General features: G+C 68.5%; 78 protein-coding genes and 1 pseudogene (2 of these 79 cut by a window edge). 32 read left to right on the top strand and 47 right to left on the bottom strand.

What is annotated here, in order from left to right:
- The 19 genes from ligA to QFZ50_RS02840 form a co-directional block, all read right to left on the bottom strand.
- Positions 1-283: the 5' portion of an NAD-dependent DNA ligase LigA gene (ligA, locus tag QFZ50_RS02930; protein WP_307081750.1), read on the bottom strand. The gene continues 2,003 nt to the left of window position 1, outside the view; only the first 283 of its 2,286 coding nucleotides appear in the window; its start codon is at positions 281-283; its stop codon lies beyond the left edge, outside the window.
- A gap of 42 nt (positions 284-325) precedes the next feature.
- Complete coding sequence (locus tag QFZ50_RS02925) at positions 326-1,795, bottom strand: hypothetical protein (protein WP_307081748.1); 1,470 nt, start codon at positions 1,793-1,795, stop codon at positions 326-328.
- A complete protein-coding gene (locus QFZ50_RS02920; protein WP_307081746.1) occupies positions 1,792-3,111 on the bottom strand; it encodes an ATP-binding protein in 1,320 nt (439 codons plus the stop codon). The genes QFZ50_RS02925 and QFZ50_RS02920 overlap by 4 nt, the downstream gene beginning before the upstream one ends.
- A 97-nt stretch (positions 3,112-3,208) precedes the next feature.
- Positions 3,209-3,475: a WXG100 family type VII secretion target gene (locus QFZ50_RS02915; protein ID WP_307081743.1), complete on the bottom strand. Its 267-nt coding sequence runs from the start codon at positions 3,473-3,475 to the stop codon at positions 3,209-3,211.
- A 174-nt stretch (positions 3,476-3,649) separates the two neighbouring features.
- A complete protein-coding gene (locus tag QFZ50_RS02910; RefSeq protein WP_307081742.1) occupies positions 3,650-8,086 on the bottom strand; it encodes an FtsK/SpoIIIE domain-containing protein in 4,437 nt (1,478 codons plus the stop codon).
- Between the two features lie 9 nt (positions 8,087-8,095).
- Positions 8,096-8,815 carry a hypothetical protein gene (locus QFZ50_RS02905; RefSeq protein WP_307081740.1) on the bottom strand — a complete coding sequence of 240 codons (720 nt, stop codon included), beginning with the start codon at positions 8,813-8,815 and terminating at the stop codon, positions 8,096-8,098.
- Between the two features lie 12 nt (positions 8,816-8,827).
- On the bottom strand, positions 8,828-10,537 hold the full coding sequence (locus QFZ50_RS02900) for a serine/threonine-protein kinase (RefSeq protein WP_307081738.1): 1,710 nt from the start codon (positions 10,535-10,537) through the stop codon (positions 8,828-8,830).
- Positions 10,534-12,513, bottom strand: a complete 1,980-nt coding sequence (locus QFZ50_RS02895; RefSeq protein ID WP_307081736.1) for an FHA domain-containing protein — start codon at positions 12,511-12,513, stop codon at positions 10,534-10,536. Before QFZ50_RS02895 ends, QFZ50_RS02900 begins: the two co-directional genes overlap by 4 nt.
- The gene (locus QFZ50_RS02890; RefSeq protein WP_307081734.1) at positions 12,510-13,457 is read right to left on the bottom strand and encodes a PP2C family protein-serine/threonine phosphatase; all 948 of its coding nucleotides are present in this window, start codon (positions 13,455-13,457) and stop codon (positions 12,510-12,512) included. Before QFZ50_RS02890 ends, QFZ50_RS02895 begins: the two co-directional genes overlap by 4 nt.
- On the bottom strand, positions 13,454-14,791 hold the full coding sequence (locus QFZ50_RS02885) for an RDD family protein (protein WP_307081733.1): 1,338 nt from the start codon (positions 14,789-14,791) through the stop codon (positions 13,454-13,456). Before QFZ50_RS02885 ends, QFZ50_RS02890 begins: the two co-directional genes overlap by 4 nt.
- A gap of 137 nt (positions 14,792-14,928) precedes the next feature.
- A complete protein-coding gene (locus QFZ50_RS02880) occupies positions 14,929-17,358 on the bottom strand; it encodes a transglutaminase family protein (protein ID WP_307081731.1) in 2,430 nt (809 codons plus the stop codon).
- Positions 17,355-18,758 (bottom strand): DUF58 domain-containing protein, encoded by a 1,404-nt coding sequence (locus QFZ50_RS02875; RefSeq protein WP_307081730.1) that lies wholly within the window; start codon positions 18,756-18,758, stop codon positions 17,355-17,357. Before QFZ50_RS02875 ends, QFZ50_RS02880 begins: the two co-directional genes overlap by 4 nt.
- Positions 18,759-18,812: 54 nt before the next feature.
- Complete coding sequence (locus QFZ50_RS02870) at positions 18,813-19,784, bottom strand: AAA family ATPase (RefSeq protein ID WP_307081728.1); 972 nt, start codon at positions 19,782-19,784, stop codon at positions 18,813-18,815.
- 68 nt (positions 19,785-19,852) lie between these two features.
- Positions 19,853-25,915: an Ig-like domain-containing protein gene (locus QFZ50_RS02865; protein WP_307081727.1), complete on the bottom strand. Its 6,063-nt coding sequence runs from the start codon at positions 25,913-25,915 to the stop codon at positions 19,853-19,855.
- 114 nt (positions 25,916-26,029) lie between these two features.
- Positions 26,030-32,137, bottom strand: coding sequence for an Ig-like domain-containing protein (locus tag QFZ50_RS02860; RefSeq protein WP_307081725.1), 6,108 nt, complete (start codon positions 32,135-32,137; stop codon positions 26,030-26,032).
- Between the two features lie 182 nt (positions 32,138-32,319).
- Entirely contained in the window at positions 32,320-33,534 is a 1,215-nt protein-coding gene (locus QFZ50_RS02855; protein ID WP_373462239.1) for an adenylate/guanylate cyclase domain-containing protein, read from the bottom strand.
- Positions 33,531-34,169, bottom strand: coding sequence for a PH domain-containing protein (locus QFZ50_RS02850; RefSeq protein ID WP_307081723.1), 639 nt, complete (start codon positions 34,167-34,169; stop codon positions 33,531-33,533). The genes QFZ50_RS02855 and QFZ50_RS02850 overlap by 4 nt, the downstream gene beginning before the upstream one ends.
- A gap of 3 nt (positions 34,170-34,172) precedes the next feature.
- Entirely contained in the window at positions 34,173-35,054 is an 882-nt protein-coding gene (locus tag QFZ50_RS02845) for a biotin--[acetyl-CoA-carboxylase] ligase (RefSeq protein ID WP_307081721.1), read from the bottom strand.
- 64 nt (positions 35,055-35,118) lie between these two features.
- The gene (locus tag QFZ50_RS02840; protein WP_307081719.1) at positions 35,119-36,000 is read right to left on the bottom strand and encodes an SDR family oxidoreductase; all 882 of its coding nucleotides are present in this window, start codon (positions 35,998-36,000) and stop codon (positions 35,119-35,121) included.
- A gap of 248 nt (positions 36,001-36,248) precedes the next feature.
- Between QFZ50_RS02840 and QFZ50_RS02835 the strand changes: the two genes are divergently transcribed.
- Together QFZ50_RS02835 and QFZ50_RS02830 are read left to right on the top strand one after the other, a co-directional pair.
- On the top strand, positions 36,249-37,832 hold the full coding sequence (locus tag QFZ50_RS02835; protein WP_307086614.1) for an acyl-CoA carboxylase subunit beta: 1,584 nt from the start codon (positions 36,249-36,251) through the stop codon (positions 37,830-37,832).
- Entirely contained in the window at positions 37,829-38,116 is a 288-nt protein-coding gene (locus QFZ50_RS02830) for an acyl-CoA carboxylase subunit epsilon (protein ID WP_373462238.1), read from the top strand. Before QFZ50_RS02835 ends, QFZ50_RS02830 begins: the two co-directional genes overlap by 4 nt.
- On the opposite strand, the gene QFZ50_RS02825 is transcribed toward QFZ50_RS02830, so the two are convergent.
- Entirely contained in the window at positions 38,113-39,408 is a 1,296-nt protein-coding gene (locus tag QFZ50_RS02825; RefSeq protein ID WP_307081715.1) for a serpin family protein, read from the bottom strand. The two genes, QFZ50_RS02830 and QFZ50_RS02825, sit on opposite strands and share 4 nt — an antisense overlap.
- Positions 39,409-39,686: 278 nt before the next feature.
- Here QFZ50_RS02825 and QFZ50_RS02820 point away from each other — a divergent pair, with 278 nt between their 5' ends.
- The 3 genes from QFZ50_RS02820 to QFZ50_RS02810 all read left to right on the top strand — a co-directional run bounded on the left by QFZ50_RS02820 (position 39,687) and on the right by QFZ50_RS02810 (position 41,702).
- A complete protein-coding gene (locus QFZ50_RS02820; protein WP_307081713.1) occupies positions 39,687-39,989 on the top strand; it encodes a YegP family protein in 303 nt (100 codons plus the stop codon).
- A gap of 84 nt (positions 39,990-40,073) precedes the next feature.
- Entirely contained in the window at positions 40,074-40,769 is a 696-nt protein-coding gene (locus tag QFZ50_RS02815; RefSeq protein WP_307081711.1) for a DsbA family oxidoreductase, read from the top strand.
- A 192-nt stretch (positions 40,770-40,961) separates the two neighbouring features.
- Positions 40,962-41,702, top strand: a complete 741-nt coding sequence (locus tag QFZ50_RS02810) for a GAF and ANTAR domain-containing protein (RefSeq protein WP_307081709.1) — start codon at positions 40,962-40,964, stop codon at positions 41,700-41,702.
- Between the two features lie 265 nt (positions 41,703-41,967).
- Here the strand turns inward: QFZ50_RS02810 and QFZ50_RS02805 are convergent, their stop codons facing one another.
- On the bottom strand, positions 41,968-43,101 hold the full coding sequence (locus tag QFZ50_RS02805) for a glutamate--cysteine ligase (protein ID WP_307081707.1): 1,134 nt from the start codon (positions 43,099-43,101) through the stop codon (positions 41,968-41,970).
- A 259-nt stretch (positions 43,102-43,360) separates the two neighbouring features.
- Positions 43,361-44,131: a GAF and ANTAR domain-containing protein gene (locus QFZ50_RS02800; protein WP_307081705.1), complete on the bottom strand. Its 771-nt coding sequence runs from the start codon at positions 44,129-44,131 to the stop codon at positions 43,361-43,363.
- Positions 44,132-44,400: 269 nt separating this feature from the next.
- Here QFZ50_RS02800 and QFZ50_RS02795 point away from each other — a divergent pair, with 269 nt between their 5' ends.
- From QFZ50_RS02795 to QFZ50_RS02785, 3 genes are read left to right on the top strand one after another with little or no spacing between them, the layout of a single operon-like run.
- Complete coding sequence (locus QFZ50_RS02795; protein WP_307081703.1) at positions 44,401-45,072, top strand: PAS and ANTAR domain-containing protein; 672 nt, start codon at positions 44,401-44,403, stop codon at positions 45,070-45,072.
- Between the two features lie 42 nt (positions 45,073-45,114).
- Positions 45,115-45,843, top strand: coding sequence for a GAF and ANTAR domain-containing protein (locus QFZ50_RS02790; protein ID WP_307081702.1), 729 nt, complete (start codon positions 45,115-45,117; stop codon positions 45,841-45,843).
- Positions 45,840-46,115 (top strand): hypothetical protein, encoded by a 276-nt coding sequence (locus QFZ50_RS02785; RefSeq protein ID WP_307081700.1) that lies wholly within the window; start codon positions 45,840-45,842, stop codon positions 46,113-46,115. Before QFZ50_RS02790 ends, QFZ50_RS02785 begins: the two co-directional genes overlap by 4 nt.
- A gap of 42 nt (positions 46,116-46,157) precedes the next feature.
- Here the strand turns inward: QFZ50_RS02785 and QFZ50_RS02780 are convergent, their stop codons facing one another.
- From QFZ50_RS02780 to QFZ50_RS02765, 4 genes are all read right to left on the bottom strand, one after another.
- A complete protein-coding gene (locus QFZ50_RS02780; protein ID WP_307081698.1) occupies positions 46,158-46,874 on the bottom strand; it encodes a VIT1/CCC1 transporter family protein in 717 nt (238 codons plus the stop codon).
- A gap of 43 nt (positions 46,875-46,917) precedes the next feature.
- Positions 46,918-47,580, bottom strand: a complete 663-nt coding sequence (locus QFZ50_RS02775) for an ANTAR domain-containing protein (RefSeq protein WP_307081696.1) — start codon at positions 47,578-47,580, stop codon at positions 46,918-46,920.
- Between the two features lie 391 nt (positions 47,581-47,971).
- A complete protein-coding gene (locus tag QFZ50_RS02770) occupies positions 47,972-48,703 on the bottom strand; it encodes a GAF and ANTAR domain-containing protein (RefSeq protein ID WP_307081694.1) in 732 nt (243 codons plus the stop codon).
- Between the two features lie 69 nt (positions 48,704-48,772).
- Complete coding sequence (locus QFZ50_RS02765) at positions 48,773-50,233, bottom strand: aminotransferase class I/II-fold pyridoxal phosphate-dependent enzyme (protein WP_307081693.1); 1,461 nt, start codon at positions 50,231-50,233, stop codon at positions 48,773-48,775.
- 237 nt (positions 50,234-50,470) lie between these two features.
- Here QFZ50_RS02765 and QFZ50_RS02760 point away from each other — a divergent pair, with 237 nt between their 5' ends.
- The 6 genes from QFZ50_RS02760 (at position 50,471) to QFZ50_RS02735 (ending at position 59,505) form a co-directional block, all read left to right on the top strand.
- Positions 50,471-52,129: a DUF885 domain-containing protein gene (locus QFZ50_RS02760; protein ID WP_307086610.1), complete on the top strand. Its 1,659-nt coding sequence runs from the start codon at positions 50,471-50,473 to the stop codon at positions 52,127-52,129.
- A 167-nt stretch (positions 52,130-52,296) separates the two neighbouring features.
- Complete coding sequence (locus tag QFZ50_RS02755; protein WP_307081692.1) at positions 52,297-53,718, top strand: dicarboxylate/amino acid:cation symporter; 1,422 nt, start codon at positions 52,297-52,299, stop codon at positions 53,716-53,718.
- A gap of 158 nt (positions 53,719-53,876) precedes the next feature.
- Positions 53,877-54,440, top strand: a complete 564-nt coding sequence (locus QFZ50_RS02750; RefSeq protein WP_307081691.1) for an AMIN-like domain-containing (lipo)protein — start codon at positions 53,877-53,879, stop codon at positions 54,438-54,440.
- Positions 54,441-54,517: 77 nt separating this feature from the next.
- On the top strand, positions 54,518-55,150 hold the full coding sequence (locus QFZ50_RS02745; protein ID WP_307081690.1) for a Maf family protein: 633 nt from the start codon (positions 54,518-54,520) through the stop codon (positions 55,148-55,150).
- A gap of 107 nt (positions 55,151-55,257) precedes the next feature.
- A complete protein-coding gene (locus QFZ50_RS02740) occupies positions 55,258-57,093 on the top strand; it encodes an acetyl/propionyl/methylcrotonyl-CoA carboxylase subunit alpha (protein WP_307081689.1) in 1,836 nt (611 codons plus the stop codon).
- Between the two features lie 513 nt (positions 57,094-57,606).
- On the top strand, positions 57,607-59,505 hold the full coding sequence (locus tag QFZ50_RS02735; RefSeq protein ID WP_307081688.1) for a polysaccharide deacetylase family protein: 1,899 nt from the start codon (positions 57,607-57,609) through the stop codon (positions 59,503-59,505).
- A 94-nt stretch (positions 59,506-59,599) separates the two neighbouring features.
- Here the strand turns inward: QFZ50_RS02735 and QFZ50_RS02730 are convergent, their stop codons facing one another.
- Both QFZ50_RS02730 and QFZ50_RS02725 read right to left on the bottom strand, forming a co-directional pair.
- The gene (locus QFZ50_RS02730; protein ID WP_307081686.1) at positions 59,600-60,607 is read right to left on the bottom strand and encodes a glycosyltransferase family 2 protein; all 1,008 of its coding nucleotides are present in this window, start codon (positions 60,605-60,607) and stop codon (positions 59,600-59,602) included.
- Positions 60,604-62,169, bottom strand: a complete 1,566-nt coding sequence (locus tag QFZ50_RS02725) for a polysaccharide pyruvyl transferase family protein (RefSeq protein WP_307081684.1) — start codon at positions 62,167-62,169, stop codon at positions 60,604-60,606. The genes QFZ50_RS02730 and QFZ50_RS02725 overlap by 4 nt, the downstream gene beginning before the upstream one ends.
- A gap of 1,619 nt (positions 62,170-63,788) precedes the next feature.
- On the opposite strand from QFZ50_RS02725, the gene QFZ50_RS02720 reads away from it, so the two are divergent.
- Complete coding sequence (locus QFZ50_RS02720; RefSeq protein WP_307081682.1) at positions 63,789-66,851, top strand: S-layer homology domain-containing protein; 3,063 nt, start codon at positions 63,789-63,791, stop codon at positions 66,849-66,851.
- A 272-nt stretch (positions 66,852-67,123) separates the two neighbouring features.
- Here the strand turns inward: QFZ50_RS02720 and QFZ50_RS02715 are convergent, their stop codons facing one another.
- From QFZ50_RS02715 to QFZ50_RS02700, 4 genes are all read right to left on the bottom strand, one after another.
- On the bottom strand, positions 67,124-67,822 hold the full coding sequence (locus QFZ50_RS02715) for a hypothetical protein (RefSeq protein WP_307081679.1): 699 nt from the start codon (positions 67,820-67,822) through the stop codon (positions 67,124-67,126).
- A complete protein-coding gene (locus QFZ50_RS02710) occupies positions 67,819-69,354 on the bottom strand; it encodes a serine/threonine protein kinase (protein ID WP_307081675.1) in 1,536 nt (511 codons plus the stop codon). The genes QFZ50_RS02715 and QFZ50_RS02710 overlap by 4 nt, the downstream gene beginning before the upstream one ends.
- A 506-nt stretch (positions 69,355-69,860) precedes the next feature.
- Entirely contained in the window at positions 69,861-71,273 is a 1,413-nt protein-coding gene (locus tag QFZ50_RS02705) for an MFS transporter (RefSeq protein ID WP_307081673.1), read from the bottom strand.
- Between the two features lie 192 nt (positions 71,274-71,465).
- Positions 71,466-72,866 carry an NAD(P)H-quinone dehydrogenase gene (locus tag QFZ50_RS02700; RefSeq protein WP_307081671.1) on the bottom strand — a complete coding sequence of 467 codons (1,401 nt, stop codon included), beginning with the start codon at positions 72,864-72,866 and terminating at the stop codon, positions 71,466-71,468.
- A 108-nt stretch (positions 72,867-72,974) separates the two neighbouring features.
- On the opposite strand from QFZ50_RS02700, the gene QFZ50_RS02695 reads away from it, so the two are divergent.
- The 4 genes from QFZ50_RS02695 (at position 72,975) to QFZ50_RS02680 (ending at position 76,670) form a co-directional block, all read left to right on the top strand.
- Positions 72,975-73,775 (top strand): purine-nucleoside phosphorylase, encoded by an 801-nt coding sequence (locus tag QFZ50_RS02695; protein WP_307081669.1) that lies wholly within the window; start codon positions 72,975-72,977, stop codon positions 73,773-73,775.
- Positions 73,776-73,863: 88 nt separating this feature from the next.
- Complete coding sequence (locus QFZ50_RS02690; protein ID WP_307081667.1) at positions 73,864-75,600, top strand: phospho-sugar mutase; 1,737 nt, start codon at positions 73,864-73,866, stop codon at positions 75,598-75,600.
- Positions 75,601-75,667: 67 nt separating this feature from the next.
- Positions 75,668-76,348, top strand: coding sequence for a deoxyribose-phosphate aldolase (gene deoC / locus QFZ50_RS02685; RefSeq protein WP_307081665.1), 681 nt, complete (start codon positions 75,668-75,670; stop codon positions 76,346-76,348).
- A gap of 34 nt (positions 76,349-76,382) precedes the next feature.
- On the top strand, positions 76,383-76,670 hold the full coding sequence (locus QFZ50_RS02680; RefSeq protein WP_307081663.1) for a hypothetical protein: 288 nt from the start codon (positions 76,383-76,385) through the stop codon (positions 76,668-76,670).
- A gap of 184 nt (positions 76,671-76,854) precedes the next feature.
- Here the strand turns inward: QFZ50_RS02680 and mfd are convergent, their stop codons facing one another.
- The gene (mfd, locus tag QFZ50_RS02675; protein WP_307081661.1) at positions 76,855-80,454 is read right to left on the bottom strand and encodes a transcription-repair coupling factor; all 3,600 of its coding nucleotides are present in this window, start codon (positions 80,452-80,454) and stop codon (positions 76,855-76,857) included.
- A 269-nt stretch (positions 80,455-80,723) separates the two neighbouring features.
- Between mfd and QFZ50_RS02670 the strand changes: the two genes are divergently transcribed.
- Genes QFZ50_RS02670 through QFZ50_RS02655 form a run of 4 tightly spaced genes read left to right on the top strand, consistent with a single transcriptional unit; the run spans position 80,724 to position 82,724 of the window.
- Positions 80,724-81,221: a DUF2505 domain-containing protein gene (locus QFZ50_RS02670; RefSeq protein WP_307081660.1), complete on the top strand. Its 498-nt coding sequence runs from the start codon at positions 80,724-80,726 to the stop codon at positions 81,219-81,221.
- Between the two features lie 48 nt (positions 81,222-81,269).
- A complete protein-coding gene (locus QFZ50_RS02665; RefSeq protein WP_307081658.1) occupies positions 81,270-81,491 on the top strand; it encodes an SCO4848 family membrane protein in 222 nt (73 codons plus the stop codon).
- A gap of 35 nt (positions 81,492-81,526) precedes the next feature.
- Positions 81,527-82,048 (top strand): GNAT family N-acetyltransferase, encoded by a 522-nt coding sequence (locus tag QFZ50_RS02660; RefSeq protein ID WP_307081656.1) that lies wholly within the window; start codon positions 81,527-81,529, stop codon positions 82,046-82,048.
- A complete protein-coding gene (locus QFZ50_RS02655; protein ID WP_307081654.1) occupies positions 82,038-82,724 on the top strand; it encodes an NUDIX domain-containing protein in 687 nt (228 codons plus the stop codon). Before QFZ50_RS02660 ends, QFZ50_RS02655 begins: the two co-directional genes overlap by 11 nt.
- A gap of 35 nt (positions 82,725-82,759) precedes the next feature.
- Here the strand turns inward: QFZ50_RS02655 and nhaA are convergent, their stop codons facing one another.
- The gene (nhaA, locus tag QFZ50_RS02650) at positions 82,760-84,103 is read right to left on the bottom strand and encodes a Na+/H+ antiporter NhaA (RefSeq protein WP_307081652.1); all 1,344 of its coding nucleotides are present in this window, start codon (positions 84,101-84,103) and stop codon (positions 82,760-82,762) included.
- Positions 84,104-84,216: 113 nt separating this feature from the next.
- Between nhaA and QFZ50_RS02645 the strand changes: the two genes are divergently transcribed.
- Positions 84,217-85,872, top strand: a complete 1,656-nt coding sequence (locus QFZ50_RS02645) for a sensor histidine kinase (RefSeq protein WP_307081649.1) — start codon at positions 84,217-84,219, stop codon at positions 85,870-85,872.
- Positions 85,873-85,895: 23 nt separating this feature from the next.
- Here QFZ50_RS02645 and QFZ50_RS02640 read toward each other — a convergent pair whose 3' ends face one another.
- From QFZ50_RS02640 to QFZ50_RS02620, 5 genes are all read right to left on the bottom strand, one after another.
- Positions 85,896-87,131 carry a M23 family metallopeptidase gene (locus QFZ50_RS02640; RefSeq protein ID WP_307081647.1) on the bottom strand — a complete coding sequence of 412 codons (1,236 nt, stop codon included), beginning with the start codon at positions 87,129-87,131 and terminating at the stop codon, positions 85,896-85,898.
- Positions 87,132-87,257: 126 nt separating this feature from the next.
- On the bottom strand, positions 87,258-87,710 hold the full coding sequence (gene sufU / locus QFZ50_RS02635; protein ID WP_307081645.1) for a Fe-S cluster assembly sulfur transfer protein SufU: 453 nt from the start codon (positions 87,708-87,710) through the stop codon (positions 87,258-87,260).
- Complete coding sequence (locus QFZ50_RS02630; protein ID WP_373462237.1) at positions 87,711-89,042, bottom strand: cysteine desulfurase; 1,332 nt, start codon at positions 89,040-89,042, stop codon at positions 87,711-87,713.
- A 101-nt stretch (positions 89,043-89,143) separates the two neighbouring features.
- Positions 89,144-91,786 (bottom strand): LuxR C-terminal-related transcriptional regulator, encoded by a 2,643-nt coding sequence (locus tag QFZ50_RS02625; protein WP_307081643.1) that lies wholly within the window; start codon positions 91,784-91,786, stop codon positions 89,144-89,146.
- Positions 91,783-94,302: a helix-turn-helix transcriptional regulator gene (locus QFZ50_RS02620; RefSeq protein WP_307081641.1), complete on the bottom strand. Its 2,520-nt coding sequence runs from the start codon at positions 94,300-94,302 to the stop codon at positions 91,783-91,785. Before QFZ50_RS02620 ends, QFZ50_RS02625 begins: the two co-directional genes overlap by 4 nt.
- A 481-nt stretch (positions 94,303-94,783) precedes the next feature.
- Here QFZ50_RS02620 and QFZ50_RS02615 point away from each other — a divergent pair, with 481 nt between their 5' ends.
- Positions 94,784-95,566 (top strand): SGNH/GDSL hydrolase family protein, encoded by a 783-nt coding sequence (locus QFZ50_RS02615; protein ID WP_307081639.1) that lies wholly within the window; start codon positions 94,784-94,786, stop codon positions 95,564-95,566.
- A gap of 190 nt (positions 95,567-95,756) precedes the next feature.
- Positions 95,757-97,049 carry a hypothetical protein gene (locus QFZ50_RS02610; protein WP_307081637.1) on the top strand — a complete coding sequence of 431 codons (1,293 nt, stop codon included), beginning with the start codon at positions 95,757-95,759 and terminating at the stop codon, positions 97,047-97,049.
- Positions 97,050-97,132: 83 nt separating this feature from the next.
- Here QFZ50_RS02610 and QFZ50_RS02605 read toward each other — a convergent pair whose 3' ends face one another.
- Positions 97,133-98,122: an acyltransferase family protein gene (locus QFZ50_RS02605; RefSeq protein WP_307081635.1), complete on the bottom strand. Its 990-nt coding sequence runs from the start codon at positions 98,120-98,122 to the stop codon at positions 97,133-97,135.
- 1,326 nt (positions 98,123-99,448) lie between these two features.
- On the opposite strand from QFZ50_RS02605, the gene QFZ50_RS02600 reads away from it, so the two are divergent.
- Positions 99,449-100,636, top strand: a complete 1,188-nt coding sequence (locus QFZ50_RS02600; protein WP_307081633.1) for an acyltransferase family protein — start codon at positions 99,449-99,451, stop codon at positions 100,634-100,636.
- A 1,455-nt stretch (positions 100,637-102,091) separates the two neighbouring features.
- On the opposite strand, the gene pth is transcribed toward QFZ50_RS02600, so the two are convergent.
- Both pth and QFZ50_RS02590 read right to left on the bottom strand, forming a co-directional pair.
- Complete coding sequence (gene pth, locus QFZ50_RS02595) at positions 102,092-102,676, bottom strand: aminoacyl-tRNA hydrolase (protein ID WP_307081631.1); 585 nt, start codon at positions 102,674-102,676, stop codon at positions 102,092-102,094.
- Between the two features lie 9 nt (positions 102,677-102,685).
- Positions 102,686-103,337, bottom strand: a pseudogene (locus QFZ50_RS02590) (50S ribosomal protein L25/general stress protein Ctc).
- Positions 103,338-103,572: 235 nt separating this feature from the next.
- Between QFZ50_RS02590 and QFZ50_RS02585 the strand changes: the two are divergent.
- Positions 103,573-104,073 (top strand): VanZ family protein, encoded by a 501-nt coding sequence (locus QFZ50_RS02585; protein ID WP_307081628.1) that lies wholly within the window; start codon positions 103,573-103,575, stop codon positions 104,071-104,073.
- Between the two features lie 486 nt (positions 104,074-104,559).
- Positions 104,560-105,135, top strand: coding sequence for an arsenate reductase/protein-tyrosine-phosphatase family protein (locus tag QFZ50_RS02580; RefSeq protein WP_307081626.1), 576 nt, complete (start codon positions 104,560-104,562; stop codon positions 105,133-105,135).
- Between the two features lie 312 nt (positions 105,136-105,447).
- Here the strand turns inward: QFZ50_RS02580 and QFZ50_RS02575 are convergent, their stop codons facing one another.
- The 5 genes from QFZ50_RS02575 to QFZ50_RS02555 form a co-directional block, all read right to left on the bottom strand.
- Positions 105,448-106,443 (bottom strand): hypothetical protein, encoded by a 996-nt coding sequence (locus QFZ50_RS02575; RefSeq protein ID WP_307081624.1) that lies wholly within the window; start codon positions 106,441-106,443, stop codon positions 105,448-105,450.
- Positions 106,444-106,674: 231 nt separating this feature from the next.
- A complete protein-coding gene (locus QFZ50_RS02570) occupies positions 106,675-107,844 on the bottom strand; it encodes a glycosyltransferase (RefSeq protein ID WP_307081623.1) in 1,170 nt (389 codons plus the stop codon).
- 16 nt (positions 107,845-107,860) lie between these two features.
- The gene (locus tag QFZ50_RS02565; RefSeq protein WP_307081621.1) at positions 107,861-109,111 is read right to left on the bottom strand and encodes a lipopolysaccharide biosynthesis protein; all 1,251 of its coding nucleotides are present in this window, start codon (positions 109,109-109,111) and stop codon (positions 107,861-107,863) included.
- On the bottom strand, positions 109,108-110,232 hold the full coding sequence (locus QFZ50_RS02560) for a hypothetical protein (protein WP_307081619.1): 1,125 nt from the start codon (positions 110,230-110,232) through the stop codon (positions 109,108-109,110). The genes QFZ50_RS02565 and QFZ50_RS02560 overlap by 4 nt, the downstream gene beginning before the upstream one ends.
- Positions 110,229-111,413 (bottom strand): glycosyltransferase, encoded by a 1,185-nt coding sequence (locus QFZ50_RS02555; RefSeq protein WP_307081617.1) that lies wholly within the window; start codon positions 111,411-111,413, stop codon positions 110,229-110,231. Before QFZ50_RS02555 ends, QFZ50_RS02560 begins: the two co-directional genes overlap by 4 nt.
- A gap of 960 nt (positions 111,414-112,373) precedes the next feature.
- On the opposite strand from QFZ50_RS02555, the gene QFZ50_RS02550 reads away from it, so the two are divergent.
- The 3 genes in view from QFZ50_RS02550 to QFZ50_RS02540 are tightly spaced (at most 28 nt apart) and all read left to right on the top strand, a layout consistent with a single transcriptional unit that may run on beyond the window.
- Positions 112,374-113,657, top strand: coding sequence for a glycosyltransferase family 4 protein (locus QFZ50_RS02550; RefSeq protein ID WP_307081615.1), 1,284 nt, complete (start codon positions 112,374-112,376; stop codon positions 113,655-113,657).
- Between the two features lie 28 nt (positions 113,658-113,685).
- Positions 113,686-114,714 carry a GDP-mannose 4,6-dehydratase gene (gene gmd, locus QFZ50_RS02545; RefSeq protein ID WP_307081613.1) on the top strand — a complete coding sequence of 343 codons (1,029 nt, stop codon included), beginning with the start codon at positions 113,686-113,688 and terminating at the stop codon, positions 114,712-114,714.
- A gap of 1 nt (position 114,715) precedes the next feature.
- A protein-coding gene (locus QFZ50_RS02540) for a GDP-L-fucose synthase family protein (RefSeq protein WP_307081610.1) crosses the window boundary here: on the top strand, positions 114,716-115,343 show its 5' portion. 338 nt of this gene lie beyond the right edge of the window; only the first 628 of its 966 coding nucleotides appear in the window; its start codon is at positions 114,716-114,718; the stop codon falls past the right edge of the window.

Here is a 115,343-nt window from a genome sequence, read left to right as displayed (position 1 = left end):
GGTCCACGGGGGTGAAGGCGGCGGAGACCTCCCCGCCCACCTCCTGGGTGGGCGAGTCGTTGGCGACGATCTCGGGGTGGAGCGCCTCCAGTTCCTCGAGCCGCCGGAAGAGGGTGTCGAACTCGGCGTCGGAGATGGTGGGGGCGGCGTCCTGGTAGTAGGCGGTGCGGTGTGCACGGACCTCCTCGGCGAGCTGCGCGTACTCCGCCCGGAGCTCGTCCCCCGGCGGCTGACGGTCGCCGGATCCGGCGGTCTGGGCTGCGTCTTCGGTTCCTGTGGTCACTTTCCTTATCTTGCCCTACGCCCCTGACACGGGCCACCGGTGCTAGGCGCCCTCGATGAACCCGCCGATGAGGATGCCGAACCCGAGGGAGCAGGTGAAGAAGCACACGAAGAGCATGACCAGCAGGAACCGGGCGCCGAGGAGCCTGCCCCGGACGGCCTGCCGGCCCCGCCCGGCCCGGCTGAGCGCGGCGCCCGTCACCCACGGGTTCTCGCCGCCGGCCACCGCCCGCGAATGGACCAGCAGGTCCAGGGTCTTGACGGTCCACAGGATCCCGACGGTGAGCATCCCGGCTCCGGCCGTCGCGTCACCCCCGGTGTTGGCCGTGATCATCACCGCGACGATCCCGGCGAGGGCGGCCAGCCAGTAGCGCCGGTAGGAGGACGCGTTGTCCCCGAAGCGGATGAGGTGGTAGTCCTGCCGCCGGCGCTCCTCGGACCGGCCCGCCACGGAGAGGCGTGCCAGCGCCCGCTCCACCGCCAGGAGCCCAGCGGCGAGGACGACGGCGGCCAGGACGAGGATGCCGTCACCGACGCCGGGGCCGGGCTCCGGGTGGAGGGCGGCGAGGACGGTGCCGGCGAGGACCAGGACCGCGGCCGCCAGGCCGGCCGCGGCACCGTTCCTGCCGCGCTCCGGGTCCGTCAGCTGCTCCCGCAGGTACCCGCCGGGGAGCACCGCGTCCAGCGTCCGGTAGCTCCTGACGATCAGGGCGGCATGGACCCCGGCCCCCACCAGGGCGACGGCGACCAGCACGGGCACCGGCAGCAGGACGACCGCCAGGAGCGCGAACGCCAGGACGTGGTACCAGAGGAGGAAGAGGCGCCCGCGGACCCAGCGCAGCGGGCTCGAGGCGAGGTCCGCCTCCGCGGAGGCATCCAGGGGGCTCATCCTGAGGATCCCGCCGACGAGCTCCTCGCGTGATCCCACGACCCTTTCCCCGCCCTTGATCCGCCCGCTGAGCAGGAGGAGCTCGCGGTCCTGGGGGAACTGGGCGAGGCCGGCGGCCAGCAGCGCCCGGGCCTCGCCGTCGTCGTCGAGCAGCGACGCGGTCTGCGCCGCCTGCGTGAAGGCCCCGGCGTCGGCTTTCAGGGAGAGCGCGTGGCGGGCGGCCTGGTGGGCGACGACGAGGTCCTGGTGGTCGCGCCGGCGCGCGAGGAGTGCCTGGCTCAGCCAGTAGTGGGCGTCGGGCTCCTCGGCGTGCTGTTCGACGACGGACCAGGCGAGAGCCACGGCCTCGTCGCTCCGGCGCTGTCCGAGGAGCGCGAGCAGCAGGGTGATCTGCGTGCCGGCCGCGTTCGGCTCGAGCTCCACGGCCCGGCGCCCGGCGTGTTCGGCGTCGACGAACCGCTGGTCCATCGCGAACGCCCGTCCGAGGAGCGCCCAGTAGAGGGGTTCGTCCCCGTGGTACGCCGCCTGCCCCTCCAGCAGGTCGACCGCGTCGCCGCCGCGCTGCTGGGCCGCCAGGATCTCGAAGCGGTTGGCCAGGACGTCGAGGTCGACGACCTCGCTCACCGGCGCTTCTTCCCGTCGAGCAGGGCCGCGAGGTCGTCGTAGCGGCCGTTCGCGTTGGAGAACCGCACCACGTTGCGGGCCGATTCGAGCCATGCGGCGGTGCTCGGCCTGATCTCGCGCAGGGCGGCGCCGAGGTGCTCCATCGTGATGGGGCTGATCGCGCCCTGCGCGATGGACTGCATCATGGCCTTCTCCGCGGCGGTGACGGCCACGTGTTCGAGGTCGGCCCCCGAGAACCCGTCGGTCACCGCGGCGAGGTGCTCGACGTCGATGCCGGCGATGGGCCGGTCCCTGAGGTGATGGCGCAGGATGGAGGCGCGCGCGCCGGTGTCCGGAGGGCTCACGAGGATGGAGCGGTCCAGCCGGCCGGGCCGCAGGAGTGCCTCGTCGAGGTCCCAGGGGTTGTTGGTCGCCGCCAGCACGTACAGGCCGTCATTGTCGCCGCTCATGGAATCGAGCTGCATCAGCAGCTCGTTGACCATCTGCCGCAGCCAGCCCGCACCGCCGCCCGCCATGGAGCCGCGCCGCATGCCGATGGAATCGATCTCGTCGATGAAGAGGACCGTGGGCGCCTGGGCGCGGGCCGTGTCGAAGACGCGCTTCAGGTTCTGCTGGGTCTCGCCCATGTAGGCCCCGATGATGTCGGTCATGGACACCGACATGAACGTCGCGCCCAGTTCGCCGGCGACGGCCCGTGCGAGGAACGTCTTGCCGCAGCCCGGCGGCCCGTACAGCAGCAGCCCGCCGCGCAGCGACTTGCCGAAGGCCCGCGCGACGTCGGCGTTGCGCATCGGGGCCAGGAAGGACTCCTCGAGCCGGCGCTTCACGTCGTCGAGGCCGCCGACGTCGGACAGCGTCACCGCGTCGCGGGCGACCTCGACGGGCGCCCCGTCGGCGTCGTCCGTGGCCGTCGGGCCGAGCGGGACACGCTCCACGAAGGGTGGTGGCACGGCGCTGCCCACCTCGTGCTCGGCCTGCTCCCAGTCGAAGCCGCTGGACGCCCCCGGTGCAGCGGGCCCGGCAGGAGCAGCGGGCCCGGCAGGAGCAGCGGGTCCGGCGGGTGCCGCGGGCGTGGCGGGTGCTGCGGGTCCGGCGGGCGTACTCAGTGCGGTCGCTGCCGCCGCGAGCACTGCGAGCGCCTGCCGGTTCCCCGGATCCGCCTGCAGCGCCACGCTCGCCTCGGCGATCGCGCCGGCGGCGTCGCCCCCGGTGAGGAGCGTCTGCGCGAGGTGCAGCCTCAGGACGACGTCGTCCGGGTTCGCCTCGAGCGCCCTGCGGAGGCTTGCCACGATGGGATCAGGTGCTGCGTCTGCCACTGGAGGCTCCGCCTTTCGTCTGAGGTTCGGGTGTCCCGCGTGGAACGCCACCGGCCCGCAGCCGAGGCTGCGGGCCGGTGGACGGGACCGGAGGGACCTACGCCGAGGCGGTCTCCTGGTCCTGCTTGTTCTTCTGGACGGTCTGGCTCACGGTGCCGAGCTCGGAGGCGATGCCCGTGAGCTTGGCGCGGTGGCCCTCCCAGTCGCTGCGGAAGCGGCCTGCGTCGGGGCCTTCCCAGCCGGTGGAGGCGAGCTTGGTGGTGAGCTGGCTGACCATCTGGTTGATCTCTTCGGACTTCTGCGTCAGGAGCGTCGCGAGTTCCTGCATCTCCTGAGGGTTGTTACCGTGCGTGATGTTGCTCATTGTCCCCACCTTTCGAGTGTGCCGGCCCGGTTCTCCCGGTACCGGCCGCCCTGCCGGTCTGTCCGGCCGGGCAACTACCAACAACCTATGCGAGCCCCCGCGGACGGTCGATGGGGAGCTCTCCCCATACGGGGTCAGGCGCCACCAGAGGGCCGTGCCGGCGCTGAAAGAGACCTAGGACGCGCCGCCCATCGTGGTTGCAACTTGAACCTTATACGCCTTGCCCCGGCCGATGAGGTAGCCGCGGCCCGGGATGAACCTGTTCCCGGCCGTCCGGCCCACCGAGGTGCTCAGCAGGGTGTCGCCGTCGATCTCGCCGGGGTTGAGCAGGAGCCCGCGCCGCCCGGACTTGAACGGCCCGGCGAGGTTCCAGGCGCTCGACCACGTGGAGGTCTCCGCCTCCCCCACGACCCACTGGTTGGCCTTGATGGCCGCCTTCACGAGGGTCGAGAGTTCCATCTCGGCGGGTGAGTCGGTGAACTCGGTGACGCCCTCGATGAAGAAGGCGACGGCGTCGTCCGACTCCGTGGTCAGCGCCATCAGGCGTGCCAGTTCGGGCTGGACGGCGGCAGGGGTGGCGTACGCCTCGTCCCAGACGGGCAGGGACGCGATCGAGGACTTCCGGGACCCGAAGTAGATGCGGCGGGTCTGCGGCGAGGACCGCTGGAGGGCCGCGGCCAGGGTCACGAGGGCCACCGTGCGCCCGGCGCCGGGAGGCCCGCTGACCATGAATCCGCCGCGTGCCGCGATGGCCGCAGGCTCCAGGTTGAAGTCGTCCACGCCGATGACCGGGCTGCCGGGCGCGCCCATGGGCAGCACGTCGAGGTCCATGGTCTCGGGAAGGCTCAGCACCCCCGGTGCCTGCGGGACGCCCTGGCGCAGCATCGCGTCGCGGAGCTTCTCCACCTCGCGGGCCTGCAGCGCCAGGTTGGCGTTGCCGCCGAAGATGGCCAGCTGGATCTCCTGGCCGTCGCTGAGGCCGCGGCCCGGCGGCGAGGTGGCGGACAGGACGTCCTTGGGCACGCCGAGCATGGCGTAGTCGTCCTTGCCGGCGAGACGCAGGACGATCCGCCGCTGGATCGAGGCCGCGAGCGACGGCGGCAGCGCGTTGGTCCGCTCGCCCGTCACCACCACGTGGACGCCCATGGGTCGCCCGTCGGTGGCGATCTGCTGGAACAGTTCGAAATGGCGCGCCGAACCCTTGAACTCGTAGTTCTCGCGGAAGGTGGACAGCCCGTCGACGAGGAGCAGGATGCGCGGCTCGTCGGGCTTGCCCGCGAGCTTCCGGTACTCGGTGATGGTGCCGGCGCGCACCTCGGCGAAGCGGTCGGCGCGTTCGTCGATGATGCCGCGCAGGTACCGCAGCAGGCGCCCGATCCGCTCGGAGTCCTCGCCGTCGAGGATGGCCCCGACGTGCGGCAGCTGGTCCAGCATCTGCAGGCCGTTGGAGGCGCAGTCGATGCCGTACACCTGCATGGGGCCGCCGCGCACGGTCACGGCCGCACCGATCGCGAGGGTCCGCAGGGCCGCGGACTTGCCGGATCCGCCGGCGCCGAGGAACGCCATGTTCCCGTCGGTGTCCGGTGCGTAGAACACCGTGGGCTGGGCCTGGTGCGCGGGATCGTCGGCGACGCCGAGGAGCATCCGCTCGTCGGTGCGGGGGTTCGGCAGCTTCGAGAAGTCGTAGGCCGCCGCGAGTTCCGCGAGCCACGGCTTCCGGGGAGGCTTGATCCCCAGTTCGATCGCGGCCTGCGACACGTTCGCCACGATGCGGGAGATGTCGTTGGGCCCGCCGACCTCCTCGACCTCCTCGACGCCCTCGCGTTCCCAGGCGGGACCCGAGCCGAAGTCCATCTCGACGATGTCGATGCGGGGGCGGGCGGGGGCGCGCGTGGTCCAGCCGCCCGCGTACCCGGTCTGGAACCCCTGGATGCGGCCGGGTCCGGTCTTGGCGGCGCCGCGGCCGGGGATGGTGGGGCTGAAGTAGGCGGCCATGGGATCGCCGAGGATGTCCTCGGAGTCGTCCGTGTCCGCCATGCGGAGGGCGATGCGCATGTTCGTGTTGGCGCGCAGGTTGTCCTTGATGACGCCGGCCGGCCGCTGGGTGGCGAGGATCAGGTGCAGGCCGAGGGACCGCCCGCGGGCCGCGACGTCCACGACGCCGTCCACGAACTCGGGCACCTCACGGGCGAGGGCCGCGAACTCGTCGACGACGATGATGAGCGACGGCGGTGTCTCCGGGTCCGCCTCGCGTTCCATCGCCAGCAGGTCCTTGGCCTTCTTGCGGTTGAACAGGTGCTCCCGGTAGTGCAGTTCGGCGCGCAGCGAGGTGAGCGCCCGCCGCACGAGGTGCGGCGAGAGGTCGGTGACCAGCCCGACGGTGTGCGGGAGCTGGACGCACTCCGCGAAGGCCGCGCCGCCCTTGTAGTCCACGAAGAGGAAGGTGAGGCGGTCGGGACTGTACGCGGCGGCCATCCCGAGGACCCACGACTGCAGGAACTCGGACTTGCCGGCGCCCGTGGTCCCGCCCACGAGGGCGTGCGGGCCCTCGGTCTTCAGGTCCAGGTACATGGGCTCCACGCCCTTGGACCCCACGAGCGCGCGGAGTGAGCCCTGGTGCTTCCGGTTCGGGACCGCCGACGCGGCCACGGAGTTGTTCTCCGTCCAGCGGTCGGCGACGGCCGCGGTGGCCTCCATGAGGTCGTGGCCGGCGAGCGTCACGTAGGACACCGCCCGCGGCAGGTCGGAGTCGTCGTCCACGGGGGTGCCGACGTCGATCACGGGTGTGAGCATGCGGGCGAGCTGCCCGGCGAGCGCCTCGTCCACGCTCTCGCAACTCACCGGTGTGGAGAGCCGGCCGAGGCGGACCTGCCCGGAGACGTTGGCGGCGTCGCCGTCCACGGCGAGGAAGTCGCGGCACGCGGCCGGCAGGGCCGGCACGGACGTGGCGATCCAGAGGAGGTGGACGCCGACGTCGGCGCCCAGTTCGGCGACGCGCGTGAGGCGGGCGCGGTCCACCGGGGCGTCGTCCTCGACCACCACCAGCACGCTCGGCACCAGGGGTGCCGGCAGTTCGACGTCCTTGAGTTCGAGCCTGCCGCGCAGGGCGGCACCGGACCGGCGGCCCGAGCGGGCCGCGATGAGGTCCTCGAGCTGGGACAGCAGGGCGGCGCCGGCGGCGGGACCGGCGGCGAGGTGGTCGCCCGCGAGCGGGCTGTGGACCGAACCGGCGTGCGGCAGCCACTGCAGCCAGCCCCAGCGCGCCTTCGAGCCCACCGAGGTGAGGGACGTCAGCACGAGCTCCGCCGGGGAATGCAGGCCGATGGCCTGGGTGACGAGGCCGCGGGCGACGTCGTCGACGGTCCCGCGGGGGCCTGCCAGCCCCAGCGCGCCGGAGAGGCGGAAGTTCGCGACGATGGGGACGTCGTCGATGGTCGCGTACTGCTCGACGACCCTGGCGATCTCCTCCGCGTACTCGGCCAGGGTGTCGTTGCTCGAGCCCTCCCGGATCTCGACCCGCGACGGCGCCGTCCCGGTGCCGAAGCGCAGCGTCAGGAAGGAGGCGTGCTCGGGCCGGTGCGTCCACAGCAGCGGGCCGAGCTTGTAGATGGAGTCGACGGTGTCCGCGACCGAGGGGGCCTCCGCGTGGCGCACGGCGCGCTCGACGCGCTGCAGGCGGTCCATGTCCTTCCGGAAGAACGCCATGGCCTGCGTGTACTGCTCCACCGCCTCCCGGAAGCTCCGGCGTGCCGTGCCGCGCTGGTCGAAGTAGTTGGCCACGAGGATGAGCGGCATCATGAGCGCGAACAGCGCACTGAAGGGGCTGCGCGTGACGGCGAACATGACCATGCCCATGAGCAGGGGCGCCGCCATCATGATGTACGGGAAGCGTTGGGGCTGCGGGCGTTTGGGCCCGGCCGGCGGCGTCTTCGGCGCCACCTCGAACGACGGCACCACCCGCGGCGAGCGGTTGAACTCGACGAGCGGGTTGGTGGATTCCCCGGCGCCGGCCCGGCCGAGGGAGACGACGCTGATGGTCGTGTCCCCCAGTGCCACCTCGTCCGCGGACGTCAGCGTGGCCCGGTTGACCCTCGTGCCGCCCATCAGCAGGCCGTTCGCCGAGTTCGTGTCGATGATCTCGATGGTGTCCGCAATGTTGATGCGCGCGTGCCGCTTGGACATCATGGGGTCCGAGAAGCGGATGTCGGCGTTGCGGTCGCGGCCGAGGTAGCTGGCGCCGACGGGCAGGGAGAACTCCTTGCCCGCATCGGGTCCCGCGAGGACGCGCAGCGTCGCCACCGACGGTCCGCGGTCCTGGCCCGGCACGTCGAACTGGTCGCTGACCTGCGTGAGGGTCACCGTGGAGCCGGGGCGCAGCCCCGATTCGAACAGGCTCCGGTCCGGGTCCAGGGTGCGGCCGCGCATGCCGCCGGCCACGTAGGACTCGTCCACCGTCAGGGAGAGGCCGGGAGGCAGGGCGGCGCCCGCTCGCCCGGGGTCGGAGGCGTAGAGCTCCCGGGCCACGTCGCTGACGGTCGCGAGGCCGTCCACGGTGACGGCGAGGTCCTTGGCCGGTTCCGGCTCGCGCCGGAGGGTCAGGCGAAGCTTCATGCGGTCCGCTCAATCGTCATCGGGGGTGCCCTTCAGTGCGTCGCCGGGGGTGTCCAGCAGGTGGAGGTCGTCGGAGGTGACGAGGTGGGAGGTGATGGCGTGCTCCACGAGGCGGGCACGCCGGTTGGTGGCGAGTTTCCCGCCGCCGGCGCGCAGGCCCACGACGCCCACCCGGTCCAGCTTGTCGCACACGTTGTCGAGCTTGCGGTTGAAGCGCGTCAGCGCCCAGCCGAGGCGCCGGGCCGCTTCCGCCGAGGACGGGATGGCGCTGAACCCGGTGCCCTCACGGCGCAGCATCGGCTCGGCGAGCGCCACGATCAGGGCCTTCTGCGCGTCCGTGAAGCGGACGGGCCCGATGGTGGTGTCCCCCGCGCTGTCGCCGCTGCGGCGCTCCTGCCGGAACGCGGGCGTCTTCAGGTGCACGTCGAACTCGTAGGTGGTCGGTCCGGCGGTGAAGACCACCCGGGTCTGGCCGAAGACGAGCGGGATGCGCGCGCCGGGTGCCACCCAGGCCTGCATGCCGCCGCTGACGTCGGCGACCGTGGCCGAGAGGATGCTGCCGACGTTGCTCAGCCACCAGATGCCGTTCTGGCGCTCGATCTGCAGGAATTTCCGGTGCAGGTACGGGTTGTCGTCGACCTCGAGGTCGCCCTCCCTGCCGATGTCGAAGACCTGGTCGTCCGCGGGCTCATGCCATTCGCCGCAGAAATCCAGTGCGAGTTCCCCCAAGGTGTTCCTCTCCTAGTGCGGATAGCAGCGGCGGACGGGCTCCGAGGCGGGCCCGTTGCTGCGCACGAGCTGCACCTCAATGCAGGTGGTGCCGGACGGGCTGGCCTGCACCGCGGCCGTGAGCTGCAGCGTCCTCACCCATTCGCCCGTCTCCTGCACGGTGACGGTACGGAAGCGGTAGAGGTCGCCGTCCTGCGGGTCCGGGTTGGTCCAGCTGAACGCGATGTCGTTGCCCTGCGGCGCGCCGGTGAGGCCCTCGGGTGCCGGGACGTTGCCTTCGAGGCCCGCCATGGGATCCGACGGCGGCTGGGTCAGCCCCACGGGTGGCTCCTTCTCCTCGGACCCCCCACCGAACACGACGGCCGCTCCGCTGACGGTGCCGAGCACCACGAGCGCCGCCGCGCCGATCAGCAGCGGGAGCCGCCGTCGGGCCGGCGCGGCGGTCGCCCCGGGCGCCTCGGCGGCGGTGGCACCGGCCGCCGCCGGGCGGCGCATCGTGGTGTCCAGGGGCAGTGGGTCCTCGGTGGCGGTCCCCGCCCCCCGCAGGACGGTGCGTTCCCCCCAGCCCGCGTCGGCGGGGGCGACCGGGACGGCTGCCGGCGCGGGAGCGGGCAGGACGCCCGACGCCGCCGGCACGCTGGACCCGACCCTGCGGCCGGTGGCCTCGCCGAGGGCGGCGCCGCCGGCCGGCCGGGGCCGACCGGTGCGGCCCGTGGCGTCGCGCTCCGGGAAGGGCGCGTTGGGGAACGTGGGTCCGAAGGTCGTGGACTCCGGATCGATGGACACCACGCGCCGCACGCGCGTCTCCTCGGCGCCGCCGTCCTCCTCCGCGTCCGGCTGCGGGGCGTCGTCGAGCACCTCGAACGGCGTCACCGAGTAGCCGAGCTCGGTCTGGATGCGCTGGAGCGTCAGGGCGAACGAGTAGGCGGACTCGAAGCGGGAGCCCGGCAGTTTGGACATCGCCGTGGCCAGGGCCAGTTCCAGGGAGTCGGGTACGTCCTCGCGTCCGGTGCGCTGCAGCGGCATGGTGGCGATACGGTCCATCAGCGCGGCCTGGGAGTTGTCCATGCCGGGGAACACGAACGGCGAGCGCCCGGCGAGCAGCGTGTAGACCGTGGCGCCGAGCGCCCAGACGTCCACCTTGACGCCGTCGAGCCCTCCCCCGTGGAACGCCTCGGGCGGGGACCACGGGATGGACATGCCCTGGTCCTCGTCCGTGCCGCTGGTGTCCATGGTGCCGGAGATCCCGAAGTCGGTCAGGGCGGGCCGGTTGTAGTCCGTCACGAGGATGTTCGCGGGCTTGATGTCGCGGTGCGCGATCCCGGCGCGGTGCGCGGACTCGACGGCGGACGCGACCTGGATGCCGATGGTCAGTGTCTCCGCGACGGACAGGCGTGCGCGCCGGTAGCGGATGTCCAGGCTCGGCCGCGAGCAGTACTCCATGGCGAGGTACGAGTGGCCCTCGGCCGTGGTGTCCGCCTCGTAGATCGTCACGATGTACGGGTGGGAGGACAGCTGGGCCATGAGGTTGGCCTCGGACTCGAACGCCCGGCGGGCGCCCTCCGTCCTGAGATCGGAGATGAGCACCTTGACGGCGACCTGGCGGCGCGGCCTGTCCTGCTCGTAGAGGTAGACGTCCGCGAAGCCGCCGGAGCCCAGCAGGCTCACGTAGCGGAACCCGGGGATCGAGGGCGGGGGCGCGGCGGCCCGGCGGGTGCTCACGGCAGGTCCTCGAAGCGGAGGGAGACGTCGTCGCCCAGCTGGGCGATGTCGCCGTCGAGCAGGAACGCGCTCTCGCCCTGGCCGAGCCGGCGCGGCGGCTGTCCCTCGCGGATGAGGACGGTCCCGTTGGTGGCCTTCAGGTCGCACAGGAGCACGTGCCAGCCGTCGAGGCGCACCTCGACGTGAGACCGCGAGATGTCGCCGGAGGCGGACTGCACCTGCACGAGCCGCGGCATCTCCCGGCCCTGCACGCGGGAGACGGAGGGCTGCCGGCCGACGACGAGGGAGCGGTCGAGGTCGATGACCTCGCCCGTCGAGATCCTCATGACGCCGAGGCTGGGGCGGCGCACCTGCCGGGTCTCGGCCTGGAGGGCGGCCCCGCAGACGGTGCAGGCCGAGCTGGTGGGCGCGTTGGCGTGGCCCGTGACACAGAGCCTCGCGAGGACCAGGGGTCCGGTTCCCGCGCGGTCCGCACCGCCCGGAGCATCCGCCGGGCCGGTGCCGCCTGCTGGGTCGCCCGGCGTGTCCCCTGCCGCCTCCTCCGGCGTGTCCGGCAGCTGGCTGCGGAGGATCGTCTGGCCGTCGTGGTCGCCGAGGACATCGCTCGTCGTCCCGGCGTCGCCGGCGGACGTGCCCGGGACGCGGTCCTGCGCGGCGGACACCTGACCCGGTGACACGGGCTGCGGGGGCGCCGGGGTGGCCGACGGCTTCGCCCAGGGCACCGAGTCGATGAGGAGGGTCGGCGGGGCCGCCGGCTCCGGAGTTGCCGGGGCCGCCGGAGCGGGCGGGTGTGCCGGGGCGTCGGCGCGGGACGCCGGTGATGGTCCGGCGTCGGGTGCTGCCGCGGGGTCCGCCGCGCCCGGGGACGGGTCCGTCCCCGGGCGGCCGGCCGCGGGGGCGGAGCCGAGGGTGGGGGCGTCGTCGGCCTCGCGGACCGCTGCGTCCTCGACGCGCCGGGCGATGGTCTGGTCCCACAGGTGGTCGTAGTCGGGGCCCGACGTCCCTTCCTCCTCGGCGGCGTACGCCGGCGTGCCCGGCGAGCCCTCGGGCCCGTCGGATCCGGTGTCCTCGCCCGATGCGGGCGTGGTGACCGGGGGCAGCGGCTCGGCGGCCGACACGACGGTCGGGTCGGCGACGTCGGCGGGGACGCTGGTCAGGTAGAGGCTCGGGTTGATGGTGGCGGAGTCGTCACCCTCGGGCTGGTCGTCGGGGCGACGGGCGGACCCATCGGCGTCGTGTTCGGCCCCCTGCGGCACCGCTGCAGGCTGCTCGCCGTCGGACGGCTCGACGGCGGAGGACGGCTCGGCCTCGAGCTCGGGGTCCATGGCGCCGAGACTGCCGGGTTCAGCGAGCGGCACGGACGCGGACACCGCCGCGGTCCCGGTGCCCGTGCCGGGCGCGGCGGACGGCATGCGGGAAGCCTCGGCCCCGGCGTCCTCCGCTGCGCCGGCCCTCCGCAGGCGCGCATCAGCTGCAGCGCCCGCCTGCGCGTCGTCCGCGGCGCCCGCGACGTCCTGATCGACAGGGGTCGCCGTGATCGAGCCCGCGAGGACGGCGCCGCCCACCAGGGGCAGGAGCTGCTCCGTGCCTGCCGCCGGCCCGCAGGTCAGCGTGAAGGAGGAGCTGTCGTCGAGGAGGTGTTCGGTCCAGGTGGTGACCCGCTCCCCCGAGTAGGTGGTGGACCCCGTGGGTCCGGTGACGGTGAGGCTCACGTGTCCGCGCAGGATCACGTGCAGGCCGTGCGCCGTCGACGCGACGGCGAACGGGGGCATCGCGGCGAGACCTGCCCCGAAGCCGCCGCTGACGAGCGGCAGCAGCGTGCTGATCCCGGCGTCGTCGTCCATCGCGTCCCAGACGGCCCCGACGGTGGCCGGCGCGGTTCCGGCGGGGAGGGCCGCGAGCACGCGGCCGCGCACGAGCACCGTCCAGTCACCGGGCGCGTAGGCGTAGGCGGGCAGCGGCTGATCGGTCGTCATGGGCCCTCCGTGGTGGGGCGGTCCGACGGCCCGGTGGCCTGGTCCGTCGGCAGGATCGCGTGCGCACCTGCGGGCATCCGCCCGTCGGCCTGCGCGGGGTGGCTGCCGGTCTCGACGGCGTGCCCCACGTCGGCGGCGAAGGTGCCGCCGCGCGGCGCCGTGGTCTGCATCTCCGCCTCGTCGCCCACGCCGGTCGCGTCGACGATGATGAGGGTGACGTTGTCACGCGCCCCGGAGCGGAGCGTCGCTTCCACGAGCTCCTCGCAGGCGTGCTGCGGATCGCGGACGGTGCTGAGGACGCCGTAGATGCCGTCGTCCGTGATCTCACCGCTCAGGCCGTCCGAGCAGATGAGGATGCGGTCGCCCTCCTCGACGGGCATGAGCCAGAAGTCGGCCTCGGCGTCGTCGCCCGTGCCCAGGGCTCGCGTGACCACGTGCCGGCGCGGGTGGGTGCGGGCCTGCTCGGCGGAGATGCTGCCGATGTCCACGAGTTCCTGGACCTCGGAGTGGTCCACGGAGATCTGCCCGAACTGTCCCTGGCTGAGGCGGTAGGTCCGCGAGTCGCCCACGTTGAAGAACAGCCAGTACGGCATGCCGGCCTCCTGGACGAGGACCACGCCCGTGAGCGTCGTGCCGGCCTGGCCGCCCGTCTGACGGCGGATCTCGTGGTCGGCGTCCTCGATGAGCTCCTCGAGGTCGGCGGCGGAGAACTCCGGCAGGTGCCGGCCGATGATGGGGCTGTCCCCCAGCGTCCTCACGCAGATGCCGCTGGCGATCTCCCCCGCCGCGTGGCCGCCCATGCCGTCGGCCACCGCGAAGATGGGCTCGGAGGCGATCAGGGAGTCCTCGTTGAGTTCCCTGCGCAGGCCCCGGTCGGTCGCGAACCCGTACGTCAGGCGCAGGTCCCGTGGCGGCGTGGCGGGTTCGGTCCGGTGATCCGTCATGGGCGCACCACCAGGAAGCTGCGGTCACCGAAGTGCACCGTGGAGCCCGGCTGGGCCAGCAGGGTCTCCCCTGCGCGCACGGGGGTGCGCTGGCCGTCCGGCGCGGTGATCGCGCTGCCGTTGGTGGAGTTGCGGTCGGAGACCCACAGGCCCTGGCCCTCCACGCGGACGTGGAGATGCGTCTTGGACACGGAGCGCCCCTGGTCGGAGAAGTCGATGAGCTGGTCGATCATCTCCCCATTCTGCCCTGCGGGATTCCGGCCGATCAGCGCGTGCGATCGCAGCTCCACCTCACGGCCGTTGTCGAAGAGGATCCTGAGGGGACCCGGGGCGCGGCCCGCGGTCACCCGGGTCAGCTCGACGTCGTCGTCCGGGTGCGCTGCGGCGGCGGTCGGGTGCGCTGCGGCGGCGGTCGGGTGCGCTGCGGGGGCCGTCGGCTGTGCTGCGGGGGCAGGGACCTCCGGAGCGTCCGGAGCGGGCGCGAACGAGACGACGGCCGGGGCGGCAGGGGTCGCTGCCGTGCGGTGACGGTCCGGGCCCGCCGGGCGCGGGACGGGGCCGGGAAGCAGCATGCCGTCGCCGGCGGGTGCGTGCTCCGACGGCTGCGCCCGCAGGGGACGCGACGTGGCGTCGTCGGGCGCATCCGCCCGGAAGGAGCCGGGCACCGGGAAGGAACCGGGCACCGGGGACGAGGCGGGCTCCGGCGCGGACACCGCGGCCGGTTGGCCGGCGGGCTCCTGTCCGTCGGCCGCGCGTGCGCCCGGCACCGGGGAGGCCACGGGCTGCAGACCGGGCGCGGGCTCCGACGGAGCGAAGGACGCGGGGCCGCCGATGCCGCCGGTCTCCAGCGGGTTCCGCCCGGTCCGGACGTCGAAGACACGCGTGTGCGCTGCCTTGTCGTGCCAGCCCTGCTTCCTGTCGTGAGGATCGAACACGTTGGAGACGAGCATGAGCACGGGGCCGATCACGGGGACGATGCCGGCCACGCCCACGAGGAGGCCGCGGACGAAGACGGCGAGCCAGCCCGCCGGGTGGCCCTGTTCGTCGGTGGTGCGGATGCCGAGCAGGAGGTTGCCCGGGGTCTTGCCCGTCCTGGCCTCCCAGCCCCAGATGGCGATGGCGTAGGCGAGGGAGAGCAACACGCCGATGCCGGAGAAGACGAGAAACCCGGTGAGGTCCACCTGCTGGGTGACGGCGGAGACCTGCTGCGTCCTGATGGTGCTCGCCCCGACGGCGGTCAGGACACCGCTGAGGACCGCGGAGGGCAGCGCGTCCACCAGCTTCGCCACCAGGCGCCGCAGCGCGGCCGCGTCCTTCAGTTCACGCTGCGCCATGCCCACCCCATTGCTTCCTCCGGCCGACGCCGGGTCCGAACCGGCCCGGTGCCCGATCCTGTTGCCACAGGAAACACAATAAAGCGTGCCCGGACGCAGCGACGCCGCGCACCGCGGGCACTCCAGCATGCCGGCGCTCATGGGCGTCCGCCCCCTGTCCCGTCCTGGCCCCGGCCGCGGCCGCTCCTGCGGCCTCCCCGGCGTGCACCGGCGTCGCGCCTGCCGGTACCTCTGCGGGCCTCGGCGTCGCGCAGGAGCGAGCGCGGCGAGAACCGGGCGCGCTGGCGCTTCCAGAAGCCGACGGATCCGCGCATCCCGTCGAGGGAGGTCCGGACGTCCCGCCAGTAGTCCTGCACCTCGTCCTCGCTCGGGTCTCCGGCGGCGAAGATCCCGGCGTCGGCGCGGGAGGCGAGCTTCGTGGTGGACTCGCTGCTCTGCGGGAAGGCAGCACCGAGCTCGCGGGCGCTCTCGCGCCGGGTGGCGCGGGGATTCGTCTCGGCCCCGAGGTCGGTGGCGAGGCTGACGAGCTCGCTCCAGCCGCCGCCCACGCGGTCCGCGGGCAGGCCCTGGTGCTCGCGGCGCTTCCGCCGCTTGCGCTTGAGCAGGGCGACGACGACGAGCGGCACCACGAGCACGACGACGGGGATGAGGACGACCCCGATGATCGCGAGGTACGGCGCCAGCTCGTCGAGCAGGTCCTTCTCGCGCTCCTCGGCGTCCTGGGGCTCGGGCGCCGAGTCCGGCGGGAGCTCGGCGGGTTCCTGCGGCGGCGGTGGTGGCTGCAGGACCTGCGGTTTCGGTGAGGACTTCGGCTGCTGCTGCGGCGGCACCGGTTCGTTGTCCTCGGGGGGCGTGGGGTTGAAGGCCACCCAGCCCACGCCGTCGAACGCCACCTCGACCCAGGCGTGCACGTCGCCGCCCGTGATCTCGAGGGGCCCCTGCGCGTTCCCGACCTCATCCCAGTCCGGGTAGAAGCCCATGACCACCCGGGCCGGGATGTTGACCTTGCGGGCCATGAGCGCCATGGCCACCGCGTACTGCTCGTCGTCGCCGACCATCTGGTCCGCGTCGAGGAGGTTCAGCATGCGGGCGGCGCCGTGGCCGGGCAGGGACTTCGCCTCGTCCTCCTTGCCGTTGCTGAAGAAGCCCTGCGCGCTCAGCACCTGCTCCAGGCGGCGTGCACGCTCGATCGGCTCGGACACGGCTCCGATGTATTCGCCGGCCTTGGCCGCGATCACGGGAGGATCGTTCTGCACGCGCGGCAGGGTGAGGTCCGCGAAGCCGTACTGCGCCAGCTGCTCCTCGGAGAAGGTCTCGGGGAACAGGGCGTTGACCTCGTAGGTGTCGCCGGACTGCACGCCGACCGTCGAGAGCGCGGTCCGGGCCTCGTCGTTGTAGTAGAGCGACCGGCCGAGCTCGGAGGCGCGCGGGCCGCCGAGCCGGACGCCCTCGAGCTCGCCGCCGGCCGGCAGCCAGACGCCGGAGTAGTCCTTGATGTCGAAGGTGAGCTGGGCGCTCGTGCCGCCGTCGAGGTCGTCCGGGTCGATGTCGCCGAGCTGCTGCGCGTCGCCCACACGGGCGAAGTTCCCGGCGGCCTGCGGGTTCACGTTGTAGACCACGCCGTCGTACGCGTCCAGCGCGGCGAGCCGCACGCGCTCCCCCTCGGGCAGCCCGTCCACGGTGAACAGGACGGTGTCCTCGTTGTCCTTGACGTACTTCCGGAAGCTGGTCAGCGGGCTGGGGTAGGCGAAGAGGTCCACGGGAGGCTCGACGACGTCGCGCAGCACCCTGCGGTCCTGCCCGGCGGCGACCACGGGGCTCAGGGCGAGGGTCAGGACGGTCGCGGCCGCGAGGACCCCGGCACCGAGTGCCAGCCTGCGGTTCCTGCCGGACGCCGCCGTCGCCGGATCCGTGACGGCGGGGTTGATAGCCACCCGGGTGCGGGCGTCGGTGCGGGCGATGTCGCGGCGGTAGGCCAGCCACGCCATGGCCGCGACGACGAGCAGGATCCCGCGGATCTCCGGCAGGGAGGCGCGGTTGGTGCCGAAGGCGATGCCGGTGGCGAACAGCACGAGGACCGGCAGCATGGGCCAGTACGGGGTGCGCAGGCGCCAGGCGAGGGTGCCTGCCACCACCGCGCACAGCATGGCGGCAAGGAACGGCACCACGAGCATGCCGCTGGCCGTCCCCACCGGGTCCGCGACGGTCAGGATGTCCTTCCAGGAGAACACGACGCCGACGATCAGGATCCGCAGGGACCGCAGCGTGGGCAGGAACCCGAGGAAGGCCTCCTGCGGTGCGGCGAGCGCGTGGCCGAGCACGAGGTAGGTGCCGAGGAAGACCCCGATCATCATCCAGAGGCCCCAGCGCAGGAGCCGGCCCGCCCAGGCGATGCCGAGCCCGAGGATGATCCCGGCGAAGCCTGCCACGAGGTACCGGGCGTCGCCGCCGAAGGTGGGCCCGAATCCGAGCACGCCGAGGCCGAGGAGGAGCAGGAGGACGCCGGCGTCGATCCCCGCCTGGAGGCGGGGTACCGGAGGGGGTGCGCTCTGCGCGGCGCGGCTCATGCTGCGGCCTTCCGGAGGACGAGGGCGAGGTCGTCGAGGGAGTTCAGGGTCAGGACGGTGAGGTCCCCGATGGTGGCGCGGCTCTGCTGGCCGTCGGTCACGCAGCGGATCGCCAGGCACCGGATGCCGGGCGGGATGGACGCGGCGGCGGACCTCAGCTGGGAGGGCGTCACCTCGGGGCCGACGACGAAGAAGACCACGGAGGCGTTCGGGACGGCGTCGGCCGTCGTCCGCGCGAGGTCGAGGGCCGTGGCGCGCACGGCGCGGCCCTCGATGCGCGTCATGTCGTCGAGCAGGTTGCGGCCCGTCTCGGTGCGCAGCGGGCCGTCCTGCGTCAGCACGCTCAGGTTCCGCTGCTCGCGGATGGCCTGCAGGCCGATCGACCCGGCGACGGACACGGCGAGCTCGAACTCGGTCTCGCTGGCGTACTCGTTGGTGTTGGTGGACAGGGCGACGGCGAGGTGCGAGCGGCGCGTCTCCTCGAACTGCCGGACCATCAGCTTGTTGGTGCGGGCCGTGGTCTTCCAGTGGATGTGGCGGCGGTCGTCGCCGGGCACGTAATCGCGCAGGGCGTGGAAGGACACGTCGGCGCTGGAGAGCTCCTTGGTCGGGAGCCCTTCGAGGTCCTTGATGAACCCGGCAGCGGAGCCGATCAGCGGGGTGGTGCGCGGGTGCACGAACAGGTCCGTGGGCTCGGTCCAGAGCACCTCGCGGCGCAGGATGCTCAGCGGGTCCGCCCGGACGGACCGCACGGGCCCGACGACGATGACCGCGCGCCGCTGCGTGGGGATGCTGAAGAGGTCCTCGTGGACCTGCCCGGGGGTCAGCCGCGGCAGGTGGAAGATGGCCGTGGCCGCGCCGACCGGCAGTTCGAGGGAGGCGGGCAGGAGCGCCTTGTCCGAGGTGTTGGAGACGGAGACGCTGCCGACCGCCCGGTCCCCCACCGCCACGCGGGTGCGCGTCAGGTCCAGGTCCACCCCGTAGGAGGACCGGCCGAGGATGAAGCCGATCGCGAGCAGGACCAGCAGCGTGCCCATGAGGGCGGCCACGAGTGCCTCGCTCCAGCCCAGGACGGTACCGAGGATCCAGAGGAGCACGACGGCGGCGATCAGGAGCCGGCCGAGCGGGCTGACCACGGACGCCACCGGCCCCAGCACCCTGCGGCCGGCCGCCGTCGCACGCTGGACGGCGGGCGCGAGCGCTGCACGGAGGAACGGCCCCGACTCGGCGACGAGCGAGCCGGGGTGCAGGGCGCCGCCCGGGCGGTCCCGGCGGCGCCCGGCGCGGGGGGTCCGGGGCGCGCGGGCCGGCCGGCCGCTCCCGGGTTCTCCCCCGGGAGGGGCCGATCGGGCAGCCCGGTCCGCGCGGCGGGACCGGGTCTCGGTGGTGGAGGTTGCCATCTGCTGCCTGCTGCCTGCTGGATCGGGGATGGGTGGGTGGGGGACGACGCGCGGCTAGGCGGACGCGCGCTGCTGCGGTGCGGACACGTCCGCGAGGACCCGGCGCAGGACCGCTTCCGGGGTGGCGCCGGCGAATTCGGCCTCGGGGTCCATGACGAAGCGGTGGGTCCACACGAACGGCGCGAGTTCCTTGACGTCGTCGGGCAGGACGTAGTGCCGGCCCTGGCCGGCGGCCCACACCTTCGCCGCGCGCACCATGGCGAGGGCGCCGCGGACGCTGACCCCGAGGCGCGTCTCGGGGGCGGTGCGGGTCTCCTCGGTCAGGCGCGAGATGTACTCGAGGACCGCGGCGTCCACGTGCGTCTCCGCGGCGAGGTTCGCCATGTCCACGACGGCGGACGTGGTGATGATCGGGGTGAGCGCGAGGGAGCGGTCGCGCGTCGCGGCACCGCTGAGGAGCTGGACGGTGGAGGCGTGGTCGGGGTAGCCGATCTCGGTCTTGATGAGGAAGCGGTCCAGCTGGGCCTCGGGCAGCCGGTAGGTGCCGGCCTGCTCGATGGGGTTCTGGGTGGCGATGACCATGAAGGGGCGCTCGTTGGTGTAGCTCACGCCGTCCACGGTGACCCGGGATTCCTCCATGACCTCGAGCAGCGCCGACTGGGTCTTCGGGGAGGCCCGGTTGATCTCGTCGGCGAGCACGATGTTCGCGAAGATGGGGCCCTTGTGGTACTCGAAGGCCTGCGTCTTCTGGTCGTAGATGGTCACGCCGGTGACGTCCGAGGGCAGGAGGTCGGGGGTGAACTGGATGCGCGAGTGGGTGCCCTGGACCGTGGCCGCGAGGGATCGCGCGAGCATGGTCTTGCCCGTGCCGGGTGCGTCCTCGAGGAGCACGTGGCCCTCGGCGAGCATGGCGGTGAGCACGAGGCGCACCACCTGCGACTTGCCGAGGACGGCCTGGCCCACGTTGCCCACGAGCTTGTCGAAGGTGCCGGCGAACCAGGTCGCCTGCTCTGCTGTCATTGCCATCGTTCGTTCTTCCTGTCGTCGGTCGTGCTGTCGTTGTGGTCCGTGTCCTGCTGCCGGCGCCGCGGCGCCTAGAAGTCCCAGCCGCCGTCGGCGCTGAACTCGCCCACGCCGTCGACGACCACCTTCAGGTAGCCCGGCGTGGTCGAGTCCGGCTCGAACTTGCCGTAGCAGATCCTGCTCTGGAAGGTCCCCGAGACCGGGAAGTCGTCGATGCCGCTGGCGTACGCCCTGGTGCCGCCGTTCGTCTGGTCCGCGTAGCAGCTCACCCGGTGCGGGCCGGCGGGGAAGTTGTTCACGCGGAACATCTCCCAGTAGGTGTCTTCGGAGGTGATCGAGGGGTTCCGCGGTCCCTTGCCGATGTCCATGGTGGTGGGCGCCGTGCCGGCCTGCGCGGTGGCCTCGCCGGACCGCTGTCCGGCGGAGTCGCGCGTGGTCACCCGGATGCTCCAGGAGGTGTTCGCCGAATCGCCCTTGTCGATCGATCCTCCGGCCGGTCCGAGGCTCCCGGCCTGGCCGTCCGACGTCGTGTAGTCGAAGCCGGTGATCTCCCGTCCGTTGGAGGACGGTGCGGTGACCGTGAAGCGGACGGACATCCCGTTCGCCTGGGCCTGCACGCCGGGAGCATTGGGCGCGCCGTAGGGGACGACGGCGTCGGACTGCGCCTCCGGTCCGGGCAGCACCTGCCCGTCCGCGGTGTTCACGGCCCGCAGGGTCACGCGGTAGGTGGTCCCGTTGGCGATGCCGTCACGGATCACGCGGTCGCCCGGCACCGCCCGCCAGCCGCCGCCGAGGCTGTACTCGTAGCGCAGCTGCCCGGGCGTCGCCCCGTTGCGGGCGGCCTCGCCGTAGGCCACCGTGATGGAACGATCGCCCTCCTTCGCGGAGACCCCGGGCACGGCCCCGGGCGCCCCGGAGGCCTGCCGCGGCGCGGAGGCCGGGCTCGTCCCGGAGACGCCGGCCTTGTTGGTCGCCGTGACGGTGAAGCTGTAGGGGGCCTCGGAGTTGGCGACGGTGACCGGGGAGGAGGTCTGCGAGCCGGAGAGTTCGGTGCTGGTGACGGCCTGCCCGTTCTGCAGCGTGGTCAGGGTGTAGCCCTGGATCTCGGCGCCGTTGCCGGCCGGGGCGGTCCACGACACGTTCATCACGGAGTTGGCCTCACCGCCCCGGGAGCCGAGGGCGGAGACCGGTGCCGCCGGCGTGGCCGGGGCTCCGGCGGGGATCTCGGGGGCCGAGTACGCGCTGTACTCGGAGGGGTCCGGAGCCCTGTTGTAGGCGCGGACGCGGACCTGGTACGGCGTGCCGTTGGCGAGGCCGCTCCATTCAAGCGACGTCCCCTGCACGCCCGCCTTCAGGGCACCGCCGCCGGGCGGTGCCGGCGAGATCTCGAGGTCGTAGCTCTCCACCGGGGACCCCTCGGTGGGCGGCACGCTCCACTGCACGGCGAGGGAGCCGTCCCCGAAGGTGAGGGCCGGTGCCTCGGGCGTGGAGGGCTTCTCGTCGGGGCGGGCGACGGGTGACGCCGCGGACGGGTCCGACTCCCCCACCTCGTTGGTGGCCGTCACCGTGAAGGTGTACTCGACGTTGTTGGTCAGCGGCGTGAGGGTGCAGGTCGTGGACGGGCAGGCCTGGCTGAAGCCGCCGGTGCCCTGCACGGTGTAGCCCGTGATCGGTGCGCCGTTGGCGGCGGGAGGATCCCACTCGAGGACCGCCGTGCGGTTCCGTACCTCCACCACGAAGGGCGCCGAGGGGGTCTCGGGGCGTCCGCGGACGGTCAGCCGGATGCGCCCGTCCACCTGCCGGTCGGCGGCCCGGGTGCTGTCGGCCACGCGGTAGCGCACCACCAGGGTGCCCACGAAGTCCTCCCCCGGGGTTACGCTGACCTCGGAGCCCACCACGGAGGCGGATCCGGTGCCCGTCTCCACCTCGGCGTCGAGCAGTTGGAGCGGCGTCTCGGGGAAGGGATTGGTGTCGTTCGCGAGGACGGGCACCGTCACGGTCTCGCCCTGCGCGGCGTCGCCGAGCACGTCGTCGTTCGCCACGGCGAGCGGACGGCGGGAGGAGACGACGACAGCGTCCACGATCGCCTCGGCGCGTCCGCCCCGCGGGTCCGTCACGGCGACGCGGAGGGCCGCGCGCGTCCCGGCGGGGGCGTCGGCGGAACCCACCTCGAGCACCGACCCGTCCAGACGGGCGCTCAGCCCTGCCGGCGTGTCACCGACGAGGGAGAAGGTCAGCCTGTCGCTGTCCTGCGGGTCCTCGTCGGCGGCGAGGCCTGCCAGGTCGAGCGTGCCGGAGCCCTCCTGCTCCACCTCGACCCCGCCGGAGGTGAGCGTGGGGGGCGTGTTCCTGTCCGGATCGGGCAGGACGCGCACTCCGACGGTCAGCACGGAGGTGAGCCCGTCCGGGTCGTCGGCGGAGGTGCCGTCGGTGACCTCGAACGTCACCGACGCGGCGCCGGAGTAGTCCTGTGCCGAGGTGAAGGCGAGCGTCGAGACGTCGCGGACCAGCGCCCCGCCGTCGGAGGCGACCGCCGAGACCCCGGAGTCCTCGGTGATGACGGGCGTGCGGCCCTCCCGCACCACCACGAGGTCCGTGAGGTCGAGCAGGAGTTCCTCGCCGGTCTGCACCTCGAGCGGTTCGGTGTCGCGGAGGGCGGGCCGCTGGTCCCGCAGGCCCGGCACGCGGATGAAGGCCACGGAGCTGAGGCCGTCCGGGTCGGTCACCTGGTACGGGACGAGCTGGGCGTCCTGCTGCAGGGTGACGGTGACGAGTCCGTCCGCCGCGGAGACGCCCTCGGTGTTCTCGGGGAAGGTGATGGCCAGCTCGTCGAACGCCCCGTCCGGGTCCACGTCGTTGTCGAGCACCGGGACGTCCACCGCGGTCCGGCCGCGCGTGTCGGCGAAGGACACGCGGTCGTCGAAGGCCACGGGTGCGAGCCGGCGGGCGGTCGGCGAGACCTCGATGCGGACGGTCCCGACGACGTCGCCGCCCCGCCCGTCGGAGACGAGGTACGGCACGGCCGTGGTGATCGGCTCGGACGGCGCATCGAAGAAGAGCTTCCGGTCGATGATCTCGGCCTGCAGGACCGCGGGCAGGTCGAGCCCCTCGAGCGTCACGGACAGCGGGTCGCCGTCGGGGTCGGAGTCGTTCTTCAGCACGTCGACGCTGACCCGGCGGTCGGGCTGCACCGCGATGGAGTCGTCCACGGCGACCGGGGGCTGGTTCGCGGCGGACGGCGGGGCGATCCCGACGAGGACGGTCGCCGTCGAGCGGGCTCCGTAGCGGTCCTCGACGACGTAGCTGAAGACGTCCTGGCCTGCGACGTCGCCGGCCGCGGTGTATTCGATGAAGGTGGCGCCGACCACGGCGGTGCCCTTCGTCGGAGCCTGCTCGATCCCGACGAGCGAGACGGAATCGCCGTCCGGATCGATGCCGTCGAGCGGGATCACGATCCTCGTGGGGTTGCCCGCGATGGCGCGGGCCTCCAGGGCCTTCGGTGCCGGGCGGGCGTTGTTCTCGGCCGTCGCGGGCTTCACCCGGAAGGTCACCTGCGCGGAGTCGCTCTGGCCGTCGGGGCCGAGGACGGCGTAGACCGCGTGGAACGTCCCTGCCGCGGTCCCGGCCTTGAAGCGGATGGCGTCGCCGGCCACGGCGATCAGGCCGCTGCCCTCGCTGGGCGGTTCCACGAGCTCGGGCGCGAGCGCGAGGTCGGCGTTGTCGGGGTGCACGTCGTTCTCGAGCACGTTCACGGTCGCGACGTCGCCGGCCCGGACCGTCACGTCGTCGGCCGTGGCGCGTGGCGGTTCGAGCCTCTCCGGTGCCGGGAGCGGCAGCACGGAGACCTGGCCCGTGGCGCTGCTCGTCCCGTTCGAGACGGTGTAGGTGAAGGTGGTGGGGTTCCGGAGGCCCCGGGCGTCCGTCACCCGGAGGATGTTGTGTTCGAGGACGGCGACGTTCAGTTCGCTGTTGGGCGGCAGCTCGACGGACTGCAGGACGAGCACTCCCCCGCCCGGGTCGGTGTCGTTGGCGAGGGCGTCGACGAGCGTCTGGCCGCCGGTGGGCAGCAGCGCGACGTCGCGCACCGCGATGGGGTCGCCGGGCGCGCCGCCCTCGGGGGTGACGTCGACCCGGACGAGCGCCTCGGCGGTCGCCGGTCCGTTGGCGACGACGTACGTCACGTAGACGGTGCCGGGGACGGCCGAGGAGAAGGTGAAGGTCCCGAGTTCGTAGTCGGGGGTGACGGTCGCGGTCTCGGGAGGCGTGACCTGCGTCAGGCGGAGGCCCCGCCCGCTCGGGTCGAGGTCGTTCTTCAGCGGGGCGACGACGACGTCCTGTCCCGCGGCGACGGTGATGTGGTCGGAGTTCGCCTGCGGCGGCACGTTGCCCGTGGGCTGCACGTCGAGGAGCACGGTGCCCTCCGCGGTGTCCTGCCCGTCGGAGACCTGGACCGTGATCTCCTTCGGGCCGAGCGTGCCGCCGGCGTCGCGGTAGGTCAGCTGCCCGTCGTCGCGCGTGCGCACCTGGTCGCCCTCGGTGCCGATCGTCGCGGACCGGAGGAACAGGTCGTCGCCGTCGGGGTCCTCCCAGTCGGACAGGATGTTCGCCGTGATCGTGGCGCCATGTTCGAGGGTGAGCCGGGTGGCCCGCTTGGGGGACGGCGCGCCGTTCGCGGTGTCGGAGCGCACGTCGAGCTGGACGGCCGCGGTGTCGGTGCCGCCGCGGCCGTCGTCGATGCGGTACTGGAAGCTGTGCCGGCCGGGGGCGGCGTCCGCGGGGACGACGATCTGCAGGCCTGTGGAGTCGTAGACGGGCTGGACCGTGCCGACGGGCGGGTCGTCCCCCTGGAGCGTGACGGTGAGGATGTCGCCGTCGGGGTCGGAGTCGTTGTCGAGCACCGGGAGCAGCGTGGTGCGCCCGGGCCGGACGCCGAACGCGTCGTCCTCGGCAACGGGTGGGCGGTTCTCGCCCGTGCGGTCCGGCAGGGTGTTCAGCGGGTTCTCGTCCGCCGATTCCTGGTCCTCCTCGTCGCTCTCCTCGGGCGGGGGGATGATCTCGTCCCAGTTGTCCACGAGCACCATGTCCTGCTGCACGAGCCAGACGTTGCCGCCGGCGAGGTCGTTCAGGATCACGACGTCGCGGTTGGTGCGGAAGACCAGCTCGGACCGGGCGCCGAGGGACGGGATCGCGCTCGCGTCGTCGTCGGCGTCGTTGGCGCACTGCCGGAGGTATTCGGCGGACCCGGTCCAGGCGGCGTGCACGCACCCGTTCAGCTGCACCGGGGCGATGGGCCGGCCGGGCGTCGTGGTCGCCGTGCCGGTCGGCTCGCCGCCGTCGAGGGGCACCTCGAGGAGGGACGACGCCGTCGCGACGGCCACCCGCCCGGCGTCGGCGCTGCTGAGCTGGAGCACCGCGTCGGTGGCGTCGGGCAGCTGCTGCACGTCACCACCCGTGATGAGGCCGCCGGTGCCGGTGAGCACGACGGCGGTGCGGCCCACGAGGGTGATCTGCAGGTCGCCGGTGATCTCGGGGACGGTGGCGGTCTCGGGTTCCGCATACTCGCCGTCCTCGAGGACGAAGGTGGTGACGGTGTGGGCCTGCGGGTCGGCGACGGCGACGGTGTCGTCCGGGCCGATGGCGGCGACGGTCCCCGGCGCGCCTTCGACGAGCGGTGTGGCGTCCTCGGTGGTGAGGCTCGCGAGGGCCGCGGTCTCCCCCACCCAGACGGTGCCGTCGGCGGGCTGGACGGTGAGGGCGTACCGGCTGCCGAGCTGGACGTCCTCGTACTCGGGGAGCGCCTGTTCCTCCCCGGTGGTCATGCTCGCGGTGTCCACGCGGTTCAGGGCGCCGACGTCGCGGTTCTCGGAGAACACCGTGGCGGCGCGCTGGTGCACGTCGAAGGAGTTGCTGTTCGCCACGAACCCGCCGTCGAGGGTGCGCGACGGGTAGTTGAGGTGGCCGACCAGGCCCAGCGTGGTGTTGGTGACCCAGACGCCGCCGTCGTTGAGGTCCACGTCGGCGGTGCGCACGCCGGGGTACACGACGGCGCCCGTGACCGCGAGCGCGCCGACGATCGACAGCGCGACGGCGCGGACGGATCGGCGCGTGCGCGCAGTGAGACCAGACAGCTTCAAACTATTTTCCCCCGGAGACCTGGAACACACCTCGGTGTTCCTGCATCAGTGTAGCGGCGCGCGGTGGTGCTCCCCATGGGCAGGACTCCCTCTGGAGTCCTGCCCATCACGGCGTCAGCACGGTCCCGGGCTGTTCTTGCTGGGCTGCCCGAGGACGGTGTGTCCAGCATCGACGTAACGGCCGTTGTTACGGGAACTCACGATCCTGTACCAGTTACCCGTGGTCCCGTAACCGTCGGTGTGCGTGATGTAGCAGCCTACGGTGAAGTTCTGGCCCTTGTAGAACCAGGGCTCCCGATCCGCACTGATGCCGTCACACGTGAACTTCTTCGGGTCGTAGCTCGCACGGTTGGCCGTATCGGTGCAGCTACGTTCCATCTGGCCGTGAAGTGTCGTATTCACCTGATCCGGGCGCTTCTCGGCTCCAGTTCTAGCGGTCTTCGCGTCCTCCGGTCCCGCGGTCCCGCGGGAGTTGACCGCTCGGACGCGGATCGTGTGCTCCTGCTCGTAGCCATTGCCCACACTCCGGGTGCCTCGATCCTGCACCGTCTCCCAGCCGCCCCCGTCGATCCTGATCTCGATGCGCGCGACGTCGTGGGCTGCCTTGTTGGGCGGCTCCCAACTCAGATCGACGCTGGTGTTGCCCTCCGCCGCGTTCTGGCCACTCGCTTTCGCCGCACCGGGAGAGCCGAAGGGCCGCACCGCGGCGGACGGCGCACCGGGGTCGCTCGTGTAGCTCGCACCGTCACTGGTCACGATCGCGCGGATCGTCGCTGTGACGTTCTCGCCGTTGGCGAAGCCGCCGACCGTCTGGTTCTGGGCGACCGGCTGCCACGCGCGGCCGTTGAAGCTCGCCTGGTAGGACACCTCGTTCTCACGGGCGCCGTTCCGCTGGGCGGCCGCGAGCGGCGTGTAGGTGATGGTCACGGCGCGGCCCGCGCCGCCCGTGTCGGCCTCGACGAGCTGCGGCGGCGCGGGCTGCGCGGGGCTGCCGACGGCACGCCGCGGTGCCGACTGCGCACCGAACGCGGACCAGCCGGCCTTGTTGTAGGAGCGCACCGCGTAGGAGTAGTCCGCCTCGGCGTTGTCCACGGTGATGGTCTGCTGCGACGCGGGGATCTCCGGCAGGGTGCGCACGAGGGTGGCTCCCCGGTACTCCTGCACCTCGTACTTGGTGACGGGTGCCCCGTTCGGGTCGGCGTCGTTCCAGTCGACGGCGAGCTGGCTCTGGGCGCCCACCGACTGGGCGCGCGTCGTCGTCGGCGCCTGGGGCACTCCCGGCAGGCCTGCCGGGGTCTCCGGCGACGAGTAGTCGCTCCAGTCGGAGGGGTCCGGGGCCGCATTGCGGGCCTGGACGCGCACCTTGTAGGCGACGCCGTTCTCCAGGCCCTCCCACACCACGGGGCTTCCGGCGGCCGACCGCTGGGGAGCCCCGTTCGCCGGAGCCGGCGAAATCTGCAGCTCGTAGCCCTCGATGGGCGAGCCCTCGTTGTTCGGGGGCGTGAAGTTCACCGTCAGGGACCTGTCGCCGAATACGAGCATGGGCGGCGCCGGCTGGTCGGGCTTGGTGTCCGGACGGGCCGGGGCACTCGTCGGCGACGGATCGGAGGTGCCGTTGGCGTTGGTGGCGGTGACCTGGAAGACGTACTCGACGTTGTTGGTCAGTCCCGTGATGGTGCACGTGGTCGTGGGGCATTCCTGGCTGACGCCGTTGGCGCTCGTGACGGTGTAGCCCGTGATGGGCGAGCCGTTGCTAGCCGGCGGGTCCCAGGACATCACGACGGTCCTGCTGCGCGTCGACTCGACGGTCGGGGTCCCCGGGACCCCCGGCTTCCCCTCGACGGTGAGCTGGATCTGCCCGGTGACGTAGCGGTCGCTCTGCTCGGTCTTGTCCGCCACCGAGTACTGGACCGTCATGCTGCCCACGAAGCTGTCGGCGGGCGTCACCACGACGGAGTCGCCCTGCTGGGACGCGCTGCCGTTGCCGTCGGCGATGACGTCCACGAGGGTGAGCGGCGCGTCCTCGAAGGGGTTCACGTCGTTGGCGAGCACGGGCACGGTGACGGGTTCGCCCTGGATCGCCTTGGGTACCACGTCCGTGTTGGCGACGGCGAGGGGCCGGCTGGAGGCGAGGACGGTGAGGTCCACCGCGTTGATGGCCTTCTCCTCCCCGTCGGAGACGGAGATCCCGAGCCGGCCGACAGCTCCGGTGCGTGCGGAGTCCGCGGCGCCCACCTCGAGCACCGAGCCGTTGAGCCGCGCCTCGAAGCCGGCCGGCACGTCGCCCTCGAGCGCGAAGACGAGTGCGTCGACGTCCTCGGGGTTGGGGTCCGCGGCGAGCTGCCGGAGGTCCAGCGACACCGCGGGTTCCGCCGTCGCCGGCTCGAGGGACGCGGAGGTCAGGGTCGGCGGGAGGTTGGTCTCGGGGGCGGGGATCACGTTGATGAGCACGGTGAGGGTGCTCGTGAGCCCCTCGGCGTCGTCGGGGCCGCTGCCGTCGGTCACCTCGAAGGTGATGGAGCCGAGGCCGGCGTAGCCGATGTCCGCTCCGTACACGAGGTTCGAGGGGTCCCTGATGAGCTCCGCGCCGTTGTCCACGCCGATCGCCGCGACCTTCTCGGCCACAGTGATGCGCGGTGTCCGGCCCTCGCGGACCTCCACCAGTTCGCGGAGGTCCAGGGCGAGGTCCTCCCCCGCGGTGACGTCGATGGGCGCGTCCGAGACGAGGGTGGGGTACTGCTCGCTGAGGCTCGGCACCCAGATGACGGCGCGGGCCACCCCGCCGTCGATGTCCTCGACCTGGTACGGGATGAGCTGGTCCTCCTGCGTGAGGTTCACCGTCACCGTGTTGTCGTCCCCGACCGTCACCCCCGTGTACTCGGGGTCCACGGTGACCAGCAGGTCCTCGCGGACGCCGTCGGGGTCCTCGTCGTTGTCGAGCACGGGCACGTCGACGGCGGTCTCGCCGCGGGTCTCGGCGGGCTCCACGCGGTCGTCGCGGGCGATCGGCAGGAGCAGCTCCGCGTTCTGGTCCACGGTCACGGTGATGTTGCCGTCCGCGGTGCCGCCCCGGCCGTCGGTGACCTGGTAGCGGACGTTGAAGGTGCCCTGCTCTTCGGGCGCGGTGAACAGCACCCGGGCGTCCTTGATCTCGGGGGCCATCTCGGCGGGCGTCGCGGCGAGCGCGTCGGGGTTCAGCCGGATGGGGTCGCCGTCCGGGTCGGAGTCGTTGCGGAGGGCCTCGACGGCGATCGCGCGGCCCGGGCGCAGGATGGCGCCGTCGTTCACGGCGATGGGCTTCTGGTTGGCCTCGGCGGCGGGAGCGATGCCCACCTGCACGGTGCCGGTGTTCTCCAGGCCGAAGCGGTCCCGCACCTTGTACGTGAAGGAGTCGGTGCCCGCACCGGTGGCGGACGCGGTGAAGTCGATGTAGTTGGTGCCGGGGACGGCGGCGCCCTGCTTCGGCGCGCTGTCGATGCCGGTGAGGAACACGGAGTCGCCGTCGGCGTCGATCCCGTCCAGCGGTACCGGGATGCGCACGGTGGAGCCGGCGATGACCCGGCCCTCGAGGTTCTTCGGCACGGGCTGCGTGTTCTTGGCGTCGTCGCGCGCCTTCACGGTGATGCGCACCTCGGCGGAGTCGACCTGCCCCGAGGTGTCCCTGACGTTATAGATGGCGTAGACGGTCTTCGCGGTGGGACCGGCGACGAAGCGGAGCACGTTCTCGGAGGCGAACATGCGCCCGTCGGCCGGGTCCACGCCCTGCGCGAGCACGGGGTCCAGGGTGAGGGAGTCGCCGTTGGGGTGCGTGTCGTTGTCGAGCACGGGGATGTTGACGACGTCGCCCACGCGGACTGTCGCGGTGTCCGGCGTCGCCTGCGGCGGCAGGAGCGTCTCCGGTCCCGCGACGGAGAGCACGCTGACCTCGCCCGTCGCGGACGCAGCCCCGTTGGAGACGGTGTACTTCAGGGTGGTCTGCTGGTTCAGGCCGCGCACGTCGTGGATGCGGAGGATGTTGTGGTCCAGCAGGGCGACGTCGAGGGGTGACCCCTCCGGCGTGGTCACGGACTGCACCACCATCACGCCGCCGGTCGGGTCGGTGTCGTTGGCGAGGACGTCCACCAGGACGTCCCCGTTCCGCGGGAGCAGGGCCACGTCGCGGACGGCCACGGGGGCCCCCTCGATGCCGCTGGCCTTCGCGTCCACGCGGATGAGTCCGCTCGCAGTCTGCGGGCCGTTCGTCACGAGGTACTCGAGGTACACGGTGCCGGCCTGCGTCGGGGTGAACGCGATGGTGCCGGTGTCGTAGTCGGGCGTGATCGCGGCGTCGTTGCCCGTGGGTTCGGCCTTGGCGAGGCTGAGCTGGCCGCCGGCCGGGTCGAGGTCGTTCTGCAGCGGGGACAGCTGCACCTCCTGGCCCACGATCGCCGTGAAGTGGTCGAAATTCGCCACGGGCGGGAGGATGCCGTTGGCGCGGACGTCGAAGACCACGGTGCCCTCGACCTGCTCGAGGCCGTCGGAGACGACGATCTTCACCTCCTTCACACCCTGGCCCTTGCCGACGTCGCGGAAGGTCAGCAGCCCGTCGGAGCGGGTGCGCACCTGGTCGCCGTCGGGTGTGGGCTGGGCGCTGACGAGGAACAGGTCGTCGCCGTCCGGGTCCTCCCAGGTGTTGAGGATGTTCTGGCTGACGCTGCGGCCCTGCTCCACGAGGATGGTTGTCGGGCGCTTCGCCCGGGGCGCCTCGTTGGTGTCCGGGCCGCGGACGTCGAGCGTGACGGCGGCGCCGGCCTTGCCGCCGCGGCCGTCCTCGATGTCGTACCGGAAGGTGCTGCGCCCCACGGGGGCGTCCGCGGGCACCACGATCTGCATGCCGGCGCCGTCGTAGATGCTCTGCACGGTGCCCGACGGCGGCTGGTCGCCGGCGAGCGTGGCCGTCAGCAGGTCCCCGTCCGGGTCGGTGTCGTTGTCGAGGACGTTGAGGATGGTGGTGCGGCCGGCCCGCGCGCCGAACGAGTCGTCGGTGGCGACGGGCGGGCGGTTCTCCCCCGAACGGTCCGGCAGGGTGTTGACGGGGTTCTCGCTCGCGGACTCCTCGTCCTCCTCGTCCGACTCGTCCTTGGGCGGGACGATGTCGCCCCAGTTGTCCACGAGTTCGAGGTTCTGCTGCACGAGCCAGACGTCGCCCGCGGCGATGTCGTTGAGGACCACGACGTCCCGGTTCACGCGGAAGACGAGCTCCGACTGCGCGCCGAGGTTGGGGATGTCCTCGCGCTTGTCGTTCGCGTCGTCCAGGCAGTCGCGGAGGTAGGTCTCGGCGCCGGACCACGCGGCGTGCAGGCAGGTCCCCTGCATGACGGGCGCGGCCGGGAGCCCGTTGCCGATGTCCGTGACGACGGCGTCGGAGCCGTCGAGCGGCTGCTGGATGAGGGAGGTCTCGGTGGCGATGGAGACGGTCTCGGCGGCGGGACCGCTCTGCTGGAGCTTCGCGCGCTCGGTGTCCTCGAAGGTGACGGTCTTCCCGCCGGGCAGGATCATGAGGCCGGAGGCGGGGTCGAGGACGACGGCGTCCTCCCCCACGACGGCGACCTGCAGGTCCCCGGTGTTCGCGAGCTCGGGTGCCTCGCGGACCTCCGGCTCCTCCCAGGTGCCGTCCTCGCGGACGTCGTAGCTGCTGATGCTGCCGGCGTCGGGGTCGGCGACGACCACCCGGCCGGACGACGAGACGGCGGCCACGGAGCCGGGGCCGCTGGACACCGGGTCCTCCTCCTGGTCGTTGAAGGCGGCGAGCGCGGCCGTCGTGGTGATCCAGGTCGATCCGGTGGAGCGGTCGGTGACGGTGGCGGTGGTGCCGCCGATCGCGAGGACGGCGTCGCCGGGCAGCTGCACCTCGGTGCCGCGGACCACGTTCGCGATGTCGACGGGGCTGACCTTGGACTGGTCGGAGTTGATGTTGAAGACGGTGGAGGCGAGCTGCTGGACGTCGAACGCGTCGCTGTTGGCCGCGTAGCCGCCGTCGAGCAGGCGGGACTGGTAGTTCAGGTGGCCCACCATGCCGAGCGTCTCGTTGGTGACCCAGACGCCGCCGTCGTTCAGGTCGACGTCGGCGGTGGCGAAGCCCGGGTACAGCAGCGCCCCGGCCACGATGGCGCCGGTGACCGTCGTGACGACGGCGGCGGAGACGGCACGCGAACGCTGCGGCTTCTTGCGGTTGAGACCCACGAACTTCACCCTTATTGCCCCATTTTGTGTCGTGCTGCGGGCCGCCCACGCAGGTGAACGGTCGCTAGCAGTCTCGCACGGCACGCCCGAAGTACCAACGCCGGATCATGGGAAGGACTCCCCATCCGGGCTTCCGAGCTTCCGGGCTTCCGGGCTTCCGGGCTTCCGGGTGGCCCGGACGGTCAGTCGAGGATGATCCCCGTGCCCGTCCCCCGGGCCAGGGTCACCGGGCGCACCTCGCCGAAGCCGCGGACCTGGCGCGGCTCGTGCGGCGTGAGGACGAACTTCTCGTTCTGCGTCAGCGTCGCGGCCGTGCCGGAGTCCACGAGCACCTCGCCCGGCTCGGCGAGCGCCGTGAGGCGTGCGGCGAGGTTCACCGTGGGTCCGTAGATGTCACCGAGCCGGGACAGCACGCGCCCCCAGACGAGCGAGCAGCGGGCCGAGGGCAGGAACTCGTCCTCGGAGAACGCCTTGGCGAGGGCCAGGGAGATCTCCGCCCCGGCCTCCGGTGATTCCGCGATGTAGAGCACCTCGTCACCGATGGTCTTCACCAGCCGTCCCCCGCCGACCGAGATGATCTCCGCGCTCTTGTTCTCGAACCGCTGCACGAGCTGGGCGAGCGTGCGCTCGTTCATCTGCCGCGACAGGCTCGTGTAGGAGACGAGGTCGGCGAAGCCCACGGCGCGGGCGAGCGGCAGCGGCGCGTCCTGCTCGTCGCCGTCGCGGCCCGCCTCGCTGGAGCGCAGGCCCGATTCGGCGCGCAGCGCGAGCCGCTGGACGGCCGCGTTCATCTGGCGGCGCCACGCGTACACCAGCGTCTTCTCGAGGGGGTCGATGAGGTCCGGGAGTTCGGTGACGAGCGTCTTCCGCGCGTCGGCGTCCGTCAGTCCGCGCTGCGCCACCATCTCCTCGACGATCGCCTCGATCTGCCACACGACCATGCGGTCCGTCATCTGTCCCACGGCGCGGGTGATCGAGATGGCGGCGTCCTCGGTGAGCTGCTCCTGGCGCACGAGGTCGATGATCGTGGTGAGCGCATCGAGGTCCTTCTCGGTGAAGGCGATGTCGTCGTCCCCGATGTTGGGGAACCCCATGGCCCGCCACAGCTTGCGCGCGGACAGCAGGGACACGCCGGCGCCCGCGGCGATGTCGCGGCGCTTGAGGGTGCGCTCCGCTCCGAGGAGTTCGCGTTCGAGCCGGCGGATGGTCTCGCGGTCCAGTTCGCGCGGGATCTCCGGTGGCGCCGCCGGATCGTTCCCGGGGTCCGTCGCCATGTCGGACTGCAGCTGCCACACGGTCTTCGGGGAGCCGGCAGCGGGGGTTTCACCGGCGGCACCCGCGCCCGGTGGAGGCCCGGCGGCCGGCGGCATGGACTCGTCGCGGTCCTCGACTGTCACGCTTGCTCGCCCCTCCACTGCTGCTGTCCCCATTCCTGCTGCCCCGTGTCCTGCCGTGCCCACTCCTGCTGCACGCCCGGCGTGCCGCCGTGGGCGTACTGCGGGTCGATCTCCATGTCTACACCATCGAACATGCGGGTCAGCGGGAGCTCACCGATCGCCTGGACCACGTACTCCTTGACCGTGGCGACCTGCGGCACGTCCGGATAGGCATGGGTGCGGTCGAAGCCGAGGTCCACGACGAGGGTGCCGCTGCGCACCAGCCGCTGCAGGAGGCCCTGCTCCGTCTGCAGCTGGGAGATGGCGGAGAGGTTGATCTGGTGTTCGGTGCGCCGGGTGGCTCCGCGCCGGTGGATGAGCCGCATGCTCGTGAGCACGTAGCGGTTGCCGGACCAGCGGATCAGCGGCCGCACCGTGATGCGGACCAGCAGGAGCACGACGACGGCGAGCGCCGCGAGCGCGAGGACCGGCTGCCAGTCTGCGAGTCCCGGCAGGGGGCGGCCGGTCAGGTAGCCGAGGCCGAACCCGCCGGCGCCGAGGAGGACGAAGCCCGCGACGACCGGGCCGACGAGGGGCAGCGGGTTGGGCCGGGTGCGCACGAGGACGCGCTCCCCGGGGAGCAGCCTGATCCGCACGGGCTACGCCTGCGGGCGGAGGTGCACGACCTCGCCCGCCGAGACGGTGTGGCGTTCGCCGTCGTCGTCGCGCACGATCAGCGCGCCGTGCGCGTCCAGGGCCAGGGCGCGCCCGGTGAGCAGGCCGCCCCCGGGGAGTTCGGCCCGGACGTCCTGGCCGAGGGTCGCCATGCGGGCGCCGATCCGCGCGTGGAGGGACGGCCCGTCGGCCCAGGCGGCCTCGGCGTCGCCGTCCACGTCGCAGAAGGCGCGGTAGGAGTCGGCGAACGTGCGGAGGAAGGACTTGAGGAGGATGTTGCGGTCCGTGGTGCCGGCGTACTCGAGGAGCAGGCTCGTCGCGGTGGGGACGGGGAGCTCGTCGTCGGTGAGGCTGACGTTGAGCCCCACCCCGACGACGACGGCGGGCGGTTCGGCGCCGGCGCCGGGCACGAACTGCGCGAGGACGCCGGCCAGCTTCCGGCCGTCCACCGTGACGTCGTTGGGCCACTTGAGCTGCGGGGCGATCTCGGTGCGGTCCTCGACGCTCTCCGCGAGCGCCAGGGCGGCGAGCAGGGAGAACCAGGAGTAGGCGGTGGTGGGCACGGGCCTGCCGTGCCGGTTGAAGGGCCGCAGGAGCACGCTCACGAACAGCGACGACCGTTCGGGAGCCACCCAGGTGCGGCCCAGGCGCCCGCGGCCGGCGGTCTGCACCTCGGCCGCGAGGACGCTGAGGTCCGGCCAGCCCGCCGCCTCGCGCTGGGCGTGCTCCACGAGGTCCGTGTTCGTGGACCCTGTGCGGGGTACGACGTCGAGGCGGGAGAACGGGCCCGCCGGCATGCACAGCGCTGTCCTCAGCGCGCCGAGGTTCAGGCCCGGGCGCTCGAGATTGGAGTAGCGGGAGGACATGCCATCGATCTTATCCGGACCGGCGGCCGCAGCCTCCCGGGCCGGTGGCCCGGGGAACCGGTGGTCAGAGGAAGATGTCCGGGACGAGCTGGTCCTCGGTGGCGCCGAGGCTGTAGCCGGCGAGGTCGGTGATGCCTTCCTCGCGCAGCACCTGCTCGTCGGTGTAGAAGTTCCCGGTGCAGCTGCTGGCGACGCGGACCAGGATGGCGTGGGCGGCGTCGGCGACGATCTCGGGGCTGCGGGCGGCCTGCACCATCCGGCCTCCGCCGGGCATGTTGCGGATGGCCGCGGTGTCGATGAGGGTCGCGGGCCAGAGCGAGTTCACGGCCACCCCGTCGCCCTTCAGCTCCTCCGCGAGTCCGAGGGTGGTCAGGCTCATGCCGTACTTCGCCATCGTGTAGGCCAGGTGCATCGCGGCCCAGCGGGGGGCGAGGTTCAGGGGCGGGGAGAGGGTCAGGATGTGCGGATTGGGGGATTTCGCGAGTGCGGCCAGCGAGAACTTGCTCAGCATGAAGGTGCCCCGGACGTTGATGTCCGCCATGAGGTCGTAGCGCTTCATGTCGACGTCGGGGGTCTTCGACAGGTCGATGGCCGAGGCGTTGTTGACCACGATGTCGATACCGCCGAAGGTGCTGACCGCGGCGTCCACCGCGGCGCGGACGTCGTCGTCGTTCCGCACGTCCCCGACGAGGGGCAGGGCGCGTCCACCCGCGGCCTCGATCTGCTCGGCCGCGGTGTAGACGGTGCCCTCGAGCCTGGGGTGCGGTTCGCCGGTCTTGGCCATCAGGGCCACGTTCGCGCCGTCACGGGCCGCCCGCAGCGCGATGGCCAGGCCGATGCCGCGGCTGCCGCCGGACATGATGATGGTGCGTCCGGCGAGCGTGGCGCCGGCCGTCCTGCCGGTCCTCGCCGCCTGGGATAACGGGGCTTCGTTGCGTGCGGTCATGGCTCCACCATAAGCAGCGCTGCAGGCCCGACGACGCCGCGACGCACCGATGTTACCCGCAGGTAACATCACCTGCCCGGCTAAGCGATGGCGGCCGAAACTGTAGACGTCCTACAACGGCGAGCCTCCTGGACCTCACTAGACTGGAGGAATTGCGCCGCGCGTTGGAGGAAACCTCCAGCCGTCGGTGCCTGCCCATCCACGCGCCGACTCTCGAACCGCCGACCGGAGTATTCATGCATCAGGACCTGCAGCCCGACCTCACGACGACGGCCGGGAAGCTCGCTGACTTCCGGAGGCGCAAGGCGCTCTCGGAGCAGCCCTCCGGTCCCGAGGCGATCGAGAAGCAGCACGCCCGCGGCAAGAACACCGCCCGGGAGCGCATCGACCTGCTCGTGGACGAGGGCTCCTTCGTGGAGTTCGACGCCCTCGCCGTGCACCGTTCCACCGCGTTCGGCATGGAGCGGAAAAAGCCGCTGGGAGACGGCGTCGTGTCCGGGTACGCCACCGTGGACGGCCGGCTGGTCGCCCTCTACAGCCAGGACTTCACCGTCTACGGCGGCTCGCTGAGCCAGGTCAACGGCGAGAAGATCGTGAAGGTACAGGAGTTCGCGCTGCGCAACGGCTGCCCGGTGATCGGCATCAACGACGGCGGCGGCGCGCGCATCCAGGAAGGCGTGGCGTCGCTGGCGATGTTCGCGGACATCTTCCGGAACAACGTGCACGCCTCGGGCGTGGTCCCCCAGATCTCCCTCATCATGGGCCCGTGCGCCGGCGGCGCGGCCTACTCCCCCGCCCTGACCGACTTCGTGGTCATGGTGGACAAGACCTCGCACATGTTCATCACGGGCCCCGACGTCATCAAGACGGTGACCGGCGAGGACGTGGACATGGAGACCCTCGGCGGGGCACGGCAGCACAATACGACGACGGGCACGTCCGCCTACCTCGCGGCGGACGAAGCCGACGCCATCGGGTTCGTGCGTGAACTCCTCGACTTCCTGCCGTCCAACAACCTCGCGGAGGCCCCGCTCACGGCCTTCGTGGAGGAGCCCGAGGTGACGGACGACGACCTCGCGCTCGACGAGCTGATCCCCGACGCCGCGAACCAGCCGTACGACATGCACGCCGTCATCGCGGCGATCGTGGACGACGGCCACTTCCTCGAGATGCAGTCCCTGTACGCGCCGAACGTCGTCACCGGCTACGCCCGGGTCGAGGGGCACACCATCGGGATCGTGGCCAACCAGCCCCTGCAGTTCGCGGGGACGCTGGACATCAATGCGTCGGAGAAGGCGGCCCGGTTCGTCCGCCACTGCGACGCCTTCAACATCCCCATCCTGACCCTCGTGGACGTGCCCGGGTTCCTTCCCGGGAAGGACCAGGAGTTCCAGGGCATCATCCGCCGCGGCGCCAAGCTCCTCTACGCCTACGCCGAGGCCACGGTGCCGAAGCTGACGGTGATCACCCGCAAGGCGTACGGCGGCGCGTACATCGTCATGGGGTCCAAGAAGCTCGGCGCGGACCTCAACCTCGCGTGGCCCACGGCGCAGATCGGCGTCATGGGCGCCCAGGGAGCGGTCAACATCCTCTACCGCGGGCACCTCAAGGCCGTCGCGGAGGCCGGCGGGGACGTCGAGGAGGCGCGTGCCGACGTCGTGCAGCAGTACGAGGAGGAGCTGCTGAACCCGTACCAGGCAGCAGAACTCGGCTACGTCGACGCCGTCATCGCCCCGTCGGAGACGCGCCTGCAGATCGTGCGCGGGCTCCGCGCGCTCCGGGACAAGCGGGCCTCGAACCCGGTCAAGAAGCACGGGAACATCCCGCTGTGAGCGGCGTGGAGGACGGGCGCGACGACGCCGCCCCTGCCGGTAGTCCTGCCGGACCCGACGCGGCCTCCGACGCGGTGCCCGCCGGGGCCCCGGCCGTCCTGTCGGTCGTGTCCGGGCGGCCGACGGCGGAGGAGCTCGCGGCACTCACCGCCGTCGTCGTCGCCCTGCAGGGGACGGACGCGGCCGACGACGCCCCGGACCACGGCAGATCCTGGGTACGACGCGCTCTGCTGCGCCTGGGCCCCACCCCGGGGCCCGGGTCCTGGCGGCGCAGCGTCCGCTAGCTCCCGGCGCGTCCCGCCGGCCGGCGTGCGGCTCGCGGGTCGGCGACGGTCCCCATGATGACCGGCAGGCCGGTCTCCTCGTGGACGACCTGGTAGCCGAAGGGCCGGTCGAAGGCGATGCTGAGCTCCGGCGGGACCGGCGCGCTCGTCACCATCGCGAACTGCGTCACCGCTGCGGCGATCGTCCCCTTCTCCGCCACGGTGATGTCGGCCGTCTGCGCCCCTCCCGAGAGCGTGGTCCCGGGCTGGATGGCCCTGAAATCGGCACCGGGACCGACGGTCTCCGCCAGTCCCAGGGCGCCGAGGACACCCATCAGATCCTGGGTGGACCCGTGGCTCCACGTCGGGAGCGCGAGATCGACGGGGACGGGCGCGGCGGCGTCGAGAACGTCCGCGATCCCCGCGAGCTGCTGCTCGTCCCAGGCGGGGGCGGACCCTTCGGCCGGAAGGACGAGCCGCAGGAAGAAACCCTCGCCGTACGGCAGGTCGATGCCGCTCCAGCCCTTCCCGCGGGCGTACCGCACCGTCGGCGAGGAATGCATGGTCGGGACGTCGACCGTCGGACCGCCGGACAGGGTGAACGGACGGTCCCCTGTGGCGACGGCATCGAACGGCTCGTCCCAGGCCGCGGCGAAGTACACGGCGGTGAGCAGTGAGAGCGTGGTGGCAGGGCCCGGCTGCAGGGGCGCCTTCGTGATGCGGCCGCCGGTCTCCGCCGAGACCCAGTCGTCGACACGAGCCGCTGTCGAAGGGTCCGCGAAGTCGACAGGATGGACGCCCGCGCCGTACTGCCGTGCCAGGACCTCGAGGAAGGCTTCGCCGGTGGTGCCTCCCGCCGGGACGAACACGGCGCCGGCCAGGTGCAGCAGCGGGGTGCGGGGCGGATCGTCCTCGTCCACCGCACCGGGGTCGCCGTCGAACTGCTGCACGCTCGCCAGCAGCGCGTTCATCGCCGCGTGGTGCTCGTCCGTGAGGCCGAGCACGGTGTCCAGCTCCTTCGCCGTCGTCGTCCCGGCGCCGGCCCGGAGCATCGAGAGGGCGTACAGCGCGCCGAGGGGGCTGGTCACCTGGTCGGCGTTCCGCGCCGCGGTGAGGGCCGCGCCGAGTCGGAGGGAGGCTCGCCGCACGGCCGCCTCGGCCTCCGGGTGCAGGCCCCGTTCGACGGCAGCACGCGCCGCGGGAGCCCGCTGCCGGTCCGGTCCGCTCGACCCGCGGGCGGTGGGCACTCCGACCGCCGCGCTCGCCGTAGCGTCCCGTCGCGTCTGCACAGCGTCCGTGCGTCGATGCTTCATCCGGGCCCCCTGGAGCTCCTGGGTCCTGCCGATCCTGGTCGTCCTCGCCTGAAGCGTACGCCCGGGCCCCCCCGGTGCGTGGCCGGCCGGTCGGGATCCCGCGTCGGAGCCTACTCGCGAGTACACGATGCCGTCTCTACCATGGACAGATGGGTGTGGCTGGGGTCACATGGGGGAAGCCCTATCCCGTACCGGGCCATCCGGGACGCCGTACCGCGTCCCGGAGTTGATGACGAGCCCGGCGGTCCTGCTGCCCGGGACGATCACAGGGGGTAGCCATGGCTGCGGCAATTGAACTCTTCCACGATCGGGACGACGCTTTCAGGTTCCGACTGAAGACACCGGGCGGGACGGTCCTCGCCGTCTCCAAACCGTTCCCGGACAAGGCAGCGGCCGTCGCGGGGATCCGCGCTCTCCGTGAGTGCGCGGGAACGGGCCTGATCTCCGATCTCTGCCCACCGAGTCCCCGTGCAGGAGGGGCCGGGAAGGCAGCCCCGTCGTCGGCTGCCGCCACCGCGCAGCGGAGGCTCCTCGGCGGCCTGCAGGGTGCGTCGGATCCGCAGGAGCCGCCCACGGGGTGAGACCGCCCCTACAGCACGCACCATCGCCCTGCTCCGGCAAAGTGCTCCTCGCCCGGCGGCGGCGGCAGCCCTAGGCTCGTGTCCATGGCAGCTCCTGAAGTCCCTCCCGGAACAGTCACAGTGTTCACCGACATCATGTGCGGCTGGTCGACCATCGCCTTGCACCGCTTCTACCGGGCGAGGGACGCCGCCGGGCTCACCGGGCGCCTCTCCGTGGACCTGCAGCTCTTCCTCCTCGAGGACATCAACCGGATCGCGCTCAACAGCCGGATCATCGAGCCGGAGATACCGGTCGTCGGTGCCCTCGAACCGGACCTGCACTTCACCCCGTGGCAGCGCCACCCCTCGGAATGGCCGGTCACGAGCCTGCCTCCGAACGAGGCGGTCCATGCCGCGAAGTCACAGTCCCCCGCGGCGGCGGAGGAACTCGACATGGCGCTGCGGCTCGCGTTCTGGCGCGACAGCCGCTGCATCAGCATGCGCCACGAGATCCTGGCCGTCGCCGACGAATGCCCGGGCGTGGATGCCGACGAGCTGCGGCGGGCGGTCGACACCGGCGCCGCCCGCGGGCCGATGATGCAGTCCTACCTCGACCACCGGGAGGACGTGCAGGGCAGCCCGCACTTCTTCCTCGCCGACGGCACCGATACCCACAACCCCGGCATCACCATGCACCAGGAAGGCTCCACCGGAGCCGGTTTCCTCGTCGTCGACTCCGACGACCCCGGCGTCTACGACGACCTCGTCCGCAGGGCCGCCGAAGCAGCGGGCGTCAGTTGACGCCTGTTCTCCCCCCGGCCGGGACAGGTGGAAGCGCGGTCCGGTGCGACGCGTCCGGCCGGCGGACCGCGGATCAGGCCCGTCACCCGGGCCCGATGCACCTCCGGATCGGTCGCGGTCCGCGGATCCCTAGTAACGTGACGATGCAGGCCGTGTATCTGCGGACCGGGCGTCGACGGAAGGTAGCAAGTTGTGAGCAATGACCAGATCTTCGGAGAAGTGCAGCTCCCGGGGATGCTGCAGGACATGGTCCTGGAGAGCTCCGACGTCAACGAGTTCCTCGACGGGCTCGCGAAGCTCGCCGCCAGTGCCCTCTCCTCCGGCGGGCGGGAAGTCTTCTGCGGCGTCGTCCTCCTCCGGCCCAGGGCCAAGGGGACGGTCGCGAGCAGCAGCGATCATGCGCGGCGCATGGACGAGGTCCAGTACCAGTTCGACGACGGCCCGTGCCTCCGGGCCGCCCGCGACGGCCAGGTGTATCTGGTCACCGATTTCCGTAACGAGTCACGCTTCGGGGAGTACACGAAGGCCATCGTCGATCACGGGATCCGATCGGCGCTCGGAGTACCCATTCCGCTCGACGGGCTCGCCGCCGCCGGACTGGACCTGTACTCGCCGCAGCCGGACGCCTTCAGCGAGGAGGCCATCGCCGAGGCCGTCGGGTTCGCCCGGGAGGCGTCGAAGTCCCTCCGCATGGCTGTCCGTGTCGCTCACCTGACCGACACCGGGGAGCACCTGAAAGCGGCGATGAGTTCACGGACGATCATCGACGTCGCGGCCGGCATCATCATGGGGCAGAACCGGTGCAGCCACGACGCGGCCATGACGATCCTGAAAGCCGCGTCCAGCGGCCGGAACAGGAAGCTGGCCGACGTCGCCGCAGCAGTGGTCACCTCCATCGGCCAGCAGCCCCCGCAGACACACTTCGACTCCTGACGCGGGGACGGGCAGGAACGTCTCCCTGCTCGATGGGGGCGATCGTCCGGCTAACCGGCAGTCGGGGTGTCCAGGCGCGCCATCATCAGGGCCTCTGCCACGATCGCGTGCCCGAAGTCGCCGGCCTCGACGGCCTGCCGCAGATCGGTCAGGAGCGGCATCCCGTCAACCGACCCCGTGGTGCTGCAGCCACATCTCCGGCAGGGCGAACTGCCACCAGGACGGGTGCCTCGTCCTGGTCCGTTGATGCTCCCTGCATCGATGGTCACGAATCCTGGTTGCTGCTGAGCAGGAACGGGTGGGTCAGATCCTGGAGAGAGGTGACGGGCAGGTTACTGGCTTCCACCGCGTCCGCGACCACCGCGCCCAGGCTGCCCGCCCTGGCATGGACGGTGCGCTGACGGACGGCGCCGGTCCCCCGGGCCAGTGCCTGGAACAGCAGGAACTCCACCGTGCCGAGCTCCCCCTGGTCCTTCAGCGCCGGCTGGAGATGATCCAGCAGACCCATGACCACGCCGAACGCGGCACGGCGCTCGCCGGTCGGCGGATCCATCAACTGCCCGTCCAGCCCGAATCGGCTGGCCTGCCAGCAGGCGAGCCGGAGCTGCGTGGCGGACGCGGGGACGGGCTCCACCCCGGCGCGCCACTGCCGTGCCGCCGTCTCCACGAGGCCCCGCACCACGGCTGCGAGGAGGACTGCATCGTCGGCGAACAGACAGACGTCCCCCACCCGGATCTCCACCGTGGGATGGCGGTGGCTGAGCCGGGCGTCGAAGTAGATCTGCCCCTCGTCCAGGGGGACACCGGAACGCAGGATCCCGCGGACCTGGGCGTGGTAGGCCTCCGCGGAGCCGAAGATCTCGCAGGGCCCGGCCGTGGGCCACCGGTTCCAGGCCTGGGCGCGGTAGCTGGCGTAGCCCGTGTCCACGCCGTTCCAGAACGGGGAATTGGCCGTGAGGGCCGCCACCACCGGAAGCCAGACCCGGATGCGGTCGAGGACGGCGACGCCTTCCTCGTCCGACTCCACCTCCACATGCACGTGGCAGCCGCAGGTCAGCTGCTCCGCCGCGGTGAGGCCGAACCGCTGGACCATCTGCTCGTACCGCAGCCCCGGCGTCGTCGTGGTGGTCACCGGGAGCGGCGACGTCGCCAGGGCGACGGACCGGGCGCCGACCGATCGGGCAACGGTGTCCGCGCTCGCCCGCCGGGTGGTGATGTCACGGGCCAGCTCGGCGAGGCCGATCCGCGGCAGGGTGCACGTCTCGATCTGTTCCTGCTTCATCTCGCTGCTCAGGCCGTCGTCGCCCTGCAGGCGTTCGAGCACGTCGCCCAGTGCCACCGGCTGCCCGTCCGCGCCGTCGACGATCAGGAACTCCTCCTCGACCCCTACCGGGCGCATGGTCGTCCCCCGGCGGCCGGCACTGCCGCGGTCGGGTCCCGTCCACCAGCGGGCGGACCATCGCTACCGTGAAGATCTGGCACTTCCGCTCCTGGCGTAGGATCTGGGGCCGTCTGTCGACCCCCGGAGTCCCCACATGGTAAGGATGCTTACTTGACCCCTGCAAGCATTGCTTCCACCCGTTCCCGGCGGCGATGGGGATGGCCGGGAGGGTGTCAGGCCCCCTCACAGTGCGGCAGGGCTCGACGACGCCGCGGGTTCAGGAGGACAGCGGCGGAGTGGTGGCGATGGAGGTGATCAGGTGCTGGGCGAGGTCCCGGAGCTTGATGTTGCGGGTGCTGGCCGCTGTGCGCAGGATGGCGACGGCCTCTTCCTGGGAGCACCTGTTCTGGGCCATGATGATGCCGACCGCGGTGTCGATCGTGGACCTGTTCGCCATGGCAGCGCGCAGGTCCGTTCCCGTGTCGACTAGCGCCGTGATGTGGGAGGCGAGGCCCAGCGACGTCGCGGCCTCCGCGGCGAAGCGGTGCACGTACCTCCTGGCACGACCATCGAACGCGTCCTGGTGACCCGAATACAGGTTGAGGGCGCTGTAGGTGTCCTCGGGAAGAAGGATCGGTACTGCGAGGACGGAGCGCACGCCCTGCGCCTCCATCGCCTGCCGGTACCCCGAGCCGGAAGGGAACTGCCGCAGGTCCGGGACGTACACCTCCCGTTCCTGCCGGGCGGCGGTCAGGCAGGGTCCGTCGTCGAACCGGTACTGGACCTCGTCCATCTGCTGGGCCTGCTCGCTGCTGCTGGCCACGGTGGCGGCCCTCCTGGGCCGAAGGAGGGTGATCCCGCAGAACACCTCCCGGCCGGATTCGCTGAGGACCTCGGCCGCGACCGTGGCGAGGTAGTCGAGGAACTCGATCACGTCCGCACTGGTGGCGACAGCCTGGTGCAGCTTCTCGGCAGTGTCGACACCGACATCGGCCTCGGAAAGCCGCGCTCGAGCATCGGGGATGCTGTTGTCCGACGGGTGGTGCATCGTGGATCCCCTGAAGGGTTGGGGCTCGGCCGAACGATGCGGGCGTAGCTGCTGCTGCAGGCACCATCAAGGGGAACAGATCAGGAGGCGCCCGGAACGGGCACCTCCTCCCAGACTAGGCGCCGCTGGACCGCAACGGTGAAGTATCGGCCGCCCGGGTCGGCGACCGGCACCCGTGGCGCCGGACTGTCCGGGGGACTTGCTACTGTTCTGTTCTGGACGCTGGTCAAGCCGCCGGCCTGCGTCGAGCACGTCGAATGGTCACTTGCATGTCCCTGCCCACTGCAGCATCACCGCCTGTCCTGGACACCGTCGTCGTCCAGGCGAGTATCGGGTCCTTCATCGACTGCCCGACCGGCACGGTGGAGCACTACTTCGACTCTCCGGCCTTCACCTGGTCCGATGAGCTGTACCGCATCCATGGCTACACGCGCGGCGAGATCGTCCCGACCCTGGAACTGAACCTGTCCCATATCGAATCCCGGGACCGGGACGCCGCACGCGCCTTCTGGCACGAACTGACGACAGCCGGCGGCCCGCTCTCCGTGTACCTGTCCCTCGTCGACGCGGCCGGACGCACCCGCAAGGTCCTGGTCTCCGGTGACCTCATCCGCGACGACGGGAACCCGGTGGGTGTGTGGGCATTGATCGTGGACCTCACCCGTTCCATCCATCACGACAGCCACCGGCTGGCCGATTCCGCCGTCGCCGCATCGGCGTTGAGCCGTGCCGTGATCGAACAGGCCAAGGGAATCCTTATGGGGCGCGCCGGCCTGACCGCAGCGGAAGCGTTCGACCGCATCAACCAGCGCAGCCAGGCCACGAACCGGAAGGTCGTCGTCGTCTCCCAGGAGATCATCGACCGGGCCCACCAGCTCACCCGGGCCAGCAACCGTCTCCGCGACACCCAGGCCCTGCTGGAACTCTTCCAGCAACCCTGAACCGACAAGACCCGAAACCACCTGTACCTACGAAAGATGCTCATGGACGACTCCTCCCTCCCGGAAATCGGCCCCCTCGTCGGGCGGGCCCAGGGACTCCTCCTCACGGAACAGACCGCGCAGCAGGCCGTGTCGGCTCTCGCCATCGCAGCGAAGGAAGCCATCCCGCGCGCGCTCGGGGCCGGAGTGAGCCTCATCAGGGACAACCGGCCGACCAGCGTCGGGGCGACGGACGCCTTCGTCCTCCAGGCCGACAACCTCCAGTACGAGATCGGCAGCGGTCCGTGCCTGAGCGCATGGTCCGAGGGCAGGGCCATGCTGATCGAGGACACCGGGACGGAGCAGCGCTGGCAGACCTGGAGTGATGCGGCAGCGAGCACGGGCATCCGTTCCTGCTTCAGCGTGCCCCTGGGGCAAGAGCCGCACGGTATCGGTGCGATGAAGATCTATGCGGCAGCCCCTGGTGCCTTCACCGTCCAGGACCAGAAGGTACTCGCGAACCTCGCCCTCTCGGCGGCGGTCCTGCTCGGCCACATCCAGGCCAGTGACACCCCTCAGCGCATCAGCGCGACGTTCAAGGAGACCCTGCGCGTCCGCGACCTCGTCGCGACCGCCTGCGGGATCATCATGGAACGACACGATCTTCCCGAGGACGAAGCCCTCGCCCACCTCCTGGGCGAAGCAGGCACCGAGGGCCTGACACTTCGCGAGCTCGCGCGATCCGTCGTCCGACGCGACAGCCGGCCCGGGACGTCCGCCGAAGCACGATGACCCACGACGATCCGACGCCATCGATCGAGGACAGGCAGCGCCGCCAGATCGGGCGGGCGATGACACAGGCGGGGCTGAGCCTGCCCAGGGTATGGCTCCAGTACTTCTCGATCACCGGCACGGTGGACGAATACGAGATCGACGCCTACCTCAACCAGATGATCAACCTGCCCGCGACGGAATGCGACAAACTCGCCCATGCCATCAACGAGCTCATCGACGAGATCCCCCCACCACGCCGCGCGCCCTACCGTGGCGACTTCCACGCCTGACGACGGCGCGGCCCTCCGCCCCGGCGATCCAGGGGGAGCAACTCAGGCGATGCCCGTCGTGCCGAGGAGAGCGCCGACGAGGTAGGTGACCGCCATGGCCGCGGCACCTCCGATGACCAGTCGCAGCATGGCACGCCGCCGTGAGCTGCCGCCGACATGGGCGCTGACCGCCCCGGTGATCGTGAGGGCCACCAGGACCGCGACGAACGTCAGGGGTATGCGGACTCCTGCGGGCAGCAGGAGGATCGCGAGCAGCGGCAGGACGGCCCCGGCCGCGAACGCCGCAGCGGACGCGAGCGCGGCATGCCATGGATTGGCGACGTCCACCTCGTCGATGTTCAGCTCCGCCGACAGGTGGGCGCCGAGGACGTCGTGCTCGGTCAGCTCCAATGCGACCTGACGGGCCGTGGCGGGGCTGAGCCCCCTCGCCTCGTACAACCCGGTGAGCTCGCTGAGCTCTCCCGCGGGGTCGTCCCGCAGTTCCTGCCGCTCCTTCTCGATGAGCGCTTCCTGGCTGTCCTTCTGGCTGCTCACGGACACGTACTCGCCCAACGCCATCGACACGGACCCGCCGACGACGGCCGCCGTGCCGGCGACCAGGATGGGTGGGAGCGTGTTCGTCACCCCGGCGACACCGATGACCGTCGCGGCGGTGGACACGATCCCGTCGTTCGCGCCCAGCACGGCTGCACGTAGCCAGTTCAACCGCGCTGCCACACCGCCGTCATGGGGTTCGACAGGATCTTCGTCATCAGCCATGGAAGCAGTAAAGCACCCAGCGGCGTCTCCCCACAGGAGCAGGTCAGAGGGCCCGGAAGAGATCGATGAGTGCCTGGTCGAGGGGCTGGTGCCGGTCCTGGTGGGTGAGCTGCAGGGCCCGGTCGATGATCCCCTGGGAGATGACGACCACTTTGCGGTTGGTGCGCTGACTGTAGGAACTGATCCGGTCGAAGGCCTCGGTGGCGTTCAGGCCGGCGCGGCCCATGAGGATCCCCTTGGCCTGCTCGATCACTGCGCGGCTGAGCGCGGACGCGGCGACCGCCTCGTTGGCGATCCGGTGCGTATCGGCGTGGATCGACTGGGTGAGGTCGACGACCAGCGCCCACACGCCGACGGGTTCGGTGCCGTCGAGGATGAGGTCCGCCGAGATGAGGATCTTGCGCTTCCGCCCGTTGAGGTCGCGCAACGATGAGTAGACCGACGACGGGCCGCCGCTCGTGGTGACCTTGGTCCAGAACGCGTGCACGGCGTCCCGCTCCTCCGGTTCGATGTGCGACAGACCGAGATCCAGGGTGGGGACGACGTCTCCGCGTCCGTAGCCGTGGATCCGGTACAGCTCGTCCGACCAGTGGAAGACGTTGTCGGCGAAGAAGTACTCGACGGTGCCGGTGGGGCAATCCAGGAAGTACTCGATACCGGTGACGGCCCCGGCCGAGGGCGCAGCGGATTCGTTGGTGGTGGTCATGGGGAAGCCATTCGACGTGCCCGACACGAGCTGGTGGCTCAACCCATGTCCAAAGGAAAAGGGTAGCAAGGAGCGGCGGATCGTTGCACTTCAGGGGTCCGGCTCCCGTGCCGGTCGGCCGGACGGCTGCCTGCTCGCAGAGGAGCCATGGACGCAGCGACCGATTAGTTTCCCTCTGGCCTCCGGCTGCTTGACGACCAGAGGGAATCCCACTGTCGTGCACGAGGCTCGTCGGTGTATCCGGCTGAGTCCGCGACACGAAGCCGGGACATTTGCAGGGTTCTTCCAGTATGCGCCTGCCACACTCAAGAAACGACCGTGGATCCCCTCATGGGAACCTCAGTCTTTACCCGGGTTTCACCCGCCCGTGTCCGCGGGCCACGGCCTCGCCTCACGAGTCCAGGAGACCGGAGGCGTCGAGACCCTCACGCCTGACGATGGTCCTCGCCAGCTCGGCCATGGTGGTGCGGGCGTCGGTGACCAGGGCCAGCATGTGCCCGAGGGCTTCCTCGGGGTCCATGTCGTGGCGTTCCATGAGGATGCCCCGGGCGAGGTCGACGGTGCTCCTCATGGTGAGTGCCTCACTCACCTCGGCGGTGATGCGCTGGGGTGTGTCGCTGGCCTGGATGTGACCGAGCAGCGCTGCTGCCGAGGTGGCGAGATGGGAGAGCACCCGGGTGTCGGCGGACGTGAAGGCGTTCGGGGTGCGTGCGTAGGCCTTCAGCGCTCCGATCGGTTCCTTGCCGCGGATCAGGGGCGAGGTGGCGCAGGACCGTATGCCTGCCTCCGCAGCGGCCGCATTCCAGCGCTTCCACCGCTCGTCCGTGGTCGTGTCGTCGACGAGTTGCGCATGCCCTGTTGCCCAGGCCGTCAGGCATGGTCCCTCGCCGAAGTCGTACTGGAGCCGGTCGGCGGCCAGGACGGAGGAGTCCGTGGAGCCGACGCTCGTCCGCTCGCCGGCCATGATCAGGGACACTCCTGCCCCGTCGGCGTGGTCGATGACGCTCCGTGCGGCCTCTGCCAGATCATCCACGGCCTGCTGCGCGGTCTGTTCCGTCAGCAGCAGGCCCTTCGTCCGCCCGATGATGACACCGAGCTCGCTGATCGGGGATCCAGCGTTCATGGACGCCACCTCACTCGATGCGTCATCCGCAGGACCACGGCATCCACTCCGTACTGCGCATACCGGCCACTACTCCTTGACCACGCGGATCGTCCTGAGGGAGGCGTCGCCGGGATCGGGAAGGACCATCCCTGCGGCGACGCCGCTGCGCAGGTACTTGATGGAGGCCTCGTTGATGCGCTCCCCCGGCAGGAACACCGGGACGCCGGGAGGGTAGGGCGTGGCGAGCTCCGCGACGATCCGCCCCACGGACTCCTCGACCGGGATGTCCTCCACGGGACCGAAGAAGGCGTCGCGCGGCAGCATGACGGTCTCCAGGTCCAGCTCGCCCTCATCGGGGATCAGGACGGGAGGCGACGCGGGAAAGCCGGGCGCGGCGTCGATGAGCAGGCGCAGGCCGTCCATCAGCCGCTGCACGGTGGATTCGTCGTCGGCGATGGACATCGTGATCTCGATGCGTCGATGATCGGTGGTGCCGAAGTCCAGGCGGCAGTTCTCCCGCAGCCAGTCGTGGGCCTGGTAGCCCGTCACGCCTAGGCCGGACACGTCGACCAGGATGTGCAGGATGTCGAGGTCCTTCGTGGCCTCGTGCGAGGTGAGCTCCTCCTCCAGCACGTGCAGGCCGGGCAGTTCCTCGATCTGCTCCCGGACCCGGCGGGTCAGGGCCAGGGTGCGGTCGATCATCTCGTGCCCGTTCTGCACCATCTGGCGCCGCCAGCCGTCCATCGCCGCATACATCAGCGTGCTGGCGCTGGTGGTCGAGAGGATGTCTGCGCAGTGCTCGAGCCGGACCGGGTCCACCAGGTCCCCCTGGAGGTGGAAGACCGACCCCTGCTCGAAGCCGATGCCCATCTTGTGCACGCTCACCACGCACAGGTCAGCGCCCGCGGACATCGCCCAGGTGGGCGTATCGGAGTGGAAGGGCAGCTGCGCACCCCAGGCCTCGTCGACGATCAGCGGCTTGCCCCGCTCATGGCAGATCTTCACGATCGCCTCGATGTCCGCGCAGGTCCCGTAGGGGGTCGGGCTCACGATGAGCGCGGCCGAGGCATCCGGGTACTTCTCCCACGTCTCCTCCACCTCCCGCGGCGTCGGCGGGTGGGCGAGTTTGAGCTCGTTGTCCCAGCTCGGGCGGATCCAGCGCGGCTGCAGGCCCCCCAGGACCAGGGCCGAGACCACGGACTTGTGCGCGTCCCGGCCGATGAGGAGCTCACCCTCCCCATGCGTGACGGCGAGGATCGCGGCCTTCACCGACAGGGAACTGCCGCAGGTCGAGAAGAACGTCTGCTCCGCGCCCACGGCGTCCGCCATCAGCTCCTGGGCCCGCTGCAGGTACCCGTTCGAGGTCTTCCGGTCATCGAGCCCCGAACTGGCCAGGACATCGGACCTGAAACTCTGCTCACCCAGGACCTCCAGCACCCGCGGATCCACACCCCGTCCCTGGCGGTGCGCCGGCGGCGTGAACCCGTACCGGTCCAGCTTCTGGTGCTCACCCAGCGCCGTCAGGACAGGAGTCTCATTCTGGTCCATCTCGCTCATCCCTCCATCGATCACCAAGCATGCTTACTGATCAAACCTGCCAAGTGCGCCGCGGGTGCGTCAATGGGCAATCGGGGCTGTGGAATCAGCAGGACTGTGCCGGGACAGCCGGACCAGGTGCTTCTGTGGCTTCCGGCAACGACCTGACGCTAGGCTCGGCGGGTGACCCACAACACTCCAGCCTCCGACGCTTCCGCTCCCACCCCCGGCGATCCCCCGGCACGGCACATGACGGCGATCGACGCCGTCGCCTCGTCCTACTACGAGACACTCCTCGAGCTGATGCCGAACTTCGCCACCGAACTGGGCATCCCCGGTCATGAGACCGAGTACCAGGACTATTCGCCGGCCGGCCTCGAGGCGCTGGCGGAAGCCGCCCGTGACACCCTGCGCCGCCTGGACGACCTGCAGCCGGCCGACGACGTCGACGCCGTCACGCTCGACGCCATGCGCGAGCGGCTCGGGCTCGACCTCGAGATCCACGAGACCGGCCTCGACTACGCCGAGCTGAACAACATCGCCTGCCCGGCACAGAACATCCGTGCGATCTTCGACCTCATGCCCACCGACACAGCAGAGGACTGGGGTCATATCGCCGGCCGTATGGCGAACGTGCCCGAGGCCGTCGACGGGTACATCTCCTCGCTCCGGGCCGGCCGCGAGCGAGGACTCGTCGCCGCACGCCGGCAGGTCTCCGTCGTCGTCGAACAGTCCACGAAGTACGCGGAGGACGGCGGTTTCTTCGACGCCCTCGGCAGGACCGGCAGCGCTGGCGACGTCGAGCTTCCCGCCCCCGTGCGGGAGCAGCTCCGAGCCGGTGCCGACGCCGCGCGCGCCGCCTACCGCGCCCTCGCGTCCTTCCTGCAGGACGACCTGCTGCCCAGCGCACCGGAGAAGGACGCCGTCGGTCGTGAACGCTACGCCCTGATGTCGCGCGTGTTCCTCGGTTCTGCCGTCGACCTCGAGGAGACGTACCAGTGGGGCGTCGAGGAGCTCGATCGGGTGATCGCCGAGCAGGAGGCGGTGGCCGGCGAGATCCGTGAGGGGGCGAGCATCGAGGAGGCCATGCGTCTGCTCGACGAGGACCCCGCCCGCCAGCTGCAGGGCACCGATGCACTGCAGGCATGGATGCAGGAGCTCTCGGACCGGGCCGTCGACGCGATGGCCGGCGTGCACTTCGACATCCCGGACGTCATGCGGCGCCTGGAGTGCCGCATCGCCCCGACCAACGAGGGTGGCATCTACTACACCGGGCCGAGCGACGATTTCTCCCGCCCGGGCCGCATGTGGTGGTCCGTACCTGAGGGTGAGGACTCGTTCACCACCTGGAAGGAGACCACCACCGTCTACCACGAGGGCGTCCCCGGCCATCACCTGCAGGTCGCGACGGCCACCTACCAGCGGGCCCTGCTGAACCCGTGGCGCCGCAACGCCATCTGGGTCTCCGGGCAGGGCGAGGGCTGGGCGCTCTACGCCGAGCGCCTCATGCAGGAACTCGGGTTCCTGTCCGATCCGGGCGACCGCCTCGGCATGCTCGACGCCCAGCGCATGCGGGCCGCCCGTGTGGTCTTCGACATCGGTGTCCACCTCGAGCTGGAGATCCCGGAGCGCTGGGGCGAAGGCACCTGGACACCCGAGAAGGGCTACGACTTCCTGAAGCGCAACATCGCCATCAGCGAGGGCCAGCTCGACTTCGAGTACACGCGCTACCTCGGCTGGCCGGGACAGGCGCCGTCGTACAAGATCGGCCAGCGTCTCTGGGAGCAGGTCCGCGACGAGGTGCGCGCCCACGAGGGTGACGCCTTCGACCTCCGCGCCTTCCACACGCGGGCGCTCAACCTCGGCTCGGTGGGCCTCGATACCCTGCGTCGCGCCCTGGTGTCCTGACGTAGATCTTCGTCACACGCGGGCGGGGGGATCCCTCCCCGCCCGCCCGACGTTCCCCGCCTCCGCGCGGGCGCACGATCGGACCGGGCACGACGGCGGACGGGCGCCGGGTAACATTTCGCAACTCCCGCTTCGTCCTGCTACGGGGCGCCCCTAGTGTGGCGGGCGTGTCTACTGAAACCAGTTCCCCGCCCGCGCGGCGCCGTTTGCCCCGCTGGGCGACGTCCTTCGGCCCCCAGATCATCGCAGCCCTCGTCGTCGGGCTCGCCCTCGGCCTCCTCGCCAAGTACACGGGCCACACCAAGGAGACGCCCAACGGCCTCGGCACCACGCTCGCCACGCTCGGCTCGAGCTACGTGGCCCTGCTGCGCGCCGCCGTCGTCCCGCTCATCTTCACCGCTGTGGTCAGCTCCATCGCCAACCTCCGCGCCGTCAACAACGCGGCGCGCCTCGCCGGCCAGACCCTGCTCTGGTTCGCGATCACGGCACTGATCTCCGTGGTCATCGGCATCGGCCTCGGCGTCCTCTTCCAGCCCGGCGCCGGGACCGACGCGACACAGCCCGCCGAGTACACGGGCAGCACGGGCAGCTGGTGGGCCTTCCTGACGGGACTCGTGCCCGCCAACTTCCTCGGCCTCCAGGCATCCTCCAGCGTCGCCGAATCCGGAGCGGTCACCACCGCGCTGAACTTCAACGTGCTGCAGGTGCTCGTCGTCGCCGTCGCGGTCGGCATCGCGGCCCTCAAGGTGGGCAAGCAGGCCGAGACCTTCCTGACCTTCAACGCCTCGGCCCTGGCGGTCATCCAGAAGGTCCTGTGGTGGATCATCCGGATCGCCCCGCTGGGCACCATCGGCCTGATCGGCAACGCCGTGGCGGTCTACGGCTGGGACACCATCGGCTCCCTCGGCAAGTTCACGCTCGCCATCTACGTGGGCCTCGCCCTCGTGCTGTTCGCCGTCTACCCCGCGCTCATCAAGGCGCACGGCCTGTCGGTCCGGCAGTACTTCTCGGGCGCCTGGCCCGCCATCCAGCTGGCATTCGTCTCCCGCTCCTCGGTAGGGACCCTGCCGCTCACGCAGCGCGTCACCGAACGCAACCTCGGTGTCCCCCGCGGGTACGCCTCCTTCGCCGTGCCGCTCGGCGCGACGACGAAGATGGACGGCTGCGCGGCCATCTACCCCGCCATCGCGGCGATCTTCGTCGCCCAGTTCTTCGGCATCGACCTCACGCTGGCCCAGTACTTCCTGATCGCCCTCGTGTCGGTGCTCGGCTCCGCGGCGACCGCCGGGACCACCGGTGCCGTCGTCATGCTGACGCTCACGCTCTCCACGCTGGGACTCCCCCTCGCCGGCGTCGGGCTGCTCCTGGCCGTGGACCCGATCCTCGACATGGGCCGCACCGCCGTGAACGTCGCCGGCCAGGCGCTCGTGCCGACCATCGTCTCCCGCCGCGAGCGGCTGCTGGATCTCGACCTCTACAACGCCAGGCGCACGGGTGATCCGTTCGCGGACGACAGCGAACAGGACACCGTAGACAGCGTGGACGGTGCCGCGCCGAACGACGGGATCTCCGCCTCCGTGGCCCGCTGACCGCCGGCCCCCTTCCGACGGCCCGTCCCGGTATACCGGGGCGGGCCGTCCGTCGTTCCCGGCTAACGATTCGGCGCCGTTTCGCCCCGCGGCGGCGCTTTCCCCCGGCGGCGGGAGGACCATGGATGCACCTATCCAGCTCGACCAGGTGGTGCGCCATGATCACATCGCGCAAGGCGGGGAGATTCCCCGCCGCACTCGCCGCACTCGCCCTTGCAGGAGGCCTCGGCCTCGCAGGGGCTCCGCCGGCATCCGCCGCTTACTGCGACATCTCATGGGGATCGACGGCGAAGGCCGCCACGTCCTCCTCCTACTCCGCTCCCATCACCAACGTCCGGTCCGGGCGGCACGACTGCTTCGACCGCCTCGTCATCGACACCCGGGGCAGTGCGCCCGGCTACCGCGTCCGGTACACCGACGCGGTCCGCCAGCCCGGCTCCGGCGCGGTCGTCCCGCTCCGCGGCGGCGCCCGGCTCGTCGTGACCGTCATCGCGCCCGCCTACGACGACGACGGCCAGGCGACCTACCAGCCCGACGATCGCGACGAGCTCGTCGACGTGCGCGGGTACTCGACCTTCCGGCAGGTCGCCCTGGCGGGCAGCTACGAGGGCTGGACGACCTTCGGCGTCGGGGTGCGGGCACGGCTGCCCGTCCGCGTGACCGTCCTGCCGGGACGCGACGGCGGCTCGAGGGTGGTGGTCGACGTCGCGCACCGCTGGTGAGACTCCTGCGGTCCCGTCCCGATCCCGGGGCGGGACCGACAGGCGCCGTGAGCGGCGGCTACCCCTAGGCTTGGAGCATGACGGCCCGCCTGATCCTCGCCTCCAAGTCCCCTGCCCGCACCAAGCTCCTGACCGAGGCGGGAATCGGCCATGCGATCCTCGTCTCCGACGTCGACGAACCCGCCGTCGTCGCCGCCTACGGGCAGCTCGACCCTCATGACACATCCCTGCTCCTCGCGCGGGCCAAGGCCGAGGCCGTCGCAGCCCTCGACGATGCCGAGGACGCGCTCGTGCTCGGCTGCGACTCCGTGTTCGAGTTCGACGGCGAGGCGCACGGCAAGCCCTACGAGCCCGCCGTGGCGATCGAGCGCATCCGCCGGATGCGCGGGCGCTCCGGCGTCCTGCACACCGGCCACTGGCTCGTGGACACGCGCGACGGCGGATCGGGCGCCACGATCGGCGCGGTGTCCTCGGCGACCGTCCACTTCGGGGCCATGACCGACGCCGAGGTCGAGGCGTACGTGGCCAGCGGTGAACCCCTGCACTGTGCCGGGTCGTTCACCATCGACGGGCTCGGCGGTGCCTTCATCGAGCGTGTGGACGGCGATCCGCATGCCGTCGTCGGGCTGAGCATCTCCACGCTGCGCGCCCTCCTGCACGCGGCCGGCGTCTCCGTCACCGAACTCTGGGCGCACGCTCCAGCCTTGTAGGTTCCCTACAAAAGATCGCCCGGCAACACTCCCCTTCGACACGATTCATGGGCGGAAGCCACCAAATCGGGTTAGGCTCCGAACGGAGAAAAAGGAGTCCACGCCCCATGAGCCAGTCCCCCCTCGCACCGTCCGCGTCCCCGGATGCCAGCAGCCCTGCCGACACCCGTACCGCGCAGCACCACGTGACGAAGGTCCTGGTGGCCAACCGCGGGGAGATCGCCGTCCGGGTCATCCGTGCGGCCCGCGACGAGGGCATCGCCTCGGTCGCCGTCTACGCGGACCCCGACCGGAACGCGCTGCACGTGCGCATGGCCGACGAGGCCTTCGCCCTCGGTGGGGACACTGCCGCGGAGTCCTACCTGGTGGCGGACCGCATCCTCGAGGCGGCCGAGCGCAGCGGCGCCGACGCCATCCACCCCGGCTACGGCTTCCTCTCGGAGAACGCCGAGTTCGCGCAGCGTGTCATCGACGCCGGCCTCACCTGGATCGGGCCGTCCCCGGACTCCATCGCCCAGCTGGGCGACAAGGTCCAGGCCCGGCACATCGCCGAGCGCGTCGGCGCCCCGCTCGTCCCCGGCACCAAGGACCCCGTCGAGTCGGTACAGGAGGTCATCGACTTCGCCGACGAGTTCGGGCTGCCCATCGCGATCAAGGCGGCGTTCGGCGGCGGCGGCCGCGGCATCAAGGTGGTCCGCAGCCACGAGGAGATCCCCGAGCTGTACGAATCGGCCGTGCGCGAGGCGACGGCGGCCTTCGGCCGGGGCGAGTGCTTCGTGGAGCGTTTCCTCGACGCCCCGCGGCACGTCGAGACGCAGTGCCTCGCGGACGCCCACGGGAACGTCGTCGTCGTCTCCACCCGCGACTGCTCCCTGCAGCGCCGCAACCAGAAGCTCGTGGAGGAGGCACCCGCACCGTTCCTCTCCGTCGAGCAGAACGCCCGGCTCTACGAGGCCTCGAAGGCCATCCTCCGGGAAGCCTCCTACCAGGGCGCCGGCACCTGCGAATTCCTCGTGGGCCAGGACGGCACCATCTCCTTCCTCGAGGTGAACACCCGCCTCCAGGTGGAGCACCCCGTCTCCGAGGAGGTCACGGGCCTCGACCTCGTCCGTGAGCAGTTCCGCATCGCCCGCGGCGAGGAACTCGGCTACGGCGACCCCGAGGTGCGCGGCCACTCGTTCGAGTTCCGCATCAATGGCGAGGACGCCGGCCGCGGGTTCATGCCCGCACCCGGTACGGTCCAGACCCTCACACTGCCCAGCGGCCCCGGCGTCCGGGTGGATTCCGGCATCGAGGCCGGCGAGGTCATCGGCGGCAACTTCGACTCCATGCTCGCGAAGCTCATCGTCAGCGGCGCCACCCGCGAGCAGGCACTCCAGCGGGCCCGACGCGCCCTGGACGAGATGGTGATCGAGGGCATGCCCACCGTGCTGCCCTTCCACGCCGCCGTGGTCGCCGATCCCGCCTTCGCTCCCGCCGAGGGCGCGTTCTCCATCCACACGCGCTGGATCGAGACGGAGTTCGACAACACCATCGAGCCCTGGAAGGGCCCGGCGGAGGCGGCACCCGAGGAGGACACCCGCCAGCGCGTGGTCGTCGAGGTCGGCGGACGCCGCCTCGAGGTGGTCCTGCCGGCCGGACTCGGCGCGTCGTCGAACGGCAAGGCCGGCGCCCCGGCGAAGACGAAGAAGTCCGCGCGGGCCCGTGGCGGGAAGGCCGCCGTCAGCGGGGACGAACTGACCTCACCGATGCAGGGCACCATCGTCAAGGTGGCGGCGTCCGACGGCGACGTGGTGGCCGAGGGCGACCTCATCGTGGTGCTCGAGGCGATGAAGATGGAACAGCCGCTGACGGCCCACAGGGCAGGAACGCTGACCGGCCTCAAGGCCTCCCCCGGCGACACCGTCTCGGCCGGTTCGGTCATCGCGACCATCCGGGACTAGCCGCAGGCTGGCCGAGGAATGCGTCGCGCCCTTCTTCGGACATTTCACAGCATTCGTTCAGGATAAGAGTGCTGTGCACAATTCCCGTACAAATCCGGGGCCTTCACCGTTTTTCTCCCGTCGTCTTTCTCCCGTCATGGACGACGCGATACTCGAAACCAAGTAGGAGCGAGTAGAAGGCGCGCATAGGGTGCATCAATTCGGGTAGCGACCACTCGCGACCCCGGCGTCCCCACTCAATACGCTTCGAGCACAGGTCGAATATGAAGGCCTGACAAATGAGCTGGGGAAACAGCGTGGTGTCATGCGATCCATTGGATCGGATGGCGTGGTTGCAGAACGGGTCTTGGTCATCGGGGGCGGATCGTCCCTGATGCGCGGCAGCCTACGGAAGACCCGGTTTCCCCCTGAGCGGAGCATCGGGGTGCAGGTATGGAAACAAGGGATGAGCGGCCCGCGGGTGCGGGACCGAAGCACGGACGCAGACGGATGCGCAGGGCCCCTTCGGGCTCCATGCGTTGGACGGCCCTGGGCAGTGTGCTGGCGGTATCCGCCAGCCTGCTCGGCGGGGCAGTATTCGCAGCGCCGGCACACGCCGTCGCCAACACGATCGTCAGCCTCACGTTCGACGATGGCAACGCTGATCAGATTGCCGCGGCCAACACCCTGAAGGCTGCGGGGCTGCGGGGAACATTCTTCGTTCCTTCCGGCTATCTCGATGCTGACACGTACATGACCGTCGCCGAGGCACTGGCGTTGCAGAACGACGGACACGAGATCGGTGGACACAGCGTGACGCACGCGGACCTCCAGGCGGCAGGGGCCGACGAAGCCAAACGCCAGGTCTGCAATGACAGGGTCAACCTGACCAATATGGGTTTCGACGTCAGGAATTTCGCGTATCCGTTCGCATCGGCGAACGATGCCGTGAAAGCAATCGTGCGGGATTGCGGATACAACAGTGCTCGCGGCCTGGGCGACGTGCTGAACAAGAATCCGGAATCTGCCGGATTCCCCGTCGCCGAATCCATCCCCCCGGCCGACCTGTACTACACCGGCGCGCCCGATCAGGTCGACAACACCTGGACACTGGCCGACCTGCAGAACGTCGTCACGCAGTCCGTCAATGGGGGTGGAGGATGGATCCAGCTGACCTTCCACCATATCGGTAGCGCGACCGACCCGCTGAACGTCAGTAGTGCCGTCTTCGCCGAGTACACGACGTGGCTCAAGAATGAGGTCGCGGCAGGGAGGATCGAGGTCAAGACGGTGCGGGACGTCATCCCCGGCGCCACGAAGCCGGCCGTCGCAGGACCCGCCGTGCCGCCCCAGATCACCACGGGGAATCTGCTGGCCAACCCGGGCCTCGAAACGACCGGCTCGCTCCCCGGTGTCCCGAAGTGCTGGTTCTATGGGGGCTTCGGGACGAACACTCCGACCTTCACTCAGGTACCGGGCCGAACCGGTGGCTTCGCCCAGCAGCTGACCATGGCGGGATATGTGTCCGGGGATGCGAAGCTCCTTCCAACGCATGACCTCGGTGAATGCGCACCCAGTGCGAAGGCTGGCCGCACCTATCAGATGAGCGCCTGGTACACGTCCTCCGCTCCGACGCAGTTCGAGGTGTACTACAGGACCGGACTGGGCACCTGGAGCTACTGGACTTCCAGCCCGTTCTTCAACGCTGCGACGGACTGGACCCAGACCACCTTCACGACACCTCCGCTGCCGGCAGGCGCTACGGCAATCAGTATGGGCCTGAACCTGACCAGCGACGGCACCCTCACCACGGATGACTATGAACTGACAGGGGCGCCTTATGCGCCTCCGGCGGTGTCACCGTTCACGGACATCGCCACGAACCAGCTGTTCTACAAGGAGATGTCCTGGCTCTCCGTCCTCGGCATCAGCACCGGCTGGACCGAGGCCAACGGGACCCGCACCTACCGGGCCCTGCAACCCGTCAACCGGGATGCGATGGCCGCGTTCCTCTACCGGGCAGCAGGCTCACCGAACTACACGCCCCCCGCTGTCTCGCCGTTCGCAGATATCAGCACCAGCCAGCTGTTCTACAAGGAGATCTCGTGGCTCGCGTCCCGGGGTATCAGCACCGGCTGGGTGGAAGCGAACGGGACCCGCACCTACCGGGCCCTGCAACCCGTGAACCGTGACGCGATGGCCGCGTTCCTCTATCGGGCCGGCGGCTCCCCCGCCTACTCGGCTCCCGCGGCTTCACCGTTCGCGGACATCGCTACCAACCAGCTGTTCTACAAGGAGATGTCCTGGCTGTCAGCTCAGGGAATCAGCACCGGTTGGACGGAGGCGAACGGGACCCGCACCTACCGGGCCCTGCAACCCGTGGCTCGTGATGCGATGGCGGCGTTCCTCTATCGGGCCGCCGGCACACCCTGACCGTAGGTGGTAAGCACCAGCAGCAGCCATGCGCAACCCAGCGCGTGGCTGCTGTTGTGTGTTCGACGGCCGCCTCATCGGTGGCGAGGACCAGCTATCGCGGGTCGTCCCCGCGACGTTCCCGCACACGATCCTTGAGCCTGCGGTACCGGCGGCGGAGCAGACTCACCAGGCTCGCGTCGCTCACGGCGGCCTCCAGGTGGCGGAGGCTCTCCTCGATCCGGTCCGAGCGTGACTGGAGGTCGCGGAGCAGCTCATCGGAGTAGTTCAACCGGTGATGGAGCTGGTCCGTCTGTTCCTTGCCGGCACCGGCGAGATAGAGCAACGCGCCCAAGCCGTGCGCTGCCGCGTATTCGTGGAGGTGACGTTCCCGAACGTACTTGTCGAAATACAGGTGGTCGTTCTTGCCGGCGAGGAAGCTGTTGCCGCTGGGGCCCTGCGCATCATGACGGTGGTGCCAGAACGCCAGCGGCTCACCGTCGATGAAGCCGAGCGTGTGGTGCTGGAGGACGCGCAACTGGAACTCCCAGTCACCGACCGCCCCGAGGGTCTCGTCGTAGCCGCCGACCTCCGTGTGGAGCTTCCGTCGATAGAGCAGGCCGATGGGCACGCACCGGTTGTAGCGCAGCGCATCGCTGAGCATGAGCTCCCGGATCTCGGGCGAGAAGGGCGCCCTGCCGGTCTCGATGACCCGGTCGTCCTCGATCCGCTCGTGGACGATCTCGGTACGGACGCCTACGCCGGCGTCGGGGCTGGTCTCCAGGTAGCTCACGGTGCGCGCGAGGAAGTCGGGGTGCCATGAGTCGTCGTCGTCGTGGATGGCCACGTACGAAGACGCGCTGGCGGCGATGCCCGCGTTCGACGCCGCTTCCATCCCCCGGCTCTCGTGGTGGTGGAGGATCGTGACGCGATCACGGAACCGACCGGAGTTGGCAGCAATGAGGGAGTCCACGGGATCCGGTGCCCCGCCGTCGTTGACGATGACGAGATGCCAATCCTGCAGATTCTGCCGTAGGACGTCGTCGACCGCCCGTTTCAGGAGGACCGGTCGGTCCTTCGTGCGCATGATGACGGCGACCTGTGCCGCCAGCGGTCCGCTCATCGACGCCGCCTTGTAACTGATGCCACTGCCGCTACCTTTCGGGCAAGCTTGAAGGACCGTGATTCGAACCAGGCCGACAACTCATCACGTGCGTCGTCCCGTTCGCCGGCGAGGGCTTCGACCTCCCCGCGCAGGTGCTCGTTCTCGATCCGCCACATCGTCGATGCCGCCGCTGTGGGCAGGAATACGAGGGCGGAGGCAGCGGCTCGGGCCTGCCACGCCGGGTCGAAGGACGGCAGTGCATGCACCTCCAGCGAGGCCGGCACGCTGTCGGGGGTCCTACCCCCCAGCGTCGAGGCCACGTCGTCCCACCACTGGCGATGTCGGTCCAAGCGGGACGCACGTGCGGCTGCCAGATAGGACGACAGGACATCCCTTCTGGCCCACACATCGTTCACTGCCTCGGTCAGGGTGCCATCGAGCAGGGACGGAAGTGTCAGGGCCAGGTTCTCCAGCCCCCAATTGTGAAGGGCTCCCCTGATCCGCACGTCGCTGTACGCTTCGGCCACCAGCGCGACGACGGGCACCCCGGCCTCGAGCGCGAACACCACCGGGTGATACCGGGAGGTGATCACCAGGGCCGCATCGCGCGTGAGATCGAGTGTCCGGTATGCGTCCTGGATGGGCAGGAGTACGACCCTTCTGCTCCTCATCCGGGCAGCGATGTCCTGATGCATGTGTTCGTCCACATCGCCCTCACCCGGTGTGGCCATGTGCGGGAGGAACACGACCGGGTGCCCTGTGAGCTCGGAGGCGTCGTCGAGCGCGGAGGCGAGGGCGGACAGGTAAGCCTCCCGGTCCACCTCGCCGTGGCCGGGTGAAATTGTCGCAGCGATATAGGGCCCCGCGGGCAGATCACCCGCTTTGCCGGTCGACTCCAGCCGTGACGCGGGGGCGTTCTCCCGGCCGGCAACCGCCATGAAGGAGGCGTCGTCGAGGCAGGGACGCACCGCCGCGTCCGGGGCCAGGTCCCGCATGAGCTGCAGGGAGTCCGACTCCCGGGCCCCGGTGAGATCCGCGGACTCGAGGAGAGTACGTGCCGCATCCCGGTCGGGCCCGTGCAGGTCGGGCCCGAGCGTCTGGCCGGAAACGACGACGCGCAGGCCGAGCGCCCGAGCGATACGGACCGCGGCGACCCGCTCATACAGCAGCCACCCGTACAGCGAATTCATGTTGCCACCACCCGCGACCAAAAGCGCATCACACTGACGCAGGTGCTCGATGAAGTCCAGGATGGCGTCCGTCTCCGCATGTGCGTTCCGGTCATCCTGCGCGACGGCGAGAACCCGTCGAAGAAAATCCGACCGTTCACGGGGAGGCCATGGGAACGTCAGGGTCGGCACGGCCTCGGACTCGAAGGCTCGCCCCGAGACCTGAACATTGCGGGTCAGGACCACGATGTCATCGATACCCCGGCCCCGTAGTTCATCGATGGCTGCATGGGTCATCGCCTCATCACCCACGTGATAGATCGACTGACCCACGTCTCCCAGCACTGCTACTTTCACGTCCCCCATTCTCGCCCATCCCGGTGGCTTGCCCGGACACCGCACCACCGCCATCCAAGCGGCACAAGCTACTGGAACCCACCTTCCCGCGTGACCTCAGCGTGCCGCGTGTCACCCGGTAGACGGTCAGATCGCCAACTCCCGCGGGCTCACCGAACGCGCCCAACCCCCATCTCACGTCGCGTGCTACCTCGGTATGTCTCGGGCAACCCTGCCTCGGCAAATCGCTAGATTTCGATGCGCAGCAATGGGTAGCGGCGCATCAGGACGGTTTGAACGGCTGAAGTCTCATCCGGTGGAAACCCTGCGGAAAATCAGTGGCGGCGGACAGCCTCGCCTGCTCTAAGCTTCGAATGTCTCAATCGATTCTTCTAGGGAAATCAATGTCATCACTTTCCGGGCACTACCCTGCCCAAGGTCCGTCGCAAACTCGGGCTGGGCTTCGCTTGGCGCAAACTGCTGCTGTAGTAGTTTTGCTGCTGATCGTTCAAGGCCTGTATCTAGCCCCGGGTGCCCGGGCTGACACTTCGGTTCCGCCGTCGTTGATGGGTTTCTCCCGGACATCCCCCTCAACCGCGGATGTTGGCAGCACGGTGACCTTCGACTGGGAAGTACAGGACGTCCCCGTGAGATCGGTCGTATTCAGCTTCGATGACATGTTGGGGCGAAACCATCAAGCTCGCTGGGACGATTACGAAACTCCAGCTCTATCCGGGACTGCAACGGCGACCGTTGATTCTTCGTGGGCGGCTGGCCCAATCAACTTCACGTCGATTTCCATAACTAACGACAACAGCCAGATCAGTTATGTGCCCAATGGCACCATCTACAAGAATCCGACAGGGATGCGGGATACGCGTCCTGCGACGCTCGACTACACCGCAGCAACCTTCGCCATCTCCAACCCTTCTGACACTTCGGTTCCGCCGTCGTTGATGGGTTTCTCCCGGACATCCCCCTCAACCGCGGATGTTGGCAGCACGGTGACCTTCGACTGGGAAGTACAGGACGTCCCCGTGAGATCGGTCGTATTCAGCTTCGATGACATGTTGGGGCGAAACCATCAAGCTCGCTGGGACGATTACGAAACTCCAGCTCTATCCGGGACTGCAACGGCGACCGTTGATTCTTCGTGGGCGGCTGGCCCAATCAACTTCACGTCGATTTCCATAACTAACGACAACAGCCAGATCAGTTATGTGCCCAATGGCACCATCTACAAGAATCCGACAGGGATGCGGGATACGCGTCCTGCGACGCTCGACTACACCGCAGCAACCTTCGCCATCTCCAACCCTTCTGACACTTCGGTTCCGCCGTCGTTGATGGGTTTCTCCCGGACATCCCCCTCAACCGCGGATGTTGGCAGCACGGTGACCTTCGACTGGGAAGTACAGGACGTCCCCGTGAGATCGGTCGTATTCAGCTTCGATGACATGTTGGGGCGAAACCATCAAGCTCGCTGGGACGATTACGAAACTCCAGCTCTATCCGGGACTGCAACGGCGACCGTTGATTCTTCGTGGGCGGCTGGCCCAATCAACTTCACGTCGATTTCCATAACTAACGACAACAGCCAGATCAGTTATGTGCCCAATGGCACCATCTACAAGAATCCGACAGGGATGCGGGATACGCGTCCTGCGACGCTCGACTACACTGCAGCAACCTTCGTGATTGGTCCAGTCACCCCGACCGCGGTGGTGTTCACGGACAAGGACGGCATCAAGGACGACACCTACACCATCCCCACCACCACCGGAGTCGAATACCAGGTCGCAGGCAAGGTTGTCGCGGCCGGCACCTACCCCGGCACCGGGACCCTCACCGTGACCGCCCGCGCCACCACCGGCTACGTCCTGGCACCGAATGCGGTCACCGAATGGACGACCACGTTCAAGACCACCCCGCTCCAGGTCACCCCGACCGCGGTGGTGTTCACGGACAAGGACGGCACCAAAGACGACACCTACACCATCCCCACCACCACCGGAGTCGAATACCAGGTCGCAGGCAAGGTTGTCGCGGCCGGCACCTACCCCGGCACCGGGACCCTCACCGTGACCGCCCGCGCCACCACCGGCTACGTCCTGGCACCGAATGCGGTCACCGAATGGACGACCACATTCAAGACCACGGCGGCTATTTCTGATACCAGTGGGCCGGCCCTTGTCAGTTCCTCAGTCACGCCCACGGAGCTGAACCTCGAGAGCGGCCCTAGGACCGCGAAAATCACCGCACAGCTCCGTGACCAGACCGGAGTTCGACCTCCAACGATCACGGTCAGTCACACCACCACTGATCAAAGCTTCGGATTCGGGGCAATGAGCCTCGTCTCGGGAACAACCCAAGACGGCACCTGGGAACGCACAGTCACAATCCCCGAAGGCTCCGCACCAGGGAAATGGGAAGTAACTCTCTACCCCCTGACTGACACCCTCGGAAACACCTCCATCTTCTTCCAGACCCTGGCAACACTTACAGTCACCGGCGCTATTTCTGATACCAGTGGGCCGGCCCTTGTCAGTTCCTCAGTCACGCCCACGGAGCTGAACCTCGAGAGCGGCCCTAGGACCGCGAAAATCACCGCACAGCTCCGTGACCAGACCGGAGTTCGACCTCCAACGATCACGGTCAGTCACACCACCACTGATCAAAGCTTCGGATTCGGGGCAATGAGCCTCGTCTCGGGAACAACCCAAGACGGCACCTGGGAACGCACAGTCACAATCCCCGAAGGCTCCGCACCAGGGAAATGGGAAGTAACTCTCTACCCCCTGACTGACACCCTCGGAAACACCTCCATCTTCTTCCAGACCCTGGCAACACTTACAGTCACCGGCGCTATTTCTGATACCAGTGGGCCGGCCCTTGTCAGTTCCTCAGTCACGCCCACGGAGCTGAACCTCGAGAGCGGCCCTAGGACCGCGAAAATCACCGCACAGCTCCGTGACCAGACCGGAGTTCGACCTCCAACGATCACGGTCAGTCACACCACCACTGATCAAAGCTTCGGATTCGGGGCAATGAGCCTCGTCTCGGGAACAACCCAAGACGGCACCTGGGAACGCACAGTCACAATCCCCGAAGGCTCCGCACCAGGGAAATGGGAAGTAACTCTCTACCCCCTGACTGACACCCTCGGAAACACCTCCATCTTCTTCCAGACCCTGGCAACACTTACAGTCACCGCTAGGGCGACTCCCACCCCGCTCCAGGTCACCCCGACCGCGGTGGTGTTCACGGACAAGGACGGCATTAAGGACGACACCTACACCATCCCCACCACCACCGGAGTCGAATACCAGGTCGCAGGCAAGGTTGTCGCGGCCGGCACCTACCCCGGCACCGGGACCCTCACCGTGACCGCCCGCGCCACCACCGGCTACGTCCTGGCACCGAATGCGGTCACCGAATGGACGACCACGTTCAAGACCACCCCGCTCCAGGTCACCCCGACCGCGGTGGTGTTCACGGACAAGGACGGCATTAAGGACGACACCTACACCATCCCCACCACCACCGGAGTCGAATACCAGGTCGCAGGCAAGGTTGTCGCGGCCGGCACCTACCCCGGCACCGGGACCCTCACCGTGACCGCCCGCGCCACCACCGGCTACGTCCTGGCACCGAATGCGGTCACCGAATGGACGACCACGTTCAAGACCACCCCGCTCCAGGTCACCCCGACCGCGGTGGTGTTCACGGACAAGGACGGCATTAAGGACGACACCTACACCATCCCCACCACCACCGGAGTCGAATACCAGGTCGCAGGCAAGGTTGTCGCGGCCGGCACCTACCCCGGCACCGGGACCCTCACCGTGACCGCCCGCGCCACCACCGGCTACGTCCTGGCACCGAATGCGGTCACCGAATGGACGACCACGTTCAAGACCACCCCGCTCCAGGTCACCCCGACCGCGGTGGTGTTCACGGACAAGGACGGCATTAAGGACGACACCTACACCATCCCCACCACCACCGGAGTCGAATACCAGGTCGCAGGCAAGGTTGTCGCGGCCGGCACCTACCCCGGCACCGGGACCCTCACCGTGACCGCCCGCGCCACCACCGGCTACGTCCTGGCACCGAATGCGGTCACCGAATGGACGACCACGTTCAACAATGCGGGAGCACCGTATGCGCCCCCTGCGGTGTCGCCGTTCGCGGATGTGAGCACGAACCAGTTGTTCTACAAGGAGATGTCCTGGCTCGCAGGCCAAGGCATCAGCACCGGCTGGGCAGAAGGCAACGGGACCCGCACCTACCGGGCCCTGCAACCCGTCAACCGGGACGCGATGGCCGCATTCCTCTACCGCGCAGCCGGCTCCCCCACCTACACACCGCCTACGGTCTCGCCGTTCGCGGACGTTGCCACGAACCAGCAGTTCTACAAGGAGATGTCCTGGCTCGCAGGCCAAGGCATCAGCACCGGCTGGGCAGAAGGCAACGGGACCCGCACCTACCGGGCCCTGCAACCCGTCAACCGGGACGCGATGGCCGCATTCCTCTACCGCGCAGCCGGCTCCCCCACCTACACACCGCCTACGGTCTCGCCGTTCGCGGACGTTGCCACGAACCAGCAGTTCTACAAGGAGATGTCCTGGCTCGCAGGCCAAGGCATCAGCACCGGCTGGGCAGAAGGCAACGGGACCCGCACCTACCGGGCCCTGCAACCCGTCAACCGCGACGCGATGGCCGCATTCCTCTACCGGGCCAACGGCAAACCTTAATCGGAAAAGCTCGAACCGTCTTGGCATCAGCTGAGATCAGCCTCAGGTCACGGGCTTGTCATCGACACACTTTGTGGTCGTTGCCCTCGGACCTGACCTTCTAGAGCAACAAGCTGGTCCAGCGCCTGAAGCGCTGTACCAGCCGCACCGCCAGATTGACCGGGAAGCGCCGGGTGGACTGCACCTCCACCCGGCGCTTCCTGCGTCTGCAGCCAGAGGCTTCGCCCGGCCGAGCTTCACCGCTCCAGGGTCAACGACGGGGACGACGCCGCTCAGCCGTCCTCGCCACCCTTGCCGTTGCCGTTGCCGTTGCCGTTGCCGTTGCCGTTGTTCCCCGAATTCCCGCGGGCCTTCTCCGCCTTCTCCTCGGCCTTGCGCTGCTGCTCGGCCGCCTTCTCCGCCTTATCGGCAGCCTTGTCCGCTGCTTTGCCTCCATCGCCACCGGGAACGGAGCCCACGCCTGCTTCGTCGGCACCCGGATCCGTGGTCTCAGCCGTCGTCGGGGCCGGTGCCGGCTCCACAGGAGCCGGTGTGGTCTCCGTGGGAGTGGGCTGCGGTACCGGGGCACCCGTCTCGGCCGGCGTCGTCTCGGTCGGCGTCGTCTCTGTCGGTGCCTGCTCGGTGGGTTCATCGACCGGTGCCTGGGTGGACAGGTCCGTGCTTCCGTCGTCGGCCGGCACCTGCCCCGCCTGGAGCGCTGCGATCACCGCGTCCAGTCGCGCCCCGATCTCGGTGGCCCGTTCCTCGGTGATGGTGCCGGCGGTGCGGGCGCCGTCCACGTCCCGCTTCAGGCCCTGCGCGAGCGCGATCGCCTCGCCGGTGTCACCCGCAGCGGCTGTGGCGGCGATGGTGCGCACGTCCTCCTGGAGCTCCCCGGCCGTCGCGGCGTCGATCGCCGGAGTCCCGCATCCCGCCAGCAGGAAGGCGGCGGCGATCAGCAGTGCCGCCCGGGGCCTGGTGGTACCGCTCATGGCTGCACGCTTTCGTAGAGTTCCTGCAGTCTCTGCCCCGTCTCGCCCGGTACGGCGGGCAGGGGCTCGATGGCCGGCGAGGGCTCACCGCCGAACAGCAGGACGGCGACCCAGAAGGCTGCTGCCAGGACGATTACGGCCAACGCGCCGACCAGCCATGCGGAACGACGACGCCCGGGGGTCGAACCTGCACGTGCCGACGGGTTCCTGTCGGCCCGCACGCCAGGATCGCCCGGCTCGGTCCCGGTCGTCGCGCCGGCCGCGCCCGGCTCCGCCAGTAGAGGAACCATGGGACGCCCCCCACGGATCGGGCTCGACGGTCGCACGGACGCAGCAGAGGACGACAGGTGGGTCGGGCCGGTGTCAGCTACAGCGGTCCCGTCGTCGGAGACCGTACCTGCATCCGTGCCCGTCGAACCCACGGCCGTGCCGCCCGCAGCGGGTGCAGTGCCGGCGAGGGCCGTTCCGTCGTCGTCAGCTGTGCCCGGGAGATGGTCCTGAGCCGTTGCGGGGAACTCCGCAGCCGGGAAGGCGATGGTCGGCAGCGTGCGCCCGCCCGTCCGGCCGACGGGAGGCATGGCTTCCGTCGATGCCTCGGGGACGGGAAGGACAGTCGTCGCCGAGGTGTGCTCCTGTCGCTGAGGGCCCATGGCTGTCAACGCCCGGACCACCTGGGCGGCATCGGGCCTGTCGCCCGGCCCGTCGAGGGTCATGGAGACCAGGAGCGCCGAGAGCGCCGGACCGGCGGAGTGCGGGATCGACGGGCTCCGGTGCAGCCGGGCCAGTGCGCTCTCCACTCCGGTGCCGGGGAACGCACGGTCACCGGTAAGGGCCTCGATCATCACCAGTCCGAGCGAGTAGATGTCCGAGGGCTGCCCCACGCCGTCGCCCCGAGTCTGTTCCGGGCTGAAGTAGGCGGCACTCCCGATGACCTGGCCCGTGGCCGTCACGCGCGTACCGTCGAAGAACCGGGCGATCCCGAAGTCGGTGAGGAGGTAGCGGAACAGGCCGCTGTCGGGATCGGCCTGCCGGGTGAGGATGTTCGACGGCTTGATGTCACGGTGCACGATCCCGCGGCCGTGGATGTACTGCAGCGTACGCGCGAGGTCCAGCGCGAGGACCCGGACGTCCTCCTGGCCGAGCGGGCCCCCGCTCCTGAGCAGGTCCCTGAGGTCGGGGCCCTCGACGAGTTCCATGACCAGATAGGCGCCCTCGTCGGAGTGCTCACCGCTGTCCATGTCCAGGACGCGCACGAGTCCGGGGTGGTCGAGGCCCGCGAGCATTCGCGCCTCCGCGGAGCCGCGCTCGAGCCCGTCGGCTGTGCCCGGCCGGAAGACCTTGACGGCGACGTCGCGCTCGAGCCGTGTGTCACGCGCCGTGAAGACGTCCGCCATTCCGCCGGACCCGATGCGCTCTCCGAGCGCGTACCGACCCGCCAGCGCCTGCTGCTCCATGTCACCCGCTTCCACGACCCCGTTTGACCGCTTCCGGGCGCACGCCGTCCGTGCGCGCTCGAGGAATCGGTAAGCCACCTTTCCTTCCAGTCTACGGGTGGCGTCGCGGGCGCGGGAATGACGGCGGCGCCCCATCCCGGGTAGGCACGGCGCCCTGGTGGTAGTTCCGGAGTCGGCAGTCCCGGGCCGTTCTGCGCCGCGCAGACCCGGGGGCGGTCGACAGTCCCCGGGATCGCCGCCGCCGGTGCCTGAAGCATTCCCACGGCCGGTCCCCCGCTCTGCCTAACCATCTGTCGTGCTTGCCCACCCTGCCTACTCCCCGCCTGACGGGCTGCCCGCTCTGCCTCCCTGCCTGCCTGCCTGCCGGACACCCTCCGTCGTTCCCGGCTTTTGAGGTGGAACTGCCCGGAGGCCCGGCATGTTGAGCCCCGACACGCTGAATCACCCCGAAAACCGGGAACGACGGCGGGCGGCGGCCGCGAAGACCGGGAACGACGGCGAGTGGCGGGCCGGGCAGGCCGAAAACGACGACGGCGCCGCACCCGGATGGGTGCAGCGCCGTCGGACGGCTCAGGGCCGGTGGATCAGGCGACGTTGTTCTCGTAGTCGTTGTCCCGGGTCTCCCGCGAGATGTAGAGCGCGATGAACGTCGCGACTGCCGCGACCGTCAGGTAGGCGCCGACGAGGACGGTGCTGCCACCGGCTGCCTGCCACAGCGCGACAGCGATGAAGGAGGCGGGTGCCGCCCCGATCATGCTCGACACGTTGTAGGCCACGGCGGAGCCCGTGTAGCGGACGTTGGCGGGGAACAACTCGGGCAGCACGGCGGCCATGGGGCCGAAGGTGAGTCCCATGAGGATGAACCCGATGATCAGCAGGGCCATGGCCCCGAGGGTTCCTGCGCCAAACAGCGGCGCCCAGAGGAGCCCGAAGATCGCGATGCCGACGGTCGTGGCGAGGAGCATCTTGCGGCGGCCGAAGCGCTCGGCGAGGGGGCCGGAGACGATCGTGAAGATACCGAAGAACACGACGCCGATGATGAGCATCCACAGGAAGTCGGTCCGCGCCATGCCGAGGCCCGGCACGAAGGCGGCCTCCTGCGCCGCGGTGAACTCCTTGCCGGCTGCTTCCGCCCGGGCCTGTGCCTGCTCCAGGCTCGACGGCGCTGTTCCGTAGGTCAGCGTGAAGGCGGTCATGAAGTAGAAGAGCACGTAGGTCGCGAACATGATGAAGGTGCCGAGGATCAGCGCACGCCAGTGGAGGCGGAAGGTGGTGCCCAGCGGGACCTTGACCACTTTGCCCTCCTTCTGGACCTTCTGGAAGGAGGCGCTCTCGATGAGCTTGAGCCGCACGTAGAGGCCGATGATCACCATGACCGCGCTCAGCAGGAACGGCACGCGCCAGCCCCACTCGAGGAACTGCTCCGGGCTCAGCGTGCTGCTCAGCAGGACGAACAGCAGGTTGGCGAGGATGAAGCCGATCGGCGCGCCGAGCTGCGGGAAGGTGCCGTAGACGGCGCGCTTGCCCTCGGGCGCGTTCTCGGTGGCCAGCAGCGCGGCACCGCTCCACTCGCCGCCGAGTGCGAGTCCCTGGAGGAAGCGCAGGACCACGAGCAGCAGTGGTGCGAGGAGGACCCAGCCCTCGTTCGTGGCCGCGGGCAGCAGGCCGATGAGGAACGTGGCGATACCCATGGTGAGCAGCGACGCGACGAGGGTGGCCTTGCGGCCGATCTTGTCGCCGAAGTGGCCGAACACGATGGATCCGAGCGGGCGGGCGACGAAAGCGACGCCGAAGACGGCGAACGAGCTCAGGAGCTGGTTGGCGGACGTCTGGTTGGGGAAGAACAGCGACGGGAACACGAGGACCGCGGCCGTGGCATAGATGTAGAAGTCGTAGAACTCGATCGTGGTCCCGATGAGGCTGGCGAAGATCACCTTGCCCCGGGAGTTCAGTGGCTTCGTGGTTCCGCTGGCACCAGCGGAGGTGGAGGAGGTCATGGCTGCGGCTTTCTCATAACGAGGCACCGCCGCGGCAGGTACGAACCCTCCACAGCACGGCGCCCACGCTTCACTTGAACCCCAATATCTGACCACCGGCGTCCATCAGGTGGATAAACGTGTCCACATGCTGGACGCCGGGAACCTCGGCGAGCAGCCGACCGCGCACCGGGCGCGATCGGCGGTGGACCGTCAGAGCCGGACGTGCAGGCGCCGTGCCGCCTCCGAGATGGAACCGGTGAGCGACGGGTACACCGTGAAGGTGTTCGCGACGTCGTCGACGTGCAGCTTCTTGGTCACGGCGAGCGCGAGCGGGAAGATCAGCTCGGAGGCGCGCGGCCCCACGACGACGCCGCCGATCACCGTGCCGGAGCCCTTGCGCGAGATCACCTTCACGAAGCCGTCCTTGACGTTCATCATCTTCGCGCGGGCGTTCGTGTGCAGGGAGAGCTTCACGATGTCCCCCTGGTAGCGGCCGGACTCGATGTCCTCCTCGGTCACGCCCACCGTGGCGATCTCCGGGGAGGTGAAGATGTTCGAGGCGACCTGCTTGAGCTTGATGGGGCTCACGGAATCGCCCATGAGGTGGGCGATGGCGATCCGGCCCTGCATCGCGGCCACCGAGGCGAGGGCGAAGACGCCGGTGCAGTCCCCCGCCGCGTAGACGTTGGGCGCCGTGGTGCGCGAGACGCCGTCCACCTGGATGTGGCCGGACTCGCTGACGGCGACACCGGCCTCCTCGAGGCCGATCCCGGTGGTGTTGGGGACGGCCCCGACGGCGACGAGGCAGTGGCTGCCCTCCACTGTGCTGCCGTCACCGAGGGTCACGATCACGCCGGTGTCGGTGCGCTCGACGGCATTGGCCCGCGAGCGGGACAGGACGGTCATGCCGCGGTCCTTGAACACGCCCTCGAGCACCTCGGCGGCGTCGGCGTCCTCCCCCGGGAGCACGCGGTCGCGGCTGGAGATGAGCGTGACCTTCGAGCCGAGTCCGTTGTAGGCGCTGGCGAACTCCGCCCCCGTGACGCCCGAGCCGACGACGATCAGGTGCTCGGGGATCTCGCGGAGGTTGTAGAGCTGGGTCCAGTTGAAGATCCGCTCGCCGTCGGGCATGGCGCTCGGCAGTTCGCGCGGCGTCGAGCCGACCGCGAGCAGCACGGCGTCGGCCTCGACGATGGTGGTCTCACCGTCGGCCTGGACCTCGAGCCGGTGGTCGTCGAGCAGCTTGCCGGTGCCGATGAGCACGCGCACGCCGAGGCGTTCGAGGGTGGCCCGGATGTCCGAGGACTGCTCGAGGGCGAGGTTCAGCAGCCGCTGGTTGACCTTGTCCAGGTCCGCGTACACGGCGCTGTCGGCGGAGAAATGCACGCCGAGCCCGCTCGCGTCCGTGAAGCGCGTCATGGTGTCCGCCGTCGCGATGAGGGTCTTGGACGGCACGACGTCCGTGAGGACGGCGGAGCCGCCGAGGCCCTTCCGTTCCACGATGGTGACCTTCGCGCCGAGCGAGGAAGCGACCATCGCCGCTTCGTAGCCGCCGGGTCCGCCGCCGAGGATCGCCAGGCGCAGTGAGCTGAAGTCGAGTTGGTTCGTCACCGTTCGATTATTGCCCATACCACTGACACGCCGGTACGGCGGCAGGTACGGGGATCGGCCCGTTCGGCCCTGTGGTCCGCCCGTTTACGCAGAGGGTAAGTTGTATCGGTGACTTCTGATCCTTTTGACCTGGCCCGCGACGCTGCCGACCACATCGCCCGTGCAACCGGCATCGACCGGCACGACACCGCCCTCGTCCTCGGTTCCGGCTGGGGTGAGGCGGCCGAGCTGATCGGCGAGACCACGCACACCCTCGACGCCGCCGACATCCCCGGCTTCTCGGCCCCCGCCGTCGTCGGCCACACCGGGACCATCCGCTCCGTGCTCACGCCGAACGGCAAGCGCGCCCTCGTGCTCGGTGCGCGGACGCACTTCTACGAGGGCAAGGGCGTCCGGGCCGTGGTGCACGGCGTGCGGACCGCGGCGGCCGCCGGCGCGACGACGATGATCCTCACCAACGGCTGCGGCGGCCTCAAGGACCACTGGCAGCCCGGCACACCGGTGCTCATCAGCGACCACATCAACCTCACGGCCTCCTCCCCGCTCGAGGGCGCGACATTCGTGGACCTGACGGACCTCTACTCCTCCCGCCTCCGCGACCTCGCCCGCACGGTGGATGCCACCCTCGAGGAGGGCGTGTACGCGCAGTTCACCGGACCCCACTACGAGACGCCCGCCGAGGTGCAGTACGCCAAGCGGATCGGCGCCGACCTCGTGGGCATGTCCACCGCCCTCGAGGCCATCGCGGCCCGGCACGCCGGCATGGAGGTGTTCGGCATCTCGCTCGTCACGAACCTCGCCGCCGGTATCAGCCCGATCCCGCTGAGCCACGCCGAGGTCCTCGAGGCCGGGCAGGCGGCCGGACCACGGATCTCGCGCCTGCTGGCCGACATCGTCGCCGCCATCTAGTCTCCGGCGCACAGCCACCTGCACCACGCGGGCTCCACCTGACCGGCGCCCGTGGGACGAAATCCGCCGACCCACGTTAGGGACCCGCATGACCACCTCGGAACTGGACACACTGCTCGCCACCGCGGAGGCCTGGGCCGCAGCGGACCCGGACCCGCAGACGGCGGAGGAACTCCGCGCGGTCGTCGCGCACGTCCGCGCCGGCGACTCCTCCGCCGCGGTCTCCGAACAGGACCTGCGCGACAGGTTCTCCGGTCCGCTCGCCTTCGGCACGGCCGGACTGCGGGCGGCCCTGGGTGCGGGGCCGAACCGCATGAACCGCGTGGTGGTCCGCAGGGCTGCCGCGGGCGTCGCCGCCCACGCGCTCGACCTCGCCGCGGGCGCCTATGCCCCGCGCGCCGTCGTCGGGTTCGATGCACGCCACAACTCGCGGATCTTCGCCGAGGAGACCGCGGCCATCTTCACCGCCGCCGGCATCGAGACGTTCCTGATGCCGCGCGAACTGCCGACGCCGGTGCTCGCCTACGCCATCCGCGCCCTGGCGTGCGAGGTGGGGATCATGGTCACCGCGAGCCACAACCCGCCGCAGGACAACGGGTACAAGGTGTACCTGGGCGGGCGTGCCGTGGAGGAGGACGCGCGCGGCGTCCAGATCGTGGCACCGCACGACGCCGGGATCGCCGCCCGCATCGACGCCGTGGAGCGCATCGAACTCGCGGCCGGCGGCTGGACCGTCCTGCCGGAGAGCATCGAGACCGACTACGTCGCCTCCGTCGCCGCCCTCGCCGATCCGGCCATCGCGGACCGCGACCTGAAGATCGTCCTGACGCCCCTGCACGGGGTCGGCGGCCGCACCGCGCACGCGGTCCTCAGCACCGCCGGGTTCGACGACGTCACCCTCGTGGAACGCCAGGCCGAACCCGATCCGGACTTCCCCACCGTCGCCTTCCCCAACCCGGAGGAGCCCGGGGCCCTGGACCTCGCGCTCGAGACCGCGGCGCAGGTGGGCGCGGACCTCGTGATCGCCAACGACCCCGACGCCGACCGCGTGGCCCTCGCCGGCCGCGAGCCCGCCACGGGTGCCTGGCGGATGCTGCGCGGCGACGAGGTGGGCACGCTCCTCGGCCTGCACCTGGCCGCACGCCTCACCGCGTCCCACGACGGCGGCACCGACACTCCCCGCACCGGTGTCTTCGCGAACTCGATCGTCTCCTCGCGCCTGCTCGGGCGGATCGCGGGCGTCAGCGGCATCGACCACGCCCAGACCCTCACCGGGTTCAAGTGGATCGCCCGCGTCCACGACCTCGCGTTCGGCTACGAGGAGGCCCTCGGGTACTGCGTGGCGCCGGAGCTCGTGCGCGACAAGGACGGCATCTCCGCAGGACTCCTGCTGGCCGAGCTCGCGGCGGCCACGAAGGCTGCCGGACGCACGCTCTTCGACCTGCTGGACGACGCGTTCCTGGTGCACGGCCTGCACGCCTCGGACCAGCTGTCGGTGCGGGTCGGCAGCCTCGGGCTGCTCGGCGCGATGATGAACCGGCTGCGCGAGAACCCGCCGTCGTCGTTCGCCGACTCCCCCGTGAGCGTCGCCGAGGACCTCGCCGCGGGGTCCGCGCAGCTGCCGCCCACGGACGGCCTCCTGTACCTGACGCAGAACGAGACCCGCGTGATCATCCGGCCCAGCGGCACGGAGCCGAAGCTCAAGTGCTACCTGGAGGTCGTGGAGCCCGTCGGATCCGCAGCCGAGCTCGACGGCGCCAAGGACACCGCCCGCGCGCGCCTCGACGCCGTGCGGCGCGACGTCGGCGAGGCACTCGGCCTCTGACCCGGCGGCGGGTGACGGGTCTCCCCGGCGGCGCCCCGGTCCCGGGCGACATGGAAGGATGGTGGGCATGCCTAACGACGTTTCCCTCGCCTCCTACATCGACCACACGCTCCTCAAGCCCGAAGCCAGCCGTGAGCAGATCCTCACGGTGTGCCGCGAGGCGGTCGAGTACTCGTTCAAGTCCGTCTGCGTCAATCCCCTCTGGGCCAGCACCGTGCGCACCGCCGTGAAGGATTCCGGCGTCCTCACCTGCTCGGTCATCGGCTTCCCCCTCGGAGCCACGACCACCGAGGCCAAGGTCTTCGAGGCCCGCGGCGCCGTGGCCGACGGCGCCGACGAGATCGACATGGTCATCAACATCGCCGCCGCCCGTGCCGGCGAGAAGGACGTCCTCGTGGAGGACATCCTGGCCGTCGCCGACGCCGTCCACGAGCACGGCGCCATCCTGAAGGTCATCATCGAGACGTCGCTGCTCACGGACGAGCAGAAAGTGCTTGCGTGCGAGGCCGCGGTGCAGGCAGGGGCGGACTTCGTGAAGACCTCCACGGGCTTCAACGGTGGCGGCGCCACGGTCGAGGACGTCGCCCTCATGCGGAAGACCGTCGGCCCCGACCTCGGTGTGAAGGCCTCCGGCGGCGTCCGCTCGCTCGAGGATGCACGCGCCATGATCGACGCCGGAGCAACGCGTATCGGCGCGAGCTCCGGAGTCGCTATCGTTAAGGGTGAACAGGGCGCGTCAGGCTACTGACGGCGCAGCAGATCCAGTACTCAAGGAGACCCACATGTCACACGAAGCCAACGCCGAGGCCCAGCCCGCCCACGCCGGCAAGGGCCACCTCGTCGGGAACATCCTGGTGTTCGTGATCATGTTCGGGATGTTCCTGCTCGGCATGTACCTGCTGACCTGGTTCACCCCGCAGAACATCTGGCCCATGGCCGCGGTCATCGTGCTCGCGTTCCTCGCGTTCTTCGTCCCGCAGGGGATCCTCGGACGCGCGGACACCGGCTACAACCTGGCCGAGGGCAACCGCACCTCCGAGAAGGAGACGTCCGCGGGCGTCAACTCCTAGCAACGACGGCGGCACTCCCGCCGGGCAGAACAAGAGGCCGTCCCCCCGGGGACGGCCTCTTGTTCTGTCAGGGCCCGCCGTCGTTCATGGTTTCCACGGCGTCGCGGGCCTGTCGCGGCTCGACACGCCGCCTTTGGCGGGGTCGACGCCCGAAAAGCAGGAACGACGACGACCCCGCGGGCCGCTAGGGCGTGAACACCGCCTCGAGCACGTCCTTCGCCCAGCCGAGGATCTCGGCGTCCACCAGGTCCCGGCCGCCGATCCTTGCGGTCTTCGGCTTCGGGACGAGCACCGCGTTGAGCGCCGGCTTCACGGCGGCCCCCGGGTACATCCGGGTGAGCCGCATCTGCTTGGACTCCGGCAGCTCGGCAGGGGCGAACTTGATGAAGTTGCCCTGCAGCGCCACGTCCGTGAGGCCGAGCGCGCGGGCGCTGACCCGGAAGCGCGCGACGGCGATCAGGTTCTCCACCGCCGCGGGCGGCTCGCCGTAGCGGTCCTTCAGCTCGGCGACGACGGCGTCGATCGCCTCGTCCGTGACGGCCGCGGCCAGCTTGCGGTACGCCTCCAGGCGCAGCCGCTCCCCCGGCACGTAGTCGTGCGGCAGGTGCGCGTTGACCGGCAGCTCGATCTTCATCTCGGCGGCCTTCTCCTCGGCCTCACCGCGGAAGTTCGCGACGGCCTCACCGACGAGGCGGATGTAGAGGTCGAACCCGACGCCCTGGATGTGGCCCGACTGCTCGCCGCCGAGCAGGTTGCCCGCCCCGCGGATCTCGAGGTCCTTCATGGCCAGCTGCATGCCCGCGCCGAGCTCGTTGTGGGACGCGACGGCCTTCAGCCGCTCGAGCGCCACCTCGCCGAGCGGCTTCTCCGACGGATACAGGAAGTACGCGTACGCCCGCTCCCGTCCACGGCCCACGCGGCCGCGGAGCTGGTGCAGCTGGGACAGGCCGTAGGAGTCGGCGCGGTCCACGATCAGCGTGTTGGCGTTGGAGATGTCCAGGCCGGTCTCGATGATCGTGGTGCACACCAGGACGTCGAACCGCTTCTCCCAGAAGTCCACGATGATCTGCTCGAGCCGCGACTCCGTCATCTGCCCGTGCGCGACGGCGACGCGCGCCTCGGGCACGAGCTCCTTGAGGTGCGCGGCGGTGCGGTCGATCGACGAGACCCGGTTGTGCACGAAGAACACCTGGCCCTCGCGCATCAGTTCCCGGCGGATCGCGGCGGAGGCCTGCTTGTCCGTGTACGGGCCCACATACGTGAGCACGGGGTGGCGTTCCTCCGGCGGGGTGGCGAGCGTGGAGGTCTCGCGGATACCGGTCAGCGACATCTCCAGGGTGCGCGGGATCGGCGTGGCACTCATGGCGAGGACGTCCACGTTGGTGCGCATCTTCTTCAGCGCCTCCTTGTGCTCCACGCCGAACCGCTGCTCCTCGTCCACGATCACGAGCCCGAGGTCCTTGAAGGTGATCTCCTTGGACAGCAGCCGGTGCGTGCCGATCACGACGTCGACGGCGCCCGAGGTGAGGCCCTCCGCCGTCTCGCGGGACTCCTTCGCCGTCTGGAAGCGTGAGAGCGCCCGGACGCGCACCGGGAAGCCGGAGAACCGCTCGGAGAACGTCTCGAAGTGCTGCTGCACCAGCAGCGTGGTGGGCACGAGCACGGCCACCTGCTTGCCGTCCTGCACCGCCTTGAACGCGGCACGCACCGCGATCTCGGTCTTGCCGTAGCCGACGTCGCCCGAAACGAGGCGGTCCATCGGCACCTCGCGCTCCATGTCCGCCTTGACCTCGTTGATGGTGGTCAGCTGGTCCGGCGTCTCCACGTAGGGGAACGCCTCCTCGAGCTCACGCTGCCAGGGCGTGTCGGGCCCGAAGGCGTGCCCGCGGGAGGCCATGCGCGCCGAGTAGAGGCGGATGAGCTCGCCGGCGATCTCCTTGACCGCCTTGCGGGCCTGGTTCTTGGTCTTGCTCCAGTCCGAGCCGCCCATCTTGCTGAGGGCCGGTGCGTCGCCGCCCACGTAGCGGGTCACCTGGTCGAGCTGGTCGGTGGGGACGAAGAGGCGGTCGCCGGGGGCGCCGCGCTTGGACGGCGCGTACTCGAGCACCAGGTACTCCCGCGTGGTGCGGGTGGGCCCGGCGCCGGTGGAGCGCTGCAGCAGCTCGACGAACTTCGCCACGCCGTGCTGCTCGTGCACCACGAAGTCGCCTTCCTTGAGCTGCAGGGGGTCGACGGCGTTGCGGCGGCGCGAGGGCATCTTGCGCATGTCGCGGGTGCCCGCGGCACTCGTGCGGCCGAGCAGGTCGGCCTCGGTGAGCAGCCCGATCTTCAGACCGTCCAGCACGAAGCCGCGGCCGGCGCACGCCGTGGTGATCTCGATGATCCCGGCCTGCGGCGTGCCCTCGAGGGAGTCGACGCGGCTCGCGGGGATGTCGTTGTCGTGGAAGAGCTCGGCGAGGCGCTGGGCCGGGCCGGGGCCCTCGGTCGCGACGACGACGCGCCACTGGTCGCGGACCCGCCCACCGATGAACTCCATCATCTCGGCGACGTCGCCCTGGTAGCCGCGGGGTTCGCGTGCGTGCAGGGTGAAGCTGTCGACGTCGCTCAGTTCCTCGTCGGCGCCGAAGGAGGTGATGCCCCACCAGGCCACGGAGTTGGCGAGCGCTGTGGAGCGGGTGTCGGTGAGGGAGCGGAAGCTCGCCTCCTGCAGGTCGGTGCCCAGGCCGCCGCTCAGGTCGAGGGGCGCGGCACCGCCGTCGGACGCCGTGGACCACGCTGCGGCGAGGAACTCCTCGTTGGTGGCGGCGAGGTCGTGGGCGCGGGCCCGGACCTTCTCGGGTTCGATGACGACGGCGATCGATCCCGGGGGCAGCTCGCCCGCGAAGGGCACCATGGCGTCGACGAGCACGGGCGCGAGGGACTCCATGCCCTCGACGGCGATGCCGCCGGCGATCTTCTCGAGCATGGCCGCGGCGGCCGGCAGCTCGGACTGCAGCTTCGCGGCCCGGGACATGACCGAGGGCGTGATGAGGATCTCGCGGCACGGCGGTGCGTACAGGGCGACCGGCGGCTCGCCGGTGGTGAGGGAGCGCTGGTCGGCGACGGCGAACCAGCGCATCTGGTCCACCTCGTCGCCGAAGAAGTCGACGCGGATGGGGTGGTCCTCGGTGGGCGGGAAGACGTCGATGATGCCGCCGCGCACGGCGAACTCGCCGCGGTGCGTGACCATGTCCACGCGCGCGTAGGCGGCGTCGGAGAGGGCCTTCACGACGTCGGAGAACGCCACCTCGTCGCCGACCTTCAGGGCCACGGGCTCCAGGTCGCCGAGCCCGGCGACGAGCGGCTGCACGACGGCGCGGATGGGCGCCGCGATGACCTTGACGGGCGAACCGTCCGGGTGGGCGAGGCGGCGCAGGACGGACAGGCGGCGTCCCACGGTGTCGGAGCGCGGCGAGAGCCGTTCGTGGGGCAGGGTCTCCCAGCTGGGGAACTCCTCGATGGCACTCTCGGGCAGGTAGCTGCGCAGCGCCGCGGCGAGGTCCTCCGCCTCACGGCCGGTGGCGGTGATCGCGAGCACCACGGGCACGGCCCCGGTGCCGTCGGCCGACGGGGCCGCGGCGGCCAGGCCGTCGACCATCTCCGCGATCAGCGGTGCGCGCAGGCCCGCGGGAGCGCCGATCTGCAGATCCGCGCTGCGCTGGTCCACCGACCGGGAGGCATTCGTGCGTACGCGGGCGTAGGACGCATCCTCGGCCAGGGCCGCGCGCAATCCGTTAAGGCTCATCTGTTCGGGACTCCTCAGGCGGTGGTTCCTCCGTCCCGTCCTCGTCGCCGGCAGAGCACGGCGGCTGTCGAGGCGGGGACAGCACGAAAGCCCGGAAAGACGAATCGTTCCCGGGACCTCTCCACATTACCAAGGGCCCCTGACGCTTTGCCGGGGCCCTTGGGGGCGCCGGGCGGCGGCGGGGCCGGACGGAGGGCAGGCCGTAGGATGGCCGGGAGACCCCTGCCTGCCGCTGCCTGCGGCCTGCGCGCCGACATCCCGGAGGAACCATGGCTTTGAACGCGTCCACCACGCTCCCCTACGACACCCAGACCGTGCTCGGCGTCTTCACCGACGAGGGGTTCGTGCGCCACATGAGCGAGTACGTGGGCGGCACCCTGGAGTCGCTCACGGTCGACGGCGACACCGCCGGAGCGTTCACCCTCACCGCGGTGCGCACCATGCCGACCACCCGCCTGCCGGACATGGCCCGCAAGTTCGTGGGCGAGACCCTCTCGGTCACGCAGACCGAGCACTGGGAGGCCCCCGCAGCGGACGGCTCCCGCCAGGCCTCGCTCGAGATGACCGTCGCCGGCGTGCCCCTGAACGTGTCCGCCGTGCAGCGGCTGATCGCCCAGGGCTCCGACACCGTCGTCGACCTGCAGGGCAACGTCACCTCCTCCATCCCGTTCCTCGGCGGCAAGATCGCCGGGGCCGCGGAGCCGATGATCGGCAAGGCGCTCAACGTGCAGGCCGTCGAGGCCCGCAAGTGGCTCGAGAGCCGCTGACGCCCGCCCGCCCCTCTCCCCTACCCCACTGAAGGACCCGCGCACGCCATGGAACTGCCCACACCCCTCGCCCTCATCCTGATCCTCGCCGGCGTCTGGACCCTGATCGTCTGGCCGCCGTTCCTGCGCCGCATCCTGAAGGACCCGCGCGCCCGTGACGAGAAGGGGGCGGCCACCCGCTTCCTCACGGTGCACGTCATGCTCATCTCCACGTCGATGATCCTCGGCGCCGCCACCGCCGTCATCGGCGTGCGCACCCTCATCGGCTGAGGCCCCGCGGCCCCTACCTCCCTCAGGAGCAGACCATGACCCGCACCTGGCTTCCCGCCGGTTTCGAGCATCCACTGCGGGTCGAATGGACCGACGGGGTGCACCTGCGGCCCATCAGCCCGGACGACGTGGACATCGACCTGCCCGTCGTCCTGGCGAACCGGGCGATGCTCCGGACCATGTACGGAGAGGCCTGGGGCTGGCCGCCGCAGACCATGACCCGCGAGCAGGATCTCGAGGACCTGCAGCATCACGCCGACGACATGGACACGCACGCGTCGTTCAACTACGCCATCCTGCCCGCCGACGAGGACACCCTCCTGGGCTGCCTGTACATCGATCCGGTGACCACGGACGAGGGGATCGAGGCGGAGGTGTCCTGGTGGCTCGCCGCCGATGCGCCCCGTCGGCTCCGGGACGGGCTGGACGCCTTCGCGCTGTCCTGGCTCCGGTCCGCCTGGCCCTTCACCCGGCTCCACACGCCCTTCAACGACGTCCGCCCCGCAGCGGATGGGAACCCGGACCGGGGCACGGACGGAGCGCCTGATGGGCACTGACAACTCCGCCGGAGCGAGGATCGGCGTCGACGTGCCGGATGCCCGCGGCCGGGTGGAGCTCGACCGGGAAGGAAGGGATCTCGTCCGGAACGCACGGGTCAGGATCCTGGGTGTCGAGGTCCTCGCGTCGGACTGGCATGTGCTGCGCAAAACGACCTACGAGTACACGCGCCTGGACGGCTCCCGGAGTATCGAGCATCGGGAGACCTACGACCGCGGCAACGGCGCGACGGTCCTCCTCTACGACCTCGAGCACCGCACGGTGCTCCTCGTGCGGCAGTTCCGGTACCCCGCCTATGTCAACGACCACGCCGACGGGATGCTCCTGGAGGCTCCGGCAGGCCTCCTGGACGAGGACGACCCCGCCACCGCCATCCGCCGGGAAGCCGAGGAGGAGACCGGGGTGACCATCGGTTCCCTGGAGCACGTCCTCACGGCCTACATGAGCCCCGGCTCCGTCACCGAGGTGCTCTACTTCTACGCCGCTCCCTACACCGATGCCGACAGGTCCGGACGCGGTGGCGGCCTGCGCTCGGACGGGGAGGACCTCGAGGTCACCGAGCTGCGCTTCGACGACGCCCTGGCCGGCATCCGGCGCGGCGACATCGTCGATGCCAAGACCATCATGCTGCTGCAGTGGGCGGCACTGGAGGGCCCCTTCGCCTCCGGGAGCTGATCCCTAGCCAGGAATCCCCGGCGCGCGAGGACGGACTACGGGCGGCCGTCCTGCTCGTACACGTCCGGGATGCCGTCCTGGTCCGCGTCGACGGCGTCCGCTTCCTCGGCCGCACGGTACCTCCGGTTCCGCAGGACCAGCACCGACGACGCCAGGAGTGCTGCCAGCAGTGAGGCCGTGAGGATGCCCACCTTCGCGTGGTCGTCGTGGATGCTGCCCTGTCCGAAGCTCAGCTCCGCGACGAGCAGCGACACCGTGAAGCCGATGCCGGCCAGGAGGGACACCCCGAACACGTCGATCCACTTCAGGGAGCGGTCCAGGGACGCCCGCGTGAGCTTCGTGACGAGCCAGGTGGTCCCCAGGATCCCGACGGGCTTGCCCACCACGAGGGCCAGGACGATGCCGACGGCCACGGGGTCCGTGACGGCCGAGAACAGTCCGCCCCAGCCGCCGGCGGACACACCGGCGGAGAAGAAGGCGAACACCGGGACGGCGAAGCCGGCGGAGATGGGCCGGAACCGGTGTTCGAACACCTCCGAGAGGCCAGGACCCGCCGTCGGGCCGCCGCTGGCCTGCGAGCGGATCACCGGGATGGCGAAGCCCAGCAGCACGCCGGCCACCGTGGCGTGGATGCCCGAGGCATGCACGAGTGCCCAGGTGACGACGCCCAGGGGCAGGAGGATGAACCAGGCCGCGGCGGGCCGGGTGCCGAAGAACCGGCGGTGACGCTGGGCCACGACCGTGAAGACCGCCAGGGGCACCAGGGCCAGCAGCAGCGGCCCGACGGCGAGGTCGCCGGAGTAGAACACGGCGATGATGGTGATCGCGATGAGGTCGTCGACCACGGCGAGGGTGAGCAGGAAGATCCTCAGGGCGCTCGGGAGGTGCGAGCCGATGATGGCCAGGACGGCCACGGCGAAGGCGATGTCCGTCGCGGTCGGGATCGCCCAGCCCCGCAGCGCCTCCGGGTTGCCGAGGTTCACGAGCGCGTAGAGGACGGCGGGGACCGCCACCCCTCCCGCTGCCGCTGCGATGGGCACCACGGACCGGCTGAATTGGCGCAGGTCCCCGGCCACGAACTCGCGTTTGAGTTCCAGTCCCACGAGGAAGAAGAAGATCGCCAGCAGGCCGTCGGACGCCCACGCCCCGAGGCTCAGCTCCAGGTGCCAGGGGGCGTACCCGATCCGCAGGTCGCGTAACGCGAAGTAGCTCTCGGAGGCGGGCGAGTTGGCCCAGACCAGGGCGAGCACCGCTGCGGCGACCAGGAGGAGGCCGCCGACGGTCTCCTTGCGCAGGATCTCGCCGATCCGGAGCGTCTCGCGGTAGCTCCCCCGTCCGAGGACGGAGGAACGCGAGGGAACAGGTGGGGTGTTGGTCATGAAGGTGTCCTCAAGGATGGGTCGGCAAAGGAACTGCCGACCAGACTTCCCGGCTCACCTCTGTCCAGTCTACCGGCCTAGGATCCTCCCATGGGCATGCGGGAGGTGCAGCGATGACGGGAAGCCTGATGGAAACGGGTCGGGGTGCCCGGCGCTCCCGGCACCGGCGCCGGATCATCTACAGCGAGCTCGCGCTCTCGATCGCGTTCACCCTCGCGACGCTGCACGGCCTCGCCGAGCGTGACGAGCTCCTGTCGATCCCCGTCTTCGTCGCCGGGTGGGCGCTGAACCTCCTCGTCCTGGCCGTGTGCTGCACCGTGCCGTGGTCGCGGATCCCCACCCGCTGGGTGATCCTCGTACCCCTGGTGGACTTCGTCGCCATCGGGCTCTCCCGCGCCGCGGCGGGCGAGAGCCTCCCCAGCATCGGACTGCTGGCAGCCTTCCCCGTCGTCTGGATCGCGGCCTCCCGGGTCGGCACGGGCGCCGCCGTGGCCATCGCGGCGGTCGCGACGCTCACGGTGGTCTGGCTCCCGCTCGTGCTCCTCGCCGACCCGACCTTCGACGCCCTGATCGACCCGATCCTGCTGCCCGTGATGCTCACCGGCCTCGCCTGGTTCGTCAGCGAGATCACCCGGGACAACCGGCAGCGCCAGGAGGCGCTGAGGGCGTCGCAGGCGGCGCTGCGCGAGAGCGTGGAATCGGGCCGTGCCCGCGAGCGCCTGCTCGGCACCGTCCTCGACACGGTCAGCGTGGGGCTCCTGGCGATCGACGCGGACGGCAACGACATCCTCATGAACGCACGGCAGCGGGAGGGCCATGCAGCCGCCGCGCCTCCCGGCAACGACGATCCGAACGAGGCCGAGCTGCTGGTCTTCGGCCCCGACAGGATCACGCCCGTCCCGCCCGAGGAGCGTCCCGTGGCCCGGGCGATCCGCGGCGAGGAGCTCGACGCCGAGCAGGTCTGGGTGGGCACCGGGCGCTCCCAGCGCGCGCTGAGTATCGCCTCCCACGCCATGCACGACGACGACGGCACCTTCACCGGGACGGTCGTCTCCTTCCACGACGTGACCGAACTGGTCCTCGCGCTGCAGGCCAAGGACGATTTCCTCTCGAATGTCTCGCACGAGTTCCGGACACCGCTGACGTCCATCCTCGGGTACCTCGAGCTGACCCTCGAACGCCACGAGGACCTGCCGGACGGCGTCGCCGGCTACCTCGAGGTGGCGCGGCGCAACGCGGTGCGGCTCGAGCGGCTCGTCGAGGACCTGCTCGCCATCAACGCCGGGTCCTTCCGGGTGAACCCGGTCCCCACGGACGCGGGCCGGATCCTGGCGGAAGCGGCGTCGTCGGGGCGGGTCCGGGCCGAGCGGGCGGGGCTGCGGCTGGTGAACCGGGCGCCGTCGTCCCTGCCCGCCGTGGTGGACCCGGTGCGCCTCGGGCAGGCCGTCGACAATCTGCTCACCAACGCCGTCAAGTACAACCGGAGGGGTGGCAGCATCACCCTGGATGCCCGCCGGCGCGACGACGGCCTGGTCATCGAGGTGGCGGACACGGGGATCGGGATCGAGACGGAGGACCTGCACCAGATCTTCGACCGCTTCTTCCGCTCGCCGTCGGTCCGCACGACGGCGGTGCCCGGCGTCGGGCTGGGGCTGCTGATCACCAGGACCATCGTGGCCGAGCACCGCGGGTCCATCACCGTGACGAGCGAGCGCGGCAAGGGCACCTGCTTCACCATCCTGATCCCGCAGCCCCCACGCGCCGCGTAGAAGGGCAGTCCTGCGGGTCACCGCTAGGGCGACGGGTAGTCGCTGACGGCCAGCCAGATCGGGTACAGGTCCTCGGCAGGGCCGGCGTCCGTCGTGTCGAGCGTGAACGGTCCACCCGCGGCGACGGCCGCCAGCAGGTCCTCGGGCGACACCTCCCCCGCGAGCGCGAAGGAGTCGTAGACGAACGGGAGCCCGTTGGACCCGAGCGGGCTGGGCGAATCCATGAGCTGGAAGTGCAGGTGCGGTGCGTCCGAGTTCCCGCTGTTGCCGAGCAGGCCGATTCTCTCGCCCGCCTCGAGCTGCCGGCCGACCTCGAGCCCGAGCGGGTTGCCCGGCTGCAGGTGGGCGTAGAACGCGTACACGCCGTCGCCGAGGTCCTGCACGATGTGGTTCCCGCCGTACTCGTCCAGCGGCAGGCCGCTGGGATCGGCGCCGGGGGTCTGTTCGGGCAGATCGGACCGCATCGACACGATCGGGCCGTCGCCCACGGCGAGGATGTCCGCGCCGAAGTACGGGTAGCTGCCCAGCTGGTCGGCCGGACCGGTGCGGAAGAAGCCCTTGTCATCGAGCCGGACGTAGTCGATGGCATACCGTTCGGGCGCATGCAGCGCCCCGTTGAGCGGGATGACGGAGCCGCGGTGCGGGGTCACCTCGCAGCAGCTGTTCCCGTTGAGCCAGCCTGCGCCCTCCAGGGGCGGGCTGATGACCGCGGCCGGCGCGGCGTCCACCTCCGTGGGGGCCAACCGCGAGGTCAGCCGGTTCGGGATGATCGGCGGGGCGCCGGGGTCGAGCCCGAAGGTGACGTCGTGGTGCAGCGATGCCGGCAGCGCGCCTCCCGGGTCGACGACGACGTCCAGCCAGAGGAGTGCGCCCTGTCCGGGCCCGAGCACCCGGCCCGGCGCGGTGGCGCCGGATACCCGCATCCACGGGACGACGTCGTCGCCGTCGAGGCGCTCGAGGGAGGAGCCGCTCTCGTCGAGCACGTCGACGGACTCGACGGTCGCGGTCTGATCGCTGACGTTGCTCAGGTGCACCTCGTAGGCGATGTGCACGCGGCCGTCCGTCGTCGGCACCGCCCGCGGAGTGCTCAGCACCTGCCCGATCACCGGCGTGATGTCCTCCTGGGGCGCGACCGCCGCCACGGAGACGGGGGTGGGCGCGGCGACCTGCGGGGGTATGGAGGCGGAGCTTCCAGCCAGCAGCAGGGCTGCTGCTGCGAGGGGTACTGCGAGGGGAACGAGGGCTGGAGTGCCACGCATGCGACGAGTATGGCACCGGCCCCGGTCGATGGACCCGCACCGGCTCCGTGAGACGCAGGATGACGGCGCGCACGCCACCGTTCCGGGTGTGACAGCTGCGCAGCCGCCGGGTCCGGCAGGCCGCGGTCAGGCGTTGGCGGCGAGCAGCGACTCCTCGAGCGCCACCCACGCCAGCATGGCGCACTTGACCCGCGCGGGGAACCGGGAGACGCCGGAGAACGCGGCGGCGTCGCCGAGGACCTCCTCGTCCGCCTCGATCCGCCCGCGGGAGCGCAGCACCTCGCGGAACGCGTCCACGAGGGCGATGACCTCGTCCCGCGGCAGTCCCTGCACGAGGTCGGTGAGGACGGACGCCGAGGCCATGGAGATGGCGCAGCCCGCGCCGTCCCAGCTCACGGAGTCCACCGTGCCGTCGGCGACGCCGGCGCGGAGGGTGATCTCGTCCCCGCACACCGGGTTCAGCTGGTGGGACTCGCCCACGCGGCCCGCGCCGGCGTACTCCTGCAGCGGGGAGCCTTGCCGCGCCTTCGCGTGGTCGAGGATGATCTGCTGGTACAGCTGTTCGAGGCCGGTGCTCATCTACTGCGCTCCGAAGAAAGGACGGACCTGGGCGACGGCCTCGAGGAAGGCGTCCACCTCGTCCGTGGTGGTGTACAGGTAGGTGCTGGCGCGCGTGGTGGCGGTGAGGCCGAAGCGCCGGTGGAGCGGCTGCGCGCAGTGGTGGCCCACCCGCACCGCGATACCCCGGTCGTCGAGGAACTGCCCCACGTCGTGGGCGTGCACGCCGTCGACGTCGAACGCGGCGAGCCCGATGCGCGGCTCCCCCGCCTTCGGCCCGAGGACCCGGATGCCGGGGACGGCGTCGAGGCCCTCCACGAGCCGCGCGCCGAGGGCTGATTCCCACGCCTCGACGCGGGCCATGCCGGTCTCGGCGAGGTAGTTCGCGGCGGCGCCGAGGGCGATGGCCTGGGAGATGCGCTGGGTCCCGGCCTCGAAGCGGTTGGGCGAGGGCAGGTACTCGGCGCGCTCCATGGTGACGGTGGTGATCATGGACCCGCCCGTGAGGAACGGCGGCATGGCGTTCAGCAGCTCCGCCCGCCCGTAGAGCGCCCCGATCCCGGTGGGGCCGAGCATCTTGTGGCCGGAGAAGACGAGGAAGTCCACGTCGAGGCTCTTCACGTCCACCGGCAGGTGCGGCACGGACTGGCAGGCGTCCAGCAGCGTGAGGGCGCCGACGGACTGCGCGAGCGCCACGAGCTCGGCCACGGGGTTGATGGTGCCGAGCACGTTCGAGGCATGCGAGAACGCCACGAGCTTCGTGCCGGGCGTGATCACGGCGGCCGCGTCCTCGAGCCGCAGGGCGCCGTCGTCGCCCACCGGGAGGAAGCGCAGCTCCGCGCCCGTGCGGGCGGCGAGCTCCTGCCAGGGGATGAGGTTGGCGTGGTGCTCCATCTCGGTGACCACGATGCTGTCGCCGGGCCCGACGGCGAAGCGGCGCGCGGCCTCTCCCCCGCGGCCGAGGGCGGCGTTGGACATCGCGTAGGCCACGAGGTTGATGCCCTCGGTGGCGTTGGAGGTCCAGACGAGTTCGCTGGTACGGGCGCCGATAAAGCGGGCGACGGCGGTGCGGGCATCCTCGTAGGCGTCGGTGGCGGCGACGGCGAGCGTGTGCGCGCCGCGGTGCACGGCGGCGTTGCGCTGCTCGTAGTACTCCTGCTCCGCCTCCATCACGCTCAGGGGATTCTGCGAGGTGGCCCCCGAGTCGAGGTAGATCAGCGGCTTGCCGTTGACCTCGGTACCGAGGATCGGGAAGTCGTTGCGGATGCGGTGCACCTCGGCGTCGGTCAGCACGGCGTCGGTCAGCACGGCGCCGGACGGCGTGAGCGTGACGGGCGTTTCAACCACGGGCACTGGGAACTCCTCGGATCGGTCAGCAGTCCTCGCGGCAATTACGCAAGGATTCTCTGCTCTAATCGTGCCACCGGATGCGCTGCGCGGCACCCCAGTGGGACCTAAGTTCCCTGCGCGAACAGGTGGAGGTCCTCGCGCCGGCTGATGCCGAACTTCATGAAGAGGCGGTAGAGGTGGCCCTCCACCGTGCGCACCGACGTCCCGTGGCGGTCCGCGATCTCCTTGTTGGTGAGCCCCTGCAGCACGAGGGTCACCACGGCGATCTCCCGGGGGGTGAGCCGCACGGCCGCGGGGAGGCGGACGGCCTCCGTGGTGGCGGAGCCCTCGAAGCCTGCGCTCGCGGCGGCGAATTTCTTCTGGGCACGGCGTGCGGCGGTCGGTTCGCGCCGCTTCTCGTACACCTCCCGCGCACGTTCGAAGCTCGCGGCGGCGAGCGGCCGGTAGCCGGCGGCGAGCGCGGCGTCGCCCGCCTCGAGGAGCTGCTCTGCATCTCCGGCCGCGCCGGCCGTGGCGAAGTCGTGGAGCAGCGCCTGCTCCCTGCCATCGAAGGTCCCGGTGAGTGCGGCGAGCCGCGTGAAGAGCGTGCGGTCGCCCATGACGAGTGCCTGGTCCAGTGCCGTCGCCGCCACGAGCGGGAGTCCGGCGTCCTCGGCCTCGTCAGCCAGCCGCACCAGCCGGGGGATGCCCTCGACGTCGGTCTCGAGGACCGCCGTGACGGCCACCGCATAGACCCCGCCCAGCAGGCGGGCCAGGCGGGTGCCACGCGTGGCCTCCGCGGGGTCCTGCTCCACCAGGAGGGCGGCCTGCCGGTGGTCGCCGGCGAGGAGGGCGGCGTAGGCGGCCAGCCCGGTGATCCACGGCAGGATGTGGAGGTGGTCCGCGGTGCGCAGGGCCTGTACCGCGAGGCGCAGGCGGGACTGCGCGGTCGGGAAGCGGCCCTCCCGCAGCGCGCGCATGCCGTCGAGCAGGTCCAGCCACCCGGCCACGAAGTGCGTGCGGCGTGCGTCCCGCCGGAGCCGGGCGACGGCGGTGGAGCGTGCCTGGTCCCACTCCCCTGCGGCGGCGAGCGCCAGGAGCTCCAGGCACAGCGCGTGGCTGCGGTAGGCCACGGTGTCCGGGTCCGTGCCGACGAGGTCCAGGGCCCGCCGGGCGAGGCGGGCAGCCTCGACCGGCCTGCCGGAGCCGATGGAGAAGACCGCGAGCGGGAGGAGCGCCGCCATGCGCGCCGCCGGCGAAGCGGCGTCGTCGTCGGCCACCGCCTGGAGCGCGACGGCGTCGAAGGGTGCGTCGTCGACGGCGAGAGACGCGATGCTGCGTCCCACGGCCACCAGCCGGAGGTCCGCCGGCGCCGGCACGGCATCGGCGAGGGACTGCTCCCAGCGGTCGACGTCGCCGTCCATGCCCTTGGCGGACGCGGCTCCGCGCATCCTCACCTCGAGCGTGAGCAGCGTGCCGGCACGGAGGACGTCGGGCGGGGCGGGGGCCTCGAGGGCGTCGCCGAGGAGGTCGAGTGCCTCGTCGAGCCGGCCGCTGTTGACCCGGGCCCAGGCCAGTTCCACGAGGCGCCGGCGCGCGAGGTCCGGCGACGTGATGGCCCTGGCCGCCCGGACGGCGAACCCGCTCTCGGCGGAGCGGTTGGCGCTGGTGGCGGCGGCCAGGAGGATCCGGTCGTCGAGGGGGGCTCCGGCCTCGAGGGCCAGCGCCGTCCGGTGGTGGAGCTCCTCGATGTCGCGGGGCGGCGTGGTCACGGCCTCGAGGATGCGGCGCTGCAGCATCACCCGGCGTGCCGTCGGGATCGAGGCTCGCAGCGCCTCGGCGTGCAGGGGGTGCTCCACGAGCAGCGCGCCGTCGTCGCGGGCCCGGATCCACCCGTCGCCGAGCAGCTGCTGCAGCACGGTGTGGCCGATGGACTCCCGCGCCTGATCGCCGGCCAGCGGGCCACCCACCGCGAGGAGTTCCAGCGCGTCCCGTTGGGCGGGGTCGAGCAGGCCGAGGTCCGCGGCGACGAGGTCCGTGAGGTGCACCCCGAGCGGCGGCAGCTCACGGGCCGTCTGCCAGACGCCGTCGGTCTCGGTGATGAACCCGCGCGTGAGGCCGTCGCGCACGAAGAGGCGGATGAACAGCGGGTTGCCGCGGGTCAGGTGTTCCACGGTGTGGACGAGTCCGGCGCCCACGGGCCCGCCGAGGAGTGCGGCACACAGCTCCTCGACGTCGTCGAGCGTCAACGGCCCCACCGGGACGGTCGCCACGATGCCGTCGGCCACGAGTTCGTCGAGGCCCTGCGGCAGGCCGTGCGACGGCCGGGCGAGGAAGAGCGCGCGTGCCCGTCGCATGCCCAGGAGCTGCGCGATCAGCGTCACGGACCCCGGGTCGAGATCGTGGGCGTCGTCGACCACGAGGAGCGGGAGGTCGGCGCCGGGCTGCGCGCTACCGCCGAGTGCCTGGCCCACGCGCCGCAGGACGGCGACGGGCTGCGTCATCTCCTCGGGTGGCAGGCCGGCGAGCCAGGCGGAGAAGGCGCCGTACGGCACCGCTCCGAGGACGGCGCTGCCGCGGACCCGGAGCACCCGGGTGCCCTCGGTGAGCTGCGCGACGACGGCCGCGGCGAGGGCCGTCTTGCCGATGCCGGACGGGCCCAGCAGCAGGACGCCGGAGGTCGCGTGGTCGCCGAGCTCCGTGACCACGCGGGCGAACTGGTCCTCGCGCCCGACGAGCAGGTGGGCTGCGTCCCGGAGCCCGCTCACTGCGTGAACACCGTGGAGAGCTGGGTGCGGCTGGAGACGCCGAGCTTGGCCATGGCCTTCAGGATGTGCCCTTCGACGGTGCGGACGGAGAGGTGATGGGCGGCGGCGACTTCCTTGTTCGTGGCACCGCGGGCCGCCATGCGGGCGAAGGCCCGCTCCCGGTCGGTGAGGATGCGGCGCGCGCTGGCGTTCCGGCGGGGGACGCTGGTGCGCCGGAAGATCTGCTCGGCCCGGATGAAGTGCAGCGGCTCGTCGTCGGCGTCGTGGAGGCGCATGGAGATCAGGGCCGCGGACCCGGCGAGGTCCAGGTGCCCCAACCCGAAGGCGGACTCGGCGGCCTGCAGCAGGATGAGGGGGTCCCGGGCGGCGACGCCGCGCGCCAGGAGCTCGGCGGCCCGGGCGAGGGGCGTGTCGATGCCCCGTGCGAGGTCCAGCAGCAGCGGGGCCTGGGACTGCTGGCCGAGCCGGACGGCGTGCATCCGCAGCAGCAGTTCCGCGCCGGCATTGCCGGCCTGCCGCTGGGCAGCGGCAAGGACGACGAAGCGGCGTGCGGCGGCATCGCTGTCCGACACGAGGGCGTCCGCGAGGGTGTGGAGGAGCACGATCATGGAGCGGTGCATCCAGGGCAGGTGCTCCGCCGAGGCCGAGTCCCTGCTGTGCTTCGTGCCCGGCCGGTCGGCGTCCTGGCCGTCCCGCAGGGCCGAGGCGTAGGCCGCGGCGGCCTCGGCGAGGGGCAGCAGGCCGCTCCGGTTGTCCACCCGCAACTGCTCGACGGCGGGCAGGATCACCGCGAGCGCGGCTTCCCCGTGCCCGAGGGCCGCCAGCGCGGTCCCGGTGAGGGTGTCCGCGACCGAGGGGTCCTCCCACTGCCCGGCCGCGAGGGTGGGAGCGCCGGTGAGGAGCAGGGCGTCCTGGAGGTAGCCCTCGTAGACCAACGCGGCGAACCCGCTCTCCTGCAGCAGGCGCCCTGCGGTCCCCGTGGGTACGGGCAGGCCGGCGCCGTGGAGCCGGGCGAGGCTGCGCTTCGCCCCTGGGCCGGTCCCCGTGAGGCTCCGGGCCAGGACGAGCCGCGCGGTGTTCTCGATGTCCAGGGGCTTCGGCTGGTTGCGATGCACCTCCGCTCCGGTGAGGTCCAGCACGTCGCGGAAGCGCCCCTCATGGGCGACCCCCTCGACGGTGACCGGGTCCGACCCGCCTGACCGGGCCGGGTCCGACGGCGTCGCGTCGCCGGTCAGGATCCGGCCGAGGACGGCGCCCGCCTCGCTGAACCGGAGCCGCTCCAGGCACGTCCGGACCTGCACGAGGTCCGCGGGGTCGATGTCCGCGAGGTGCTCGGCGGCCAGCAGTGCGACCCGCGGCTCGCCGGCGTCGTTGGCGGCCCGCGCGACGCCCCGGAGGTAGCCGTCCTGCAGCGGGACCTCGGCGTCGAGGAACCAGCGCAGCAGGTTCAGGCGGGCCGGGACCGGCAGGTGGCCGCCGTCGTCGAGGCCCCTCAGCCGTTCGAGGAACGCGGGCAGCGGGTTGGCGGCCAGTGCTCCGCGCAGGCGGTCGCCGATCACCCCGTTCACCACTGTGACCGCGTGCGGTGCCTCGGGGTCGACCACGCACACCCCCGCCTGCTCGAGTTCGTCGATGATCTCGGCGCCACAGGAGGGCAGGAGCGCGTCGAGGGGCACCGGGGCGGCGACGGCGACGACGTCGAGTGCCTGCCGGGCGCGCTCGGACAGGGCCGTCAGCGCGGTAGGGGCGCCGTCGTTGCCCTGCACCGGGATGCCGTCCCAGGCCCGGTGCCAGACCCACGCTCCGGCGTCGCGGGTGAGCGCGCCCCGGGCGATATCGCCCCGTACGGCGGCCTGCAGGGAGCGCAGGTTGCCGCGGGAAGCCCGCCACAGTTCGACGGCGGCGGTACCGGAGACGGGCGCGCCCAGCAGCTGCCCGAGGAGGCTGCGCGTGCGCTCGAAGGTCAGCGGGGCCACGTCCACGCGGACGAGCCGCCCGCTGCGCCAGAGATCGAAGAAGCGCGCGGAGGACGGGGCGGGGCCGTCACAGGCCACCAGCAGGCGGGCGGCGCCGACCTCCGCGAGGTAGGACAGCACCCGGACGGAGGGATCGTCGAGGTGGTGGACGTTGTCCACCATGAGGATGACGGGACGGTTGCGCGCGCGGATCCGCAGGGCCGCCTGGAGCGACTGCAGCATGGGGAGGGATTCGACGCTGTCGGCGGGGTCCACGTCCATCAGCAGCACGCTGAGCGCACCGTAGGGCGTGGTGGTCATGGCGGCCGAGCCACGAATGAGGATCACCTGCGTGGTGCCCTCCAGCTGCGCTGCCGCCGCGCGGCCGAGCGCCGTCTTGCCCACTCCCGATGCACCGACGATCAGCACGCCGGCCGAGCCGGTCGCGGCGAGCCCCGCCAGGATCGCGGTGGTCTCCTCGGAGCGCCCCAGTAGAGGCCAGGCACCCGTGTAGTCGCCATTCATGACGGCGGGTCCCCCCTTGTCGGTCAGCAGATCCATAGCCAGTTCCCCCTCCAGCCTTCCTGGCCAGGCCAGGCATCCGCCCCGACCGTCGCGTCGTCGACCGGGTCGTTTCGCCGAATACTACTCGACGATGGCGCGTTATCGCAGTGGGGCCGCGCTCCGGGATAAGTAGTCCTCGCGCTGGAGCGAGTACCTCCGAGCGCCAGAGGGACGGGGCCGTACCCGTCACGGCGGACAACAAACGGGTTCTACATCAGGTTCAACGACGCGCGCCTGTCCTGTAGGTCAGGACGTATTCCGGACGGTGAATCCAAATGCCTTCTCGTCGCCGCCCGGCCCAGATTGGTTTCATGTCCCGGTCCTGACTGAGGGGACTGCTGAGACATGCACGAACCTTTAGCACCCTGCAAGGGCGTGGCACGTCGCACCCTAGCCCCTGCTGTTCCGGTGCATGCTACCCCCTTTCGTACGGTTAGTATTGGGGCAGTTTTGGTCTCACTACCTTAGGAAGCTTTCCGTGTCGTCCGTCCGCAAGAAAAAGCGCCGTCCCTCGATATCGCGCCGACTGAAGGCCGTCGCGCTAGCATGTGGAGTCGTCGCCGTCGCTTTTGTTTTTGGCGCCCTACACTTGGTGCAGCAAGAACGGGTGGCTCAGGCGGTTGCGGAAGCCAGTAGTTACACTCCGAAGCCCATACCTTCGCTCGAACAGACCACCAACCCGGAACCGGTAGTAGCTTTCATTGGCGATTCATACTCCGCTGGTGCTGGTGCGTCATCTGGGGCAAACAACTGGACTTATCTCCTTTCTAGGGAGTTGGGCTGGAAAGAGGTAAACCTCGCTCGCGGGGGAACTGGTTATCTCGTAGCGGGAATGAACGGGCGGGCAGCATGCGGTCTCGATTACTGCCCCTCATACCCCGAGATGATCGACGAGGTGGCCGCCGCGAAGCCGACGATGGTCCTCGTTGCAGGGGGACGCAATGACCTCCGCGTGGAGTCGCCAGACCAAGTTCACACCTCAGTCCGCGACTTCTACTCAAGCCTTCGGGCGGCGCTGCCTAACGTGACCATCTATGCGGTGAACCCCTTATGGGACGACGACGTAGCCCCCGCAGCTATTTCCGACCTAACTGAGGTTGTACGCGACTCTGTGGAATCCGTCGGCGGAACCTTCTTAGATATTGGTCAGCCGTTGCAGGGGGCCCCAGAGCTTGTCTCGGACGATAGCGTGCATCCGTCCGACGTCGGACACCGGACGATTTTTGAAGCACTAGCAGCGAAGCTAAAAGCGGCTGCGTAGTCGGCACAAGTGGCCTAAGTGCCACTTCTGAAAACTGTTGACTCTAGCAAGGGACGTAAATGACGCAAGCACCCCTACCCAGGCATACGATGCAGGTCGCGACCCCCGCATGACCCGCGGGACCCTCGGCCTCTACGCGGTAGCCGGTGTCGCCGTAGCTGCCGCTACCGCGGCAGCTACTCAGCAGCCCATGGCACTTCCGCTCCTCGTTGGGACGATAGTCCTCTTCGTGATCGCAAGCAGGAATCCAAACGCACTCTCCTCGGCTCTCGTCCTCGCAGCGCTCCCATTGATGCGCCCGAACGTACTGAGCGAGAGCTACGCCATTCTGGGAACAGCGATATGTGTCGCAGCGTCTCTCATTGCCTTTACTGCTGATCGCGGCAGGACCCGCATCCCACGCAGCTATACGTTCATTGTAGTAGGGATGATTCTGACGACGGTATGGCTACTGCTCAGTGCTGCCATCTTCAGTCGCTACGCCTCGGTGACGCTTATTCTTCAGGGATTCGTAACGACGGTACTCACGGTGGCAGCCATCGGCGTGGTTCTCGCGGATCCAGCGCGTAGACGGATGGTTGGACGCGGTTTCGTATGGATCATGCTTGCCCTGTGCACATCGTATGCCGTGACCGTAGTGACTTGGACGGTGCTCGGGGTTGGCGCCCTCCCGTTGGCGACCTTCCCAATCAGTAATGTCCTTGGGGCCGGAACACTATTCTTCCCGTTCACTCCCAGCATCGGTGTACTGAATTTGCCCAATCTTCACCTGCCCCGGTTCACAGGGTTGGGCAGCGAACCTGGGTGGATGGCTCTACACGCAGGATTGGCGCTGCTGCTCTGGCCGCGCCTCGGGCGTCCTCGATGGCCTGGTCAAGCTGTCCTACTCGTCGGCCTTCTCGGCACTTTCTCCACCGCCGGGTTTGGAGCTTTCGTCGTGGTCCTGATCCTCGCTTGGTTCGCCCGTAAGCCGAAGAGCGGAGACCTCTTCACCCACTTCCTCGGGTTCTTGTTCAAAACGAGCGCACTAGCCATCGCGGTTTGGGTGGCCGTCGCTGCACCAGTTGTAGGGCTGGCAAGTAAGCAGACCGTAAATGCTGAATCGCTTGGCGACAGGACCGAGGCGATGAGACTAGGCCTAGCGGCACTCACCGAACACCCATTCGGAGGTGCTGAAGCCGGATCTCAAGCAGCAATCAACCTTATTGCTGCGCTTGCGCTACTCGGCATCCCTTACTTCTTGCTGGTGACAGGGACCCTGTTCGTGTCCCGCTTGGGACATCCCGCGAAACACCTAACCTTTGCGCCTATCGCACTTATCTTCATCACGCTCCTGCTGTCTCAGCCGGCTGGCGACGCTACTTTCGTATTCGTTCTCACTGGGCTGGCATATACTTTGACGCTCCCGGACATGCACCCTCGCTTAAACGACGCCCACGGCACTAGGTTGGCACCTCCGTTCAGCGCCACGTCGAATGGGTAGTCAGCAGGTCCATTCGGCGGATTCTGTGCTGGCGTAGGACCGAAATTGGGCCACTGTCGCCTCGTGCTTCGGCGGTGAGAGATTCAAACCCTGACTCTGACCAGGGGTAGCCTGAAGGCCCATTCGACGGCCGCGCTGCGCCGGGCGCATCGCAACGCTATCCACCCGACAGCTAGTGCTGAAATGAAGCACACGAGGTAAATTGCCCACGTACTAGAGACACCGATAGCCGCTAGGGACTCAGCAAGAATAAGCACCACGACAGCGTGGGTAACGTAGTAAACAATTGAGTCCCTGCCTTCTCCGGCCACAAGTTGCCCAACTCTCGTGGTCGCCAATGCTTTCGCAATCGGGATGGCGACGAAGATGCCGCCGGCAACCGGCACCGCCCAAATCGCTTGATACCGGACTTCTCCCCCTGCGGCAGAGACAGCGGCCGCTAGAACAGCGAGCAACGCTCCTGCTGCCAGGGCTGCCGGGTTTGTCATGAAAGCTTCCCACTTTGCACGAGTCCTAGCGGCCATATCTCCGGCCAGGAAGAAGCCGAATAGGTAGAGCATGGATTGCCATGAAGCGTCTCCACCGACGAGACCAGAGGCAATCATGGTAAGAGGTATCAGCAACACCTTCAACCGACAGCTGAGCCAGGCGGCGATGAGGTAGAAGACTAGAAGATATGCCAGGTACCACAAGAGAGTAGGGGGGGAGTAAATGATGCGCAGGAACATTCCGAGCCCGAGCGGTTGGGTGCCCTGTATCCAATATCCAAGGCTGTAAACACCGAGGATGATGCAGGACCAAAGCAGGTAGGGCCAGGCAATGTGAGAAAACTTGCCGCAGAAGTACTGCCGTCGTGTTTTCCTCAGAGACTGTGGGAGCAGCATCCCCGACAGGAACATCAGCGTCGCCATCCGGAACGGATTTGCGGCATCGTTCAAGGCTTCCACTATGTGGGGAGCCGAGCCCAGCCGCTGGGCAGTCGCTATCGCGCTGTGATCAGCAATCACAAGGAGGATTGCCAACCCGCGAAGACAGTCAATCCAGGATTCCCGCGGCTTGCTCGATGTACTCACATCCATCCGTCCCCGAGAGGCGTTTGACTGAACTATACGCTGGCGGCGTAGCGCGATCGCTCAATCGGCAAAGACGGCGCGTCGGTGTCAACGACCGCTGAAACTACTTCCCAAAATGGGACAGCTCTTCCTCCTTGGTGCTTCAGGCTGAGCTAGAGGAGGCGCGTTTGGGGACAACCACTGATGCAGACACGTCTGCCGACACACGAATTGTCGGCGTGGTGAGGTCGATTTGGGCTGCTGCGGTGACCTCGAGTAGTGGGGTGTTGGTTGTCGCAACGCGGCCGGGACCAGTTGTTCGCAGCCGTCGGGGCCAGTTTGACGCGCCGGGATATGGGTCTGGAGTACCGGTGACAGCTGTTGTAGAAGCCTTTGACGTGGGCGATGACATGGCGTCGGGCCTGTTTCTTCGTCGCGCTCGGCCGGAAAACGCGCCCGCTCTTGAACGCGGAAAAGAACTATTCGGCCATCGTGTTGTCCCGCCACACTTATGAGAGAGTCATCGAGGAGCGTATACCTAGGCCAGTGACCGGGTCCTGAGACTCGCGAAGGCATAGAGCGACCTTCAGCTTAGGAGGATCCACCGTCCGAACACCTAGGCCCTCCGACCCGGTGTCTGACGGAGATGGCCAGCCGACCGCGGAATAGGCTCACAAGCTACTCTGCGATGCCGATCTCTGCGATTCTGACCCGGCTCAAAGTGGCCGTGCTTCCGGTGCGGCTGAGCCCGAGGACACCGAAGTAGGGAGTTCCGCTAGCGAGGTCTCCGGCCCTGGCGAGCGCGAGCAAGGTTTCATTGCCTCGGGCGTTGGGGCGCGTTGGCGTATTTTGTGTCACCACGGTCGATCATCCGGTGATGGGCTCGGCCGGCCGATTGAACCCGTCGTTGGTCTACTCGGTAGGCATAGTAGAGGGGGCGGTGAAACGTCCGACCTCAACTGGACCGCACAAAGACGGGAAGGAGTTGTCCGCGACAAGCAGTTGCTCAAGCTTACGGAAAGCTCCCTAAACTTCGAAGATGGATCTCGTCCGGAAGCGCGTCGACCGATACCTGCGGCAGACGAATGCGGATTGAAAACTAGGGCACCAAGTTGACCAATCCGCCCGCGCTTGGCATCGACCGACGAGTGCACAGCGAATGTCATATGCATGCCTCGTATTGCTATGTATCGGAACCGAAAGCTTAGTGATCGCGGCACTTCGTGTCTTCTGACAGGTGTGGTCCGCTGCCGACCAACCAAAACCGTTCATCCGCCGGCAGGGGCGGGACGCGACGACGCTAGGCCGACGACCCGTTGAACGCGAATCGTGGAATAGTATTCACCTGTGGGAAATAAGAGTGCTCGGACAGCCGAGAACAAGGTCTTGAATGTGGTCCGAGCGGTTTCGGCGCTGTTGGTTGTGCTGGGCCATGTGCGGCTGTTATTTTTCGAGGACTATGCCACCGCTGAGCAGGGGCCCATTACCGCGGTTCTCTACGCACTAACAAGTCTTGGATCGCAGGCCGTCATCGTCTTCTTTGTTCTAAGCGGTTACTGGGTTGGACTGAGCGCCATGTCGAGGATGAAGACGGGAACCTTTTCATGGTCTTCGTACGCTAGCAGCCGACTGACTCGGCTTTGGCTTGTTCTGCTTCCTGCGCTTGTCTTGACCGCCGTCGTAGACCAAATTGGTCGGCGGCTTTTCCCTGACTCTGACGTGTACATTCAGGGAGCGAAGTACGTGGGGATACCAGCGGACGCTTCCTACTCCACGCTCACTTTCATCGGTAACCTCGCATTCGTGCAATCGATCCACGTGCCATACTTCGGCACAAACGGTCCGCTCTGGTCCCTGGCATTTGAGTTCTGGTACTACCTGCTCTTTCCAGCGCTCCTGATTGCTTTTCGTCGCAGCGCGACCTGGAAAGCTAGGGTCGCCGCCGTGACTATTCTGATCGCAGGAGCAGCGATTAGCGGAACCGAGGTCCTCTTGCTCTTCCCTGCATGGCTCCTAGGAGCCCTCGTGGCTGCCAACAGGAATCGAATTAGTGCGATGCTGGAGGCGATGAGACCGAGCCAGCTGTTGGGCGCACGGTCCTCCGCTGTCTTCCTCACGGTGGGAACCATGATCTTTTCCCACGAGACAACGTTGCCCCTGAGGCTTGGTGCATGGCTAACAGCTATTGCCGCGGCGCTCCTGGTCTTGGTATTCGTCCGCGACGTCGAGTTCCGAGGGGCGGCAGGACGTGCTCTCTCGACAGTCTCCTACACAGCCAAGTTCTCCTACTCGTTCTATGCCATCCATATGCCCCTAGTTGTGTTCCTTGCGGCGCTGATCGTGCCCTTGCATGAGGGCCGGTGGCCGATGGACCTGCCGCATATGGCGATGGCGGCAGCGGTGATACTGGCCATTGGTTTTGCCTCTTACTTGTTCGGCGAACTTACCGAGCAGAAGACTGAGGCTACTCGTAGTTTAATTGCCCGCGCACGGCGAGCTGCCACACCAGATCGCTACAAGGCCCCCAAATATTAGCTTCTGTCTTGCTGGACACGAACCGGTGAAGAACCCGGGCTCGTTACGGCAAGCCGAATTTAAATTCGGACACACCTACCCGCATGATGGGTACCCGGCACAAACTGGGTGGATTGGCGCATGGCGGAGTTCATCTAGGAACAACGAGACGTGTTTCAGCACTGCGAACAGGGGCCCATTCGGGTTTGGGGTTGTTGATTCGGTTTGCGCGGTAGTGACACTGGCCGCTGGCTGCGAATAGCTAGCGGAGCCTGTAGTTAGTTAAATTGCGATAGCCTATGGCGGTTTGACGGGAGGTTTCGATGAAGCAGTTGACGGTTTCGGAGCCATTTTGGACGCACCCGTGTTGTTGAAGTAGTCCAATACTGGGAACTTCCACTGCGAAAGAGTGCGACCGAGGCAGGCTACTTCGGGGATAAGGCAGGTCGGGACTGCCGTGAGTATCCCGGTGGTTACACTTGTCCCGTCTGACTTGGCCAGATGGATCGAGCCCAGCCGCCAGCCCTGCGTAACTTCGTATCCGGGATCGCCGATGCTGGGCTCGGCATCGAGCAACGGGACTTTCCTGTCAGTGAGGTCCTCGGCCCCTCATTGCGACGCCCCTTGGATCCGGTAGACCGGAACGCTCTTGCCGCCCCGGTGCCCCCTGGGTGTCCTGCTGAAGGCGGCGTCAAACCTCGTAGACCTTGGCCAGGCCGACCTTTACCCCGGGGATCGAATCCAGGACAGTGATCGTTTTAGCGAGTTCGTCGCGGATGGCGTTGGTGTATTCAAGGAACGGACCCGATGCCGCAGCCCCGAGGCCGGCCGTGAAGCCGGAGCCTCGTCCGTGAGCTTCTTTGCGTAGGCCTGCCCGGAGCGGCCTCCCATTTGGTCCAGCAGCGTAACGTAGACGGTTCTGTCCACATCAAGGGTATGGTCCGCGATGCCTGTGCCCTGCTCGCCACGTAGCCCTGTATGAGCCCAGACGTTCCCGTCCACGCCTAGAGGTGTTGACGCGATGCAAGTACCCCTGAGGTATTTGCGCTCGAGGATCGCGGCGAGCCGGTCGACATACCTTGCTGCCCACGGTCGCCCTGGCAATCGTTGCACTCAGCGCAGCGAGATGCGGAGCGCGGTGTATTAAGGCGCCGAGGTCGTCATTCTCCTGAAATTGATTCTCGCGAACCATACAGCGATACATCAGCTGTTTCTCAGCCATGATTTGAGGAGGACTAGTCCTCACGACGGTCAGGCTTTAGTGCTCTTGATCTCGATCGTAGTGATCTCCGAGGTCGCAATCCCAGCTGACCGCCCTAATGGGATTGCACCTGTTCTATCCACGGCGCTGACCCGGAGCCGCATCGCCCTGATTGTCTTAGTACTCATCGAGGATTTACGCGCCTCGAGAGGGTTCGTTTCTGCAGGCCTAGTCCACAAAACAGACGACGTCAGCGGAAGTCTCCACGCGGGCACCTACGCAGGGGCGTGAAACTTCTGCTGGGCAGTGAGCATGCCGTCGCGGATCAGGATTTCGACAGCGTCCGCGGCGGCGTCGAGCAGGAACGGCAGTTCCTTCTTCTCGACCGTGCCGAAGTCTTTGAGCACGAAGTCCGCGGGGTCCTGGCGGCCGGGTGGGCGTCCGACGCCGACGCGCACGCGGTAATAGTCCTTGGTGCCGAGTGCCTTGCTGATGTCACGCAGCCCGTTGTGTCCGCCCTCTCCCCCGCCGAGCTTGAGCCGCAGGGTATTGAAGGGGATGTCGATCTCATCGTGCACAGTGATGACATGGTCGGGCGCGATGTCGTGGAACCGGGCAAGGGCGGAGACCGGCCCGCCCGTGGTGTTCATGTAGGTCAGGGGCTTGGCCAGGACCAGGCGGGGACCACCGATGCCCAGCCGTCCCTCGAGCGTGACGGCCTGCGCCTTCGAGGTGGTGAAGCGCCCACCCATCCGACCGGCGAGGAGATCAAGGACCATCTGGCCCACATTGTGGCGATTGCCGGCGTAGCCGGGCCCGGGATTCCCGAGCCCGGCTACGAGCCAGGTGCCAGTGGACACCGGTGCTACTTACTGCTCGTCGGCGTCGGTGATGACCGCGTCGGCGTCGGCGTGGGCCGCCGTCGCGCCTTCGGAGGTGCCCTCGACGTCGGCGTCGGTCTCGGGGGTCTCGCCCAGGTCCTGCTCCTCCTGCGCGGCGAGGTTGACGATCAGGGTGTCGGCCTCGATCAGGAGGGTGACGCCCTGGGGCAGCACGATGTCGGAGGCGTGGACGTGCTGTCCGACCTCGCGGCCCTCGATGCTGACGGTGAGGGTCTCGGGCAGGTCGGTGGCGTCGGCCTCGACGAGGACCGTGTTGGCCTCGAGGTTTGGGGACGACGTCGGCGGCGGGCTCGCCCTCGACGTGGATAGCGACATCCACCTGGACCTTCTCGCCGCGGCGGACGGTCAGGAGGTCGAGGTGCTCGACGATGCGCTTGAGCTGGTTGCGCTGGATGTCCTTGACGAGGGCCAGGTGGTCCTCGCCGTTGATGTCCAGCGTCAGCAGGGCGTTAGGGGTGCGGACGGCCAGCGTGGTGGCCTTGGCGGGCAGCAGGACGTGGATGGGATCCGCGCCGTGGCCGTAGATGACCGCGGGGATCATGTTGGCGCGGCGGGCCTGGCGAGCCGAACCCTTGCCGAATTCGGTGCGGACGTGTGCTGCGAGCTTCTGCTCGGACATAGTTTCTCCTGAACGGTTGCGGCTCTTCGCGATGTGCGGGAGCACTGGGACTCAAGCCGGGGCAGAAGGAACACGCGTGGGGCAGTCGTCTAGGAACCAGTAGAGTCGCTAGCCACCGTCGATCACGGAGTACGGCCGGATAATTCTTCCTCCGGCCCGCTCCCTCGCCTAGGCATCGCGCTCAATCCTACAGGAGTGCGGAGGGTCAACTGTTCAGTTGGCTTGGGCGGCCATAATGGAGCGACTCCCCTGCCTGCTGACGAGCTTTTCTGAAAAGGACATTTTTGTGAGCACAGCGTCACTCCCCTCCTCGCGGCACAGGACCGCGGCCGTAGCTCTCTGCGCGGCGTGGCTCATGGTGGTCGCAGTGATCGTCCTGTGGCCGACGCCGATAGACCGTGCGGGCGCACCACTGCTTCAGAGGGCTCTGATGTTCCTCCACGCGCACGGTTTGCCCGCGTCCGTGACCTACAACTCCGTGGAGTTCCTCTCCAATGTGCTGATGTTCGCTCCGTTGGGCCTGTTCTGGTTCATCCTCGCCCCGCGCGGCTGGCGATGGGCCGGACCACTGGTCGGACTGGGGCTCTCACTGCTCGTTGAGGGAATGCAGGCGCTCCTGCTGCCGCAGCGGGTTGCGACACTGGGCGATGTGCTCGCCAACACCATTGGTGCGGTGTGCGGCACTTTCATCGCATGGATGCTGATCTCGGCGCGTCACCCCCGGCAGATGCCGTAACCTCACCGACCGTCAACTCGTCCTAGCCTGCGCTCACTGGAAGTCTCTCGGGATTCAGTAGCGTCATCCTTGGATCACTCCCTTCCGCAAGCTAAAGGACACCAACGCCCGATGACGAAGGAACGCTGTGCAACTCACCCGCAGTCTCTCTGGCGGCTCGATCGTCGGAAGGCCGTTAATCTGCTTGGGCCACGTCTGCGCTCAACCGCGACCACATGCGCGACTCCCGCATGCTCGACATCGCAACCACAGTTCCATGAATAAGGCGGAATTTAGTACAAACGCACTGCGATAGCTGAAGTGGGCACAGGCGGACACCGCACCTCGCCGCTCGCTTGGGACGCCGGAGGACCACCGTCCGTGCACCAGACGTCTTGGATGTAGCGACACATATCGCGGGCTCACGCAGGTACGCTAGGTGGGCACTCTTTGGTACTGATGTCGGGCCCTACACTCACCCGGCGTGATAAACGAGGAATATTAACAATGACGCTGGATCCCCCGTTCCGCATACTCGCCGTGTGCACCGGCAACATATGCCGCTCTCCAATGGTGGAGCGGCTATTACAAGGCGCCTTCGACTGCACCGCACCTGGCGAGTTTGAAATCTCCAGTGCGGGCACCGCCGCCCGGGTGGGCTCACCCATTGACGCACAAGTTGCGGGCCTAGTCCGGGTGTTCGACGGCAATCCAGAAGGATTTCGCGCCCGGCAGCTCGAAGAGTCCATTCTCCAGGATCAAGACTTGGTACTGACGCTCACTCGCGAGCATCGCAAACGGGTCGTCGAGATGGCGCCATCGCTGCTGAGGAAGACCTTTACACTGCGAGAGTTTGCGCGGCTCGTGACTACGTTGGAGGGTGACTCCTCACTCGACGGACCCCACCGCTGGCGGGCAATTCTGCCGATGGTTGTTCGCGCACGCACCGTTCACCCTTCCAACCCATTGCAGGATGACGTCGTCGACCCATTCCGCCGCCCCGAGACGGTGTATCAGCAAATGGCGCGCGAACTAGTGCCAGCAGTGAAAACTCTCGCACACTGGGAACACAATTATCGATGAATCCGGCCAGAGGCGCTGCACCGCCTGCTTCGTCAATGTGCGGTCCATGCCATTAGCACATTTCGCCGCGGTGCAATAGAGCCCTTGCTATCGCCGCGGACTCTACGGAAGTTGCGAGAATCACGTCGTCGTGTCCTAGGGATGCCCTAGTCACAGAAGCCGCTTCCAGTCGCTCAGAAACTTCGCGCAACGAACTTGAATATTCCTGCCAACCCTCGCGCGACACCCCATTGTCGTCGCAGCACCTATCGAGACGAATCGGAATTCCAAAATGGAAGCAGTGACTCGTGCAAACTAGGCGACCAAATAGGACTAGCCTGCCGCTCGCATTGATATAGGAAGGCGACGCTCCCTTAGCTTCCGCGCTATAGGCCCTAGTGCATCCAGACCGAGTCGAACTGGACCCCTCCGATTTAGGCCCATGACCTTAGCAGCCTTGGAGACGAACTCCTCCTCACTGGCATGCCAAAACCAAGATTCGCGGTCCACCACTATCGGATATAAAGCCCCAAACCCCCGATCTTTTTCGGCAGGAAGATGCCAAGCTAACAACTTCATGTCACTTTCTGCGACATCTCGGAAACTGTGCGCCGTCCAAATCCTCCGAACGTAAGCATTGATTTTAACCAAAGGCACACCACGCAGCGCGAAATTTAGCACGTGTTCTTCTGTCGTAAACCGCGCTTCTCCACGACGGTACCGATCCAGCGACAAATTCCACGCACTTTCGGCTCGTTGACGGATAACTCCAGCGCAACACCTCGGAATTACGTAGAACTCTCCACCCATATGCTGCTGCGGCACCGTCAAAGGTTCACCAAGCAAAGCATGTAGCTCTTTCACCTGAACGGCCGTTAGACCATTCACCTCTTGAGCGCTCCCGTAGTCAATGTGCACAGCGCCAACCGCGTCCCCGAGGTCCCTCAACATGCTGGTCATCGAACGCACCAAAAGAACATCGGGATCTATCAGGATCGTCGTGTCAGCGTTGAGGTGATCCAGCGCATCAAGCAAGAACAGCGATCCTTCAAAAACTCGGGAAAAACCAGATGGCGGTCGATGGCTGAACGGTACGATTTTTACTTGCACCCCAAGAGTCAATAAACCTGGTTCGAAATCCGTGGGGATTTCAGCATTCGTGATCAACTCAAGCTTGAAGTCGGGGTGAAGCCGCCGAACAGAAGCGAAAGCAACGGTCATGGCACGAAAATAGGCCGACGCGGCGTCACCTTTTTTTGACCGGATGTTTGGATTTTGGCTAGCGTCAACGCGTACGAACGGTACCGCGACCGTTACAGAGGATGTCATGCATCGATCTTACTCAAACTTATCCTGAAGGCCGAGTACCCGAAGGCGCCCCGCCGATCACGCTCGGTCCTTTAAACCACCATCTCCTGCCGTCAGCCGCTAGAGAAGAGAACCAGGACCAAGGGCAATCGCGGAGCTTCATGGAAGCGGGGAATAGAAATCGTCAACGGCACTGAACGCTCGATCAGGGAAACCGAAACCTCAGGCGAAACCAGAGGACAACCTCGTCTGCTAACGGTTTCGTTGGAGCGCCGCCGCGAAAGTCAGCGCGAGCAGTTCAGGGGTTTTCTGAAGTATCTCTGGTGCTAAGAGTGGTCCGCCCCACTCGTCTCGGCTAATTGACATGCTAGTTGCAATGTCGGCGCTTTCAACACCAGTGATGTAAACCCCTCGCATGTCTCTTACCGACAAAGCAACACCGCATCGGTCTCCTACAATGCAATGCAGTCCAGCCGCCAGAGCCTCGTTAACTACAAGTCCCCACACTTCCGTCAGCGACGCCAGAACCAAAGTGTCATACTGGACCATTAGATCAGGCAGATGAGAGTACGCCACTCTCCCTAGGAAGAGCACCCGGTCATTCAGCCCTAGTCTGTCGACTTGCTGTCGTAGGTCTCCCTCCAATTCACCGCTGCCAATAAGCGTCAGCGTGTCAGCCTCCGCAGCTATGACAGCAAACGCTTCAATGATGCTGGCGATGTTCTTGAGTTCTATTAGCCGCCCTACGAAGAGGAACTTGTGGCCCTTCCTGCCCCTTTCCGGCACGCTCCGCAAACGAGCATGACTGAAAGCTGCAACATCGACCGCATTGAACCCCTCAAATATCTTGGACCGATCAACTCCCATTCCCTCTACAGCCTCCCCCGCGGCCACCCCGGGCACTACGACAGCGTCCAACAGCCTAAAGAAGACGCTTCTCGCGAAAGCAATCACGTCACTCTTATGAGTTTGCGATTCCAAGGTTGACTCGTAAAATCCTACTGCTTTTATGCCTTTAATTTTCGCTATTATAAGAGACTGCCAGTACGCTGGCTCTTCCCACCCCCCGATCAGGATGCTTCCGCCCGCCCGAAACGTCGTTCGCTCTTTGATAGCGCCTAGGAAGTGAAGCGGCCGCGATATCTTCGGCACTCTGTAGGTTTTCAATGTGCTGATCGAAAAAGTCTCGTCCGATTGGTAAACAGGCGACCATTCGTCGCCACGATTTCTCGCATCTAGGTGAAAATTCCGAGCGCCGACCAAGACCCGTACGTCGAGCGCGAAATGCGATGATAGTTCCCTCCATACGGGAAGACGATACGGGGCGGCGAAATTTGTAATCCAGAGGGCACGTGGCAACTCCCCTTCGATCGTCGAATCTTTCTTGTCGCTTTTACTTTTCATGTTCAACTCCAAGGTCATTCTTCAATCAGTCACGTCAGGACGATGGTCTCGGCGATTCCAACGGCGGCACCACGTCTCGCGACTGTCGCACTTCACGAACTGTCAGGAATAGGAAGGCCAAGAGTTGCAGCATCTGCGAGGCGAGTACCGCGACTGCGCAAGACAATGCCCCTAACGAAGGGGCCAAGGCAGCAACGAGCGCTAACTGCAGGGCAATTACGCTAGACAAGACTATTGCAACGGCCCGATCCCGTCCTAAATATTGCAGGGCAATGAATAGCGGCTGGTTCAAGACACCAGGAATGGCTGCGATTGCGAGGATAGTCAACACTTGAGCCCCGCTCCCGTATGCCGATCCGAGTAGAGTCTCCACCAGCCAAGGGGAAAGGATTGCTAAGCTACCTGCACCGATGATGGCAAGTGATGGCATCCAAGCAGCCTGCCGTAGGATGCGCCATGAATCCCGAACGTTTCCAGCGCGCGCAATGAAGGGCGCGGAAGCCGATGCGAAGGACCCAGCGAGAATGCTGACCGGCTGCACCCACTTATTGACCGAACCGTAAATGCCTGCAGCAGCCGGCCCCGCGATTGAGCCGAGAAGCGCGACATCCAAGCTTTGCAGGGACAGAAACCCCGCAGAAACGCCAAAGTTCCGCGCACTCGTCCATGGCCACCGGAACCGATAGTTTCGGTAAGCCGGGGAGTTGATTGGCGGCGTCAGGTAGGCCGCTAAAAAGGCGGAGGCTACTGGCCCCGTCGCGAGGGCGGCGATCAATGCGCTGGGTGCAGCAAGACCTAGAGAAGTAAGCGCGAAATACGTCAGGACAGCAACGAGCCGGTCGAACACCACCACCAATGAAGCTAGGTCTCCAAGTGCCGCGCCGCGCAGGGGCGTCTGAGCTGACTGACCGATGAGTGTTGAAAGGCCGAGAATTCCTGCAGTCCACAGGAGAGTCTCAGGAGTGAATGCGATGAGGACCCCGGTCAGAGCTCCGGCAGCCGCCGCACCAATGACCAATTTTGACAGCAACTTCCTTCCCAGATCGCTGGGGGTCATAGCTCCTCGAGCAAGTTCCCGAACCCAGAACGCGTTGCTGCCGAAATCCACGATCCCCGAAAGCGCAACCCCAAGCGCCATCGCGGACGCAACCGCGCCCAAGGCGGAAGGATCCGTAGCGCGTGCGGCGAGCACGAACAGCGCAGCAATCCCTAATTGTGCAGCACCCGCTGACAGTGCCAGCAGAACTGCTTGCCCACCTACGGCTCTAAAACGCGGCATTTTCAACCGAGGACCTCGCGATTGTCGAGCAGCGGACCAGTGAAGGCGGCCGTACCTGGAGTCCGCCCAGGATGGCGCAAGCCGTCAACAAGCGAGCGAGCAAAGGCGGCCGCTAGCTCCGTCCCATCTAGGCGTGTCCACTCGCCAAGTTCCGGGATATCCTCGATGTCATTTCGTAGAGTCTTTGATCCGGCTGCAACTATTCTCGTTCCTGCTGCTGCAGCCTTCCCGAATAGGCCACTTGACCCGTCGTTGCTGTGCGCCATGATCACCGTATCGACCGCGGACACCACCGAATCGAGTTCCAAGTCACTGAGCATTCTGTCAATGACAATCACCGAGCCGCCATTCGAGCGCATCAGATCGATGAAAGGAAGCGCGGAGTTCAGAGCGGTTGGCGCGCACTGTCCTGCTACCAGAAAACCAATGCGTTGAGCGTCCAGTTGCGCGAGTGTGCGCGCAACGAGTGGAAGATTTTTTCGCTCGTCCACAAATCCGAGGACTGAGAACCAGTGTCTCGACGAATCGAGACCAATTTCTTCCCGCACTTGCCTGATCGATGTTTTCGTTGCCGACATAGTCACCGGATCGTTCGCCGTTGTCAGCGTCGACTTGCCGGTCCACAGTGCGGTCTTTAGTAGAACAATCTTTGCATTTCTTCCGCGGTCGGCCCAGCGGTGTATCAGATATTTTAGCGCATTGACTAGGTATGCTCGGCCTAAGAAACCGTCTGACTGTGCCTTCTCCCGGAGTACGAGAACGGAGAGGTTCCCGGGCCCCTTCCACTTAGACGAAAACGCCATCGCTCGCGCGACACGGTCGCCATCTGGCACAACTATCAGATCAGTCTTGAAGTCCGCTGCTATAGAACCTAATCGCCCAACGTCTAAATTCTGAGTTCTTTCACGCAACGATACGAGGGTGAATTTACCCTGCAGGTCAGCAAGTTGATGCTTAAATTCGTCACTAGAGCTGGCGCCGTCGGCAAGCAGGACGAAGACTTCATCGCCCCTTCGCGTCGATTCCTCGACAAGCAGCCGAACGTAATAGAGGCGATGGCCAGTGAAGTTTGGTTCCACGATCGCAACCCTGCGAGGGACGACAACACCCGCTGCTGGTTCGGTCAATCTGTACTTCCTTCCTCAATCCGTCTAGGCCACTTAGCCCACCCGTGCCAAGAGCGAGATCGTCCTACCACTAGCATCTCGTACGCAACCTGCAGCTCGTCCGCCACAGCGTTCATACTGAAGCACTGCTTCACGATCTGTTGAGCGCGTATTCCTGCGCTATTGCGCTTTCCCTGGTCGGCTAGGTACTCGGCAACAGCTTCGGTAAGCCCGTTCAAGCTCTCGTCAAACACCGTCCCGCAGCCATTCGCGCGCACCCTCTCCGCGAGGCCGCAACTCCGACCAACTACCACCGGAAGGCCCAACGACAGCGCTTCGAGGACCGACATGGGAAATGGTTCATCAACCGAGGGAAGAACGTATAAATCGGCCTGCGACATCCGGTCGAGTGTGTGCACAGGATCGAGTGCGCCCTCCCACAGGATGGCGTCACCCAGATTCGCCTTCGCAATGGCTTCTTGCACACTTTTGGCTTCTCCCTCGTCAGGCCCGACCAGGCGGAATTGAACGTCGGGGAACGCTTTATGCAGCGCTATTGCCATCTCGACGAACTGGAGAGGGCGCTTGCGCTTGTGAAGTCGAGCAAGAAACAGGACCTCAAGGCTCGAGTTCCCCTGGACTCGTCCTGCTGTGCTCGGGACGCCGTTGGGTAGGTATCGCAGAGCAAGACGCCCGTTGGTGAGTTCTGTCAGATCGGCCGCTTCGCGATCTGTGAGGTATAGAACCTGGGTTGCTCGTTTCAGTACAGGTTTCGTAAGAACAGTGTCGAGCGGGCCAGCGAGCAAATGATTTGAGGCATCAATCATGCCATGTGTTTGTACTATGTAAGGAATTCTAGCGGCGCGAACGATTGCTGCCGACGGTAGCGTGACAAAGTCGCGCGCTAAATGGATGTGCACCACATCAAAGTGGCGAACGTTCATTGTCAACCATAGCAGTAACGGTGCCGATGTAAGCCCTGCGAATCCTGCCCGCGGCACTACAGTTTGGGCAGCAAATAACCGGACTGGGAACTCCATGAAGATTGCTGGCATGTCGCCATTGAAGCCGAGCGCGCCTGCAACAACCTCGACATCGTGGCCTGCTTCAACCAAGGCTCGCGACTGATTGATTGCGACACGAACGGGCCCACCATATGCGCCGTCAGGCGTAATTAGTGTAACTATCTGAAGGATTCTCATGCCCGACTCTTGCTCGGTGTCAAATATGAAGCGGGCGCAAGCGCACGCGCCTCATCTGGAACATCGTTCGTTACGAGGGCAGTCGCACCAACCAGTGCATCCCGCCCGACCTTCACACCACGAAGCACCGTCGCTCGAGCGGCAATCCACGCCCCGTCACTGATGCAGATTGGAGCATTGTCGAATTCGAAAGTTCTAGAGCTCGCATCATGGCTTCCTGTACATAGGAACGCTTCCTGCGAGATGCATACGTCTCGTCCGATGGTGATCTGTTCTAGGTTAAGTAGCCAAGCACCGACACCAATCCAGGTGTTATCTCCAATGGTCAACTTCCAAGGCCAGTGGATCCGCACGCCATGACGGATAAGCACTCCGTCACCCACCACTGCGCCGAATGCTCGCAGTACTCGGACTCGGACGCTTGGTGGGCACCAAACCCGTTCGAACAGGAGAGATGACGCCGCAAGCCAGAGAGCTTGTAGAAGCTTGCCGCGACCCTTGTCGTAGCCCGCTCCGGTGAATTCGGATAGTCGACGAAAATGTGTCACAGCGTTTACCTCTCAGAAGCTTCACCATTGGCCGCCCGGTCCCACTTCGGCTTCGTGCTCGAGGTTGGCATCGAAGCGGCATTTCTTACGCTTCGCTCGAGGGGCTGGTTGTCGGCACGGTCGCGATCAAGCCGCGTAATCGTGACAAGGCTACTCGACGAATGTGCGCAGCCTCTACCGTTGCCGCGTAGTCGCCTTCATCCCACTTAGTCCGAACGTACCTGACAGACCAGCGAAGGGGGACGGTTCGCGTACCGAACAAGCGGGTTCGGCTCACCACCGCGGTAGACGGAAGCGCTGACAATACCGCGGTCAGTACGAGGGACATCGAGGATTTTGGAGGCGTGCGTCCGATCTGGATGTACGCCGCGATCCGACTCGGCACGGCACATCGACTGGAAGGACGTGTCAGATGTCTATCCTTGACAACGTGACGGACCGAAAACTGCGCGTTTCCATACTCGCCCTCAACTACGCGCCTGAATCAACGGGTATTGCGCCCTACGTGACGCGACTGGCTGAGCGACTAGCCGCGGAGGGACACGCTGTGGAGACACTCGTCGGTTTTCCGCACTACCCCGAGTGGCAGGTAAGGGCAGGCTACTCCGGCTGGCAGTCGAGTGAGACCGTCAAAGACGTCCAGGTGAAGCGCCTGCGTCACTACGTGCCCTCAAATCCCACCGCCCTCAGACGCCTGCACCTCGAATTGAGCTTCGGCCTGCGCCTGTTGTTCGCCCGATGGAGCAAGCCGGATGTCGTTCTGGTGGTAACGCCTGCCCTGTTCTCCAGCGCGCTAGTTCTTCTCCGTACACGTTTCGGTCTCCGCCGGCCTGCGACAGGCATCTGGGTCCAAGACATCTATAGTCGCGGTCTCGATGAAATAAGCAAGGGGCCATCTATGTTGGTTAGCGCAATGAGGCATTTCGAGGGGTTTGTACTTCGTTCCGCAACAGGAGTGTGCGTTATTCACGAGCGTTTTAAAGACTACGTCGTCTCCGGGCTCGGTGTCGATCATAAAAACGTCGCTGTTATCCGTAACTGGGCTCATTTAGATACGCAACCGTCAAGCTTGCGTTCGTCCACTCGCCTGAAATGGGGCTGGCAGGATCAGGACATAGTGGTGCTGCATGCTGGCAATATGGGGGCCAAACAGGGATTGACCAACGTCGTTAATGCGGCAGCTCTCGCAACTCAGCGAGACTCTCCTGTTCATTTCGTACTCCTTGGCGACGGTAATCAGCGCCAGCAGGTGAAAGCACTCGCGGCAGGGGTTGGACACATCCAATTCATTGATCCCGTCCCGGATGAAGACTTCTCAGCAGTCCTTCATGCGGCAGACGTCCTTCTAGTGAATGAGCTACCCGGTCTCCGGGAAACGGCGGTTCCGAGCAAGTTGACCTCCTACTTTTCAACTGGGCGTCCTGTTATTGCTGCAACAGACTCCGACAGTACGACTGCGGGAGAGATTGCTAGGTCCGGCGGCGGTATCCGGGTAGAGCCCAACGCTCCAGAAGCCCTCGTGAAAGCGGCAGAACGACTTGGCGCAGACAACGACCTTTCGGGAACGCTTGGGCGCGCAGGACAGAACTATGCCGGCAAAACCCTGTCCGAGGACGCCGCTATAGTGGCGTACGGCGCTTGGTTGCAGACGCTCCAAGCAAGCAAGAGTGGCGCTTCATCGGCCGACACGGCATGAAGCCTGAACAGAACAAGGGGGACTCGCGTTGCCTAAACGCGCTCTAATTACCGGAATCACGGGCCAAGACGGCTCTTACCTCGCTGAGCTGCTTCTTCGAAAGGGGTATGAAGTTCACGGACTGATCCGGCGAGCGTCAACCTTCAACACCGCCCGCGTCGACCACCTCTATGTTGACCCCCATGATCCGCGCGCCAAGCTGTTCCTTCATTATGGTGATCTGAGCGATGGCTCGCGGCTCGTCACACTCCTGGCGGACATCCGCCCAGACGAGGTCTACAATCTCGCCGCACAGTCCCACGTCAGGGTGTCGTTCGACGAACCTGAGCACACCGCGGACACTACTGGCATGGGTACAGTTCGTCTCCTCGAGGCTGTGCGGCTGGCAGGCATCGATACGAAGTTCTACCAGGCGTCGTCGTCGGAAATGTTTGGAGCTACTCCACCGCCGCAGAACGAAGAGACTCCCTTTTACCCCCGTTCCCCATATGGCGCGGCCAAGGTATACAGCTACTGGATTACGAAAAATTATCGCGAAGCATACGGCATGTTCGCGGTGAACGGAATTCTATTTAATCACGAATCGCCTCGCCGCGGTGAAACATTCGTTACGCGAAAAATCACCCGCGCGGTCGCGGCTATTAAGGCCGGGAAGCAGGAACATGTTTACATGGGTAACCTCGACGCCGTGCGCGATTGGGGATACGCGGCGGAATATGTAGAGGGAATGTGGCGCATGCTGCAGGCGGACGAACCCGACGACTTCGTCCTCGCCACCGGCGGCAACTACACCGTGAAGGACTTTCTGAGCATTGCTTTCGAGCACGCCGGCTTGAATTGGGAAGACCACGTTAAGTTCGACGAGCGCTACCTGCGCCCCACCGAGGTTGACGCCTTGGTAGGCGATGCATCGAAAGCACAAGACAAGCTAGGCTGGAAAGCCACCATTCACACGCCCGACCTCGCTCGCCTGATGGTCGACGCGGATATTGAAGCCCTCAATCACGCGGGCCGCCAGTGGATCGATTCTGTCGACCTGGAATCCTGGAAGAGTTGATATGACGCACTTTGTGCCGGGCCCTCTCGAACGGGACGCCCCCTTCTACATTGCAGGCCACCGGGGCCTCGTCGGGTCGGCAATCTGGCGTAAGTTGGAATCGGAGGGATTTACCAACCTTCATGGGCAGACTTCGTCGGAGCTAGACCTTAAGGATCGATCCGCCGTCTCTAGCTACATGGCGAGCCTTCAGCCCCGCTACTTGGTGTTGGCCGCTGCGAAAGTTGGTGGCATTCTGGCCAACAACACATACCCCGTGGATTTTCTCACCGAGAACCTCCAGATTCAGGTGAACGTGCTTGACGCAGCCCGGGAGCAAAACGTGGAGCGAGTGTTGTTCCTGGGCTCCTCCTGTATCTACCCCAAATTGGCACCACAGCCCATTCGTGAGGACTCCTTGCTCACTGGGCACCTCGAACCTACAAACGACGCGTACGCCATCGCCAAGATTGCCGGAATCATGCATGTCCAAGCCGTCCGTCGCCAGTACGGACTGCCATGGATTTCCGCGATGCCCACCAACCTCTATGGTCCTGGCGACAACTTTTCGCCGGAAGGCTCACACGTTTTGCCGGCCCTCATCCGCCGATACGATGAAGCGGCTCGTAGTGGCAACTCAGCCGTTACGA

This window comes from Arthrobacter agilis (genome assembly GCF_030816075.1).
Classification (GTDB): Bacteria; Actinomycetota; Actinomycetes; order Actinomycetales; family Micrococcaceae; genus Arthrobacter_D; species Arthrobacter_D agilis_E.
This window is presented reverse-complemented; position numbering and strand designations above follow the sequence as displayed.

Coding starts and splice junctions, on each gene's coding strand:
- QFZ50_RS02750 (WP_307081691.1), top strand. CDS start 53,877: ATGATCACATCGCGCAAGGCGGGGAGATTCCCCGCCGCACTCGCCGCA.
- QFZ50_RS02745 (WP_307081690.1), top strand. CDS start 54,518: ATGACGGCCCGCCTGATCCTCGCCTCCAAGTCCCCTGCCCGCACCAAG.
- QFZ50_RS02910 (WP_307081742.1), bottom strand. CDS start 8,086: ATGAAGCTTCGCCTGACCCTCCGGCGCGAGCCGGAACCGGCCAAGGAC.
- QFZ50_RS02735 (WP_307081688.1), top strand. CDS start 57,607: ATGCGTTGGACGGCCCTGGGCAGTGTGCTGGCGGTATCCGCCAGCCTG.
- QFZ50_RS02610 (WP_307081637.1), top strand. CDS start 95,757: ATGGCACTTCCGCTCCTCGTTGGGACGATAGTCCTCTTCGTGATCGCA.
- QFZ50_RS02765 (WP_307081693.1), bottom strand. CDS start 50,233: ATGGACCAGAATGAGACTCCTGTCCTGACGGCGCTGGGTGAGCACCAG.
- QFZ50_RS02705 (WP_307081673.1), bottom strand. CDS start 71,273: ATGACCTCCTCCACCTCCGCTGGTGCCAGCGGAACCACGAAGCCACTG.
- QFZ50_RS02890 (WP_307081734.1), bottom strand. CDS start 13,457: ATGACGGATCACCGGACCGAACCCGCCACGCCGCCACGGGACCTGCGC.
- QFZ50_RS02730 (WP_307081686.1), bottom strand. CDS start 60,607: ATGAGCGGACCGCTGGCGGCACAGGTCGCCGTCATCATGCGCACGAAG.
- QFZ50_RS02725 (WP_307081684.1), bottom strand. CDS start 62,169: ATGGCGGTGGTGCGGTGTCCGGGCAAGCCACCGGGATGGGCGAGAATG.
- QFZ50_RS02575 (WP_307081624.1), bottom strand. CDS start 106,443: ATGACATCCTCTGTAACGGTCGCGGTACCGTTCGTACGCGTTGACGCT.
- QFZ50_RS02760 (WP_307086610.1), top strand. CDS start 50,471: ATGACGGCGATCGACGCCGTCGCCTCGTCCTACTACGAGACACTCCTC.
- QFZ50_RS02800 (WP_307081705.1), bottom strand. CDS start 44,131: ATGCACCACCCGTCGGACAACAGCATCCCCGATGCTCGAGCGCGGCTT.
- QFZ50_RS02780 (WP_307081698.1), bottom strand. CDS start 46,874: ATGGCTGATGACGAAGATCCTGTCGAACCCCATGACGGCGGTGTGGCA.
- QFZ50_RS02645 (WP_307081649.1), top strand. CDS start 84,217: ATGACGGGAAGCCTGATGGAAACGGGTCGGGGTGCCCGGCGCTCCCGG.
- mfd (WP_307081661.1), bottom strand. CDS start 80,454: ATGAGCCTTAACGGATTGCGCGCGGCCCTGGCCGAGGATGCGTCCTAC.
- QFZ50_RS02665 (WP_307081658.1), top strand. CDS start 81,270: ATGGAACTGCCCACACCCCTCGCCCTCATCCTGATCCTCGCCGGCGTC.
- QFZ50_RS02670 (WP_307081660.1), top strand. CDS start 80,724: ATGGCTTTGAACGCGTCCACCACGCTCCCCTACGACACCCAGACCGTG.
- QFZ50_RS02805 (WP_307081707.1), bottom strand. CDS start 43,101: ATGCGCCCGGTAGGGGTCGAGGAGGAGTTCCTGATCGTCGACGGCGCG.
- QFZ50_RS02775 (WP_307081696.1), bottom strand. CDS start 47,580: ATGACCACCACCAACGAATCCGCTGCGCCCTCGGCCGGGGCCGTCACC.
- QFZ50_RS02680 (WP_307081663.1), top strand. CDS start 76,383: ATGTCACACGAAGCCAACGCCGAGGCCCAGCCCGCCCACGCCGGCAAG.
- deoC (WP_307081665.1), top strand. CDS start 75,668: ATGCCTAACGACGTTTCCCTCGCCTCCTACATCGACCACACGCTCCTC.
- QFZ50_RS02715 (WP_307081679.1), bottom strand. CDS start 67,822: ATGAGCGGTACCACCAGGCCCCGGGCGGCACTGCTGATCGCCGCCGCC.
- QFZ50_RS02895 (WP_307081736.1), bottom strand. CDS start 12,513: ATGACGACCGATCAGCCGCTGCCCGCCTACGCCTACGCGCCCGGTGAC.
- QFZ50_RS02580 (WP_307081626.1), top strand. CDS start 104,560: ATGACGCTGGATCCCCCGTTCCGCATACTCGCCGTGTGCACCGGCAAC.
- QFZ50_RS02790 (WP_307081702.1), top strand. CDS start 45,115: ATGGACGACTCCTCCCTCCCGGAAATCGGCCCCCTCGTCGGGCGGGCC.
- QFZ50_RS02655 (WP_307081654.1), top strand. CDS start 82,038: ATGGGCACTGACAACTCCGCCGGAGCGAGGATCGGCGTCGACGTGCCG.
- QFZ50_RS02795 (WP_307081703.1), top strand. CDS start 44,401: ATGTCCCTGCCCACTGCAGCATCACCGCCTGTCCTGGACACCGTCGTC.
- QFZ50_RS02620 (WP_307081641.1), bottom strand. CDS start 94,302: ATGGATCTGCTGACCGACAAGGGGGGACCCGCCGTCATGAATGGCGAC.
- QFZ50_RS02875 (WP_307081730.1), bottom strand. CDS start 18,758: ATGGCAACCTCCACCACCGAGACCCGGTCCCGCCGCGCGGACCGGGCT.
- QFZ50_RS02915 (WP_307081743.1), bottom strand. CDS start 3,475: ATGAGCAACATCACGCACGGTAACAACCCTCAGGAGATGCAGGAACTC.
- sufU (WP_307081645.1), bottom strand. CDS start 87,710: ATGAGCACCGGCCTCGAACAGCTGTACCAGCAGATCATCCTCGACCAC.
- QFZ50_RS02570 (WP_307081623.1), bottom strand. CDS start 107,844: ATGACCTTGGAGTTGAACATGAAAAGTAAAAGCGACAAGAAAGATTCG.
- QFZ50_RS02550 (WP_307081615.1), top strand. CDS start 112,374: ATGTCTATCCTTGACAACGTGACGGACCGAAAACTGCGCGTTTCCATA.
- nhaA (WP_307081652.1), bottom strand. CDS start 84,103: ATGACCAACACCCCACCTGTTCCCTCGCGTTCCTCCGTCCTCGGACGG.
- QFZ50_RS02880 (WP_307081731.1), bottom strand. CDS start 17,358: ATGAGCCGCGCCGCGCAGAGCGCACCCCCTCCGGTACCCCGCCTCCAG.
- QFZ50_RS02660 (WP_307081656.1), top strand. CDS start 81,527: ATGACCCGCACCTGGCTTCCCGCCGGTTTCGAGCATCCACTGCGGGTC.
- QFZ50_RS02690 (WP_307081667.1), top strand. CDS start 73,864: ATGACCACCTCGGAACTGGACACACTGCTCGCCACCGCGGAGGCCTGG.
- QFZ50_RS02585 (WP_307081628.1), top strand. CDS start 103,573: ATGGAGCGACTCCCCTGCCTGCTGACGAGCTTTTCTGAAAAGGACATT.
- QFZ50_RS02770 (WP_307081694.1), bottom strand. CDS start 48,703: ATGAACGCTGGATCCCCGATCAGCGAGCTCGGTGTCATCATCGGGCGG.
- QFZ50_RS02640 (WP_307081647.1), bottom strand. CDS start 87,131: ATGCGTGGCACTCCAGCCCTCGTTCCCCTCGCAGTACCCCTCGCAGCA.
- QFZ50_RS02870 (WP_307081728.1), bottom strand. CDS start 19,784: ATGGCAATGACAGCAGAGCAGGCGACCTGGTTCGCCGGCACCTTCGAC.
- QFZ50_RS02825 (WP_307081715.1), bottom strand. CDS start 39,408: ATGAAGCATCGACGCACGGACGCTGTGCAGACGCGACGGGACGCTACG.
- QFZ50_RS02555 (WP_307081617.1), bottom strand. CDS start 111,413: ATGAGAATCCTTCAGATAGTTACACTAATTACGCCTGACGGCGCATAT.
- QFZ50_RS02820 (WP_307081713.1), top strand. CDS start 39,687: ATGGCTGCGGCAATTGAACTCTTCCACGATCGGGACGACGCTTTCAGG.
- QFZ50_RS02885 (WP_307081733.1), bottom strand. CDS start 14,791: ATGGCGCAGCGTGAACTGAAGGACGCGGCCGCGCTGCGGCGCCTGGTG.
- QFZ50_RS02815 (WP_307081711.1), top strand. CDS start 40,074: ATGGCAGCTCCTGAAGTCCCTCCCGGAACAGTCACAGTGTTCACCGAC.
- QFZ50_RS02840 (WP_307081719.1), bottom strand. CDS start 36,000: ATGACCGCACGCAACGAAGCCCCGTTATCCCAGGCGGCGAGGACCGGC.
- QFZ50_RS02740 (WP_307081689.1), top strand. CDS start 55,258: ATGAGCCAGTCCCCCCTCGCACCGTCCGCGTCCCCGGATGCCAGCAGC.
- QFZ50_RS02845 (WP_307081721.1), bottom strand. CDS start 35,054: ATGTCCTCCCGCTACTCCAATCTCGAGCGCCCGGGCCTGAACCTCGGC.
- QFZ50_RS02785 (WP_307081700.1), top strand. CDS start 45,840: ATGACCCACGACGATCCGACGCCATCGATCGAGGACAGGCAGCGCCGC.